Here is a 111,667-nt window from a genome sequence, read left to right on the forward strand (position 1 = left end):
GGTTCTCCCTGATTGTTGCAGGGGTTTGAACACTGTTGTGATCCATGTTCAATTGCGATCACTTTTTATCGCGTCGTGGAAAAACGGTTTTCCCGGGGAAACGAGGGAAGTGGGGTTTCCTGGTTTATGGGAGAGTCTATGTGGTGTGGCAGTTGTCTCGGGTGCTGCCGCGCTCAATGGTGTTGGGCTTTAACGGGGTTGCTCGGCTCTAGGCCCCGTTCTTCTCGTCTATGTACTTCTTAGCCTTCAAATACTTCTTCTCGCTCTCGTAGATCTCGGTCAGCAAGTCCCCGCCGCTGCCGACTCTGCGGAGTATTCTAGCCGCCTCCTGGGTTCCAACCCCTCTCGCGGACAGGGCGAGGAGAGCCGTCCTCCCATACCTGTAGAGCATTATTGCTCTCTTAGCGAGGTCTTCCTGCAGGGCCTGCTCCTCACCGGTCAGCTTCTCTCCCTTCCTCACCTTGTTCACCAGCTTCTTCTCCTCTTCCCCGCTCGTCTTCACGAGGGCTAGCGTAGCCGTCCTGCACTTCGGGCAGACGTAGCTCTCCATTTTCGCGAGCTCGCGCACCGTTCCCCCTATCTCGAAGCCGCACCTGATGCACAAGAGCTTCACGCGCCTGTTGAGAAGCCTCTCCATGTACTGCTCGCGGTCAAGGGTTACCACCGACGGGGCCACAGGGATCTCGATGTAGCCGAGTAGCTCCAAGTGACCCTGGGCGAGCTTCTCGAAATACCTGCTCTCCACCTTCACCTCCCCCCTAGCGATCCCGTCGGCGAGAGCTTCCGCAGACTCCAAGTCGTAATCCCTGACGAGCACCTCCCTGAAGGCTTCATCGCCGATAACCGTGTCCGCGAAAGCCTCGAGAAAGCTCCTCGAAACCCTGGTCTCCCCGGGGCTTATCGCCCCGAACCTCTGCCCAACCTGGAATATCCTCCAGTAGAGGGCCTTACCGCTCCTGGCAACATCCCTTAAAACCCTCTTGTCGAGAACCCTCCTCAACCCTTTCAAGGCCTCCAAAACCGCGCCGACCACTTCCCTAGGGTGGTGATAGCCCTTGATCTTAACCACGACGAGGTAGGGGGAGGAGTAGGAGTCGACCTCGATGTGGGGAAGCCTTGTCTTCAAAACCCACGTCAAAACATCCCTTAAAAGATTGTTCACCTTGCTCCCAGCGTAAACGGTTATAAACAGGGAGTGGAGCTCCTCCACGTAGTCGACGCAAACCTGCCTCCCGCCGCAGAGCCCCTCAGCCACATCAGCCCTCACACCCCCCGAGGCGAGCTCCCCGTAGTCCCCGGGGATCCCTCCCCCCGCCCTCAGCGACGCCACCAACTCCCCTACCTCAGACGCTACTTCGAACTCAACAGGTATGTTCTCCCCCTCCCAATGAGGGATCAAAGCCTCTTCGAAGCCGGCCGCAGACCTCTCAACGTAGAGCTTCGCCTCCGAGTCATCGTATCCTACAACCCGCCACGCCTCCCCTCCCATTATGATCGTATCCCCCGGGTTTATGTTGAGGACGATGTACTCCTCGTTCAAGCTGCCAATCCTCCTGTTGCTCGAAGCCTCCACGACCACGACATCCCTGCTCGACGGGATCATGGAGGTCTTGTACAAGTATATCCTCGTCTTCCGGGTGGGCTTGAGAACCCCGTTCTCATCCCTCAGAATCCTCGTATAGATCAAGTACTCGACAAGCTTATCGTACTCCTCCCTCTCCAGCCCCCTGTAAAGGGGGTGATGCCTGATCTCCCTGTAGAACTCATCCCTGCTGAACCCCTCCCTGTGGAGGAGGATGTTGACAGCCATCGCGTAGGCGAGAACATCGAGGGGGCTGTAAACGACCTCCTCCCTCTCCAGCAGCCTGTTCAAAGCCCTCCTAGCTATGACCAGCGCCTCGAGGTAGTGTATCAGGTTGTCCATGCTCAAAACCACGCCCTTGGACTCACCCTTCAGCCGGTGGCCGCTCCTCCCAACCCTTTGAACAAGCCTAGCGGCCTGGCGCGGCGAGAGGTACTGTATCACCAGGTCCACGTGGCCGATGTCTATTCCAAGCTCCATGCTGGACGTGGCGACCAGCGCTCTAACCTCGCCCTTCTTGAACGATGCCTCAACGCTCTCCCTGTGGCTCCTGGAAAGGCTCCCGTGGTGAACCTCCACGTGGACGCCGCCGAGGCCGAGCCTCCCCGGGATCGTCTTCAACAGGGAGCCGAGGCGTTCCGCGAGCGACCGGGTGTTCACGAAGACCAGGACTCCGCGGTGCTCCATCATCAGCTCGATTATTCTCGCCATCCTAGCCGCCTGCCTTTCATCTCCGAGGAGCCCGCGCACCCCTCGGCACAGCTCGCTGTTGCACTCGGGGATTTCAACCTTCAAGCTCATCTTCTTAAGGGTTGAATCCTCCACGACGCTGGCCGTTTCCCCGAGCCCGACTATCTCCCTAGCCTTGTCGAGGCTTGACAGCGTTGCAGACAACGCTATCTTCACAAGCCTCCTCCCCAGCTTCCTCTCCAAGAGGTATGCCGTGGTGAAGGCGAGCAACCCCCTCTTGCTCTCCAAGAGCTCGTGGAACTCGTCGAAGACTATGAACCAGAGGTTTTCCAGCCTGGGAGCCAGCTTCTCGTTTATGAGGATGTAGTTGAAGTTCTCCGGCGTCGTCACGAGAACATGGGGCGGGTCCTCAAGTATCTCCCTCCGAACCCTCTCCGGGGTATCTCCGTGCTTCAGGGAGATCTTAAGCCCGAAGCACTCGGCGAGGCTCCTCAGCCTCCTCTCTATATCCCTGTTCAAAGCCCTCAAAGGAGTGATGTACACGCATGATATTGGCTTAAGCCCGTCCCTGAGTATCGAGAAGAGCACAGGTATCACGGCGGCCTCGGTCTTCCCGCTCCCCGTGGGGGCGATTATAAGGGTCGACTCCCTCCTCAAAGCAATGCTCTCGAAGCTCCTCCTCTGGAGCTCCGTCAGCCTCTCGTATCCCAGGTTTCTCAAACACTCGACCAGCTTGTTCGCCATCTCCTCATCCAGGCTAAAATATGTGGATAACCCTTTAATCATAGTTGCAGCCTCATGATAATAGTAGGGGCTGAGCCCGGCTCATCCCCGCCTGCAGGAGAAAGGGGTTCAGCGTTGGCCGGCAACGGGAGGACATGGGTTTACGCTCTCACCGCTCTCAACGTCGCCTTCCCCATTCTAATCGGCTGGCTCAGCCCCCCGCGCATACCCGGCTACTACGCTCCCCTAGCGAGGATACTTGCATTAGCCGCGTCCTTCTCCACAGTGCTCCTCGCTTCGAGAAGGCTGATCGCGAGCTCGTCTAACACAGCGGTCATCGCCGCCCTTGCATCCCCCGGGTTCTCATCCCCGGCCGAGTTCATCTACGCTGGAGCGCTGTCAGCGGCCGTAGCTTACGCGGCTTACACCAAGGGGCTCTCCCCGCTGAGCGCTCGGGCCGAGGCAGGCGAGTTGGCGAGCGCCGCCCGCCTGCTGGGGGAGTTGGCGAGGGATCCCGGCAGAGCGTTGAAGAACCGCTACACCCCCCTCCTCCTATCCGCCTCAGCCCTCTCGCTCTCGCTCGTAGCAGTATTATACTACGCCTCGTCCGCGCCGGTTTCAACGATCCTCCTGCTCACCCCGCTGTGGCTTTCGGTCGCAATGGGGATCGCGTCAGCGGGCTCGGGGGCCTCGGCGGCTGGAGCCGTGAAGGCTGGATTAATATCCGGCTTGAGCACGCTGTCGCTCATCCCCTCCCTGTACACTGCGTCAAGCGTAGACGCGGCGAGGATCCTGACGCCCTCCCCCGCCGGCTCCTCTGGAGCGATCATCAAGCTGGGGCGGGCCCTAGCCGTGCTCGAGCACGGGGAGCCCCGTGGAGAGTACAAGGGCTTCCCCCAGCACTGGGTCTCCCGGGGAAGGCCGTGCTGGTATTGGAGGAGGGCTGAGGGGGAGGTCGCCGTCCCCGTTGAATCAATGATGAACACTCACGCAGTCATCGCCGGAGCGTCGGGAGCGGGTAAGTCGACCCTTGCCAGGAGCTTGATCAAGCAGTTCTCAGCCGTGAAGAAGTCCATCCTGGTAATAGACCCGCACGGTGAATACTCGAACCTGGGCAGCCTCCTCGGCGACGTGAGGACGGTGGATGCGTCCGAGATATTCCTGAACCCGCTGGACCTCTCCGGGCTGAGCCCCCTGGACAAGGCCAAGGAGTTCTCTCAAACCCTCGCCCTCCTGTTCGGGCTCGGACCGCTTCAGAGGATCATGCTGGAGGAGCTCCTGGTTAAGACCTATGAGTCGAAGGGAATTATAGCCGGCGACCCCTCCACGTGGACCCGGCCGCCCCCGACTCCAACAGACCTCGAACACGCCTGTGCTGATTCAGCCGGGGGTGGCGAGGAGTACGCTAGGATATGCCCCTACGTTAAAGTCCTGGCGAGGCACTTTCCAAGGGAAGCCCCTGTCTCCCTGCCCTCCCTGCTCGAGAAGCCGGCGGTAGTCTCCCTCAACAAGCTGGCGAGCGATTTCTCCCGGACCCTGCTAGTTGAAACCCTTTTATACTCGATCCTCTCGGCGATGTACGGTGGGAGATTGAGCGATCTACTCATAGTGGTGGACGAGGTCAGGGCCGCCCTCCCAGGGGGAGTAGGGGATAGAATCCTCTCTAGACTCTTCTCGGAGAGCAGGAAGTTCGGCATAACCCTTATAGTAGTCTCCCAGGATGCTGGGAGCATACCGGGAGTAATCCTCAACAACGCGGGGTTGAGGATATTCTTCAACACCAGCGAGCCCGAGAGCCTTGAATACGCTGTTAAATCCGTGGCAGGGGTTTCGGATAGCGAGAGGGCTCTTGCCGTTTCAACAGCCCTCAAGGGGCTGGGTGCTTTCGAGTTCCTGGTCGACGTTGCAGGGTTGAACAAGGTATTTATTGCCAAAAACCCATATAGGAGTCTCTAGTTAAACCCCGGGTGGGATTGAATGTTTTCAGAGGAGGAAGAGGGTTTCGAGGAAGTAGTCAGGGAGGTCGAGGAGAAGGAGGTAGTCGAGATTAAAGTAGAGCTGCTGAAGCAGATGCTGGAGGTCAGCAAGATGTGGAGGAGAGTGCTCTCAGGGGAAGCCAGCATCGAGGAGCTGGCGGAGGCGGCGTCCTCGAGGGCTGATTTAAAGCCTGCTCCCCGCGCGAAGCGGGGGAAGGGGGGTAGATCCCCGCGCAGGTCGAGGAAAACCGGCGCTAAGGCTGGGTCTAGGAAGGCGAAGAGGAAGGCTAAGGCTAAAAGGACTGGTAAGTAACCTCGACTTTTTCGAAGCCAATGGTTTTCAACGCCTCCACGATGGCGTTTAAATCCATCCTCCTATCGAAGACTATTTCAACGCTCTCTCCACCGTTCCTCATCAACCTAAGCTTCTGGAGCACCGTCCGCCCCTCGAGGGACTCCCTGGGGTCTTTTGGGAGGAAGATGTAGTCTTCGAACTTCCTCCTGGAGTAGCTGTAGTACTCGTCGAAGCTTGCAACTATCCTAACCGCCTCGGTTAAATCCCTGGTCGAGCCTCTCGCCTCCTTGATGGCCGTTAGAAGCCTCAGGGCATCCTCCCTGCCGAGGACGACGTGCGCGCTCCGGGCAATATCTACGACTACGGTAATGCTCTTCATGAAGCCCACATTAAGGATTAAAGCATTGAAAACATTATAATAATGACTGCTCCAATAATACTAGAGGGAGAGGTGTCTGCTTGTTCAAAGCAGTCTACTCTAATGCTTCGAAAATGAAGTACGTCGCGCAGGCGATCGCTAAGATAATAGATGAAGCTCCCTTCTACGCGACCCCGGACTCGCTTGAGGTCAAAGTGCCCAGCCCGGATAAGACCATGATGACGATCATCAAGATACCCAGCGTCGCCTTCGACGAGTACAGCGTCGACGGCGAGGAGTTCTTCGTAGTGTCTTCCATGGACTTGAACAGGGTGGTTAGGAGGGGCACAAGGAACGATGCGATGGAGATGGAGCTCGACAGGGAGAACTCGGTCTTGAAGATCGTTTTCCGCGACAAGAAGAGCGGCGTTGAGAGAGCGTTCCTCCTGGAGACCAGGCCAAGGCCCCCGGAGCGGGTTCCAGAGATAAACATCGAGCTCGGGGTAACGGTTAAAATGACCTCCGACGACTACAGGGAGCTGCTGGGGGATTTGAAAGTAGCCGGCGAGACAGCCCTCTTCATGTTCCAGGATGGCAGGCTCGTGGTTAAGGCGGGGGAGCAGCAGAAGGAGTATGAGGGGGTCTTCAGCGAGGGAAGCCCGCTCATATACCTGTCCTCAGCGTCGATGAAGGCTCAGGCGAAGTACTCCGTTGACATGCTGCAGGTGACGCTGAAGCCTATTTCAGCGGCTAAGCAGGTGGCAATCTCCTTCGACACGGACAAGCCTATGAGGATAGAGTACGAGCTCGCGGGGGGCGGAACGATCATTTACTGGCTTATCCCGAGGACCGAGTAGGCTTAAGACTGGTTTTTCCCCGCTCCCTCGAGGAGGCTTGTCAACTCTTCGATAAGCTTCCTCCCCTCTTCAAGGCTCAGTCGAGACCTAGGTGCTGTCGCAAGCGGCTTCTCTGGCAGGGCGATCCTCCAAGCGGGGGCTGGGCAGACGCTTCTCTTAGCGCACAGTATGCAGCAGTGTATGTCGACTAGAACGTCCTTGAAGAGCGTGCACTGCCTAACGGTCTCGTACCTCCCGCAGACGCTGCACCTCTCCCAGTATATCGTCAACGACGACACCTCCTTCATGATTGATTAGCGCGCTCCAAGTATAAATTGGTTTCCGAAAACCCCTTGGGAAGGGCGGCAAACCCAATAGATTTAAAAAGTATATACTCATATATACAATCAAGCTTGGTGTTATCCATGCTTCTCGAAATAATATTCTACGGTAGGGGAGGTCAGGGAGCGGTGACGGCAGCCAACATCCTCGTTGAAGCATCAATGTACGAGGGGCTTAACGGGCAGGCGTTCCCCTTCTTCGGCGCGGAGAGGAGGGGCGCGCCCGTCACGGCGTTCGCAAGGGTCAGCGACAGGCAAATACTGAAGCACGGCATGTTCAACGCCGCAGACGTCCTAGTGGTTTTCGACCACGGGTTGATCGCGACGGGGGCCGCGGGGAGGGTTAAGCTGAAGAGGAACGGGGTCTTGGTGGTGAACTCGCCCGGGGAGGGGATCGACTACTCCAAGATCAACAGTGAAGGGGGCTTCAAGGCTTACGCAGTGGATGCGACCAGGATAGCTCAGGAGTCTAAGCTGGTCATAGCCGGGTGGCCGGTGGTGAACACGGCTATGCTGGGGGCCCTGATAGGAGCTGTCAAGATAGTGAGCATCGACAACGTCAAGAAAGCCATAGTCAACTACTTCGGGGATAAAGCCGGGGCTGTGAACGCCCAGGCCGCGGAGCGCGCGTACCGCGAGGTCAAGCTGGTTAGGGAGGTGTGAAGAGTGGACAGGGTTGAAGTAGTCAAGCCCGTTCACGGGAGGCTGCCTCTCACAACACCCTCTAAGGGCGTAGCAGGTAAAACCGGGCTGTGGAGGACCGAGAGGCCGGTGGTCGACAACGGCAAGTGCACGAGGTGCTTCCAGTGCGAGATATACTGTCCCGTCAACGTGATAAGGGTTGAGCCTGAAACCGGGGTTTCAATAGACTACGAGTACTGCAAGGGGTGCGGAGTCTGCGCCGACGTCTGCCCGATGAGGGCTATCTCAATGGTTCCGGAGGCGGGGTGAGCGCGGGATGGTTAGGAAGGCTTTAACAGGCAATCACGCGATATCCTACGCGGTCAAGCTGGTTAAGCCTGAAGTGATAGCGGCGTACCCGATAACCCCGCAGACGAGCATTGTAGAGAAGCTGTCGGAGATGGTTGAGTCGGGCGAGCTCGACTCGACGATGATCAGAGTTGAATCCGAGCACTCAGCGCTGGCAGCGTGCTACGGCGCCGCGCTCGCCGGGGCGAGGGCTTTCACGGCGACGAGCAGCCAGGGACTGCTGTATATGCACGAGGTGGTCCACTGGGTGTCTAGGGCGAGGATACCGATGGTGATGGCCGTCGTCTCCAGGACCATTAACGCTCCGTGGAACATCTGGCCGGACCACAGCGACTTCATGGATCAGAGGGATGCCGGCTGGATAATGGCCTACGCGATGGATAATCAGGAGGCGCTCGACCTGACCATTCAGGCCTTCAAGATAAGCGAGGACCCCGAGGTCTACCTGCCCGTCATGGTCGGCATAGAGGGCTTCATACTGGGACACACGACCATGCCCGTTGAAATCCCCGATGAGGAGCTAGTGAGGGAGTGGCTCGGGCCCCGCAGGCAACCCTACGTCGTAGATGGGAGCTCGCCGATAGGCGTTGGAGGCTTAACTATGCCGGAGGAGACCGAGGATATCTTCCACGGGATACAGGAGTCCATGGAGAGCGCTAAGAGGGTCATCGAGAGGGTTGACCGGGAGTACGGTAGGATGTTCGGGAGGAGCTACGGCGGGCTGACCCAGTGCTACAGGTGCGAGGACGCCGACTACTTAGCGGTCTCCATGGGGGCTTGGTCGGGGGATTTAATGGAGGCCGTCAACAAGCTCAGGGAGGAGGGCTACAGGGTGGGGGTGTTGAGGCTGAGGTTCTACAGGCCCTTCCCCCGCGAGGACTTGCTCGAGCACGCGGGGAGGTCTAAGGGCGTGGTAGTCTTCGATAGAGCGGTGAGCTTCGGGGCTTGGGGTCCAATATTCGCGGACCTCGTCGCCAGCCTAGCCGAGCGCCCCGAGAAGCTTCCCGCGCTCAGCAACATCGTCGCGGGAATAGCGGGCGTTAACATCACTAGCGAGGACTTCGAGAAGCTCGTGAAAAGGTTTATTGAAAGCGTCGAGAAGGGCGAGAAGCCCGTTTACTTCGAATGGTTTAGGAAGAGGTGATCGCATGGCTCAAGCCAGGCCGAAACCACCGATTCCATACGACATGAGGGATTCATTCCTACCCGGAGACGCTGCGTGCTCGGGATGCCCGATTCCAATGGGCTGGAAGGTCGTCCGCGCCGCGCTGGGCGAGAAGACAGTGTTCGTCATACCGGCGTGTTGTTCATCGGTCGTGGTGGGAGTCTACCCTGGTCAATCACTCAACTCGAGCATAGTGCACGTGCCCTTCGCGGCAGCCCCTTCTGTGGCATCGGGGATTGCAGAAGCCTATGAGAAGAGGGGGCTGAGGGATGTAAACGTCGTAGTCTGGGCGGGCGACGGGGGCACGGCCGACATCGGCATGGCTTCCCTGAGCGGTGCAGCCGAGAGGAATAACAACATAATATACATCATGTACGATAACGAGGCGTACATGAACACTGGAATACAGAGGAGTTCTTCAACCCCAAGGGGGGCTTGGACGACCACTACGCCCGTGTCGGGGAAGACCGAGCAGAAGAAGGATGTAGCGAAGATCATGATCGCCCACGACGTGCCCTACGTGGCGACGGCCAGCGTGGCCTACCCCCACGACTTCTACAGCAAGCTACAGAAGGCGAGAAGCATCAGGGGCTTCAAGTTCATACAGCTCCACGCGCCGTGCCCTGTGGGATGGAGGTTCGAGCCCCAGTACACTGTCAAGGTGGCTAGGCTCGCCGTTGAAACAGGGCTCTGGATACTCTACGAGTACCAGGGCAGGAGGCTGACGCTATCGGGTCCGAGCAGGCCCTACCTGGACCCGTCGAAGAGGAAGCCTGTTGAAGAATACATTAGGATGCAGGGCAGGTTCAGGAACATTCCTCCGGAAGCCCTCGAGGATATCAAGAGGAGCGTTGAGCTCAACTGGGAGTGGGTGAAGAAGCTCATCTAGTTTTTAACTGTTAACCACTTCTTTTAAAACCGCATGGTGTGAACGGGGCCTCCGATTAAGCCACAGGGTTCGAGGAGGGTTTAGGCTAGAGGTGCGAGCTTGGATAAAGCGATCACGGCGATTGTGAAGGCCACCATCACGCCTATGAGGACGTGGGGTTTAAGCTTGACTCCTACATCGCTCTCCTCGTAGAATCTCACGAGCCCTGCTGCCGAAAGGAGCCCGGGCCCCTCCCTCTTCTTCGCCTTCCTGCTCAAGGGTCTCAGCCTCCTTCTCCTATTTAATCCCAGAGGGGCTTAAATAATTGTGGTGTCTGGAGTGGAGATTAGGGAGGCTCAAAGCCTCATTAGGGAGAAGTTTTTCGAGAGGGATTCAGCCAGGGGTTTGTTCGCAACCTTCACATGGTTCACCGAGGAGGTGGGGGAGCTCGCCGAGGCTCTTCTCGAAATGAACAGGAGGATGCTCGAGGAGGAGCTCGCCGACGTGCTCGCGTGGCTGCTCAGCGTTGCCAACCTGGTCGGCGTGGACTTGGAGGATGCTTTCAGGAAGAAATATGTCAGCTCGGGCTTTTGACAGCTCTTATGATCTTGACGGCTGCTTCGGGGTCCTTCTCGACTATGGTTCCCGTGACCACGATGTCTGCGCCCGACTTAACCATCTCCCTGGCCTGCTCCGGCGACCTTATCCCTCCCCCCACGATGGTTATCAAGCTTGTGTGTTTTTTCACTATCGCGGGGAAGCTCGCTGGGACCGGCTGCTGCGACCCGCTCCCCGCCTCAAGGTAGATGTACTTGAAGCCCATCATCTCGCCCGCTAGAGCGTACGCTAGGACTATCTCCGGCTTCCCCACGGGTATGGGCTGCGCCCTGCCCATGTGCCCCACGGCCGTGTCCGGGTATACTACTATGTAGCCGGTTGGAAGGGGTTCGAGACCGTACTTCTTGACCAGCGGGGCTGCGACCACCTGGGCCTGCATCAAGTAGTAGGATTCGTTCGAGTTCATTAAAACCATGAATAATACCGCGTCTGCGTGAGGAGTCAAGCAGTTTACGTTGCCCGGGAAGACTATGACGGGGAGCCCCGTCTCCTTCAGCAGGCGGGCAGTTCTCCCCGCTTCCTCCGGGGTCACCCCTAGGCTTCCCCCGATGAGGAATGCGTCTGTCCCGGCTTCGCTCACGAGCTTGGCCGTCTTCTCCAAGCTCTCCTTGGTCGACGGCTTGTCGGGGTCTATTAGCGTGAAGTGTAGCTTCTCCCCTCTCGAGATCCTACTCGAGATCTGCTCGTGAATCCTCCCCAATCTCTCCACCCGTCTCCTCTGTTTCCTCGAAGCCTTCCTCCCCGGCTTCTCCACCCGGGGCTTGCTCGAAGCTGACTTGGATCTTCCCCTCTTCAAACAAGTCTATGAACTTGTTGTAGACATCTACTGCTTGGTAGAGGTCTGGCACTGGGCCCGGGTACTCGGCTCTCAGCCCGCACCTCCCGCAGCTGATCCTAGCGGTCTTGAAGCCCGGTTCCTCTGCCTTGGAAAACTCTACTGAGAGGGATACTGAGCCGCAGTTTGGGCACTGGAACACGCTCGGCATCCTAACTACTCTCTTCTGGATCTTCCTCCTCTTCTTCCTCCTCCCCATTTGAAACACCACTTGACGATCTCTTATCACTGTTGCGCAGTATATAATGCTTTCCTGAGCGTTGGCGAGAGGTTTTTCTCGAGGACTTCGAAGGCGATCTTAACGCACGTGTCAGCGTCCAAGGCCAAGTCCCTCTTCTTCCCAAGCCTCAGGGCCAGCTCCACTCCCACCAGGTGCTTGCAGGCAAGAGTCTTCCTGGTGGATGCAACCCTGATCATGAAGTCCTTGCAGCTGCAGAAGCTCCTCGGCACTATTAAGTAGTCGCTCCTCGGGCCCATGTAAACCCACACGTCCACCGTTCTCTCCCCGAGCGTGCAGGAGATTTTCACAAACCTTTTCTCGTAAACCTCGCTGATTATTTCGCGCGCTTCAGGAGAATCCGGAGCAATCGACTCCAAGTATCTCGCAGTATCCCTCACATCCAAAACCATCAACCAGCCTGGATAATTAAGGTGGGCCCGCGGGGATTTGAACCCCGGGTCACGGGGAGTTCCGCCTCCAGCGGCGCACAGCCCAGGTCCCGAACCCCGCATCCTAGTCCAAGCTAGACGACGGGCCCATCCACTAATCCATATTAAACAACAAGGGATTTTAATACTTAGCAAACACCTGAAACACCATCCCGGGAAACCCCGGGAAAAAGCCGCCGCCGCGTCGAGGAACGAAGTGATCACTTCTCGTCACGGAAACGAACACAGTTCAGAAAACACGCAGAGTGCCGCGGATAAACATTATGCAAAATCCCGGGGAGCCCCGGGAAAACCCCCGGGTCCGCGCCGCGGACCCGGGTGATCAACCCCTCATCAACCCCATGGACCCGGGCCCACAGAGGAGGCAGGGGAAAGACTTAAATAGAGGAAAACAAAATAAACAAATCAAAAACCAAAAACAGAAACAATAGAGAAAAATTGAAAGGATAGTGCGGAGACGGATCATGGATTTCGTTATGAATATTGAGAAACAATAGAGAAAAATTGAAAGAGGAATACAGCATGAGTGCTATTCGCGTACACCGGTACAAGAAACAATAGAGAAAAATTGAAAGCGACGACGCGGGGGTAACCTTGAACAAATGGCGGGCAATGGAAACAATAGAGAAAAATTGAAAGTATTTTTTGTCTAAGTTGGGGCTTATAAATAAGGCTTTTGGAAACAATAGAGAAAAATTGAAAGAGCGGCATGAAAGTGTTGCTGAGATCGGGCGTGATAATACAGAAACAATAGAGAAAAATTGAAAGTGAAAAACGAAATAGAGGCTCCAGGATTCTACCTTGTAGACGAAACAATAGAGAAAAATTGAAAGTTGCCCAATCAGCCGCGTCTTCCGACAATGTTAAAAAGTTGAAACAATAGAGAAAAATTGAAAGCTAATGCTCTCAAGCTGTTCGCACCTGCCCAGCTCGGCCGAAACAATAGAGAAAAATTGAAAGAATACGCTGCTGACCCCTGCCCCAATCCACGCCCGCCAGCGAAACAATAGAGAAAAATTGAAAGATACGTTTCAATCTTCCAGACTGCCCTGAGGCGAGACACCGAAACAATAGAGAAAAATTGAAAGCGACATAACAGACATCCAGGCCGCGTATCGCGATGGCTTCTGGGAAACAATAGAGAAAAATTGAAAGATACTCATGTTAATGGTAGATAACGATGACTACAGGTCTTAGAAACAATAGAGAAAAATTGAAAGCCTGTTTTCAAAAAGTACCCCCCTATATGGGTTCATTAAGAAACAATAGAGAAAAATTGAAAGATCTAATCGGAACTGTATTGGTATTAGGTGGCGTGGCATAGAAACAATAGAGAAAAATTGAAAGTCTTTTTCCCGCCGATGCTTCTAAACGTCCTGTCAACTGGGAAACAATAGAGAAAAATTGAAAGTGTTACGGCATACTATGATGAGCGTGAAGATATATTATGTGAAACAATAGAGAAAAATTGAAAGCATACTACTTATGTCGAAGTGTTCGGCGGATCTGCTAAGGAAACAATAGAGAAAAATTGAAAGCTTATCCATGGGGCTCGCCTACGCTAACGACCACGCCAGTCTGAAACAATAGAGAAAAATTGAAAGATCTTAAGCAGTTCGGACTCGGGAATATAGTTTTTACCGCGAAACAATAGAGAAAAATTGAAAGTGTTCACTGTCGACGGCCGTGAATATGTTGCTAACGCTTAGAAACAATAGAGAAAAATTGAAAGTGGGCGAGGAGCGAGCCCTGGAAATCATACGTAGTCTAAGCGAGAAACAATAGAGAAAAATTGAAAGTTACTTCTTCAGTTAGTTGTGGTGAATGCATGAAGTGCGGAAACAATAGAGAAAAATTGAAAGGACAAGTTCAAGGCATTCGATATGACAACGCGGGAGGAAATTGAGAAACAATAGAGAAAAATTGAAAGCTCTCACCTCCTCTATCCAAACCTCTCTGTTTCAATTTTCTCTAGTAGCTTGAAACAATAGAGAAAAATTGAAAGTTTTTTTACTATTCATCCTTCCTGTTTACGCTGACTCTGTCTCGAAACAATAGAGAAAAATTGAAAGTTCTTAGCTTTACACATATAAAATTTTTAAACTCTATGCCAGAAACAATAGAGAAAAATTGAAAGTATGTTCCAGCATCTGCGTAGAAGTCTATCCTGATCTTGTGAAACAATAGAGAAAAATTGAAAGGACTTTTGCCTTGTCTACCATGCTATCACCCGCAGTCGCAGAAACAATAGAGAAAAATTGAAAGGGGGTAGCTCGTTGGCTGCGAATATCATCTTCGCGTAGTGAAACAATAGAGAAAAATTGAAAGTGTTATCAGCGATCCTCACGTCTCTTACGATAAACTCAGCCTGGAAACAATAGAGAAAAATTGAAAGTGGCTATTCTAACGGGCTTGTACTCCCAGCCCATTATTTCAGCCAGAAACAATAGAGAAAAATTGAAAGGATTGGAATATGGAGACGGAGCCTGATAACCGTGGTGTTCAGAAACAATAGAGAAAAATTGAAAGTATCATTTGGTTGGAGTAGCTTGCTCCGAAGAGCCTTAGCGAAACAATAGAGAAAAATTGAAAGATGCTCAAGAAAAAAGTCATCTCAGACTTCCTCTGGTTTGCGAAACAATAGAGAAAAATTGAAAGACTGCTCTGGTTGGGTCTTCGCTGTCGAAGTCGAAAGCAAGGAAACAATAGAGAAAAATCGGAAGCTAATAAGTATGAACTCCACGCTTATAAACCTAACGCTTGCCGAAACAATAGAGAAAAATTGAAAGTGTGTCTAAGACCCCCCATTTTTTCAAGAAAAACACAAAAAGAAACAATAGAGAAAAATTGAAAGTTCATCGGGGGCAAGTCGAGCATTGGCTTCGGCAAGCTCATGAAACAATAGAGAAAAATTGAAAGGATAATTTTTTCAGCACTATTAAGGATAATCATAGCATAAGGAAACAATAGAGAAAAATTGAAAGAATATACAAATAACCTAGCATGCTTCATGCTTACCACAAATTGAAACAATAGAGAAAAATTGAAAGTCCAAGTGGTCTAAGTCCAGCGTTTCACCCACGTGTTTGAAACAATAGAGAAAAATTGAAAGTTCCACGAATTTCCCTTTTGCTTTACTTTCCTCACACAGAAGAATAAGAAACAATAGAGAAAAATTGAAAGCCTTGCTTTCTAAGTATGGACGCCCATAGTTACTTAAGCTTGAAACAATAGAGAAAAATTGAAAGCCCATCGCTGCTCTGAGCAACACTCTCATAGTGCCCTCCCTTGAAACAATAGAGAAAAATTGAAAGCTCGTTTCCTCGGGGTTTACGGTAATATTGTCCAACGTCCCGAAACAATAGAGAAAAATTGAAAGTGAAAACACGTTTTTCGTTGAGAGCCAGCTGATGGAGGGAAACAATAGAGAAAAATTGAAAGTAATAGGAGGTATTGCGGGATACGAGTACGGCAAAAATAAGGGAAACAATAGAGAAAAATTGAAAGATTGTAACGTTAATAACACAGTTATCAAGCACTGTAGTTAAGAAACAATAGAGAAAAATTGAAAGCTAACGCTTCGCTTTCATCATTCTTAAGCTTATCCCACAGCGAAACAATAGAGAAAAATTGAAAGCATTATGCCGTTGCTATATACTTGTTCAAATTTAAACCAGGGGAAACAATAGAGAAAAATTGAAAGATGTTATCGATAAGCGTGTTATTCGTGAAGGTGGATTCTTGGCTGAAGACTAGGAGAAGGTGGTGTTGAACCACACCTGTCCAGCATACACGCCGAGTCCTGAGCGAATTCTACCTCCTGGTTTTAACTCTTCTACGCGAGGGCCTCTTGAAGGCTTTCGGGCTGTCAAGTATTAAAGCTACTACTATTTTCTCGACGAGCTGGTCGCTTATGGGGCAAGCCTCCAGGTAGCGTTTCCTCTCGTCACCGCCCACGTTCTCGGCGAGCACCGGCCCCTGCTGGGTCAGCCTGCCAGCCCCCTTCGGGATCCACAGGATGCAGCTTCCACACTTAACGCAACCATACATCCTATATATTATCTTCAAGACGTCGACGAGGTCTTCGAGGTTTTCACCATCCCTGAAGGGCTTAACAGTCACTGCGCTCCCCTCTATCGCGATGCTCGTGCTCGCCGAGGAAACAACCACTCCGCCCGCACCCTCCTCGTACTTGTACCCTATCCCCTCAACATTCTGCTTGAACACTTCGGCGTAGGACGGCTCCAGCACTCTCTTATTGAACTCGACAGTCAGCTCCTCCCCAACCAGCCTCCTCGCCACAGGGGCCAGGCCTATCCTGCCAGCGAGAAGCCTCCTCCTATACTCCTCCCTCCAGTCGACAACGTATCCTTGAACATGCCTGGCAACCCTCTTCTTAGCCGTAGCCGGCGTGAGCCACCTCCACAAGCCGAGCTTAACCCACTCCTCAGGCTGGTTCAAACTCCTCCTCCACTGCTCGAGAATTCTCCTCCACTTCTCCCAGAGCTCTGGGTAGGTTTCTTCAACATCCTTGAACTCGGCTAGAGTGCTGGACGGGCAGAGGTAGCAGCCCAGCCTGTCGAAACCCTTCAAGTACAGCTTGTTGAAGGGTAGGTCGTGCTTGAAGATGTACAGCCATCCTGCAAGCTGGCTCCAGTACTGAATCGGCGAAGTAGTAACCAAGTGGGGTATCCACTTATTCCTCCAAACCCTCGGGCTCTTCGCCCTGTCAAGCGACTCGAAAGCCCTCTGACCCACAACGTTGAAGGCCCCGTTAGGCCACAAGCCCCTCGCAAGCTTGGCTATAGGAACCAGCTTGGCTATCTTGCAACACCACCTATAGTCCTTCCCAGGCGGGCCGAACACCTCAACCCCCCTCCAGAAGGCATCACCGGCTGATGCTACGTGAAGCCTCAGCCCATACTTCTCCGAAACCTCCTCAACGTTTCTAAGGGTCTCAGGGAGCTCCAGCCCGGTGTCATTGAAGATCATCTCCCCTCCACCCAGTGCTCTCACCGTTAAGTCCAGGGCTATCAAGCTGTCCTTGCCCCCCGAGTACGAGACGACAATGGGCAGGCGATACTTTCCATGCAGCTTCTCAAGAAACCTCGTCGAAGCCTCCTCGAGAGCCTTCAACCCTTCCTCATTAAAACGTATCACATCGCTCATCGACACAGCCCTCCCGCTCGTCTCAACAGGCCTGGGCTTCTCCAGGAAGGTTTTAACCACGATCAGCCTCCCATCATACTTCTCCGCAAGACCCCTCACCCTGCCCTTAGAGTCCACTATGACGGCTTGAACCCCTTGGAGCTCAGCACTCCCCACAGCCCTCCCAACGTACACGGGCCCGTCAACCCTGTACTGCTCGACAAGCCCCTCCTCCAGGGCCAGGAGGGCTCCCGAGTGAGTCAGCCTGAACCTCCACTTCTCCCTGAAAGGGTCGTAGTAGAGCTGGCCCAGCACGTTGCCCGAGGCAACAACCTCCCACATCTGATCCCAGTGGGGGACCTTGTTGAGGAGGAGGAACTGGTTCTCGAAGAACCTCGAGAACAAGCGTGAATCCCCGTACTCGTAGAGCACGGCGCTCCTCAGCTTCTCCACATCTCCCTGGAAAGCCGGGCGGGCATCCCCCGGCTCGGACAGCCTCACAACGTAGTAGAGGTCTATTTCCTCCTGCCTCGGCTTCACTATCGGCGTGTTCCGCCAGGGATCCCAGTATATCCTAGCCACCCTCGGCCAAGCCCACCGCATGAAGCCCCTCCCTTCATGAAACCTGGATCGTAAACACAGTTATATATCAGGCGTAAGTTTCGCCCGACCCGCCGGGATAACACGAGCCCACACCCTCAGGGTGGAGCCCATGGACATGCTCGAGTTCGTGAGAAGCCTAACCCTCACCATAGTCGGGCTGGCATGGATAGTCTTCATGCTCTCGTGGGCGGTTGGCTGGGTCCTGAAAGGGCTGCCCCTCCCCTTCATGCGCGTCAAGAAAACAGGGGCAAGAATGATAGAGGACACCGTCTGGGCCGCGTTCTGGCTGGCCATGGGGACAACGGTGTTCGCCGCGATATCCTACATCGTCTCAATAGTCTACCAGCCCATGCCCCCGCCGCCCCCGGTTTGAGGAAGGATCGTCAAAGCGTGTCCCCCATGGACTACTTGATCCTAGCTTTCTACCTCTCCACGCTCTCATACTACACGGGCGTCTTGATCAAAGCCCTCCCGCTACCGCTCTACGGCTTGAAGAAGCTGGGGAACACGCTGATGATCGACGGAGTCTACTCGGCAGTCCTCGCCTTCTCCTTTCGAGCCGTGCTCGGACTCCTCGACTACTTGGCCGCGATGCTGGGGGTGGACTGGCCCCTCTACACCAGCTGGGTCCTGGTGAGGCTCAACGAGCTCCTCGCGCTGATGGGGGTTTTGAAGATACTTGGAGCCATCCTGAGCAGGACGGGGCTCTCGTTCGTGTCGACAGGGCTTATCAGCCCCTTGACCAGCCAGCTCACCGCCGTCTCAACAACCATAATCATACTCTACGCCACCAGCACAGTGCTCAGCAGGCTCAGGGAGACCCTGATAGCCATGGGCATAATGCTGCACGCAGTCCCCTTCAGGCTGACGAGGAGCGTCGGCGCAGTCCTAATATCCCTCCCAATAGTATTCTCCATAGGAGCCCCCCTGATGCCCGCCTTCATCGAGACCATATCGGGCAACACGCCGCCCATGCCATACGACCAGAGCAGAACCCAGTCGGTAGCCCTAGTCTTCAAGGACAGGCTCGGAGGCGGCATCGGCTTCGGAGTAGTGGAGGGCTACGACGCCAGGGGAGAGCTCATATACAGGTACGCAGTGAGCGAGAAAGGGGTCGTTTTGAAAACGTTCTACAGCGGGGGCTTCCCCGCATTCCAGCACACAATGGTCTTCACCTTCGCCGACAGACAGTACATGCTGGAGTTCAACCCCTCAAAGCACTTTGCGAACGGCTGGGTCAACTCAACCCTCATAGTCCCCGACGCCATATCCCTGGGCGTGAACAGGATCCTGTTCTTCGACTGCGACTTCAACGTTTCAAGCACGGCTAGGGAGGGAAACGCCACGGTCGTCTTGATCACCACGCAGACCCCGTGCAGGGTTGAAGCATACTTTCAATCAAGCGATGCAGCAGAGGTATACTTAAACGGCTCGAGGATCGACTCGGGCTCCAGCCTAACCTGGAGCGGGCTGAGGCTGCAGAAGATGGTATTCGACAAGCCCCCGGGCACGGGCAACTTGACGATAATATCGTGGTTCAAAGGCTACGACAGGATCCAGGTCGAAGAGCAACCCTTCATCTCATCAATGATCGACTTCAACGCGATGGATCCCGAGTCCCTGGTCTACCCGGTCTCCCTCATCATGGTCGACCTATTGATCCTCCCACTGGTCTACACCGGAATACTGGTCACAGCATCCCTCGCGCTGGCCAGGCTGCTGGGGGGTGTCTCGCCACGGGTGGCAAGAACCCTGGCCGGCGTGTAGCGAGGCCCAGCCTCCTCCTCGCAGCGCTCTCCATAGCGGCAGCTCTAGCCAGCCTAGCCGAGGGGGATTGGGCCGGAGCCCTCTTCATCCTAGCCCCGGCGACCGCTTACCAGGCTATAGCGCGGTGGCTCGGCGTTGAAGAGGATCGTGGAGAAGGTTAGAAGCATCCTAGGGCTGGTTGACGGGGAGGTCGCGATCGACCCCCCGGACGTCATCACTATCCTCCGCGACGGCCGGGTAGCGGCTTCACGAGTCCTCGTCTGCAGGAGCGTGGACTACGCGGTGAGGGATTTCTCGGAGGCGTCGGCGAGGCGCTACATGGAGGCTTTCGCCACCATCATCAGCAAGCTCCCCGTGAACGCGGAGGTCAGAGTGGTCAAGGATGAAGTAGACGTTAAATGGTTTACGAGGAGGCTGGTCAACGAGATCCTCAACACAAGGGTTAGGCTCGAATCCTCGATGGATGAGCACTCAAGGGTGAAGCACAGGGTCAGGCTCGACACTCTCAGCAAGCTATACGAGGCGGTTTTGAAGGGGGAGGCCCTTTCTAAAACCGTGATCGTAGTCAAGATCAGGGCGAGGGCGAGGCGGCTCGAGGAAGCCCGCTCAATCCTCGACTACCACGAGTCAGCCGTTTCAAGCGTCTTCAAAAACTACTACGGGCTCGTCCTGGAGAGGGCGTCTAAGAAGGAGCTTGCAAGGCTCCTGGCGCTTGACCTGAACCTCGACGAGCCGAGCCGTATGCCCTCAGTGGTCGCCGAGTCGCTGAGGCTTGGCTTCCTCCACCCGTTCCCGCTCGAGAAGAAGTACGCGGGGCTGGAGGGAGTCTTCATAGGGGTCGACCTCAGGGACGGCGGGGCGGTGCTAATCCCCGTTGAACAGTTGTTCAAGCACATGGTAGTAATAGGTCCAACGGGCAGGGGGAAGACGACCCTGCTGGCGGCGATGATAGAGTCCGCGACCATTGCGGAGGAGTTAAGGATCACCTCCCTGGACTTCAAGGGAGACCTCGTCAAATACCTGCCCCCAAAGCTCCTCAGGGTCTACACCCCCGACGACATAGTGGTGAACCTGGCTCAGAGGCCCCCGTACACCACCGAGCCGGATTGGAGGATGATAGTCACCGACGCGCTGTCAAACGCTTTAAACGCCGACCCGGGCAAGATCGTTGAAGCCCTGGAGCCGGTTGAGAAGGCAGGGGTTTCAGCCCTCCTCCACAGAGGGGAGAGCAGCATACTGCTCCCCTTGTTCGAGCTCTTCAACAGGCCGGGCCGCTACGAGGCTTTAGAGGGCTTGCACGGAGAGAACTCCCTCATCGATCTAAGCAGCAAGAGCCTCCTCTACCAGAACGTTTACGCCGGAGTCATCATAGGGGTGTTGAGGCACGCGCTCTTAAAGAGGGGAGGTCTGGGAAACCTGATCGTAGTGGATGAAGCCTGGAGGGTCGGCAGGCTGAGGAGCCTCGCCGAGCTGGTGAAGGAGGGGCGGAGCAGGAGGGTTGGCGTCGTCCTAGCCACGCAGAACCCCGGGGACCTGCCCCGGGAGATACTGGAGAACGCCTCCAACATCGTTTTCTTCGGCTCCCTCGACGAGGAGTATGTTGCCAGGGCCTTGAAGACGACCGGGTTGAGCGAAGACTACGCGCAGCATGTGAGGAGGCTTGGAGTGGGGGAGGCGCTGTACGTTAACGCTGATTCAGCCGCCCCGGTGTTCCTGAGGGTTAAAACGCCGCTCTCGCTGAACCCTTCTTGATTTAAAACCCCTTTCCAACATCTATGATAGTGTCGGCTGCTCAGGAGGTGTTTATAGATGGGCGGGAGGCAGAGGACCACCATCTTCATGACCAAGGAGAAGGTGAGGCCCGGCGAGAAGCAAGCTAAGGAGAAGCAATAGGGTTTTGAATGACTGAGGTCTCGGTAGCAATCCCCACGAGCATCCTCCAGGTCGAGTCCACCCTCCTCCTGAAAACCCTCAGAGTCCACCAGGTTGCGAGGACGCTGAGCATATTCGGGGTTTCAACAGCTGTTTTCTACAGGGATTTCGAAACAGGGGAGCAGGAGCACGAGGAGTACGCTGAGCTGATACGGAGGCAGTGGAGCTTCTTCTTCACACCCCCCTACCTCAGGAGGAGGCTCGTGCCGATCCACCCGTTGCTCAGACACGTCGGCATGCTCCCCCCGATACGCCTCTCATGGTTCGACGCCCCCAGGGAGCTGGAGCCCGGGGATGAGAGAGTAGCTTTCATCGCGAAGTCGAAAAGAGGCTTCAAAGCCCACGTCGACTCCTCCCGGGTTTTCAAGGCGGTGGGAGACTGCCGCGAGGGCTTCAGCGTGGTCAGGGTTTCAAGCCCGGAGTCCGGGGTCGTCGAGTGCTTGGACAAGGAGTTCTACAGGGGTCCCCGCCTTGTCTTCAAGAACAGCTTGAAGCAAGTATACGAGGACAGCGCGGGCTTCAAGATCATAGCGACCAGCAGGTATGGGCGGGTGCCCGGGGTCGACGACCTCCTCGCGCTGGGGATGCATGAGAGGGTTCTAATAGTGTTCGGCTCCCCTAGGAGGGGGCTTCACGAAATGGCTAGGGCGGAGGGGATCGGGGAGCTCGGAGAGGTCTGGAACACTGTGCCGGGGCAGCTGGTCAAGACCGTGAGGACGGAGGAGGCTTTAATAATAACTCTGGGATTGGTGAATTATGCTTTAAGATTAAAAGGGCTTTGAGGAATTAGATTGAACAATATGCTTTAAAACCTGGTATAATAATCCATCCATGAAGGTGGAAGCTAATGGGCCATAGAAAGCTGCACGCGCCGAGACACGGAAGCCTTGGCGTGAGGCCGAGGAAGAGAGCGGAGGAGATGACTCCGCGCGTCAGGACCTGGCCCAGCAAGACATGGGCTGAGCTGGCGTTGGAGAAGCATGGGAAGGAGGCTGAGAAGCGCGGACTGTCTTCGAAGCCAACGCTCCTCGGCTTCGCCGCCTACAAGGCCGGAATGACTCACGCCTTAATAGTCGAGGATAAACCCCACACCCCCTTTACCGGGAAGGAGGTTTTCACACCCGTCACGATACTCGATGCCCCGCCCATCGTTATCCTTGGTTTACGTGCTTACGGTTTCGGGGAGCAAGGCGGCCTCGTCTCGCTGGGCGAGGCCTGGAGGAGCCCTGTTGAAGCCGTTAAGAAGGCTTACGAGCAATACTACAGCGGCAATCCACTGCTGACGGAGAGCGCTGACGGCGTCGTTAGAAAGTATCTACTGGGGCTGAGGAAGCTTAACCACGGGCTCGTCAAGCCGGACCCCAGCGGCGCATACGGGTTCAAGTTCGTAGAGACGAACTGGGAGGAGGCTTTCAAGAAGGTGTTCACCGGCGACGTCGTCGAAGTCAGGGCGATAGCCTCCACAATACCCGTGCTCTCGGGCTTCGGCAAGAAGAAACCGGAGATAATTGAAGTAAAGATAGGCGGCGGAGGAGTCGATGAGGTAGTTAAGTACGGCGAAGCAATCCTGGGAGGCTTGGTGACGGCGCGCGACGTGTTCACCGAGGGACAGTTCATCGACGTGATAGGCGTGACCAAGGGCAAGGGGTTCCAGGGCGTTGTGAAGAGGTTCGGCGTCAAGGAGCTGCCGAGGTGGCATAAGCACAGGAAGGGTAGCAGGAAGATAGGGTCGAGAAGCCCTGCGTTCGGGACGATGAGCGAGCCCCCGCAGGCTGGCCAAATGGGCTTCCACAGGAGGACAGACTACAACAAGCGGGTCTTGAAGATAGGCGAGAACGGGCTCGAGGCAACCCCGAGCGGAGGCTTCCTCGGCTACGGCCTCGTCTACGGCCCCTACTTAATGGTCAAGGGCACGGTCTTCGGCCCTTCGAAGAGGCTCTTGATACTGAGGCACCCGGTTAGGCCGCCCAGCTGGATACCTTTGGAGGCGCCCAAGATCACGTATTTGAGCTTAGAGAGCAAGCAGGGTGCTTAGGTGGGATCCATGACCTGGACTCTGATGGCTCCGAGAGAGGTTGAAGGATTAACCGTTAAGGTATTCAACATCGACGGCGAAGCAGTCGAGAGCATAGCCCTCCCCCCGGTGTTCCAGCTACCGGTTAGGAAGGACTTGATAAGAAGGGCGTTCCTCTCAGCCTTCACGGCGATGCTTCAGCCAAAGGGCAGGGACCCGATGGCCGGTAGGAGGACGACAGCCAAGTACTGGGGAGTAGGCTACGGAATAGCCAGGGTTCCAAGACTCCCGAACGGAACAGCGAGGTTCGTAGTGAGCGCTAGGAAGGGCCACGCGGCCTTCCCGCCGACTCCCGAGGAGAAGATCCACGAGGAGGTGAACAAGAAGGAGAGGGTTCAAGCGATAGCCTCCGCGCTCGCCGCTGCTTCGAGGCTCGAGCTGGTTAAAGCCCGCGGCCACGTCTTCAGCGCTGAGGCAGTACCGATCGTCGTCGACGACGAGGTCGAGGAGAGGATAGAGAACTCCAAGCAGGCTAGGGAGTGGCTCATCAAGCTCGGCCTATGGGATGATGTCGTGAGGAGCCAGCAGGGGATTCGCATAAGGGCTGGCAGGGGGAAGATGAGGGGTAGGAGGTACGTTGAGCCCAAGAGCATTCTATTCGTCCTCACAGGCTACGATAAACCGCTGGCAAGGGCGGTGAGAAACCTCCCGGGCGTAGACATCGCGACCCCTGGAAACCTCAGCGTGCTGCATCTAGCGCCCGGAGGCGTCCCCGGGAGACTGACTGTTTTCTCAAAGAAGGCTTTAGAGGAGGTAGCCGGGAAGTTCGAGGTGGTGTTCCTGTGAGCAGCGACGTGGAGAGGCTCTACAAGATCATTGTGAGGCCTGTTCAGAGCGAGAAGGCGCTCGGCATGATAGACAAGCAGAACACGCTGACGTTCATAGTGGATATAAACGCTACAAAGAGCGAGGTTAAAAAAGCCGTGGAGACGCTGTTCAACGTTAAAGTTGAAAAAGTCAGAACCATGATAACCACTAAGGGGGAGAAGAAGGCCTACGTGAAGCTAGCCCCGGAGTACAAGGCTAGCGACGTAGCCGCTCAGATAGGGTTGATCTAGGGGTGGTTTGAATGGGTAAGAGGCTTATAGTGCAGAGAAGGGGGCGCGGATCCCCTAACTTCAGGACGCCCGACCACATACATGTTGCGCCGGCTAAATACCCGCTGGTAGCGTTCGACAAGACGTTCAAGGGCGTGGTGTCAGACTTCGTCCACGACCCCGGGAGATGGGTGCCGTTGGCTGAGATAGAGCTCGAGAACGGGCTGGTCTTCTACACTCCAGCGGTCGAGGGGATGTACAAGGGGCAAGTCGTAGAGATGGGTCCGTCGGCTAAACCCGTCCACGGGAACATCCTCCCGATAGGAGCAATACCCGAGGGCACGCAGGTATGCAATATCGAGAAGAACCCGGGCGACGGGGGCAGGTTCGTCAGAGCCAGCGGAACATACGCTATCATAGTGGGCAGGGCGGGAGGCAAGACCCAGGTCCAGCTTCCAAGCGGCAAGATAATCGAGGTTCCGAACGAGGCGAGAGCCACGGTCGGAGTGGTTGCGGGAGGCGGAAGGCTCGAGAAGCCTTTGCTCAAGGCTGGAGCAGCCCACTACAAGTGGAGCGCTAAGTCTAGATGGTGGCCCAGGGTCAGGGGCGTAGCAATGAACGCGGCTTTCCACCCGCACGGCGGCGGAAGCCACCAGCACGTTGGGAGGCCTTCAACAGTATCGAAGATGACTCCTCCGGGCAGGAAGGTTGGCCACATAGCGGCTCGGAGGACCGGGAGGAGGAAGGGCTAGCCCCTCCTTCTCGCTTTTTAGTATATATTGGCGTTACACATCATCATTCATGTGATTAAGGTTTCTCCAAATGCCCGCTTCCAATCCCCGCGAAGACCCCGTGGTGAAGAAGGTTTTCGAAACATACGACCCTGTCGTCAAGAAGAGGGAGAGAGTGAGAGACCCTGAGGAAATGATCGACTCGCTGAGGAGGGAGTTCAAGCTCGTCGTCAAGCCCCACGTGGTCTACTTAACCATTGCCTCCTTCATGAACAACAGGCCGGTCTTATTCGAGGGTCCGCCGGGGACGGGGAAGACCGAGATAGGGGAAGCAGTCCTATTCCTGTGGTCGGGCAAATCACCCTTCATTCTTCCATGTAGCGAGAACTACGACGAGTACAGGGTGATAGGCGACTTCCACCCTGCAATGGCCATGGCGAAGGGGTTCAACGAGGAAAGCTTCGTCCCGAGACCCCTGCTCGCGGCTTTAATCATGGGTACTGGAGTATTGATCGACGAGATAAGGAGGAGTAGCGAGGAATTCCAGAACATGTTGCTCGACATAATAGATAAGAGGAGGATAGTGATCCCCGAGTTGAGGAAGGTCTACTCCCAGCCGAGCGATGACTTCCAGGTCATCTTGACCAGCAACCCCTTGGACATCGCGCAGGGGGAGTTGAGCGACGCCTTCCTGAGGAGGGTTGTGAGAATAGAGTTCAAGTACCCCAGTGTCGAGGAGGAATACGAGATCGTCAGGCTGAAGCTCGGAGGCCTCGTAGAGAAGCTCAGCGACGAAGCCGTGCTCAAGGCCATTTCGATAGTCAATCACCTCAGGGATAAGGCGAACTATAAGCCCGGGATATCGGACACCGTCACCTGGCTCACCATGGCGGCCCTGCTCGCCGAGGCGAGAGGGAAGAGCAGGGTCGGAGATGAGGAGTTGAAGCAGGCTGGTTTTTCAACGCTGTATAAAAATCCCGAGGACGAGGATCTGATTAATGAGGTCCTGCGTTAGCGAGAACCCCGACTCGCTGAAGAGGGAGCTCGTCAAAAGGATCGATGAACAGGTTTCAACAGCCTTCAGGGAGACGGGCTACACCGGGCTACCCGTGGATAAAATGCTCCTGTACGTGAAGCTGTGCATAACGCTTGAAGCCATTCTCAAGGACAAGGGGGGTTTGGAGGAGTATAAGGAGGCTGTTAAGCGGGCCCTCGGCATTAAACCGCCGGAGAAGCCCAGCGAGGAGTCCCTGGCTTCTTTCAGCGTAAACCACTCCTTTCAAGCAAAGCTCTCGAGGCTTAAGACCCTTAGGGTGTCGGACATATTGAGCAGGGATTCAACCCCGCAGGAGGTCATGGAGTACATATGGTATAGGAAGACGGGCGTGATAAGGAGGCATAAGAGCGGCGGGTTCATCGTCGACGCTGAGAGGTTGAAGAGCGTGGGCAACAGGGGCTCTATCACGGCTAGGGACATCAACAAGTACCTCGGCGAGATACCTAGCTCCCTATGGGGAAAGATAGTATCCGGGAGCATGCTCGAGAAGATGTCAAAGAGCGAGATAATAGAGTTCGCGAGCAGGTTCTACGGTAGAAACCCCAGCATCGACAGGAGGATAGACCAAGAGGTCGCGTCGAGGTTGAGCTCGGGCTGGCCAATGAGCTTCGATGAGTACAGGAGGATCGAGAAGATCGTGAGCAAGGTCTCCAGCAGGATTAAAAGAGAGGCCATCCCACCCTACGCGCTACCCTTCATTAACACGGGATCGTTGACCAGGGAGGAGTACTCCAGGCTCGTTGAAAGGCTAGAGGAGCTCCCGCTCAGGGACAGGTGGAGGATAGTTGACAAGATATACAGGAGCGACCAGCACGCGGGCCTCCTCAAGGACCTAGGGGCCTTTACGCTCGCCGGCGTTGGAAACCCTGAGAGATTGAGGGAGCCGTCGCGGTCTAAATCGCTCCTCGGGAAGGCCTTGATGAACTATATATCGTTCCTGCTTACAAGGGATCCATCATACCTCGACTACTCCCTGTACTTAGCCGGTAAGGTTGACCCCGACTCCCTGGAGCCGGGGCTCAGAAGGGTTTACGAGGGGCTGGTCTCCCGGGACTCCAAGAAGCTTTTAACAGCGATCGCTAGGCAGAACCCTGCCGAATCCGTTGAAGCCCTATCCTACAAGGTCTGGGAGCACGCGTCCCTCCAAGGCAGGCTCGAGCTAGAGCCCGGCGTCCTCAAGAGAGCGGTTGAAATAGGATGCGCGATCCTCAACAGGGCGTGGTCCAGCAGGGGAAGGAGGGCTGAGCTGAAGCCTTCGACCGTGAAGGGGAGGGTTGATGTCAGGAAGACCATGTATAGGCGCGTCAGAATGGACGACACCATCCTATACAGGAGGAGGGAGAGGAGAGCCAGGGTGGTCGGAGTCGTTGACGTCAGCGGGAGCATGTCGAGGTTCTCCCTATGGTCGATCCTCTCCCTGGCCTCCATATCCCCGGTTCTAAGCGGAGTCGTAATATTCTCCGAGAAGCCGACGGTCTACAAGGGGCCTGGTTCGAAGTCGCAGAAGCTAGTGGTAAGGTACTTGGAGAACCTGTTCCGCCACGGCTTCAAAGGATACACTAACATATCCAGCGCCCTCAGGGAGGCCTACAGGTTCTGCGTTAGAACGGGTTCGAACACCATTGTCTTGTTCAGCGACCTCCAGCAGACGGTTCAAGACGTTGACCCGTGGATCGAAGCCGGGAACATCGCGGCTAAGGGGCTGAGGATAATAGTTTTTGCCCCCTCTCGAACCGATGAGAAAGTAGTGGACTTGATGAAGAGGGCTGGCTGCCTGGTTGAAACAGTGCCGAGCCCTGAGAAGATACCAAAGATTTTAAAAAGGAAATTAAATGTTTAAAATACAGTCTAGCTTAGATTTAGTTAACACAATGCTTACGCGCTAGGTGAACAGGGTTGACGCTGAGCTTGCAGGACATGCCGGTTGAATGGAGGAAGTTTAAATACAGAGGCTACAGCCTCGAGGAGCTACTGAACATGCCGATGGACGATTTAATCAACCTGCTCTCCTCGAGGCAGAGGAGGAGCTTGAAAAGGGGTCTAACTAGGGCCCAGATCAGGCTTCTAGCCAGGATTAGAAGGGTCCGCAGCAACCCCGAGCTCGCCAAGAAGGGCGTCATTAAGACTCACGTGAGGGACATGGTCATCCTCCCCGAGATGATTGGTTTAACCATCGCGGTGTACAACGGCAAGGAGTTCATTCCAGTCAAGATATCGCCGGAGATGATTGGGCACTACCTCGGCGAGTTCAGCATAACCACGAAGAAGGTTACTCACGGAGAACCGGGTTTGAAGGCTACTCGTAGCAGCAGGTTCGTAGCGCTGGCTAAGTAGGTGGTATCATGCCCACATGGCACTACTCCGTTAGCTTCATGGATGAGTCGAAGATTGCTAAGGCGGCTAGAATCGATATCCCTGTTTCAATAAAGTATATGAGGGAGATAGCCTACACCCTGAAGGGCATGAAGCTCCAGGACGCGATAAGGTTTCTCGAGGACGTTTTGAAGATGAAGCAAGCGGTGCCCTTCAGAAGATATACGGGGAAGCTGAGCCATAAGAGGGGGCTTGCGGACAGGTTTAAATGGCCCATAGGCAGGTACCCGGTTAAGGGCGCCAGGTACATGCTGGAGGTATTGAGGAATGTTGAAGCCAACGCCGAGAACAAGGGGTTGGATAAGGACAAGCTCGTCATAATCCACATAGCTGCTCACAAGGGGATGACTATTAAAAGGTACATGCCCAGGGCTTTCGGCAGGGCCACTCCCAAGTACAGGAGGCTAAGCAACGTGGAGGTAGTGGTCAGAGAGGTGGGCTAGGATGGTTGGTCCAAGGGTTAAATCCTACTTTCTCTCATATGGTTTGAAGAAGCTCATGATAGACGAGTTCCTAGCGAACTATTTCAAAGACGCTGGGTACGCCGGCGTTGAAGTATTCAGGACTCCCACGGGGCACAGGGTGGTGGTATACGCTGAGTACCCTGGGAGACTGATCGGGCGCGGAGGAAGCGTAATAAAGAAGTTGACGACCATACTGCAGACTCGCTTCGGGCTGGAGAACGTGAACATAACCGTCTCGCCGGTAATGGATCCCGACTTGAACGCGAGAGTGGTCGCGTTCAGGATCGTCAGGGCCCTCGAGAAGGAGATACCCTTCAGGAGGGTCATGATGGGAATGCTGAAGAGGATAATGGATGCTGGCGCAGTGGGCGCCGAGATCATCATCAGCGGTAAGCTGAGAGGCGAGAGGGCTACTTACGAGAAGATGAGGGTTGGAAAGATATACAAGGCTGGAGAACCCGTCGAATACATCGTCGACAGGGCCGTCGCGAGAGCCCTGTTGAAGCCCGGTATATACGGTGTAGAGGTATTGATCGTTAAGCCGGGGATAAGGCTCCCAGACCACGTGGAGATAAAATCCGTTAAACCGGAGGCTTTGAAGCAAGCCCCGGCGGCAGGGGAGCAGGAGTCGCCCGTGGAGGGTGGTGGAGTTGAAGGCTGACGAGATAAGGAAGATGAGCCCTGAGGAGAGGATGGTTAAGCTTAACGAGCTCAGGCTCGAGCTTGTTAAGCTGAGGCTTCAGTCCAAGCTTGGAACGCTCACTAACACTGCTAGAATAAGGAACGTTAGAAGGGATATTGCAAGGATCCTCACAGTGATGCGCGAGGAAGCCGGTAGGGTTGTGAAAGAGGAGAAGGAGGGCGGTGTTGTTGAAGAGGAGAAGCAGTAATCTACTATACCATGAACTCATCGGGTTGAAAGCCAGGATCCTCGAGTACCCGGACCCGTCTATTAAGGGTTTTCAGGGGGAAGTAGTCGATGAGACCCTTAAAACCCTCGTGCTCAGCGACGGCTCCCGTAGGATTAGGGTTTTCAAGGAAAACGGTGTTTTCATGTTTACTCTTCCGAGTGGTGAAAACGTGATTATTAAAGGGTTTAAGTTATTGGGTAGACCATGGGATCGTGTTAAAATGGTTTTGAGGTAGGTTTACATGAGCAGGAGCCAGGTCAACAATATAGGTTTAGAGGGGATCAACCCTCCGGAGAGGAGCTGTGAAGACCCGAAGTGCCCCTGGCACGGACACGTGAAGGTTAGAGGAGTAGTGCTGACTGGAGTTGTAAGTAAGAGGAAGGCTCACGGAATGGTCGTCGTGAGGCACGACTACCTCCACTATGTGAAGAAGTACATGAGGTATGAGAAGAGGAAGAAGCACATACACGCTCACCTCCCGCCATGCATTGAGGTGGGAGAGGGAGACGTGGTAGTCATAGGGGAGACCAGGCCCTTGGCTAAGACTGTTTCATTCGTCGTGCTGGGAGTAGTTAAGAAGGCGGGTGTTGTGTAATGGGTGCGAAGAGAGCGGTAGCGGGTAAGCCGGCCTTCTCCAGAAGGAGGATTAACACCGGGCTGCAGGTTCAAACCGTTGCTAAAGTCGCCGATAACAGCGGAGCCAAGGAAGTCATGATCGTCGGCGTTCCAGGCTATCATGGAAGGCTTAGAAGGGTACCCCCTGCAGGCGTCGGCGACTTAGTCGTCGTCAGCGTTAAGAAGGGAATACCCGAGATGAGGAAGCAGATCTTCAAAGCAATAGTCGTTAGGCAGAGGAGACCGTACAAGAGAGCCGACGGAACCTGGATAGCTTTCGAGGACAACGCTGTAGTGATACTCACTCCAGAGGGTACGCCAAAGGGAAGCGAGATAAGGGGACCCATAGCTAGAGAGGCCGCTGAGAGATGGCCTCAGATAGCTAACCTGGCTTCAATGATAATATAGGGGGTGTTAAAATGTCCGTTACAACGTCTCGCAAACCCGGGAAGCAGAGGAAAGCCCTGGCTGAAATGCCTCTTCACTTGAGGAGGAAGCTTTTGACGGCGCCGCTCAGCGATGAGCTGGTTGAAAAGTACGGGGTTAAAAGGCTACCAGTGAGGAAGGGGGATACTGTGCTCGTGGTTAGGGGAGACTTCACGGGGCATGAGGGTAAGGTGGTGAGGGTCGACTTGAAGAGGACGCGGATACATGTTGAAGGGGTTCAGAGGAAGAAGGCGGATGGAACCCCTGTTTACGTCCCAATTCACCCGAGCAAGGTCGTGATCACTAAGCTGGACTTAAGCGATAAGCTCCGCCTGGAGGTAATTGAGAGGCGGAGGGTTAAGGCTCCCGAGGAGCAGGAGAAGAAGGGTGAGTGAGAATGGGCAGTATGGGCGGCAGCAGGCATTTAAAATCAATCGCGGCTCCAAGGTATTGGCCGATACTCAGGAAGGAGTACAAGTGGGCGGTAAAGCCGAGCCCGGGGCCCCACGCAGTAGCCAGGTCCATCCCGTTGCTGCTGATCGTCAGGGACGTTCTAAGGCTCGCTAAGACGGGTAAGGAGGCCCGGAGGCTCATAGCGGAGGGCTACTTTAAGATCGATGGTAAAGTCAGGAGGAACTACAAGTTCCCTGTTGGAATGATGGATGTTATCGAAGTCGTCGGCGCGAACGAGTACTACAGGGTTGTGCCAGTCCCCTCCAAAGTCCTGGACCTTGTGAAGATAGACAAGGATGAAGCGTCATTTAAGCTCGCTAGAATCGAGGATAAGACAACCGTTAAGGACGGGCACATTCAGCTGAACCTTCACGACGGAAGGAACATATTGATCAGGGTGAATGATCCTCGAAACCCGGTCGAGGACGTCTACGACACGCTTGGAGTGCTACAGATCAGTGTTCCAGGACAAGAGGTCCTGAACTACATACCGTTGAAGGAGGGAGTGATCGCCATAATCTCGGGTGGTAGAAACGTCGGCAGAGTCGGTAAGATAGTCTCCATCCACAGGGGCATGAGGAGGCACAGGAGTATCGTGACCATCGAGGACAAGTCGGGTGCGAGATTCCAGACGAGCCTTGACTACATCTTCCCGATAGGCTTGGAGAAGCCGTTGATAAAGCTGCCTGAGGGTGCTTGGTGATGTCGGTCCTTTTGTCGCCGGATGTTGAAAAGAAGATCGTTGAGAAATGGAGCACTAATCCAATGCTCAAGCCCAGGATAAGCAAGGTTACAGTGAACATTGGCTTGGGAGCTGAGACAGATAAGCTTCCCAAGGCCCTCAAGGTTCTCGAGGAGATAACTGGAGCCAAGCCGGTTCCGAGGAGGGCAAAGAAGACCATTAAAGACTTCAACATCAGGAAAGGCGAGAATATCGCGGCCATCGTGACGTTGAGAGGCGAGAAGGCCCGTAGCTTCCTGCGGAAAGTCTTCGAAACCCTCGGCTACAGGTTGAAGGCATCCTACTTCGACGACTACGGTAACGTGAGCGTCGGCATTAAGGAGCACATCCACATTCCAGGGGTAAGGTATGACCCAGAGATAGGTGTTTTCGGAATGGACGTTGCAATAACCATTGAGAGGCCCGGTTACAGGATTATGAGGAGGAAGCGTTGCAGGAAGAAGAGGGTTCCGAGGAGGCACCGCGTGAACAAGCTGGAGGCAATGGTTTTCCTGAGGAATGAGTTCGGAGTTGAAATAGTGGGTGAGTAGGCATGGGCAAGTTTAAACCCCCGAAAACATACAAGTATGGTCGCGGAGTACAAGAATGCCAGAGATGCGGCTCCAGGGACGCGGTCATCCAAGCCTACGGGATATACTTGTGCAGGCAGTGCTTCAGGGAGGTCGCGTCGACGATAGGGTTTAAGAAGTACAGTTAAAAAGGTGGTGTTTGAATCTTAAGAGGGAGGTGTTAGCGCATGGTTGTCATGGATGTGCTTTCAAACGCTCTTTCGGCGATATACAACGCCGAGGTAAGGGCCAAGAGCGAGGTAGTGCTTTGGCCGGCTTCTAAGCTCGTTTTAAACGTTTTGAGAGTTTTGCAGAGAGAGGGATACATCGGCGAGTTCGAATATATCGATGATGGTAGATGGGGTAAGATCAAGGTACAGTTGCTTGGCAGGATCAACAAGATCGGGGTCGTGAAGCCCAGGCACCCGGTGTCCTACAGGGAGCTCGAGGAGTTCCCGGAGTGGCTTAAAAGGTATCTGCCGGCTTACAATATTGGAATACTAATAGTCAGTACACCCCAGGGCGTCATGTCCCATAAGGAAGCCGTTGAGAAGAAGACGGGCGGCGTGCTACTAGGGTATTGCTACTGAGGTGTTTACTCATGGTTAAAAGACTCCACGTGGTCGAAACCGTTGAAATCCCCCAAGGGGTTTCAGTCACCGTTGAAGGCTCAAAGGTGATAGTTAAGGGTCCCAAAGGGGAGACTTCAAGGGACTTCTCCCATGCGCGGGACGTGTTAATCAGGGTTGAAGAAGGCAGAGCAGTTGTCGAAGCATTTCTAGCCGACAGGAAGAAGAAGGCTCTAGTGGGTACGGTGGCAGCCCACATTAGAAACATGATAACCGGTGTGACCAAAGGATACGTTTACAAGCTCAAAATCATATCATCCCACTTCCCCATGACCGTTGTAGTCGACGAGAAGAACGGGGTCGTGAGGATAAAGAACTTCATAGGTGAGAAGGCGGATAGGATTGCCAAGATACATGGAAGAGTTAAGGTGAAAGTGAGCGGTAGCGACGTCATAGTCGAGGGAGTCGATATTGAGGAGGTAGGTTTAACGGCTGCCAGCATTGAGAGGGCCACGAGGATACCCGACAGGGATAGGCGTGTTTTCTCGGATGGAATATTCATTTACGAGAAGGGTGAGGCTTCATGAGCACCGACTTCGAGAGATTATTGAAGCTGAGAAACGAGATGAACAGGGATAGGCCGGAGTTCCTGAGGCATTTGTGGTGGAAGAAGCCGAAGTTTAAGAACGACCCTAAGTGGAGGAAGCCAAAGGGAATAGACAACAAGATGAAGAGGCAGTTGAAGGGCTTCCCGCCGATAGTTAAGATAGGTTACAGGGGCCCAGCTCTCGTAAGAGGACTCCATCCCACCGGCCTTAAGCCCGCAGTAGTTCACAATAAGAGCGAGCTTGAAGCCTTGGATCCTGCTACGACGATAGTCTACATAGCTGGTAGCGTTGGGTTGAGGAAGCGAATGGAGATTTATGAAGCAGCTGCTTCAAAAGGCTTCAGGGTTGCAAACCCGCCGAGAATCATTCAGCCGCAGGCTAAGGGAGGTGTTGTCGGATGAGCGACTTATCACTCCAGAAGAGGCTTGCAGCGGAGGTCTTGGGAGTCGGCGTCTCCAGAATTAGGATTGATCCAGCGAGAGCTGATGATGTCAGCGCCGCCATAACCAGGGAGGACATAAAGAAGCTGATCAAGGAAGGAGCGATATGGGTTGAGCCAGTCCACGGCATCGCCGGGGTAAGCTCAAAGGTGAGAAGAGTTCAGAGGAGCAAGGGCAGGAGGAGGGGTCATGGCAAGCGTAAGGGAGTTAAGACGGCGAGGCTTGAGGAGAAGGAGGCTTGGATGGCCAGGATAAGGAGGATGAGAAGGTTCCTCAGGTATTTGAGGGATAAGAACATGATAGACAAGAGGACTTATAGAAGGCTTTACCGACTGGCCAAGGGAGGTGCTTTCAAGAGCTTAGCATCCCTCAAGCTCTACTTGAGGGAGAACAAGATATTGAAGGAGGTTAAGTAGGTGTTTCGGCATGGCAAGGGGAGCTAGGTACAAGGTTCCGAGGAGAAGGAGGAGAGAGGGTAAGACAAACTACTACAAGCGCTACGTTATGATACTGTCTAAACGCCCGAGGTTCGTGGTGAGGAAAACGCTGAACTACATCTGGGTACAGATCGTAGAAGCCAAGCCAGAGGGCGATGTGGTCATAGCGGCGGCGCACTCCCGGGAGCTTGTCAAGAAGTACGGTTGGAAGGCGGGAACCTGTAATACTCCGGCCGCTTATCTAACCGGGCTGCTGGCAGCCTGCCGGGCTTTGAAGAAGGGCGTTGAGCTAGCATCCCCCGACATCGGCTTGCATTCGTCGAGGAAGGGGGCAATCATATATGCGGCCATCAAGGCAGCCAACGATGCCGGCTTGAAAGTGCCGGTGAGCGAGGAGGTACTGCCATCGGAGGAGAGGATAAGGGGAGAGCACATTTCAGAGTACGCTAAGATGTTGAGCGAGAAGGGTTTATTAGAGAAGAGGTTTTCAAAATACCTTGCTAACGGTTTAAATCCCGTCGACCTACCCGCTCACTTCGACGAAGTGAAGGGGAGAATCTTGAAGGAGTGCGGGTGAGAGGTGGGGTCGTATGGCTATGAGCGCGGTTGACAGGGCTTCACTGGAGAGATGGGTTCCCAGGACCAGAGTAGGCAAAATGGTTGTTGAAGGCAAGATTACTAGTTTAAAGGAAATATTCGACAGAAACCTGCCTTTGCTCGAGCCTGAGATCGTCGACTACCTGCTCCCGGACCTCAAGTACGAGAGAATAGACGCTGGAATAGTGCAGAAAATGACTGACGCGGGCAGGAGGACCAAGTTCAGAGTCGTAGTAGTCGTGGGCGATGGGAAGGGGTTTGTCGGAGTCGGCTCCGGAAAGGCCAAGCAGTACACTGATGCTCTGGCGAAGGCCATTAGGAACGCTAAGCTCAACATAACCCCCATAAGGAGGGGCTGTGGAAGCTGGGAGTGCAGGTGCGGGGAACCCCACAGCGTCCCCTTCACCGTGACGGGTAAGAGCGGGAGCGTTGAGATAATCATCAAGCCCGCGCCCAAGGGTACTGGGCTCGTGGCGGGCGACATCGGTAAGGTTGTACTGAGGATGGCCGGCATCAGGGATGCTTGGACTGAGTCGTTCGGTGAAACCAGGACATCGCTCAACTTCGCGAAGGCAACCCTAAACGCTTTAAAGAATACTTACAGGTTCGTCACACCAGTAGACTGGTTGAAGAGTTGAGGTGGTTTAAATGGCCGGCGAGCTTTACGCTGTACTAAGGCTCAGGGGCCTCGCGGACACCCCTCCAGATGTGGAGCACACGTTGAAGCTTCTCAGGCTCCACAAGAAGTATCATTTAGTCCTGTACCCGTCAGACCTACCGGGCTTGAAGAAGATGCTGGACGTGGTCAAGGACTGGGCGACGTGGGGGGAGATATCCAGGGAGACTCTCGTCGAGCTGTTGAGGAAAAGGGGGAGAACCGTGGGAGGGAGGAAGCTGACAGACGAGTACGTTAACGAGAAGCTGAAGGATCTCGGAGTGACAGGCGGGATTGAGGGACTTGCAAACGCATTGCTCGAGGGAAGGGTCAGGCTACACGAGATCGACCACTTGATAAAACCCGTTTTCAGAATGCATCCTCCGAGAGGAGGGTTTAAGAAGAGCATTAAGAAATCAGTAGGGAGTGGCGGAGAGCTCGGCTACAGAGGGAGGGCAATTAACGAGTTAATTATGAAAATGATCTAGAGGTGAGTCGCATGGTTGTCAGGAGGAGCAAGAAGTCGAGGAAACTGCGCGGTCGCACGAGGACAATGGGCTGGGGGAGAGTTGGACAGCACAGGAAGAGCGGCTCCAGGGGAGGATTTGGAGCCGTTGGAATGCACAAGCACAAGTTCTTGTGGATCGTTAAGAACGCTCCGAGATGGTATGGTAAGCACGGGTTTACATCTCCCTGGAGTGTTAAAGAAGAGGTCAGGGCGGTCAATGTCGGAGAGCTCGACGAGATGGCTAGGGGGCTCGTAGAGGCTGGGAAAGCGGTCGTTGAAAACGGGCTCGTGGTTTTAAACACCGTTGAAATGGGATACAGCAAAGTCCTTGGAAGAGGAAGAGTTACTGGCAAGCTCAAGGTCATCGCCGAATACGTTTCCGAGGAAGCCAGGAGGAAGATAGAGGAGGCCGGCGGCAAGGTCGAAGTCTTAGAGTAGGTTTTCCCCTTTTGTTTTGATTCGCAACCATCTCGTTTGCGCTGCTCCTTTCGACCGTCAAGGTTCTCGGGGGAATAGATATTTAAGCAATTTATCAGTATTATAAAGGAGTCTAGAACTGTATAGTAAGAAGCTACGGTGGCGTAGATGGGAGTACTGGATATAATGGCTAAGATCGCTGATTACATGCCCACTGCGGCGAAGCCTACTACTAAGCCCTCCCTATACGAGAGGTTGTTCTGGACGGCGATAGCGCTGGTAGTATACTTGATCATGGCTAACACCCCTCTCTACGGCATAGAACAAGCCGGCCCCGAGCAGATACTCCTCGTCCAGATAATATTCGCTTCAAACAGGGGCACTCTAATGGAGCTTGGAATAGGCCCGATCGTGACGGCTGGCTTGATAATGCAGATTCTCGTAGGCGCTAAGCTCATAGACTTGGACTTGACGAACCCGGAGAACCGCAAGAAGTTCACCGCGGCACAGAAGACCCTTGGAGTCCTCTTAGCGGGGTTCGAGGGAGCCATGTACGTGCTCTCCTGCAGATACTGGTACCCGACCGGTGGAAACCCCTTCCTACAGTGCAGTGCTTCATGGAGCACTAGGCTGATAGTTTGGGCACAGCTCTTCCTAGCCTCCTACATGGTGATAATGCTTGATGAAATGATACAGAAGGGCTGGGGGATAGGCTCCGGAGTATCCCTCTTCATACTCTCAGGGGTTGCAACCACCATATTCTGGAACCTGTTCAGCCCATTCACGGTTTCAACCGGCGCAGATACCGTTGAACCAGTTGGTTTCATACCCTACGTTATCTCGCGAGTCCAGGCCGGGGGAGGCTTAGGGGACATTTTGATCAGGCCGGGCGGGAGGGATTTAACGGGGCTGATGGCAACCATAGTCATCATCTTCATACTGCTGTACTTGGATGCAATGAAGATCGAGATCCCCGTTTCAACCCCGAAAATGTACACCATCAAGTCGAGGATCCCGTTGAAACTCCTGTACGTTGCGAATATTCCAATACTATTCGTCGGCATCCTCTACGCCAACATACTCGTCTTTGCAACCATATTCAGGAATTACCTTGGCGGAGTATTACCGGCTTGGGCCGTTGACCTACTTGCAAAGTATGATGAAAACGGCAGGCTCGCCGGGGGGCTTGCATACTACTTGGCCTCGCCCAACGGCTTGTACAGCGTGTTCGCCGACCCCGTCCACATAATCGTTTACTCAGTCCTAGTCGTGTTGCTGGCGATCATGTTCGGGTTGATGTGGGTCGAGGTCTCGGGTCTGAGCCCGGCTGCTCAGGCGGAGGAGCTAGTTAGCAGTGGTTTCGAAATACCTGGGATGAGAAGGAACCCGAAGATACTTGAAAGCCTGCTCGCAAAGTACATATACCCGTTGACGGTTCTGTCGAGCATTATAGTCGCCCTTATCGCTGTCACCGCCGACGTGTTCGGAGCTTATGGAACCGGCACAGGGCTGCTCTTGGCAATAGGCATAGTCCAGCAGTACTACACGATGATAGCTTACGAGAGGACGCTGGAGGCCTACCCGCTCCTTAAGCGGCTGATTGGAGAGTAGGCATGATCATCACCGTAGTTATCATAGTGAGCGTTCTCTTCTCCATGGGCATCGGATTCATCATTGGCTTAGTCAAGAGGCTGGACTATTTTAAGGAAGCCGTCGAGGTGTATAGGAGCGTGCAGATCCCTGATACTCCTAGAAGCAAGGGGGATGTTAGAAGGATAAGAAGGTACAGGCTCATGGTTAAGACCGCTAGGAGGAGGGTGCTGGCCCTCTTCATAACACAGTTCACAGTATTTGTCAGCATGTACGTCGTAATGCTTTACGTAGTCATGCTCGCGGCCTCCCGCGCGGGAGCCGAGTGGGTTAAGATACCCGTGGCAATACCCTTGCTGTCGATTCCATTGGAGGAGGGAGGGTTCACCACTCACATAAGCTTCATATCCATCCTCGCGTTCACCCTACCGCTTCACTTCGTCAACAAGAAGATCAGGTTGGCGAGCGGGGAGTCCGCGGCATAAAATTTAAGAAATCCTTACGTTATTGTGAATCCATGGGTTACAACTGCTCACGGTGAAACCATGCCTCGACCAATGCTTAGATCCAGGAGCTGGAGGAGAACAAGCATTAGAACCCCTTCAGGGAGAGTAGTAGTTCACTACGAGAAGAGGAGGCCTGGAGTCGCCAAGTGCTCCGTATGCGGTAAGCCGTTGAACGGCGTTCCATCCCTGAGACCATCAGGTATGGCGAAGCTGGCCAAGACCGAGAAGAGACCTGAGAGAATGTTCGGAGGAACCGTCTGCCCAGAGTGCTTGGCTAGGGGACTACGGGAGGCGGTAAGGCTTTAAGCATAAATCCAACGTAATATTCAATCCTATTTTACCCCTAAATAGCATTGACTTCTTCAAAGAGCATTGGCTGCTAAAGCGGAGAGTGATGCTGGAATGGTTAGAATAGCGATAAGCGGCCCCCCGGGAAGCGGTAAGACAACTCAGGCGAAGAAGATAGCGCAACACTATGGGCTGAAGTATTTTTCAGCCGGAGAGATATTCAGGGATTACGCGAGGTCGAAGGGCTTATCCCTCGAGGAGCTCAGCCTCCTCGCTGTAAAGGACCCTAGGATAGACTTGGAGATAGATAGGAAAACCATGGAGGTTGCAAGGGAAGACAACATTGTCTTGGATGGGCATCTATCAGCCTGGATAGTCTCAGACATGATGGATGTTAGAATACTGGTAACCGCCCCGGTCTCCCTTAGAATCCTTCGGATAGCGGGGAGGGATAACATCCCGCTGGAGAAAGCATATAGGGAGACGATCGTGAGGGAGAACGCGCAGAAGAAGAGGTTCATGGAGTTCTACGGGATAGACCTCGATGATCTATCGATATTCGACGTAGTTGTAAACACGAAGCTGATCGGGGTCGAGGAAGCATTCCAGATCATTAAGACGGTAATAGATAAGGTTTTAAAGGGGGATCGCGGTTAAACGATAAAAGATATATAGAGGTGTTTACCTATGCCGGCCATCGAGATAGGTAGGATCTGTGTTAAAGTCGCTGGGCGCGAAGCAGGTAGAAAGTGTGTAGTAGTGGATATCGTAGACGAGAACTTCGTAATCATCACAGGGCCCAAATCCCTAACCGGCGTCAGAAGGAGGAAGACCAACATAAAACATATCGAGCCAACCGACAAGATTATAAACATCCCCAAGGGGGCAGGCGACGAGGATGTTTTGAAGGCGATAGGGGCGTCGGGACTAACCGACTTCATGACCCAGGTCGTAAAGCCCAAGCTCTCTCCTATATAAGCGTTAAACCGAATATTTTGTTTAAAGGTGTACGTGTTTTATGAGCCTCGTTGATAGAGGAGTCGAGTTCATAGACCATATTACTCGTAGAGCAGGATACTCTAACAAGTGGATAGTAGTGAGGGATGTCGAGACGGATCCAGCATACGGGAAGCTCCCATACGATAGGGACATCCGCGAGCACATATCGTACGGCGTGATAAATCTGGACAAACCCCCGGGCCCAACAAGCCACGAGGTCGTTGCATGGGTTAAGAAACTATTCAACCTTGACAAGGCCGGTCACGGGGGTACCCTAGAGCCCTGCGGGGCGGGGAAACCCCAAGGTGACCGGCGTACTCCCAGTAGGCTTGGACAATAGCACTAAGGTCATCGGCAACGTGGTCCATTCCGTCAAGGAGTACGTCATGGTCGTGCAGTTGCATGAAGAAGTTGACTTGAAGAGGCTTGAAGACGCATTAAAGTACTTCACAGGGGAGATTTATCAGAGGCCTCCGTTAAGGTCCAGCGTGAAGAGAGTCCTGAGAACTAGGAGGGTGCACGAGATAAGGCTTCTCGACGTTAGGGATAAGTTCGTGCTCATTAGAGTCTCATGCGACCCCGGCACCTACATGAGGAAGCTCGCACACGATATGGGCCTGTACCTTGGGATCGGCGCTCACATGAGAGAGTTGAGGAGGACTAGGACGGGACCCTACAGGGAGGACGAAACCCTCGTTAAACTCCAGGACGTCAGCGATGCTCTATACTTGTGGCGGGCCGAGGGTGATGAGAGGTTGCTGAGGAAGATAATCCTCCCCGTTGAGACAGCAGTAGCCCACTTGCCCAAGATTATTGTGAACGACCTCGCAGTCGACGCAATAGCTCACGGAGCGAGCCTCGCGGCCCCAGGTGTTGCAAGGCTCACTGATAACGTTGAACCCGGTTCTACAGTGGCCATATTCACGTTGAAGGGCGAGCTCGTCGCTTTGGCCAAGGCCTTGAGGAGGGCGGGTGAAATAGCCAGTATGGAGAGAGGAATTGTAGCCAAGACAAAGAGGGTTTTAATGCCCGCCGGCGTCTACCCTAGGTATTGGAAGACTAGTGGAAAGGAGTGATTAATGCACTACTTCAAGCCGGCTAGAAAAGGCGAAAAAGTCCTAATACCGTTCACGATACACGGTCACACGTTCGAGTTTCTGTCCTACAAGAGCTTGTTCTCGGGCTCCCAGGTCGACGAGGGCACGAGACTCCTCTTGGAGAACATTAAAACCCCTGATGAAGGAGTAGTGTTGGACGTTGGATGCGGCTACGGGGTTATAGGAGTAGTGGTCGCGAAGTTGAACCCTAGGCTGAAAGTATATATGACCGACGTAAACCCCCTGGCTGTTGAAACAGCCTCGTACAACGCGGAGTTGAACGGGGTCTCCGATAACACGGTAGTTCTACTGGGCGACCGCTACGAGCCCGTTAAAAACATGGTGTTCGATGCAATATATTCGAACCCCCCGCTCTCAGCAGGCATGAGGATCGTGGAAGACATAGTCTTAAACGCGCGGAAGCATCTCTCCCCGAAGGGTTTCGCACAGTTCGTGCTAGCGAGAGGCGGGTCGTACCTATCCGAGAAAGCACGGGAGACATACCGAGTAGTAGAGGCTAAGAGTAAAAAAGGTTATATTCTCCTATACTTAGAACCATAATAATGAGCCGGGGTGCCCGAGCGGTCTAAGGGGCTGGCCTTGAGAGCCAGTGGGCATCCAGCCCGCGCGGGTTCAAATCCCGCCCCCGGCGCTTAGTCAGCCCTGCTAATAGCATGCAATCTTCGAGACTACGTGCAGCCTCTCCAATAGCACGTCTTTGAAACTGTAATCGCGATTTGGACCGTTTTCAATGGGTTATTAGTTCAGTCGCCGCGAAACGTTCCATTATCCTCGGGCTTAAATCTTGGGCCATGGATAATATATTTGAAATGCTGGTGAATCCATGATCCTTTTCGCGAGGCCGAGGATCTTATACAGTGAGTGCTTGGGGATAAGGCCCGTAAGGCATGATGGGAACATCATATTCGATGCATTCGCAGAGGAGCTTAAAAAGCACGTCGAAGTCGTCCCTGTTTGCCCGGAGGTGTCGATAGGTCTTGGGGTTCCCAGAAACCCCGTGGTCCTATTCGAGGATGGGGGAGTGGTTGAGCTGGTAGACACTGTCACGGGGGAGAAGCTGGCATCGAGGATGAGGGAGTTTTCAACCAGGTTTCTCGAAAAACTCGTCGTTGACGGTGCCTTATTGAAGGCTGGGAGCCCCTCCTGCGGAGTGGGAGATGCTAAAGTGTATGGAGCAGGGAGGAGAGTGTTGAGGAAGAGCGATGGATTGTTCACGAGCATTCTTAGAACTAGTTCTCGGTGGATACCTGTTGAAAGCGAGAAGAGGTTGTTGAGCTACGGTGTTAGGAGGCTGTTTCTCACGAGGATCTACGCGCTCGCAGATCTCCGCGTGACGATCGACGGCTTGAGAGGAGTCGAGGACCTCGTAGATTTTCACAGGAGGTATAAGTACTTGTTGATGTTGCACAATCCATCAATCCTCAAGAAGCTTGGACGCTTAATTGCCGATAGATCATTAAGCAACCCCAGCGAGCTAGCAGCGGCTTACAGGAGCTTATTCGTTGAAGCGCTGAGGAGGGAACCCTCTAGGCGCTCCTACGTAAACGTCTTCACCCACATATACGGGCATGTGAAAAGGGAGTTGAATCCTGAGGAGAGGAGATTCGTGTTAACGCTTATTGAAAAATACAGAGATGGGGGAGAGAGTTTGAATACCCTCCTGGCCTACTTCCGCGGTTTCATCTACAGATTCGGCAACAAGTATCTCGCGGAACAGAGGTTCATCAAACCCTACCCCGAGGAGCTGGATCACGCTCCTCCCGGCTCAAGCTTGGAGTAGCTCATCACGCGTCCTTACATGAACTCCTTTGAACGAGACTCTGGATGAAAAATACTTGGGATTACATCCATTAGAGATTAGCAGGCCCGCCTACTCCAGCCCTAGTGTTCGACCGGTCCCTCCGCCTCTCGGAGGGCTCCTTTAGAAAACATTTCCAGCGCATCCTTGAGGCGAACCAGCCCCTCCCCCGCCTTGGGGACTGCGTAGATTTTCATCCCCAGCGTTCTGAGCCTCGCGAAAGCCCCAGGCCCCAGCCCAGCTACTAATACTGCTTCAACTCCCTTCTGATGGAGAATGCTGACCACTGCGTCCCCTCTCCCATGTTCATGGCTCGCGCTCGGGTTTTCAACGACCTCCTTGATTGAGTAGCCATCTTTCATCGACTCGACGATGGCGAAGAAGCGTGATCTCCCGAAATGAGGGTTCACGTAATAGTCTTCTTGCACTTTAACTACTGGAACCCCTATTTTCAAGACTCCTCACCGCTCAACCTTCCAAGGGTCCTCTATTGCATACGGGATCTAATCTCATCTATTCTCTTATCGATGAACTTCAAATATTCAGTTAAACTATTCTTCAAGGATTCGAGATATTTCAACTCAAGCTCTCTCTCGAAGACGCTATTGGGATATCGAAGCAACTCTGGATAGCGGAGTCTGCACCAGCCTCCTCCATGCCTGTGCCCCGGCCTCAGTTGAGGCGGTATCCAGCTCCACGGTCCAAAGCCCGACCATACAGTGCTATAAGGGTAGTGGTTCCTCCAGCCCATGGCTCTCACAATTCTGAAATATGTTTCAAATCCTTTTAAAACTATCCTCCGGGGCCAGGACCGTTCTCGATGGTTTCTGAAACCAGTTTTAAAGGCCTCTTCTCGGAGAACGCCTTGGCTAGCTTCCACCTGCATGATTCAAGAATCCTCCAGAAAGTTGCTTTTGAAACCCCCATTCTCAGCGCTGCTTCATCCGTCGATAATCCATCCAAGTGGACAAGCTTCAGCGCCTCTAACTCGTAGTCGTAAATCTCGATGACACTAGATGGTTCAACCCCCATGACTGCTTTAACGGGTATGTACATGAATTCTTCTCCTCTCGTGGAACAGGAGGTAATTTTCCTCCTGCACCTCCATGGGCCGCCTCTAGGCATGTCAAACCTCTCTACTGTTGAAAGATAATATGATCCCGCGTTTTATTAAGTAGCTCGCGCGAGAGTAATAAATATAGCACCTTGAAGCAAGAATTCACTATGTGGAAGAATGAGTCATGAGGGAAAGGTCGCAATAGTTACCGGGGCCGCGATGGGTATTGGAAGGGAGATTGCTGTTAAACTCTCGAGAGAAGGGGCCTACACCGTCCTGTTCGACCTCTCGGAAAAAGTCTTCGAAACTGCCAAGGAGCTTAAGGCTCAAGGCTTAAGGGCGATGGCCGTAAGAGGGGACGTGTCCAATAAGCACGACGTGGAGAAGGCAGTAAACATGGTTGTCGGTGAGTTGGGTAGAATCGACATACTGGTCAATAATGCTGGGATATATCCTTTCAAACCCTTCCTTGAGATGACTGAGGATGAATGGGACAAAGTTATGAACGTTAATGTGAAAGGGGTTTTCTATTTCACGAGAACGGTTGCACCCATAATGGTCAGGAACAATTATGGGAGAATAGTTAACGTTTCATCGATCGCGGGGACGGTAGTGGGCTTTCCAGGGCTAACCCATTACTGTGCGTCTAAAGCGGCAATATTGGGCTTCACGAGAGCCCTCGCTCTTGAACTGGCAAGGTTCAATATAACGGTGAACGCGGTTGCCCCCGGGCCGGTTGAAACACCGGGAACGTTGAAGGGTTTGACTGGGGAGGTGTTGGAGTCCTTTAAGAGATCGATACCTGTTGGAAGACTCGGGATTCCAGCCGATATTGCCGAGGCAGTAGCGTTCCTTACCACTGAGAGAGCTGGATTCATAACTGGGCAGTTAATAATTGTCGATGGAGGTTATACTATTCAATAATTTTTTACCCAACACCTTATCCGGGAGATGTTAAGGGTGTTTATACTCTAGCAGATTATTTTTTAAACGAGACTGTTAATTATTTATTACCATGAGTGAACACAGTTTAAATTGGTGGAAAAGTGTCTAATTACATCTCGCATCCTATCCAAACCACTCTCGCAAGCCTTTTCAAGTCTAAGCGACAACTCAGCAGTTTATTTGGAGGAAGCACACCGCTGGAGGGGGTGTCTGGGGCTTGGAGCTGAAGAATCATAGAGAATGCGCTCAATGCGTGTACTTCGAGCCCAATTCAGCCTACCCTCTTCTCGGCTACTGCAGGATCAATAATGAAGCTTCACTGGGCATCATCGAGGCTTGCGGCAGCTTCAGGAGGGCAAGCGTTGACGAGCTTAAGAAGGAGTTGGAAAAGAATGGATGGTTATTCTGTGTTACGTGTGGAAGGGTGTTGAGCAGTGAGGAGGAATTGGCTCAGCATTTAGGGAAGCACCTGGTTTCTTCGAAAATCATAATTGATGATGGAGTAGCTGAAGAGGCTTACTCAGCAGATTGAGGTGAGAGCGGTGCGCCGGACTGAGTTAAGCCTGATACTTGGGGGTCCCCAGGGCTCTGGATTGGAGACTGCGATGTGGATTCTAACGCTTTCTCTTGCGCGGGCAGGGTACGGCGTGATCGCGGATCGAGAGTACTACTCTAATATCGTTGGAAGGCATAGCTACATACATATGCGAGTATCCTCGGCTCGGCGGCCGAGGTCTCTCAAGCTTCCAGTCGAGGTCTTAGTCGCCTCCGACGCGGAGACCTTGTTCACGCATTTCAACGATATTGGGGATGGAGGTTATCTAATCTACGATACGAGCATTAAGGCAAAACAGCTATCCGATGTACCGAGCGTTGAGGATGTGACGAGAAAGAGGATAATGAGCCAGCTCTCTTCTCTAGGTGTCCGCGGCGACACCGACTCGTTGATAAGCTACCTGGCGAGCTCTAGGTCCGTATTGCCGATTCCAATAGACTCGGTGAAAATATTCAGGGCCCTATCTGAGAGGTTCAAGCTCAATGCTAAGCAAGCCTCCAGGTTTTCAAGCTCAATTCTCGGCTCCGCCCTTACGGTCGTTATGGGGCTCGATCCCGAGGACCTGGAGTATGCTGTTCGGAGAAGGTTTGGAGCCAGGAAGGATCTTCTCGAGCAGAACATGTTCGTCGCGCAACTTGTCGGCGAGATGGTGAAGGATTACAGAGGGATTGTTAAGCTAGAGGACCCTTCAATGAACGCTGAGAGGATCATGGTTGTAACTGGGAACGAGACGGTGGCGATGGGAAAGATCATCGGGGGAGTCAGGTTTCAAAGCTACTACCCGATAACCCCGGCAGCAGATGAGAGCATTATGTTGGAGAAGTATGAAGTGTTGGATTCAGGCAAGGGCCCGGTAGGACCCATCCTGGTGTTGCAGGCCGAGGATGAGATCGCTGCGATTGCCTCGGTAATAGGCGCATCGTTAACCGGCGCTAGGAGCTCCACTGCGACCAGCGGCCCGGGCTTCGACCTCATGATTGAAGGAATAGGGTGGGCCGGAAACAACGAAACACCAGTAGTGATAACGTATTATCAAAGAGGGGGTCCGAGCACTGGATTACCGACGAGAGGGGGTCAGAGCGACTTGTTTAACGCATTGTTCTCGGGGCACGGCGAGTTCGCGAGGGTTGTTCTAGCATCTGGAGATCACAAGGAAGCTTTATACGATGCGGCGGAGGCTTTCAACATCGCTGAGAAATACCAGGTGCCTGTCATACACTTGCTTGACAAGTTTCTCGCTAACTCAATAGTCACGGAGACTCTTCCCGACTTCTCTTTGGTCAAGTTAGAGAGAGGGATGAGGGGCGCTGAAGGGCCGGGGTATAAGAGGTTTGACCTTTCATCGACAATTTCGCCCAGGCTTCCCCTCGGGGCTAAGGATACGGTCATGTGGTATACGGGCGATGAACACGATGAGCTCGGACACATATCCGAGGACCCGGAGAACAGGGCGAGAATGTATTCTAAGAGGATTGAGAAGTTGAAGCTGATAAACATGGAAATTCCATCCTCGTTCAAGCTTACCGTCCACGGTCACGAGAGCCCGGACTACGCATTAGTGGGCTGGGGCTTCGTGAAAGGAGTCGCTATAGAAGCCATCGAGCAGCTCAGCTCAAGAGGCCTTAGGGGAATGTACGTGAACTTAAGGCTCATGTGGCCATTCCCAACTGAAGAGTTCACGAGGCTGGTGCGTGGACTCGACCCTGACAAGATCATAGCTGTTGAACACAGCTACGGGGTCAGCATAGCCGACTTGATCGCCATGAATACGGGGGTTCGGGTAGGGAAGAAGATATCAAAATACACCGGTAGACCTATCTACCTCAACGAGCTAACAGAGGCGGTTCAATCACTACTGAGCGGTAGGACTGAGAGAGCCGAGGTGAGTCTCGGTGCCTGACCGCTGGAGCTTCAAGAGTACTGTTTGGCCGGACTGGTGTCCCGGCTGTGGAAACTACGGCATCCTCACAGCGTTGATCAGGTCTCTAGAGGAGCTAGGGGTGGATCCCTCGAAGACCGTTGTGGTCTCCGGAATAGGATGCTCAGGTAAAACCCCGCATTTCGTAAACGTCAATGGGGTTCACACCCTCCACGGGAGGGCCATACCTTTTGCAATGGGGATCAAGCTGGCTAGACCCGAGCTCACAGTAGTAGTTCACGGGGGAGACGGCGACCTCCTCGGCATTGGTGCGGGGCACTTCGTAGCCCTGGGGAGGAGGAACCTCGACATAGTCGTAATACTTCACAACAACGGGGTTTACGGATTAACTAAGGGGCAAGCATCGCCCACGCTTCCACTCGGCTCTAAGACCAAGGGGATTCCGAGGCCGAACCTTCAGGCAGCGGTAAATCCGTTAATGCTCGCCTTAGCCGCTGGGTATACTTTTGTTGCAAGGGGCTATGCTTTCGAAGGTGAACACTTGAAAACCCTCATAAAGAAGGCTGTGGAACACAAGGGCTCAGCCATCATAGATGTACTCCAACCATGCGTAACCTTTAACGACATCTTGACGCCGGAGTACTACAAGGCCCGGATCTACAAACTAGAGTCAGACCCGGGCTGGGATCCCGTCGTAAGGACACCGGAGGAGAGGGAGGCGAAGCTGTTGAGGGCGGTTCAAAAAGCCCTGGAGCCTTGGGACAAGATCCCGATTGGAGTATTATATGCTGACGAGACCCAGTCCACAATGGAGGAGAGGCTGTCGGAGAGGCTCAAGATATATCCTGCTCTGAATCCTTCAAACTCCCCTATCTCTGGAGCTGATGGAGGACCCGTCATCAGCGTCGATGACTTTGCCAAAGCCTTCTCAGACTACATTGTCGAAGTGAAGAAGACTCAGGGCCGGTTCAATCTAAAAGGCTAGCTGAAGCCTGGTTTCAGGGATCAAATTCCCCAGTTTTCCGGATACACCTCATCCTCCGGCGAACGGAGGCATCACTAATATTTCATCACCGTCTTCCAGAAACTGTTTCTCACGGGGAAACCTGTAGTTCACGAATAATACTGGTTTAACCGTTAAACCAACCTCCCCAAGCCACTTCGTTATGAGCTTCTCTAAGTCTTCGATCGTCGCATTGTCTTCAAGCTCCACTATCCTCTCCTTCCCAAGTTTCTCCGCATATATCGATATCAGCTTGACGATAATCTTTTTCAAAGACCACCCTCAATCAAGATCTTGTGGAATACACTGATTTATATCTGAGTGCTCGGGATTAGAGGGTTTTCTGTGGGAAAAATCTTTATATAATCTCATAGGCTAAATATTGATCGGTGTTATAGGTGCCCGTAGGAGGATATATGGGAAGAATTCTGCGCGTCGACCTGTGGAAGGAGAAGCTGTACGTTGAGCCGCTCCCCCAGGAGAGCATCCTGAGGAAAATGCTTGGAGGCAGGGGGCTCGGAGTCTACTACATGTTGAGAGAGGTCAATCCGAGAGTAGACCCGCTCAGCCCGGCGAACAAGGCGATAGTTGCAACCGGCCCGGTGACGGGTGTGGCAGGGATCCCCACGAGCGGTAGATGGGCTTCGATTACGAAAGCCCCGTTGACGAACACTATTCACGATGCTCAGAGCGGCGGGAAGTTTGGCCCAGAGCTGAAGTTCGCGGGATTCGACATGATCATCATCGAGGGAAGGGCCGAGAGACCGGTCTACCTGTGGATCAACGATGGAAAAGCCGAGATAAGAGACGCATCCCACCTGTGGGGGCGTGATACATACGACACCACAGATGCAATCAAGGAGGAGCTCTCACCGGTGATCGGCAGGGATGAGGCGAGCCATGTCAAAGTAGCTTGCATAGGGCCGGCAGGTGAAAGGCTTGTCAGATTCGCATGTATAATAAACGACAAGAGCAGGGCAGCGGGAAGGGGAGGGCATGGAGCAGTTTGGGGTAGCAAGAGGCTTAAGGCCATTGCCGTCAGAGGTCGCATGAAGCCGCAAGTAGCGAAGGAGGAGTTGTTCAAGGAAACCGTTAAGAAGTCAATGGAGTTGATCAGGAAATCCCCTGTGACCAGTGAGGGATTGCCGAAATTCGGTACGGCGGTGCTCGTCAACATCATCAATGCACACGGCGTCTTTCCCACTAGGAACTTCCAGACGGGAGTCTTCCCCGAGGCGGAGAAGATCAGCGGGGAGACGATCGCAAAGGAGATCATGGATTGGAATAAGCAGAAGGAGGAGATATGCTGGGGCTGTCCAATAGGTTGCGCCAGGTACACTAAGGTTTCGAAACCCCCGTTCACTGGAGAGGGAGGCGGTCCAGAGTATGAAACGGTGTGGGCTCTCGGGGCGCAAACAGGCACTTCCGACTTAGCGGCCGTCTCCAAGGCGAACTACCTGTGCAATGAATTAGGCGTTGACACCATCACAATGGGACACGTTATCGGCACCTTCCTAGAGCTTGTCGAGAAAGGTAAGATCCCCCAGGAAAAGCTGAGGGGCTTGAAGGCGGAGTGGGGCAGTGGCGAGGCACTCGTAGAGCTCGTTTGGAGGACAGCTTACCGCTCAGGCATCGGCGACGATATAGCCGAGGGATCGGCTAGACTCGCAGCCAAGTACGGGGCACCAGAGCTCGCCATGGTTGTAAGGAACCAGGAGCTTCCAGCGTACGATCCCAGGGGTATTCAAGGACACGCGCTAGCTTACGCGACTAGTAATAGGGGAGGATGTCATTTAAGAGCGTACCTGATCTCGCCCGAGATACTCGGGGTCCCCGTGAAGGTTGACAGGTTCTCGACGGAGGGAAAGGGCAAGCTCGTGAAAGAGATGCAGGACGCGTTCGCCACAATAGACTCCATGATCGTGTGCAAGTTTGCGACTTTCGCTTACTACACGGATGTTCTGTCCGAGCAGGTATCGGCAGTGACTGGCTGGGAGATAACTCCAGAGGAGTTCAACACAATAGGTGAGAGAATATACAACATGGAGAGAGCATTCAACGCTTTATCCTTCGGCGACGGGGAGGAATATGATACGCTTCCAAAGAGATTGCTCGAGGAACCAATGCCCGAGGGTCCCAGCAAGGGTCATGTGGCAAGGATAAGGGAGATGCTACCTGAATATTACAGTGCGAGAGGATGGATCAGGGGTAGGCCGACTAGGGCTAAACTCGAGGAGCTAGGCCTGAAATGGGTCGCAGACAGGCTTGAAGAGGAAGGGTTGCTTCCAGCTTAGATTTCGTTTTTTCCCCTCAAAACCTTCTAGAACACGATAGTTGAAGGGATGGTGCTCAGAGAGTTGTCACTTACCGTTAATACGGGGGATTGGCTCTTTACTCTAAGCGGGGATTCGCGGCCAAGGGAGATCGTAGTCGAAGCCTCAACAAGATGCAACCTCGAATGCATCCATTGCTTCAGGAACGCGTCCAGCAATCTGGTGTTAAGGAACATGGATCTCGGGGATTTCAAAAGGATTGTCGACAACTCGGTCGACAGCGGAGTAGTCAAGCTCGTTTTCACGGGTTGGGGAGAGCCGACGGTAAATCCCCATATAGTTGACATGTTAAAGTACGCTAAGGAGAAAAACCTTAACGTGGTGTTGAACACCAACGGAATGCTCATAGAGGGGATCGTTGAGGACCTAGTGAGGATCGGCGTGGACGAGCTCTACGTGAGCGTCGACGCTGTCGACATCTCGCTTTATGAAAGAATAAGAAGACTGGGAGATCTTTCTAGAGTTTCAAGGATTATTGCCAAGATATCCGAGCTCAAGAAGGAATTGCGCACTGCAAAGCCCGTTGTAAAGGCGATTTTCACGATTACAAGGCTCAACGTGGATCAGATATCGAGGCTCATTGACTATGCTGCTGGGGTTGGAATCCAGGAGGTTTACTTGAGCCTTTACGTTCACTACCCAGGCGGCGTGCCAGGAATTGACTGCATTAACGAACCCTCTTGCGTAGCACAGCTTAGGGGAGTCATGGATTCCATAGTTTTGAAACTGTTCAATACAAACATAAGGTTGTGGCTTCCAGCTCTCAACTCGTATACTTCAAGGCAGTGTCCCTTCGCAGCGAACCGAGCCCTATTTGTCAGGGCAGACGGCAAGGTCTCTCCCTGCATGTTTCTAGCGTATTCATGGGATGTTGTGATAGAGGAAACTAAGAGGAGTGTGAGAGAGTATTTAATCGGGGATGCATTGGCCGAGAGCCTCCTCGATATATGGAGGAGGAATTCGAAAATGTTCTTCAAACTATCGTTTAATCAGATGCCCTCATGCCTCGATTGCAACCTGAGAGGCTGGTGTAGCTACACCTTGAGCACGGAAGCGGATTGCTGGGGCAACACTCCCAACTGCTCCTTCTGCCCATATCACTACAAGTTCTCCCACTGCCCCGTGTAAGATGAGAGGTGTTGAAAAAGCGGGTTTTTCAATGCAGAGAGAGTTAAAATCCTTGATACTTGTCCCTGGATGCTCCGCAGACGGGGCATCTCTCAGGGGGCTCGATCCCTACGTGAGTATGACCGCAGACCGGGCAGATCCAAACCTTCCCTTGGAGAGGCCAGTCCTGCCCCTTATCCACGTAGTTCTTAGCCTCCCTGTAGAGCTTGGCGTGTATTTTCTCGGCTTCTAATGCGAAGTGAAAGCTTCTGACGGCTTGGCTCTCACTCTGGAACCTCGCTATCTCCAAGTAGACAGGGTACATCTCGTTTACCTCGTGCTCCTCTCCCATATATGCTAGTTCAAGATTCTTCGAGGTGTTGCCGGGTCCGATGGGCGTCCCAGAATAAACTGGCGCAGGCTCTTTATACTCCCTCAGCACGCTGTAATGGTTTCTCGCGTGAACGAGCTCTGCATACGCTATAGCCTTGAATAATCTTGCGACGTTCGCATATCCCTCCCTCTCGGCTATCTCGGCGAAGATCAAATACCTCATGTGGGCCATTGACTCTCCTCCGAACGCGTTTAGAAGGGCTTCCTTAGTCATAACCCTTACAGGCATACTTTATCCCCAATAAATCATACGTGTATGTAGGTAATAAACCCGCTTTTATAAGCTATAACCCTGTACAAGCATAACCTATGCCTTTCTAATCCACTATATCGAGATTCACATCGATGATTGAAAGCCCGCTAATGCACTCGTCAACGCCACGCCGCCATTTATCAAGGCTTCCACACATTAATTAATAAGTGGGGATTTAATGGATAGGGATGAATTGATTCAATTCATACTAACTAGGAGGAGTGTTAGAAGATACAGGCCGGAGCCGGTTCCACTGGAGATGCTCACCAAAATTCTCGATATTGCAAGGTACGCTCCAAGCGCTAGGAACAAGCAGCCGTGGTCCTTCATTCTAATAACGGATCACGAGGTCAAATCCCGGATTGCCTCAGTATATGCTTGGAGGCAACCCATATCTGAGGCGCCTGCTGGAGTTGTCGTAGCCTGCGACTCTAAAGAATCTCCAACGTCTTACGTGCAGGATTGTGTTGCAGCATCAATGTACATTATGTTCGCGGCTCACGCAATGGGTCTCGGCACTTGCTGGCATGGATTATTGAGCGATGAAGTGAGGAAGCGGGTTCAGGAAATATTGAAACTTCCATCCGAAAAGATCCCAGTAGTACTGCTGTCGATTGGTTGGCCGGACGAATCACCCGAGCCAAAACCCCGTAAGCCCTTGCGAGAGGTCGGCTTCCTGAACGCGTTTGGAAATCCCATCGAACATCAGACATAGGGGAGGTGTGGACTTCACGCCCCAGGATCATCCATGGGGCATTATATCTTAGGTTTTTAGAGTTTTACGTTGTGAATGGTCTAGAAAACATGTGTTACATTTATTTCCAAGGATGTATGGAAGTTTTAAAAAATGTTTATTCTCCCCTACTCGTTCTCTTCTCCGCTTCTACGAGAATCTTCTTTACAAGGTAGAATACAACGGGGATTAATACTAGCGCGAATGCTACTGCGATGCTTACGGATAGCGTTCTCAATACTTCGCTGACGAGCGGGTAACCGCTGAAGATGGCTGACAATCCCACGAAGATGAACACGAATACGACTATGAACTGTAAGAAGGGCGCGAGCTTCGCGAAGTCCGGGTGTGCGTCGACTATGGTCTTAAATACTTCTACGACTATTATTACTCCAACCGCGATGGCGGTAACACCTACTAGTAGGGGGTAGATTAGCGTCGACGGCAGTTTCAACAGGGTGAAAGACACCGTTAATACGATGGCTATTAAACCAACTAGTAGCAGGTTCTCTATTAGGGCTATGAGGGATTTGTAGGTTTCGCTGAAGCCAGCGCTCAAGAGGGTGCCTATATACTTTGCGAGCGATACCGCGAGCACTAGTCCAAGCGTTATCACCGCTATGCCTCCTATTAGGTATGGTAGGTAGGAGACTACTCCATATATCAGTTCGCCCGCCTCCCCGCTCATCGGTATGTAGCTTATCGCGGCGACGAGGGATATCGATATGATGAATGCTTTAGTCAAACCCCCTATGAGCTCGGAGAACTCGAGCCCCATCGTGACAAGGGTCTTGCCGAAAGGCGTGGTTGAAATAGGTCTTTCAACATATCTTCTCAAGACTTTGGTAACTATTCCTCCGACGATGATACCCACCACTACTCCGAGAATTATCCATATTATCGCAGCGATCACTCCGGGCACAGTGTTGACGAGCTGAGTTGATAGGGTGTTTCCAAGGTCTTCGAGAGTCGCCATAATGACCCCATAATATATTATCAGACGAGTTAAAAATAAACATTAACTTCCAACCCACAGTTAGCACACATTGCGAGATGGTGTTGCATGGCCTGAAGACATGGTGAAGATCCCACTGAGGATGTCGCAGCTCCCGCGCTGTTGTTGAAAGCTTGTAAACCTCCATCGTGTCGTAGCGATTCTTTTTTAAGAGCCGTGATTGTTAAATCTAGTCATAGAGTGGACGCGATGTTCTTCAAGCTTGTCGAGGAGAGACTTGTTTCCTCCGGGATTTTGATAGAGAAGGAGTACGAGGTAAAGATGCTTATAGCTAGCATGATAGCGAAGGGCCACGTCCTGCTTGAGGGTGTTCCAGGCGTTGCTAAGACCACCATGGCTAAGGCTGTTGCAAAGCTCTTCAGCCTTGAGTTTAAGAGAATCCAGATGACTCCGGATCTGTTGCCCGGCGATATCATCGGTTTCTACATGTATGATCAGAGGAGGGGCGAATTCCGGTTGAGGAAGGGACCCATCTTCACCAATATCCTCCTCGCCGACGAGGTTAACAGGGCTTCCCCGAGGACTCAGTCAGCCCTCCTCGAGGCCATGCAGGAGAGGCAGGTAACGATAGAGGGCGAGTCGTTCAGGCTCGAGGAGCCGTTCATGGTGATCGCGACTCAAAACCCCGTTGAAATGGAGGGTGTTTTCCCTCTGCCCGAGGCCCAGCTTGACAGGTTTCTAGTTAAGATAACCACTGGCTACCCCTCTAGGGAGGGTTTCAAGGTCCTATTGAAGCGAATAGAAGAGTTGGAGCAAGTTGTCGATGATTTGAAGCCCGTCGTGCTCAAGGAGCAGGTGGTCAAAGCCGTGGCAGAAGCCAAGGGCGTCAAGGTTGATGACTCGATAATTGACTACATCGCAATGATCGTGGAGGAGACGAGAACTCACCCCGCCGTTAGGCTCGGGGGCTCGCCGAGGGCAGGCATAGCTATTCTGAGGTTAGCCAGGTCTTGGGCGTATCTTGAGGGGAGGAACTATGTTATCCCTGACGATGTTAAAGCAGTGGTTAAGCCGGCTTTAGTTCACAGGTTAATACTGAAGCCAGAGTATGAAGTTGAGGGCGTTCAACCGGAGAAGATAGTTGAAGACGTGTTGGGTAAGATACCGGTGCCCAAGCCGTGAACACGCGCATCGCTGTGCTCCTGCTAATGCTGTTAGCAAGCTCGCCGATGATCGCGCACGGGGAGGCGTTAGACCAGCAACTACGCCATACTCCCGGTTTCCCCGGCTCTATTTACGATGAGGAGTTGTTGAGAGAGATCTTAAACATGCTTAACCAATGGCAGGGGTCTAACACGGGGGGAGCACCCGTGGATCAACTCATTCCACCGCAGACGGGTACGCCTGGATCGGGGTCTCAAGGACAAATACTCCCCAGCTTCTCAGACATAAGTGTCCCCAGCGCAGAGCTACCAAGCTTTCCCAGCGTTTCAGCGCCGTCTCTGCCTACACCACAGCTACCCGGATTCGCAATGCCTGATCCATGGTTGGCGGCGTTGATTGCTACCACGGTACTAGTTGCAGTGTTAATTACCCATTTCAGAGGCTCAATAGCGGGCACGATCTATTCAGGGCTCAGAAAGCTTAACGCTCCATTTAGAGGGAGGGGTCTTCCGAGGGTGGATAGCTCAGACCCTATAGCGCTTTACTGGCTGGGCGTAGAATACGTTTCACGTTGGACCGGGCTCAGTAAGCTGTCAACGGATACGCATCGAGAATATCTCTCCAAGGTCATCGATAAGCTCAATGCTTCGAAGAGGAATATGTTTGCGAGGCTTACTGAGTGCTATGAGCTCACGAGGTTTGCACACGAAGAAAGAAGCGAAGTCGTTGAGGAGGCTAAAAGGTCTTTCAAGACACTGGTGATGGGTGGTGAAGACTAGAATTCTGCTAGAGATTGCACCTAGGATCACATCCCTCCTGGTTTTCCACAGCATCGTTGAGTCACTATTGAGAGTTGATAGGATGCTTGTTCCACAATTTTACCTGTCTAATGGATGGTTGCAACTAGTTGATACCTTCATGGCCTATGTTACAATTAGCCTCGCGATAGGAACCGTGGTCTCCGCCTCTCCAATTCTGTACTCCTTAACATTGGCTTCAAACATATTAATGGACTATGGTAGCGGGCTCCAAGTATCAATTATCAGCTTAGCGGGTCTTGCAATACTCTTGGGATTTAGCTCCCTGAAAACAGGGTATAGAGATGGACAGGAAAGAAGTATTAAATATGTTGATAAATGGGGGTTCGCTAAGGGGTTGGCGTGGACAATAGTTTTTCCAACTCCCTTGATCATAATATCGTTAACGCTCTCTTCATACTCTTTCACTCTCATTCAAGGGTTTGTCAAGGCGGAGACTCCTCTTATGAACCTGTTATCGTTGAATCCTTTAGTCAAGTTTTCACTCATCATGGCTTTAATAATAGTAAGTTATAAGATAATTGACAACTTGGTCGAATCCGCGGTATTGTTCATATTTCCATCGCGCAAGTTCTCGCTTAACACACTTACTTCTAGAGACGATATCGACGTACTGTTTAATCCTTCCCTAGGCTTCATCAGAAGTATCATCTTAGGCTCCATACTATCCCCCTTCATATATGCTGGGCTGGACGCTTTGATCACTCAAGCTCTTCGGTGGGCTGGCTCGTTCATCACTATTGCGTTCGTAAGGGCCTTGCTCCCCTATTTTGTATTCTTTCTCGCAAGTTATATTATCGGGAGAGCTTTTTCGAGTTTACACAGAATGAACGCATGGAGCACGATCATGGTAGTGATTTCTATTTTCACCATTCTATACGTCTCGGGCGTGTTATACGCCTACTACTACACCGGCGATTTTCTACTCTCGCTCATACAGCCTGACTTCCACGGATTGATTGGGAGGATTGAAATGGTGTTTACAAATTATTATGTCTCATTCTTCTATCTTATAGATATGGTTGGAAATTTAATGGGGTTTGCGCCGTGAGCTCGGAGAAGAGCGTGAGGAAATCCAACAGGGCCCTGATCTTCCTGCTAGTGAGTATATCCCTCTTCATCATTTCAACGCTATTCCTACTTTGGTCGGTGAGCTATATGGAGAGGAGTAGAATAGCTACTTCGCTAGTGTCAGCCCTCATTGGTTTTTCGCTTCTTACCGCCGCTCTCTACGCTTTAAGGCTGTCGGCTTACATATACGGGGTTGAGAGGGGCGAGTAAGATAAGGGCTTGATCATTGATGAGGAGTCCTCAGAGAACGAAATCTATGATCCGCCCGCTGGTCACATCATCGATAATACTAGTGTTGTTTTTCGCGGGGATGGTGGGATTGGTTGAAAAAGGTCCTCCACCCTACTCTCTACCGGTGGGGGCGTCTCCGCTGAATCCTGGCAACCTCGGTACTTCTGAACTCTATGGCATCATTAGAAGCAAATACTCATATACCATGATAGCGAGAAGCGTGGACGAAGTGTATTTCGGGGAGACCCCAGGGAGATGCCTCCTAATTGTAATATCGCCTGAGAAACCCTATTCGCCAAGCGAATCAAGGCTGTTGATGGAGAGAATGTCGATGTGCGAGGAGCCGGCCATGATCGTTGCTGATGAATACACTTCGTCAAACAATATCCTGACGTATGTTGGCGTCTCCATTGCTGGACGCATCTACGTTAAAGCATCCGACGGTCTTCCATATTTAAATGCCTCATTCATCGTGGACGGTGGAAACGTGAACCTCCTGCTCGATATAGCCTCAAGTGTTCAGGGAGGACAAAGAGTCCTGGGATATGCGGAGAACGTTGTCCCAATTGATGATCGGTCATCGCCCCCGTTGAACATTACGGTTGCATCTTACTCGGAGGCCCGGATTCCTCGCTATGATGGTTATGGGGCGGTTAATCTAAAAGCCATTGTTCTCAGCGATGGATCTATCTTCCTAAATCAGGTCTTAAGGTCGGATCGAGGGCCAGAATATGTCAAGGTAGTCATGGGCTATGTCGACATGTTATGCGAGAGCGCTCCCGATTGTAGGATTGTCATCGAGGCTTCGAAATACGAAGAAGTGAGCTCTAGCGAAATGCTCAGAGATCCCCAAGTGCTTTTGAGGACGGCGAGCACGGATTGGATGCTGACGGCAACTCTCTTAGGGGTGGTTTTGCTACACCCATCGACCTGGTTTACACCTTTCCTATCCTACACGGGGGAATTGTTCCTCTCTATCGTCAATGACAGACACGCTGGTATCCCGTTGATAGCGCTGGTGTCGGCTCTAGTATATCTTTACACGAGCAGGAGGATTCCGGGGAAAAGGGATGAGAGGCTCCCAGAGCAGGTTGAGAGGGAAATATACGCTACTCACGGCGTGAGAGAGAGGGTTCTGCGAGGGAGGTACGACCTATCCCGCAACGACTTCACAGCCTTATACAGTATAGTCGACACGTACATGCTCGAACTGCTTGGTGTATCGTTGAAGCAGCCTGAAGCAGTTGAGGTGCTCTCAAGGTTCGTTGGGAGAGATAGTGCTGAAAAGTATGTGCGCAAGATGAACAAGCTTTACGAGAAAGCTACTTTGGGGAGAAAGCTCCCGTTAGTTTTCTCATGGGGCAGAGTGGTGAAGCAGATGCTCAGGGATACTGAGGCTTTGCTGAACAAGCTCGGTGCATCCCTCTCCGACGAGAAAGGGTATGAATATCTCGAGATGAGGAGGGCTTAGCTTGTCCTCCAGTGTCTACGCTACCAGAAGGATTCTAGGGGTCCTTCTACTGTCAGCTGTATCAATCTCCATGGGAGCGTTTCTCGATTTCAAGTTAACACTCATTGGGTTGTCCCTCTTATTCGGGACTCTTGCTTTCAAAGGTTACGTTCTAATAGCAGGGCTGGCGGCGTCAAGGCTTGAAGTTGACTGGGTTTACAAGGGTAATATAGAGGGTGAGGAGCTCGAGGTAGTAGCCCTCCTCAAGAATAAGACCATCGTTCCCATAGGTTTCTTAGAAGTATCTCTAAAATACTCCCCGAACCTACGGCTTATCGAAGGAGCTAGGGGAGGAGTCCTAGCCATCCCTCCTCGTTCAATTGTTCAATTCAGGGCTATCTTTAAAGCAAGGGTGGGTTGCCACAAGATTGGACCCTTCACGGTAGTGGTTAGGGATGTATTGGGATTGTTTAGAACCGATGAGTTCGAGATAGGAGGCAACATATGCGTTAAGATTAAGCCTAGGGTAAGCGAGCTGGTGGTTAAAAAGCTTTTCGCGTATTCGAGGACGGTTGGGTTGACCAGGTCTGGGAGGCCTGGTCATGGGGTTGAATTCTACGATGTGCGCGAGTACAGGACGGGTGACGAACTTAGGAGGTTGGAGTGGAAGAGGCTTGCCTCGAGGAACCTATTGGCGGTTAAGGAGATGGAGCAGGAGGCTTTTCAAAACGTGATATTCATTGTCGATGCTACTAGTTTTACGATGAGAGGTCCTTATGGAAATACTCCCTACGAGCATGTGGCTAGGATAGTTTCATCGACGGCGAGGGCCTTATCTGCTAGAGGAGATGCGCTGGGACTCGTATTGTACTCTGACAGGAAGGTTTTATCCACGGGGGGATTGACCAGGGGGAAGAGAGCATTTTATGAAATAGTCAACCTGCTATCTACGTTAGAGTATGATCCAGCACCCGTGGCTGATGAGGAGGCGAGGTTGGGTTCTATTAGCAATGCGCTGAAGGAAACGCTTAGAATAATGCCTCGCGAAAGAAACGCGGTATTCTGGTTTACGACCACTGGGGGCGAGGCCTACGCTGAAAAGCTTGCAGGCATTGTTGAGAGGCTGGCAGGGATGGGAAACAACGTTTACGTCATAATACCGGTGATCACCGCCTACGAACTCCTCGACCTGGATAAAACCGCGAAAATGATATACAGAGTAAAGACGGCACAGCAAACTAGGAAAGACATAGGCTTCGCAAAATATCTCAGGAAGCGGGGAGTAAAAGCTGTCGCAATAGGTCCCGAGCATATTCCTCAACTAGTTATCGACATTGTGGAGACGCTTTCTACTCGCTGACTTACCATTTTAACAGGGATTAAACCCTGTTGAAGCTTATTAGAAATCTTCACCCTCGGAATCAGTAAACTCGATCGTTCACAAAACGCGTCGAAGGCGTTGGCGTTTCAACCCCTAAACAGGGACCTCTGCAACCGGGGGGTTATTAAACTACATGTCTCCGCGTTGAACCCAGAAGTATTTTTACTCGGTTAGTACTCTATTAGCAGTATAGTGAGCATTATGGATCGAATTCCGCTTAAAGCACTACTCTCGATCTCGATTCTGGCACTTTTTCTTTCAACTCCGTTATCAACAATCGCGGAATCCCTTGTTTACAGGGAGGGAGATTGGGCATCCTATAAGCTCACCATTAACATGGGAGGAGTTGAATGCGTCTATAGAGTTAGGCTTAGTGTTAAATCAGTGAACGATACCGTCGTTAGGTATTCGTTGGCGCTCGAAGAAGTCGTTAAGCAAGATGAGCAGAAATGCCAGCTCGCAGCTACGCTGTTAATGCTGGGGCTGGCCTTCTCCTCGAACATTGAAAGAAACGTTTCATCCCTAACGCCTGAGTCGAGGGAACTATTGATAAATCCCTCGTACACTGGAGAATACACCGTTAGCAACGGGTTTAAGACGTCCTACGTCAAAGGAGTCCTAACTCTACTAGAGGGTGAGAGCACGGACATCATTGTTACTCGGATCAAGGTAGAACTGGTTGATACAAGCATAAGCATGGTAAAGCTTTACCAGCAGGCTCCCCTATTGCTCATCGCAGGATTAATGGTCGCCGCAGTGGTCACTACGCTTGTATTGATCACTAGGAGACTACGCCGAAAGAGAACCTCTCCCGAGACCGGCGCGACCTCCTAGTGTGAACCCATCCATTTTACCCCTGTTTTCGACCTATTTGATTGAAAGATAAGGATTCACGATATGTATCGCCTCTACATTTTCTTTATAAAAGAACAAGCTTATTTCAAAAACAAGGTGCTTATATCTTGGCAAATGTTTTTCCATTAATGATACTTCTCCTCTCGCTACTAATAATAGGGGTTGGCTATGGACTGTGGAGCGATACTCTTAAGGCGAATGTTTTCATCCAAGTGGCACCCTCTGATCTCGATATCGGCTCTTGGAAAGTTTTCGCTAGATTCAAGTGTGGGTACTGCATAGGTTATGATCAAGTATACTTATCCCCCGGTAACGATACACTGCATGTTTTGATTGGAAACTCCCGTGTACAGTACTTGTGGGTTGGCCTAGTTATCGAGAACAATAGGGCTTTGAATTCGTACCTGGACAATATAGAAGTATGGATCGTTGACTCAAGTGGAGAGTATAACATTACTCCGATCACATACTTATACGAACCCGTTAAGACGGGGGTTGGGAACATGCCTTACTGGGGTAGATTGACTTGCAACGATCTACCGGTGCAGGGATATCTCCCTGGCTACCCAGTGTTGGTGAAACCAGGTTACAAGATGGTTGCTTGGTTGTTTATTTCGCTTGATTCGCTTGAACTGAGTAATGTGGAGGTTAGGGTTAAACTAGTCTCGCATTAAAATCGTACACCATTATTTTCGATTAATCAGAATAATAGTTAATGATACTAAAATATTATTCTGAATATATAAAAAATACAGAAGATTTATATGGAGTATTTCAGATATAATATATAAACCGAAGGTTTTATAATGAGTAATAGGACGAAGATTGACATCGTTGAGAGAATCCTTGACTATTTAGCCAGGGAGGAGAAAGCTCTCAAAACCCATATTCTTTATGCTTCCAACCTGAATAGTAATAGCTTGAGCAGATACTTGGATTGGATGGTTAAGCTTGGCTTGATCAGTTATTTCGAGGATGGGAGAAACATCATTTACACTATAACCGAGAAGGGCATAGAAGTCCTCGAAGGGATAAGGAACATTAATGATTTAATAAATGCTAAAAGAGATATTTTGAGCGAAGAACTAACTCTTTATAGGGATGTCTTCAAGAGGACTTTTGGAGGGGATGACTTCACAGTATCCTACGGGTCTATCATTGGAAAATCGGGTCTAACGCATTCTCATCTAATAGTCAAGTATGGGGGCATCGAGTATCTATTACTCTCCATTAATGAGGCCAGAGTCTCCAGGCACATGCTCAGGAGCGTGGGGTATTCTCTCCTAGTGTCGGATGACACAGGTCTTCCATTGCTTATTGTTTTAAGGAACAGAGGGCTTATTGACCTAGTCAGTAGAATAGCTTCTCTCGTCAATCCTAACAGGGTAGTTAAGACGATAGTAGTTTGATACGTATGATCAATATGGATGGTTAGTATATATAATTCTTGCCCTAGTGTTTTAAGAATACTATTCTATCATCCTAACTTAAAGGTGTAATATATGAACTCGATATCAACAATAGCTGGATTAACCTTCGTAGGGTTAATGCTTGTAGCTCTAGGCGTGGCAGCCGCCATGTGGATGGAGACGTTGAAAATAAACACTTACGTGGAGACTGGAGAAGTCAAGATGAAGTGATCGGACTGGTACTGCAGTGATGAGGGGCCTGACCCCCAGGCAGGAAACAATTTCCACAACGAGGAGGGAAAGGATGTTGCACAGTGCTATGTCACCCCCGAGTTGTTTGATGAGGAGGATAATGTTATCAAGGTGAACATAACCCTGGTTAACGCGTACCCAGGCTATGCTCCAGTAATATATCTCTATGCGGACAATATTGGAACGATACCGGTGAAGCTACTCGAATACTCTATCTCGGAGTACGACGAAGAGGCTTTGACGGTCATCCTAGATATACCATCGGATACTCAGGTTCACCCGGGCGAAGCCCTTGCGTTGAACCTTGGGATAATAATTAATCAAGAAGCCCAAGAGCTAACATCATACTCGTTCGAAATAACCTTCACGTTCGCACAGTGGAACGAGGTGCCCTAATTTTTTTAAACATGTTCACGCCCGCTCATAACGGGCTTGAATTCGTAACATGTATTGGTGTATTGAGATGAATAAAATCATAATATATGCATTAAGCATCGCACTCATAGGCGTATCAGTCCTCGTAGGACTGGCCATGTGGTCGGACAACTTAAGCGCGAACTCCTACGTGTCCACGGGGGAGTTGGACTGGCACATTGTAGCTGGGCCAACCATCTGGCTCGACGCTTGCGGGCTTCCACCAGGCTATGGAATGTTTAAGGGGAACGATTGGAACGCATCGCTACTCCCCATGCCAGGAGCTGTTCAATTAGATAAGGATGTCGGATGTACTGATGTGACGCTGATAGACTCGGATGGAGACGGAGACTACGACGCAATGAATGTTACGCTAGTCAACGTCTACCCGTGGTACTATACTCACATAGCTATCAAGGTGCACAATGACGGGACGATCCCGCTTAAGATTTGGCGCGTAGTCTTCGATGGACGCGAATACTACGAGATAAACGAGGGAGAGCTTAACCAGGGCGTTGAAGTAGACTTAGACGGCGACGGATTACCGGACATACTTGTGTGGTGGGGCGATAATTTCGGAGTTCAACTTCATCCCTGCCAATCCGCGGACATCAGCTTCGACTTGACGATACTTCAGACAGCCCCCCAGGGGGCCTCGCTGTCTTTCACAATATACTTTGAAGCTATAGCTTGGAACGAGTACTACGTGCCCTCTCCAACCCCTGCTCCGTGACCGGAGTGAAACGTAGAGTGTTCAAAATGATAAAACCTTTTTTTAAGCAAAACCTTCACATAATTGTCTCGCTTCTATCATATCTCATTGTTTTCTCTGGATTATTCCTCAGGGCTCTTTATGGTTTATCCTTCTATCTCGTGCCCTCAATGGTTTTTCTAATATCCTTCATCATAAATTATGCCTACCTGAGAAGGTATTGGGTAGGGGACTCTGCTTATTTCAATGCATTATCTTTCATCACTCACCTTGCAGTATTTGTTCTCTCAGGGTTGCTTGCAGGGTTGGGCTTCAACACGTTGTTGATGACTCCGCTCGGATACGTCTTAAACTCCGCGCTAGCCATATCCACGGTCCTCTACCTTGAATCCTTCCGTTCGGAATTGGTCTTCAAGAATTTGAAACATGCGGGTCCGCTAACAGTTTTCATAGCGCTGTCCATCATGACATCGCTCATGTATACTCTCGTGTTCGAGGGTACCGGTATCAGCATGACCTGGTTTATAAAGTATTTATCGTTCACAGCATATTCTATCGTTCTCTCATTAATTGCGCGGCGGTTTAGCTTCAAGACTCAAGCGATAACAATGACCTCCTACGTAGTATTCTTCAGACTGGCTCCTGTAATCCCGGCTAGAACCACCATCCTACTAACTACACTTCCATTGATTACGCTTTCAATTCTTCTACCAGGCCTCCTACACCTCTTTTCGAAACCCATCACTCTTCGAATCATCCCCTACAGACTGCGCAGGCGTGGGCGATTACTCACCATATTTCTAACAGCGTTATCCTTTGCACTCTTCGCATCTTTTCTCTTTGGCGTTAGGTTTTTCGCAGTCAGCAGTGGTAGCATGACTCCATCGATCAATGTAGGAGATGTAGTGGTTTCCGCGCCTACTTCACCAGGCGGGATCAAGCCTGGCGACGTCATAGTTTTCAAGGGCGGTTCAAGCATCATCGTCCACAGAGTTATTGAGCCTGCGGGCGACGATTGTTTCATAACGAGGGGGGATGCTAACGAAAGCCCTGATCCCCTGTGGGCTTGTGGAGGCAGTATCATTGGAAGAGTGATCTTCACCATCCCCATGATAGGATGGACCACTCTATACTTGCTCCAGGCTACCGGCAGCTTGAATGCATCCATCTCGCTAATATTGTCTTTATTATCTTTAATCTACGTTTACTATATCGTAAGAGGAGTTGTCAGGTATTGAAAAAACTTTTCTCTAATTCGAGCTTAGTTCTTAAAAACCGCGCGAGGGTCTTTTCGATCGTTGTCACCATCGCATTCATAGCTTTATTCGCGGTGGGCGCGTTCTACCTCTCGGAGAGCTATAGGGTGCAGCCCTACGTTGTTCACAAAGATGTTTTCAAAACCGCTGAGCTAAGCTCTCAAGTAGGTTACAATGTTTACGTTAAGCCATCGCTCATTTACGATTACGCAGGAGTAGTCAATTATTCGACCATATACCTATCTCTCGCGGACAGTATAGACTACTTTTTTAACATCTCGTGGTTTGTAAGCAACAGTACTAGTTATGGTTACGTGGAGAAGCTGGAACCATTCGTCCGCCCTGCCCTATCTATCTCTACTTCATCATGGAGCAAGAACTTCACTATAGAGCCGGATGTAAACGCCTCTGGAAACACGATCAGCGTTAAAGGAGCTTTCAACATCTCCGACATAACTGACCTCGTTGAAGCTATCGACTCGGAGATAAGAGTTACTTCGTGGAGGTTTGACGCAGTAATAACGATCGAAGTCGGAGTCAACGTTGCATACTCCTCCGGTTTCAGAACCACGTATGTTTTGAAGCCGTTGATTACGCTGAGCTTCAATAGAATCTACAACTTATTATCGATAACAACAGAGGGTTTATCGAATACTTACAGCGTTGAGAACCAGAGAACAGTTGAAAACACTATTAGTTTACCGCTCGGAATTAGAGCGAGGGTTTCAACCGTGAGGAGCCTGGCCGCGATCTCCACTCTAATATCAGGTGCTTTATTAATGGCTCTGACGTATGCGACTTTGCGAGTATATGGAGTAACGGGGTTGAGGAATGGCAGGGTGAGGTGGAAAAGCGTCAAGGGGAGGCTTGAGGAGTATCGTTTCAGGACAATAGTTATAGAGGATCCTGCCGATTTTGAAGCCCTATCCAAGAGGTTTGATGTGCCGATCGTGTACTCGGATAGCGAGAAAAAATACTATTTAGTAATCGGGGATACCGCGTACGTCTATGCGGAGAAAACAAGCTAGATAGGTTTGACAAAACCCCACTTCTCCAACGCTCTCACCAGCTCCCTGTGGGTTCTAGCGTACTCGTCGAGAGGAATACCCTTCACTATTGCTTCGAGCGCTTGTCTAACGGCGGCTGCGCCGGCTCTAGGACCATCCGGGTGTCCTACGACTCCTCCTCCAACCTGCAAGACAATGTTCGTGCCCAGGGCCTCCACGACAGGTGGAAGATTGCCTGGGTGGAGCCCGCCAGAGGAGACCGGCACCGCCGGCTTTATATGATGCATCTCCTGAGGTAAGTGGAAAACGTCGTCCGGATCTGGTTTGAAACTGCTCTCCCTGAGTATCCTTGCACACCTTACTACATCCAGCTTTCCTCCTTCGAGCTTCCCTGCTCCCGCAGTACCTACGTGTAGCTGATCGACTCCTATCACTCTGTAGAGCTTGGCGAGGACGAACATCGATATGCCGTGGTATGGGTTCCTAGTAAAGGAGGCATGCATTGCTCTGTGAGCGTGGACGGCTAGCCCGTACTCCTCGGCCAGGTCCCTGATATAGTTTAAAACTCCCCACCCGGAGACAACTACGTCCACCATCACGTAGGGGTTCCCGTAGTCTGCAACGAGTCTAAGCCTCTTCTCCATCTCCCTAACGTCGGAGGTTATGTTTGCGAACCATACCTTCCTCTCCCCGGTTTCTTTTTCAACCTTGTCGATAACCTTCATGATGGACTTAGCCCTGGCTTCGAAGCTACAGTATTTTGGACTAGTCAAGTTTTCATCATCTTTCATGTAGTCCAGTCCGCCCATTAACAACTCTGTTGAAAGCTTTTCAACTTCTTCGGGCGAGTAGCCCACTTTGGGCTTTGGAACTGTACCCACGATGGGCCTATCATGGATCTTGAAGATCTCCCTAACTCCTTCAACTCCTTTAGACGGACCCTTGAAATCCTTCAGGAACTTTCTAGGCAGGTAAATGTCTTCAAGCCTTAATCCCTCTACACGCCTCATCCCGAAAATGTTTCCAGCAATGCTCGCCAATAATCCCGGGATGTTTCCCTCTTCAAATAATTCGACAGGATAAGCGATCTTAACGATCCACGAGCCATCTCTCATGTCTATGAATTCATATGCTCTCCCGCTAAGCCTTCTAACTCTCTCAACATCATACCAGCTGTATATCGAGGTCCAGGTCCCAGTGCTACTTTCAGCGGCCACCCCTCCGGCAGCATCATCTATCGTGAAGCCTTGTGCGGGTTTGATTCTGAAGACAGCTATCACATGATTATCGGGGTCAGGAGTGAAGGATTTGTCAATGTATTCATGATAGGTTTCGAAGTCGAATTTTTCAGGCACCACAATACCCTCCGGTAGGTTTAAACATAAATTGTTCAAGAGGGGTAATAAACATTAAATTGGTTAAGGCGGAGGCCGGTGATCATGGAGGATGCTTCGATCGGCTTGCGCGAGGGCTTCGAATTCCTTGAACATATGAGCGATATCTATGTAAGAGCTCGCGGCAGGAGCCTTTTAGAGTTGCTTGAGAACTCCGGGCTTGCACTGTTTGAAGCGATGACTGATACTTCAAAACTACTCGAGAGAGTTGATAGGACCGTCATCGCCGAGGGCTTCGATCTCGAGAACCTTTTGTATAAATGGCTCGAGAACCTCTTAATCCTTTACTACTCCGAGCGCTTAATGTGCAAGAAGGTGAGAATTGAAGAGTTTAGGATCGAAAGGGAGAATGGAGACGAGCGTTACTTCGTTAAAGCCGTGTGCAGGGGCGACTTCTTTGACCCAAGCATCCATGAAGCAAGGGTTGAGATTAAATCTCCCACATACAGTTTGATGAGGATTGAGAAGACGGCGGATTATTGGACCGCTTACTTCGTGCTAGATATATAAGTCTTAATCAAGCCTGCGCATTGATTACAGAAGCGTTCAGTCTTCTCATCAACCTCCATAATGCTGTTGCTGAACCTCATGACGCAGGACTTGTTACCGCAGTGTTTGAGCCCCAGCAGGTGTCCAAGCTCGTGAACCACTTCCTTAGAAAGCCTTTGTGAATACCTGCTGGGATCTGGTGGTCCACCGTAAAACTCCGTTCTCAAACGCTTAGTGAACACCACGGCGATGCCGCGGGATGGGACGGCCTCTCCGAACACGAAGTTCAATCCGTACTCGTATCCATCAATGTAGCCGATTCCGAGGATGAGAATACTCCTGCTAGCACGGAAGATCATGAAGTGCTTGTCAAGCTGATCGATCAAGCACTGGGCGACATACTGTCCTCTATCCCAATCGAAACACTTTAGAGACGGCTTAAACACCCCGGGCCAGGGGATGACTTCGGCAGTAACTCCCACCTCTGCAAGCGTTTTTGAAATACTTTCCTTCAAGCTGTCCAAGTACTCTAGCACGCCGTGAGTAGTCATCGGAACCAGCAGTATCTCCATACGATAAACACCAAGCCGATCTAGTTTTAAGAAAAACACGAAGGGTTTAATAAAACAGGAGTGCCGCCGCGGGGACTTGAACCCCGGACATCCCGGTCTTCAGCCGGGCGCTCTCCCAGCTGAGCTACGGCGGCCTATATTTTCTTAGATTATCAGGGTTTATTAGTTTTATAATTTAACTCCAGGATATATAAAAACGTAAGGTGTGATTCAATGCTTGCGGCAATTCTCGCTGGTGGATATGGCAAGAGGCTCAGACCCTTCACTAATGATGTTCCAAAACCCATGGTTCAAATAGGAGATAAGCCCCTGATCGATTGGCAAATTGAATGGTTGAAGAAACATGGTTTCAACGAAATAATCTTGCTGGTTGGCTACAAGAAGGAGAAAATGATCGAGCACGTGGGAAGCGGGTCTAAGTACGGCATTAGAGTCACCTACGTTGTCGAGGATGAACCTCTTGGCACGGGCGGAGCGGTGAAGAACGCTGAACACATTCTTAGCAGGGCAAACGTATTCCTCGTGGTCAACGGAGATATAATAACTAATCTCGACCCGACCCGCCTCATCGAGAAATTGGATTCAACCCCAGGATTAATGGGCGTTATAGCCTCCATCCCCCTCCCAAGCCCCTATGGAGTGCTGGAGATAAACGGGGATAGAGTGCTCGGGTTCGCAGAGAAGCCGATGCTCAAAGACTACTGGATCAACGCTGGAGTGTACGCTTTGAAGCCTGAGGCGTTAAAGTACTTTCCCGACAAGGGAGACCTGGAGAAGACAGCATTCCCAGCGATGGCGAGGGAAGGAGTCCTCGGCACCGTGCAGTACGTGAACGTGTTCTGGAAGGCAATAGACACGTACAAGGAGCTGGAGGAAGCATCCAGGATCCTCTCGGAAAAATACGGCTGGTAGCCAAGCAATTCGATCCGATCATCAGTCATTTAAGGCCGAGCATTTTGAGTAGATGATGGGATCGTTAAGCACTTTCCCGCATCAAACCGTGACTGCGCAAGCCGTAATTCTGCTTTATTTCTGGACGAATGCGGGTTCAAATAACCACAGTGTTATGTTTAACCATCATTTTTCAAACTCACCAGGCTAGCAGTAGGTCGCGCATGGTCAGTCGACCACCCTGAACACCTATACCGCGAGCCCCGATATACTCATTTCAGGGTTTTCGCCTTCACCTTGTTTAAGATTTAAAGGGGCACACCCGGGCAAGGGGGAAGCCGAGCCTGGGGTAAACGTACTTGGGTATGGCCTTAAGCAAGTGCCTGCCGGGCATTTCGTAGGGGGTTGGAAGAGGTGTCCACCGAGGATGAATTTTAAACTCCATTGACCAGAACTCCCGGACCTTGAGAGCGTCTAAAAGCCCGTTCTTATCCAGGAACATGGGGTAATCCCTATACCCTCTAGGGCTCATCCTGCAAGCCCTTTCCATGAAGGCTATTACTTTACTCACTGGAGGCTTGACCCATTCCTCCTGCGTCTTCAACGTCGTTATTTTCAACGCATTTGCAGCGGCTTCTTCATAGGGGTTGTATCCATGCGGAGACCTTGTGTTCCGTATGTATCGAAGATAGACAGGTCTATGGTCGATAGTCTCCACTATGGTTGCAACATATTCTGTGAGGAAGTGGAAGTATTCATGTTGAAGCACTGCGTAACAGCAGTAGTGGAGTGAGTCGGCGAAGCTTATCGAGATGGTCTTGTGCATCATTAATGCGAGAGCCGAGAGGCGGGGGACGTGAACGTAGATGCCCCAATTCTTGTAGAGGTGGAAGGGTGAGTACCAGGCCAACGCATCTACGCCACGCCCCTCTATTATTCCCATAATCTCCCGCTCATGATGCATTCCCATTTCATACAATTCTTCGATGATTTTGCGATCAACATCGGGCTTTTCACGGTATTGACTAGTATCCTCCTCGTCCTCCGTAAAGCCCTCTTCCGATGGCGTGCCGTATCTCTGCTTGACTAATCTACCCCTTAGAGAAATATCCGGCGGTTCCGGCTCCACGTCTCGAAGATCGTAAAAGGATGAATATTCATTTCTTAAGGCTTCTACGAGTTCTCGCAGGTGATTTATCATCAAACTACCTCGAGAGCCCAAATATCTTCTCTGTGAATCTAGAAATAAAAGCGTGTCTGCCGAACGGAGAGAGTCGAGATAGACTGGTGGAAAGTGCCACGCGCACTCCACTGAGCAGAATACTATGTGCAACTCGTTGAGTGATTATGGGGCCTGGAGCATTATTCAATGATCGAATCGTAGAGGTGCAATGCGGCGGCCGGGATTTGAACCCGGGATCTCCGGCTTGGAGGGCCGGCGTCCTAGTCCAGGCTAGACGACCGCCGCATCAATATATTGAGTATTATGGGGATGTTTATAAAACTTGCAGGATCTTATTTAAGCGGTGTAGCGATATATTGGTTTAGTGATGATAAGAGGGTCTCATGAGCTAGGAGGCTGTGATGAGAGCCGGAAATCCTGAATGATTGTCACCGTTTTAGATCCTTTCGCATACCCTAGCTTTTCCATCCCAAAAGGGTTTCGCGCGAGCGTTATACGGGATTAAGGCGAGCCCGAAGTCTTTAATTTCCTCGTCGAGGATAGTATGTGTCGTGGAGCACATGAGGATATTATTGGTTTCGGACATTCACGGTAACATGGAGGCTTTTCGCGCAGTTCTCGAGGGGGCAGGGGCTTGGGATGAGCTGTGGGTTTTAGGTGACCTGGTCGACTACGGCCCCGAGCCCGATAGAGTTGTTGACGCTGTTAGGGAGTTGAAGCCACGCATCGTTCTCTCGGGGAATCACGACTACGCTGTTGCGAATGGGGTTGATTGCGGATGCGGCGAGAAGACCCATGGTCTAAGCGTATATACTAGGCAACACATATCTCTCAAACTACTATCTAAGGAGCAGGTGGCCTGGCTCAAGGGCTTGAAGCCGATGGAGGAGGTTGAAGCTGGAGGGGTCGGAGTCATCGCAGTCCACGGCAGCCCTCGCAACCCCCTTTACGACTACATGCTCCCCGACCTTCCACGGGAGGTTTTAAAGAAAATGCTTGCCCCTCAATCATCAAGTTATGCCTTACCGGGGAGACAGAGAGCGCTCGCCCAGGGCGTGATTGTCTCGGGTCACACGCATTTTCCAGCGGATTTTAAGATTGATTCTTCTAGAGTATTAAATCCTGGCAGTGTTGGACAGCCTAGGGACGGGGATCCTCGGGCGTCTTGCGGATTACTCGATACTGATACCTTGGAGTTCAGAGTCGTCAGAGTAAAGTACGATATCGGTGCAGTATTATCCAAGCTCAACAACCTTGTCACTGATCGCAAGGTTTACGAGAGTCTTGCCCGAATCCTTCTCCACGGAAGAGTTTGAAGCGGTTTTCAATGGTTCAAAATATTTAGGACGATAGATTTTATTGAGCTTTGAATTAGAAGGAATGAGTATAATGAATTTGGTAACCAAGAGCGTCTTGGAATCCAAGGGGTATAGTTTCATAACTTTCACGGAGCCCCCAGTCGAGCCATCCTACTCTGAACTGCTCTTCAAGGATGTTGTAGCAGAGTTTGCCTCCATAGAGCTTGGAAGTAGACGTTTGTATAAGCATCAATTAGAGGCTTTTGAATCACTTGGCAAGGGGCTTAATGTTCTACTTATTGCGGGCACAGGAAGCGGCAAGACAGAGGCCTGGATGCTGTATGCGCTGGACAGGATTAAGCGTGATGCGAGGTTCAGAGCCATCGCTCTGTACCCTACTCTGGCTTTAGCTAATGATCAGATAAGGCGTATCGAGAAGTACGTGGGGCTGGTCGGGGGCAAAACCATTCAAATAGACAGCGTTAAGAAGGAAGAATACGTGAAGAAGCATGGTTCGACGTGGCTGAGAGAAGCAGTCGCTACCTCTAACGTTGTAATCTCGAATCCTGCTTTCCTAATGCATGATTTAAAGAAGTACCTTCTGAGGAAGTCTCAGGGAGTCCTGGCGGGTCTGTATAGTAAACTCGACCTCATCATCGTGGATGAGATCGACTTTTACGACCCCCGTAGCCTCGCCCTCCTAATGGGCGTTGTACAGATACTAAGTGATATAAGCGATGTGAAGCCTCAAGTAGCTGTTTTAACAGCTACTCTCTCAAACCCGGATGACATGGGCTTGTTTCTGAAGAAGGCAACTGGGCGCGACTACGCTGTAATACAGGGGGAGCCTTTTAGAATAACCAACCACTACTACATCGTCCTCGGCAAGAACCTCGGCGAAGTATACAAGAGCGTGAGGAGAGTATGGTTTGAAGCGGTTAAAGCACACCCCGAACTCCTGCAGTACAATAACATAGTTGAAGATTACTCGAAGTTCGAGAAGGAGGCTTACAGGATAACATCGATTCTTGAGGGACTGGGGTACGAAGTGCCAAGTATAAGTGTCAACCCGGCTGAGATAATCACGGAGTTTTTCAAGGACGACTACGTAACCCTGGTTTTCACTAGGAGCATTAGCTCGACTGAGGAACTCGTTAGAAGCATTAAACAGTACGTAGGGGAGGATGCCCCGCTCGCAAGCCATCACCACCTGGTGTCGAAAGCCAGGAGAGAAGAGGTTGAGGAGAAAGCCAGGAGGGGCGAGGTCAAAGTCATAGTCTCGCCGAGAACCCTGTCTCAGGGAATAGATATAGGAACGATCAGGAGAATCGTACACCTAGGACTCCCCGACGACGTCAAAGAGTTCTATCAACGCGAGGGCAGGAAAGGGAGGAGGAAGGAGCTCGAGTACGCGGAGACCATTATAATACCCTATACCAGGTGGGATAGGGAGCTGTTGAACAATGGGCTCGACACGCTGAGCAAGTGGCTCGAACTAGGGGTTGAGAAGACGCTTGTGAACGAGGAAAACCTGTACATTCACTTGTTCACGGGCGTGGTTAAGCTTAAATCCCCTTGGTATAGAATGGAGCTCAGCCAGCTCGAGAGAGAAGCCTTATCTAAAGCTGGAATCCTCGCAAAGGATGGTGTCAATCAAGAACTCCTAGACTGGGTTTTCGAGAGAATGAACTTCTACGAGTTCGCACCTCCGTACGGGATTAAAAGATACATTGAAAAGAACGGCGAGTTGAGGCCGTTGGAGCCCATTGGTCATGTAGATTTGATCGAGAAGTTCCAGCCGGGCTGTATAGACTATTCGGAGGACGCGTTAGTGGTTTCAATCGAGTATGGTAGGACGTCTAGGCACGTTAGAAGCGTGATCGAGAAGCCGATAAAGCAGATAGACTTCTACTCCCACGATGCATTATCCATCGCCGCGGAAGAGTACAAGTACGTCAAGATGAACTGGGGCGAGAAGCCCAGTTTGATCAAAGATCTTTTAACGGGGAGGATAACCAGCGAAGAGCTCTGCGTAGTGTACGTCCCGAGAAACGGGTTCGGCAGGTATAGGAAAATCCCAGAGAGATGCATATGGACTGTGAGGTCGGAGAGGCCGAGATACGCTAAGGTAGACAACAACCCGCTAGTCTTCTATGATAAGAAGACCATATACGTTCCGACGCCAACGGGAGGAGAGTATAGGGATTTCACGTACGGCTACATATATGATGTTGAAATGGAGGAGGATTCCGAGCTCCTGAGGCTGGCACTGGCGGCGTTGATGGTTCTGCTGAGGAGAAGGCTGGGCATAGCTTTCGAGACAGTCATGTACGATGTTGTCAAAGTCGGCGAGTACAAGTACTTCTCCCTTCATGAACCAGTATCAGCCGGCGTAATCGACAAGCTGGACTGGCTGAGCATTAGGAGTGAGGTTGAAAAGTATGCCTTCGACGATTTGGATAGAATACTAATATCTAGCATAGATGACATAGCGTACTCGACTCTCGTATCGTTGAAGTTCAATTGGAGTCTTGTGAAGGCCGAGATGCTAAGGGTTATAGACTACGTGCTAGCAAAGGAGAAGATAAGAGCTATAATTGAAGGCGTTGAAACACTCATCCCTCGTCCCAGCCCAGCGCTGAAGACCCTCTCCCTAGCAATCATAACTGAAGTGTTGGATGAAGAGGCTACATCTCCAAGCTTACTCGTTTCTATAGGTTATTATGATGGAGGCGTTTCGAGAGTTGTGTCGGAACTCTACCCGCCGATCCCATATATCAAGCCGCCGCCCCAGGTACTGGAGGTGGAGAGGGAAATTCTTGACAAGGTCTTATACGAGGACTTCAAGGTCGTGGTTGAAGACAGGAGCGCGGTGCTGAGGCAGCTGAGGACTGCAAACCTCAGGCACTTGTCGAGTCTACTGGAGAAGGAGTGGGATAAAGTGATAGACTTAGCTAAGAAGTCATCAGACTACTCAGTGAAGATGTTCACCCCTGAAGCTGTATCCCTGATAGAAGATAGGGATCAATGGATTCAGCCGGCTGACGTTCAACTCGTGCTGAAGAGATTGAGGGAGAGTAAGAGTCTAACCGATGACTTGAGACGAGAGCTTCAGAGGTTCTTGTCGAGGAAAGCTAGGCTTAACTACATAGCTAACCTGGTTTTAAATGAGTTGGCACGAAAGAAATCGTTGAGGAGCGGTGGTGGGACGGGGGTTATTTGAGAGTAAGGCGCCATCTCACCGCGACTTTAACGTCAATCCTCTTGTATCGCTGAGCCCTGGCGCTTCACGGGCTCGCTCTCGATCGTTTGAGCGGTTCATTTATTCATCGCTATAACTGTGTTATATTTATTAAAGTGAACGAGAGTTTCAATAATCAGGTGTTCACCCCAGCGTTTACGATTTGATTACCTAGAGCTGGTGAAGTCGAATGAATCGTGAAGACAGGATTTTCTGGGCTCAACAACCCGTGGCAACTTATGTTGGCCTGCCTGATTCATCATTGAGTGTAGGTGAAGAGTGGTGGTAAGCGCGGATTCCCCTGGTCACGAGCTTAGGAGAGAGAGGTTTCGTTTAATCGGTGTCGATTGTGCTGCCTGCATCTACTCCATAAGAAGATCTCTGGAACGATTAGACGGTGTCGTCGGTTTCGAGGCGGATGTAAACAGCGGGGATGCAGTAGTAGTTTATAATGCTCAGAGGCTCTCTACAAGAGACATAGTCAAGGCCATCAGAGACGTGGGCTACGATGTTGAGAAGAGGCAATTGCGGCTGTCTATAGACTTGGAGGAAGCCGAAATACCGGCTTTCGAGAAACACGTTTCTAGAATTAATGGTGTTATAGAATGTCGTTACTCCCCTATCACTAAGGTAGCGGTAATTCTCTTCAACCCTTACACGCTGTCTGAGGCCGAGCTGTTCGATGAAGTTAAGGCGGAATACCCCGGTTTGAGAGAAGTATCCGAAGAAGCAGCGGAGATTTTGGGAGATGATAAATCCGCCGAGCACGTTAGGAGACTAGTATCTTTCGTTGCGGGCTTGACGGCAGTGACCTATCACGGCTTGATGGCCCTCGGTGTTGAGACGCCGTTTCATCATTACGATGCATATTTCCTGTTTACTCTAGCAACACTCGTTATTATGTTGAACCTTGACATTTTGTGGAAAGGATTGAAATCCCTTGCCCGGTGGACGCCAACCATGGACTCTCTGGTATCACTATCCTCGCTTACAACATACTTGTACAGTACTGCAGTGCTCGTGTTATTGGGAGGGGGCGGTGAAGTATTCTTCGAGGCATCAGCCGGCGTGCTTGGCTTCGTCGCAGCTGGAAGATATCTCGAAGAAAGATTGAGAAGAAGGGCTTCAAGGGCTCTTTCCCATCTCGTTGAATTATCCTCGAGAACTGCTAGGGTGGTTGATGGAACTGGGAGCGTAAGGGTTGTCGATATCGGTTTCGTGAAACCAGGCGATATAATAGAAGTGAGAGCGGGTGAGAGAATCCCTGTTGATGGAGTCGTCGTGGAGGGAGAAGGTTATGTTGACGAGTCAATGTTCACGGGGGAGCCCGCGCCCAAGGCCAAGGATAGTGAGCTACGGGATGCGGTCTTAGCCGGGTCTTTTCTAGTAAGCGGCTACATTCGGGTAAGAGCGACCAGGGTCGGCGACGATACGAACCTAGCGCATATAGTTAAGGCGGTGAGGGAAGCTCAGTTCTACAAGCCCAGTATCCAGAGGATAGCTGATAGAGTAGTCGGCTTTATGACGTGGGCCGTTATCCTGCTGAGCTCTATTACTTTCGCCTACTGGTTCATTGTGGAGAAACTTCCCGTTGGGGAATCCCTCCTATTCGCGGTCTCAGTGCTAGCAGTGACATGTCCATGTCCCCTAGGAATAGCCATACCCATGGTTGTATCATTGGCATCGATCAAAGCTACTCAGATTGGAGTATTGATTAGAAGGGGAGACGTGCTAGAGAGGGTGCTGCAGGTGAACGTTGCTGTTCTAGACAAGACCGGAACTCTTACGGTTGGCAAACCCGAAGTGCTTTCATTCACCCCTCTGAATGGATATGATCAGAAAACAGTGCTCGAGAATGCATGTTCAGCCGAGCTCAGGAGTGAGCACCCTCTGGGAAAGGCCATCTTGGATTACTGCTCTACTCATCAAGTCAGACTCCGCGAAGTATCGGAGTATGATCAAATACCGGGGCTAGGAATAGTCGCCAGGCTCGACGATGTCGATGTTGCAGTAGGTTCTGAGAGGCTTTTTGAAAGACTTTACGATAACGGGTTAGACGAGTTCTCCTCCTTAATAGACGAGGTATCATCGAGGGGGAGGACTCCTGTGGTTGTAGCGTTGAACGGCGTCCCCGCCGGAGTCTTCGAGATCGGAGACAAACTTAGACCCGAGAGCAAGGAGTTCATTAGATTCTTAAAGGAGACAGGAATACGTCCAGTTCTAGCGACAGGCGATAATGAGAAAACAGCTAAGGTTGTATCTTCAGAACTAGGCATAGAGACTGTTCACGCAGAGCTGAGGCCCGAAGACAAGGCCGAGCTCGTTGAGATGTTGCAGTCGAGTGGTAACAGGGTTATGTTTGTTGGAGACGGGGTAAACGATGCAGCTTCAATAGGTAGAGCATTCGTGGGAGTGGCGATGGGGAGAGGCTCAGACTTGTCGAAGGAGGCTGGAGACATTGTTATCGTTAACGACAACTTGTCCTCGTTAATAAAGCTGTTCCAGCTATCGAGGAAGTCTCGGAGAAAATCCATGGAGAATCTCGCGTGGGCGTTTGCATACAATTTAGTGCTCGTCCCCATCGCCATGGGAGCTCTATACAAGACCTTCGGGTTGATGCTTAGGCCCGAGGCGGCGGCTGTTGCGATGATGTTGAGCGATATATCAGTAGTCCTGAACTCCTTGTCTCTTCTAAAGTGGAAACCTAGCTAAGGGTCAGCCTTTAAATTGTTTCCTGGCTCCTGACTCCTCGAGCAGTGCTCCTACTCCGGCATCCCCGTCGGACCATGTACTATATAGTGTTCCGGGTCTTTCTCGAATGCCCTTAAGCACCGCACGCTACAGAAGTAGTAGATTTTTCCCTTGTAAACGCTCTTATACTTTGCTTTGCCAGGGTCCACCTTCATTCCGCACACAGGGTCCACAGCCTCCTGCACGGCTCACACCCCGTTTAATAATATTGGCAACGCCGGATAATAACTCCCCGACACGAAGCTAACGTTGTGATAGAATCATCATTTTGTTGTTCGGCGGGCTTTTGATTTAACTAGAAACAACCCCGTTCTCTATATGGTTAGCTCGCAACATCCGCGTAAGGTGCTTTAGGATTTGTTTTCGATGATCCTGCGCATGCATCGGGCACTAGGTAGAGGTGGCATCTAAAACTATCTGCCCCAGGCTTTGAGCATGCTTGAGATCCTTCAATGCCTCATTCGCCTCATGCAATTTGTACTCTCTTACCTCTGGCCGAATCCCATGCTCCAGCGCGATTTCAATGAACTCTGAAACATCTCTCCTAGTAACGTTGGCAACAGTTTTCACCTCTCTCTCACCCCACAGGAGTCTGTATTCGAGCCTTTCAACAGGCGTCATGTATATTTCGCCTAGCACAACTCTTCCACCTTTATCCGTCTTCTTCAAGGCCTCCACGAAGACTTCTGAAGCCGGAGCATACACTATCGCGGCGTCGAGCTTTTCTGGCGGTTCATCCCCCGTCCTCCCCGCCCATTCTGCGCCATTCCTTAGGGCGTGTTCGATTTTCCACGGGCTGCTCGTAAACACGTAAACGCGAAGACCGAGTTTCCTTGCTGTTTGAAGCATTAAGTGGGCGGCGCTCCCGTAGCCGAATAATCCGAGAACACCTTGCTTTCCTAGGAGCCCAGTCATTTTAAGGGACCTGTAGCCAACTGCTCCTGCGCACATTAGCGGAGCGGCATCTGAGTCGCTGAGTCCATTGGGGATTCTGTGGACATACTTGTAGTGCGCGACCATGTATTCGGCGTATCCCCCGTCAACCGAGTAGCCGGTGAACAAGGCGTTGTCGCAAAGGTTCTCCAATCCCCTCTTACAGTATTTGCAAACCCCGCATGTCTTGTAGAGCCACGGCACTCCGACCAACTCGCCTTTGGATACTCCTTCAACGCCGTCCCCGGTCTCCACGACTCTTCCAATAACTTGGTGTCCCGGGATAAGCGGTAATTTAACCGGGGGTAGCTCACCCTCGACTATGTGGAGATCTGTCCTGCAGACTCCGCACTTGTGGATTCTAATCAACACTTCCTCCGTACTTGGGGAGGGCGTTTCCACCTCTACGTACTTGAGAGGATTTGTTTCAACAGGGGCCGGCTTATAGAGGACCATGGCCTTCATAGGTTAAAATACACCTGACATCTATATGGTTTCAAGGGGGTATTAATTGGTCACGCTAGCCAATACGAGCGTTTACTTTCTCCAAGCTTTGGCAGGAGCATTAATAATTGCTTTACTGGCTTTCCTCGCGTTGTTTGGTTCTAAGGGTTTCAGAAGATACATTGTAACATGGATGATTATTGTGCTCATCATATTGCACTACTCGATTGTACTGGTCGTATCAAGGATCGCTAAGGTAACTATATTGCCACTCATTATTATCGAGCGTGATACATACGGTGGAAGCATTTACCCGGATTATGGCCAACTAGCTGTTCTAGTTTTAATCACCTTGTGGAGGAAGGAGGTTTTCAACACAATTACGTCTTTCTCCAAGAGGCTGACGCAGAGTGGTGCAGGTGGCGAGAATCCTCAAGCTGGAGAACCTGTTGGAGTGCAAGGTCAAGAGGAGAGTTAACAGGTTCACAGTGGAAGTAGAAGTTAATGGGAAGACAGCAGGAGCTCACTTAACAAACACTGGGAGACTGAGCGAATACCTCGTTAGAGGGAAGAGAGGACTTTGCGCGTTGATTGATTCGCCGAGGCTTAAGTACAGGTTGATAGCCGTAGAAGACCAATTCGCGTATGCCGTCGTAGATACCTTAACGCAACAAAGAGTTTTCGAGCAACTTCTTGCACAGGGGATGATTCCCTGGCTTTCCAAGTGCGAGCTGTTTAAGAGGAATTTTAGAGTTAGAGGGGAAGTGATAGACTTCCTTGTAAAGTGTCCGGGTATTTCGCGGCTGGTTGAGTTGAAGAGCAGCGTTCTCCGAGTTCAAGGTATCTACGCATCATATCCCGACTGCCCCACCGAAAGGGGTAGAAGACAGATCAACGTTTTAGCCGATGTCGCTGCTGAGTATAAGCCGGCGGTTGTCTTCGTGGCTGCGTTGCCAGGCGTTGTTGGATTCAAACCATACTGTAGCGGAGACCCATTTATTTTTGACGTGATGAAAAGAGCTGCTGAGAAAGGAGTATTGTTTAAGGCCTTCAACATCTACATGGTTGATGAGACAGGGTGGATCGTTCTGGAAAGACCTGATCTCCCCGTAGTGTTGGAATGCTGAATAACGATGAAGGAGAACAGCATTATAATATGACGCTGTGGGCGAGGGATACGTGTCAGAGTGCGTCGCTTGAACCCTTCCCTAGGATGCGGGTTGATATGAATTGAGAGTGGATCAGTGCCGCCGCCGGGATTTGAACCCGGGTATCCCGCACCCTCTCTCTAACGGACCTATAGGGTGTCACGGGCTCGAGAGGCCCGCATACTTGACCGGGCTATACTACGGCGGCATCTAGGTAATGGATTAATTGTTTAAGGGTTTTAAAACCTTGTTTAATCTGAAGTGAAGACTACTTTTGATTATTTACATCCGGTCTGGGCGGGGTAACGTTTACCTGACCCTGGTACTTGCCCCCGTATGGCTTGTATACTGGACTACTGGTCCTCAGGAAGACTACATGCAGGAATCTTTGAAGCGGGTAGACTCTCACCGGGACGTTCCCCCCAATAATCTCGATAGTGATGTTTCCCTTGAACCCGGCGTCGATGACAGTTGGAGGTATGAATAGGTTTAGCCTTGCAAAAGTGCTCCTCAAGTTCACCAGCCCGACAAGGTCTACCGGCATCTCAACCCATTCAAGCGTTGTCGCTAGCACGTGCTCGTGCGGATTTATAATAAATCCTTCATCACCCACCTTCTGGCACTCCATGAAGTCTCCCACGTTCACCAGCCTAGAGTCGAGCACTCCTCCATTTGGTTTAAACCTGCAGAACTCTCCCCCGAACCGCATGTCGACCCCGTTCTCCCTTACCGTGTCCTCGAACAAAGGGTCTATGACGAGGAGCTTCTTCTCCAGGTAAACCCTAATATCCCAGTCGCTCAGAATCATTCAAACACCTCGCGGGGGCTCCCCCGATACATATGTTTCAGCGTGTTATTTAAACACAGACGTCTTCGCGCCTACTCAACCCTGAATAAGGCTGGGGAAACAGGAAAAAAATCTAGCTGCGTGATTCAAGAGGAAAAGTGAATCGCTATTCTTGCACCTCTTGCAGCGGGGGAGCCGGAGGTCTTCCCGCGGCCCTCCCGATCGCCACTACTATTAGGAAGGTGATTACCCCGACCAGTGCTCCTATCACGGAGTCTCCGATGCCGTATGGCTGACCCGCTAGTCTCCAGTAGACGCCGGCTATGCTTCCAGTTATTATTGATGCTATACCTGCTTCCTTAGTGACATACTTCATGATCAATCCGAGTGCGAAGGGGGCAAACGGTCCAGCCGACCTGAGCATGAATGCAAACGTGTTTATAGTTACGATGTCGAATCGTGTCAAAGCAGCGGCAGCGGCTAATGCACCCACGAAGACGACGCCTAGGCGCGTAAGTATTAGTATCTCCCTGTCGCTTGCGTTCTTCCTCAAGTACCTCTTCCACACGTCAACGGTGAAGATTGAGGCGACGCCGAGCATGTCTGAGTCTGCACTCGACATGGTCGCGGCTAGTACAGCGGCTAGCGCTAGTCCAGCGATAGGCTCGGGGGCGTAGCCCAGCATTACTTTAGCGTATGCGTCGCTAGCGCTGATGCCAGGGAGTTCTGCGAGGGCAACGAGCCCTATGATGGCTGGAATGAACGCGTAAATGCTCATGAAGATGCCTGATAGTATTGATCCCTTTAATGCTATTTTTTCATCCTTCGAGGCGAGGGCTCTCGAAGCCATCTCAGCACCGGTGATGAAAGACACTATGTACATGAAGACGAGGTTTAAGATGTTGTTGTATCCAAGCTTGAAGAAATCGAGCTGTCCAGCGGGGAGTCTCGCGACGACACTCTCCCAGCTTCCAGCATTTGCGAGTATGAAAGGGACAGCTATCAGCATTCCAAGAGTAATCATGAGCCACTGGACGAAATCCGTTAACACATCAGCCCAAAGCCCGCCGAGAATCGTGTACAGTATTGTGATGATGGTTGCCAACAATACTCCTGTTTCAAACGGGAGGCCGGTTAAAGCCGAGAATATCGTGCCCGAGGCCAGTATTTGCGATGCGGTGAGTGTTGTTAGAGATATCATCTGTAGGATTGAAGTAGTTAAGTGAGATGGAGGGCCGAACCTTCCAGAGATGACTTGCGGGAGAGTCCAAGCCCTTGTTTTCCTCATATAGTAGAATACGTAGCCAACGGGGATCATGGCTATTCCAGCGGTCATTATGTACCAACCCGCTGACAGCCCCCACGCACCGTAGGCTCTTGCAGCAACTCCTACAGTGCTCCCGCCACCGATATTGTTGGCTGAGAGTGAAGCTGCAACGAACAATAACCCCACTCTTCGTCCTGCAATTACAAGGTCCTGAGCGGTTCTCACCTTATACCTGGCAGCGTAGAACCCGACTCCTAACATGAATAAGAGATACGCTAGGACTACTATCAAGGCCCATAAATACATAACATTCACAAGGTAATATTCACGGTTAAAGTAAAAAAATCTTTAGTTTCTCGCAATAGTCTTGATCGAGTTAAATGGGAGTCGCGCCTTCACTAGTCATTAAATCATCATACTTTACGTATGCAGCGAGGAGAAGTGCCCCGACCACAACTCCGCCGAAGATGAACCCGAGAGCACAGTCTGTGAGAGTCAAGTTCTTCGCTTCTTTGAACTTACCCTTTTGGATTAAGTCGATTATCTGTGTGCAGTGATAGTAGACGACGAAGTCAATTATTGCAATAACCATTACAAAGAAGCCCACTACGATGAATATGGTCGCGATCCCAATAATCAAGAGTACGACCGCGAATAATACCGAGATAGTGGACGCCATGCGTGTTAAACTGAGAATAGTGTCGAGCGCGTGAGGTCTCTCGCTCACGAGGTTTCCCTTAGTAAATATTGGTTTCGAGAAAGTATTAAGAGTTCCGGAAAAATTTCAGAGCATTCCAAGCTGTTGTGAGACACTGGCTTATCTGGGAGTTGGGTACATGCTCGGGGCATTTTTGAATAGTGAATGAACACTCGCCTCTCAGGTAATCGTCAAGAGTGCAAGGCTTGAGGCGGGTTCTATTCTCGTAAAGCACGCATCTCGGTCCAGCATAATTGAAAAGAGTGGGGTGAACCTCTACTAGTTGACTCCACAAGCCCCACGCAACCATTCTTATCTCCCACTGGGCGCGGGCACACATTCTCAATGGGAGGAATATTTCTAAGAGCTCCCGGGCGTTCATGGATACTAAGAGCCTTGTCTTAACGGCTTGCGGTAGGAGGTATCTAGCGTCTTCATACGAGGTCTGAGATGCAAGCGCTTCGTAGTATCCCGCCGTTGCCATCAATAACTGCTTCAAGGGCTCAACCCTCCTGGTTTCAACCAGTGAGGGCGGAACGATAAACCCCTCTGCTACGAGATCTAGTAGCGTTTCAAAATCCTCGAGCTCGTCAACGAGTTTATACAATAGCGTGCTTATCCTGCCGGGGTCTTCTGAAAACTCAACCCTCATTGCCGAGAAGGCTTTTTCAACCAAGCCTTTCAAGTATCTATCACTGTATCTCTGGGACAACTGGGAGTAGCTGGCATGCCTGTGTCTAACTAGTTGGTGGCTGCATGCTCTACTGCACACGACTTCGAAAACGTAAATGCTATGCTCGAGCGGGCTTCCATGACCTCTGGAGACAAGCTCTCTAATCCACACGTTCTTCTTCTCGGGACTCAGGCTTTCCATGATACTCGTAAAATCCTTGGGAGTGATCGTCAACTTTGCCGATGATGCTATTATGTTTTCAGACTCGTTGAGCCACGCCACGAGGTTGACTCGTGGGAGATGCTTCGGCGTTGATTCTCGAGAGACCTTTTCCATGCTTAAAACCTGCGTCTGAACCTCTCCAAACCGAGTATACTTATTATGCAGGTTTTTCATAAAAAATTACGTGATAACAATGAGCGAGATAAAAAAGCTTTACAAGTCGAGGAGCAATAGAGTTCTCTGCGGGGTTTGCGGGGGCATAGGCCACTATGTTAACATAGATCCAACGATTGTGCGTCTTCTATGGGTTTTAATAACCATTCTGAGTCCCCCGGCTGGGCTGATTCTCTACGTTGTTGCATGCATCATAGTTCCAGATGAACCGGTTCCACAGCAATCAGGGGTAACTGTACAACCATCCAAGCCCGGCGTCAACGTGGAGGGTGCTGTCGTAATGGTTGTCGGGATAATTCTAGCCGTACTAGGGGGCTTGATGATATTCAGCGTTATCGCTGAGTTGTGGAGAAGTATTTCGCCCTGGGGTTTCATAGGGGTTGATGAACGTTTTAAGATCGTTATTGGCATCGTGTTAATGGTCGCTGGAATAGCTTTGGTGTTGAAGCAACGCGAGATGAAGCCCCAGCCTACTTCTCCGCCACAACAATCCTTGTAAAGCCGTGGTTTCTGAACACGTCTGCCAACGACTCTAAAAACCCTCTTCCCACGTTGCAGTATTTAGCACACCATTCAACGTCCCTGGGATTGGTAACTGGTTTACCCAGAAGCGGTTGAATAATAATTGTCAAATCGTTCACCCTACGCAGATGCTTTTCCAGAATAAGTACCGTATCCTCCAGCAACTCAGGACTGAGAAGCCTAGATACTGGAACCCTTAGTTCTAGGGATACGCTGTACTCTGAGATAGTCTTGACATTCTCCAGGAAAAAGCTCCAAAGGCGGTTGGAGGCTTGCCTGGATAGCCCGTAGAGCTCTTGATGAGGTATTTTCAAGTCGGTTGCGATATGGTCAACCAGATTTTTCTCGAGGAGTTTCTTCAACGGCTTTACCAGTGTTAAATTAGTGTTCAAGCTTGTCTTAACGCCTGAGAGCTCTCTAACTTTTTCAAACAGCTTAACTAAACCCCTCCACTGGATAAGGGGTTCGCCCCCAGTCACGTGTATATAGTCGACTAGACCAATTGAAGAGGTTAACGCTTCAACAACCTCGTCGACGCTAATCCATTTGCAGAGTTCAACATCATTCTCGGCAAGCCTCCAGTTGTGGCAGAAGGGGCATTTCAGGTTGCAACCACATAACCATAGCGTGAAAGATACTGAGGCGTGAACGTCCACTAGAGAGACGCTCTTCCATCCCGAAGTGAGTAAATCCTTTCGAGACAACTCACGACCCTTCTCATCAATCAACGTAATGATTTACAATTCATCGGTTTTAAATCAAAGCCCTTCCCACCAAATTACAAGTGGTGGAGAGGCAACCGGTCCCAAATAACAACCAAGTTATGCAAGGATTAAGCAGAACTCGTCTACTATGGGTTTTATCCTTTCTTCGATCCGTTTCCCGATACTTTTAATATTGAACCTGCGTTCGCGTTTAACGTTTCAGGGGGTATGGGTGTGATTGCGAACGTTTTTCTAAATTCAGCAACGCCTAGACAACGGACGTGATGGGTAGGGGTACTTGAGTGTTAATAACCCCAGGAGAACCGGTCCCCTAATACTTTAGTTTGGAGGGTAGCTTCCCAGTAACCTGTGTATCATATCGATTTTATCATAGGAGGAGTGACAGGGGTATCGTGAGCCAGCTGAGAAGTAATGTCACACCGCCTCGTGGTCCCCTTCGAAGACAAGATATTGAAAACCCATAGTTGAAGTGAAGATAAGTGGCCTTGAGTACTTCTATTCAAGCCTACACTATAATGATGTATATGCGGCACGGGTTTGAAAAATTAAAAGGAGTAGTGTTTTCTCTGCCAGAACTCTCTCCTCCTGTACGGGTTCCAGTTCCTAACTGGTCTGTAATATCCTATTATCCGGCTCCAAACTTCCACTTTCTCGCTCCCGCACTTGGGGCAGGACTTGTATAAACCAGTTATCGTGGAGCTGCAGTCGTTGCAGTGTGTTATAGCTGGGGTGAAGCTCCAGTAGACTATGTCCTTCTCCATTATCCTCCTCGCTAGCTTTGCTAGCGCCTCGGGGTCTGCTTCCTCCCCAAGGAACAAGTGCATCATTACTCCACCAGTAAAGTATTTTTGAACCCTAGCCTCGACTTCGATCCTGTCCGCAATGTCCATCTCAGTATAATATGGAGCTACGCTCGTACTGTATAGTGGCTCCATCGGCAGGTACTCGGCCAGCTCCGGGTATAGTTTCAAATCCTTGAGGGCGAGCTTAGGGGCTGCAGACTCGCCGGGGACCTCCTCAACGTTCCAGGGCACTCCGTCCTTCATCATCCATTCTCTCGCCTTGTTAGTCGCGTATTCAACCATTTTCCTCATAAGCTCTGCAGCCTTCAACCAGTCTGATCTAGCACCGTCGAGCCACAGCTTCGGCTCCTGCATCAATATGGCAACGGCTTCGGGGAGACCTATCAATCCTATAGTGTTGAAGTGGCTGGAGGGGAATTCCTCCAAGTACTCCACTATCATCCCGTAGAAGCCCGGCGACGATTTCATGATGCTCACGTACCTGTTCCTAAACCAATCCATCCCTTCTTTGACCAACATGAGCATTTCATCGTAAAGCTCCCAGAACCTCGACTCCTCGCTCTGAGCTTCGAGCGCTATCCTGGGCAGGTTGACATCTATCACGTTAACCGAGCCCGTGACATCGGGCATTGCCCACAAACCGCCAAACCTTTGCCTCTCAATCTTTCTCCAGAAATCCTCTCTAGCTTCTTCAACGTCCTTCTTAATGCTTGTTAGAGAGTAGCTTTTTCCATTAGCTAAGTATTTAAACTCGTTGGTTTGGATGTTTAGCCTGCAACACATCGCGTAAGTTGCATCCGGGTCCACGAGCCTCGTGTTAAGCCAGTAGAAGCTTCCCCTCTTGCTGGCTACTTTAAAAACGAGCTCATGTATCTCAGAGTCCTCCCAAATCCACTTAGCAGTCGTCATCAGCGTAGGTATTGGGAACGTGAACGGCTGACCCACGGAGTCTCCTTCCAGGAGGATCTGAGCGAATGCCTTGAAAAACCTCTTAGCCTCTTCCTCGTACTCTCCGAGAACCCCGGCCTCAACACCGCTGTATACCGCTCTATCCCCCTCTATCATCTTCCTGGGGGCGTTCATCGTGACTGTGAAGTTCGTGAACGGCGTCTGAAGACCCGTTCTCGTTGGATAATTAAGGTTGAATAACAGCCTCTGTATCTGTTGCTTCAAGGCCCTATCGCTGGGGTTGTCTGCTTTTATGAAAGGACCCGCATACCACTCGACGCTAGAGAAGGCTTGAGCCCCTGTGAAGTAGTGTTGCATAGTAGTCAAGTAGTTGGCTATGTGGTCGACGAAGGTATCAAGATGTCTCGCAGGCCTGGATATGACCGTGGGAGTCTTCAAACCCTTCCTGAGAAGCCTGCTCAAGCTGTGCCCAGTACAGTATGGTATGTAAACGCTGTGGGGAAGCTTGTGAATATATATTAAGCCGCTGGCGTGCGCCCTAGCTATCTTCTTCGGAAGAAGCTCTATCGATTCTTGCTTGATCCTCTCTTCAAGCAACCATGCGAAGAAGCTTCCTGGACCCATGTACCTGTTAGCGTTCTCGTTGACCTCCAGGCTGTTCCAAGATATGTACTCTTTTAATGGATCGTTAACCGGTTTTTCCTCATAATTCAACTGCATGGAAAACAACTCTTATTCTTAATTCTCTTTTTCCACCGTATAGCTTATAAGTGTTTCCCTTCCTTTGAACAGTGATCAGGATCTTTAACAGTAAGATATATTTTGATCAGAACCTCAAAGAATACCCAGCATGAATTCAACGGATGAAATCAGCCTTGAAGAAACTATCCATGTGGTTAGGGATTCTGGATAAATAGAATAACAGTAGTCAGCGGCTCCCAGCGTCTCATCTCTGAAGTCTCCATGGGGGAAACCCCCAATACCAACTAGTAGGTTTTCCTTCAAAGCGGTTTCAGCTACGTTGCTTATCTTCATTCTGCTGCATTCTTCGCGTAGAATCAATAACCCCCTGGCTTTCGACTCTCTAACTAGTTCCTTTAGATTCAGTTTTTCGACCCGAAGCAACGGGCTTTGAGAGTCGGGGGGTGTCCTGCCTCTTGAAAGCAGCTGCTCCATTAGTCCAACGAATCTATTATAGTTCTTTGGGATTCTAGTTGAAGGATCTATGAATATTACATCCCCGCCGTACGTATGAATAAAAACCTCGAGTAACCCCTTCTTGTTCAACGGGCTCTCCAAGGCTTCGAGAAGAGTGGTGTGGACGATATCCGGTCTCCCTCTCTTAAGCTTATCCGGTAGCTTCTTCATCGCTGGGTAATGAATGCTTACATCTAGCAATACTTCACTAGGTTTTTTCCCTCTCCTGGCAGCGTTCTTTAGGATTGAAGGGTGGTTGGCGATGCTTTTAGGCACCAGCTCTAGTCCAGCCTCAAGAATCACTATCCTTAGTTTATACATTCAACAGACCCCACTGTATATTTAAGCAAGGATTCTAAAATAGTATCACTAAAATCCGCTGGATGAGTGCGCAGTCTTGCCGAGGTCTAGAGTAAACATCATGAAGGAGATAGCTAGGGAGAGGATAATACTACTCTACGACCTAGCTGCCAAGCGGGTGGAGCAGGGCGAGCTAGACCTCGCCAGGAGGTATGTCGAGATCATGCTTAAAATCTCTGCTAAAGCCAGAGTGAAGCCGCCAAGGTATATTAGGAGGGGATACTGTAGACAATGTAAAGTACCATTGATTCCCGGAGTCACGTCCCGGGTTAGAGTTAGGAGTGATGGATCGTCTTCACGAGTTGTGGTATCATGCCTTGCGTGTGGATGGATGAGGAGGTTCGTGGTGAAGAAGTGAGGGAAAGGTTGAAAGAGAGAAAACGGGGTAAAGTAGACGTTCAAGTAGGTAAGAGAGGAGTAACTGATTCGCTAATTAAAGAGGTTAAGACGAGGCTTGACAAACAGGGAGTAGTCAAGGTGAGGGTTTTGAAATCCGCTAGGGCGTTTCCGGATTTCGACAGGGAGGAGTTTGCCCAAAAGCTAGCTGAAGCGGTGGGCGGGGAGGTTAAGGAGGTTAAGGGGTTTACTTTTATAATAGTTAAAAGGGATCGTGGTAATCCTAGGTATTAATATTAAAAAGGATGTATTTAATACAGAGTCTTACAGGTGTGGCTGGAATGGTTAATGCTTTGGAAGCGCCCGTGGACAAGTTGCTGGATAAGCTGGCTACCTACATTAAGGAGAATGTTCCAGAGGTGAAGCCTCCGCCGTGGGCATCTTTCGCCAAGACAGGGTCTCATAAGGAGAAACCGCCTTTCAACCAGGACTGGTGGTACAAGAGGGCTGCTAGCATACTACGCAAGCTGTACAAGAACGGCTCTCCCACGGGTTTGGCAGAGTTGAGGAGGGAGTACGGAGGCAGGAAGCGTAGAGGCGTTAGACCTGAAAGGAGCGTCGAAGCCCCCGGCAACGCGATCAGGAAGATCCTTCAGCAGCTGGAGTCAGCGGGTTTAGTGAGAAGGACTAGGAGAGGTCGAGTATTAACTCCTCAAGGCAAGGCGTTGCTGGATAGGCTTGCCTACGACGTCCTCGTTGAGGAGGCCAGGGTAAACCCTGAGCTGGCAAAGTATCTTCCGGAGTCCGTTAGAGTCAAGATTTCAGCCTAGCCTTTTAATGGTGGAATCATGGAGGACTATGGATATACCGACGAGGAGCTGGAGGCTATTAGGCAGAGGAAGTTGATGGAGCTTAAAAAGAAAATGGAGGAAGAGCAAGCTCGGAGAGCTCAGATCGATGCGGTCTTGAGGAAGCTTCTTACGCCGGAGGCTAGGGAAAGGCTCAACAATATTAGGCTTGTAAAGCCAGAGCTTGCAGATGCTTTGGAGCAGCAAATCATTGCTTTAGCCCAGTCGGGGCGGATCCCCGTTCCAGTTACTGATGAATTTTTAAAGAGGATTTTATCAGAATTATATGAACACTCCCGAAGGGATACTCGCATCACGTTTAAGAGGAAGTAGGTGGTTTAAATGGCCCGGTTCAAGCATGTTGCCCGGAAGCTTAGGCTCGTAGCCGCCGAGAAGAGTAATAAGCCTATTCCAATATGGGTTACTGTGAAAACTAGGAGGAAGGTTAGGAGAGGCTTCAGGCTGAGGAATTGGAGACGAAGTAAGTTGAAGAATATCTAGGGTGAGCCTTCATGAGCGAGCAGGGTCAAATAGTCAAGAGTATTCACCTAATACCGCTGAAGAAGGTATACTTTGGGAGGAGAGCTAATAGGGCTGATAGAGCGGTCAGGTTGGTGAAGAAGTATGTTGCAAGGCACTTCAAAGAAGCCGAGAAGATAATAGTGGACCCAAGGGTCAACGATTACATATGGTCTAGGAGCCGGGAGAAACCTCCCCGTAAGGTTTTAGTGGAGGTAAGGTTCGACAAGGAGAGCAAGACTGTCAAAGTGTTTTTAGCGAGGAAAAAGGCTTCCCCGACTGCTTGATCCCAGCTTGAATAGCCGTAGGTGTGATCATGGATATTATAAGGATGAGTTTTTTCGGAAATTCCAATATCGGAGTATATGGGTTTTCAAACAATAAGATCGCGATAGTCCCTCCTGGGCTTGGGAGAGATGATTTAACCGCTATCAGAGATACGTTGAAAGTAGAGGTAATTGAGGCGAGAATAGCAGGGACTCTGCTCAATGGAGTCTTCATAGGGGGGAACGACCAAGGCATCATCCTGCCTCATATAGTTTTCGATGAGGAATTAGAGAATATCAGGGCTAAGGCTAGTGAGATGGGAGTCTCAGTTGAGGTTGTGAGGACGAAGCACACTGCCTTGGGCAACCTGCTCTTATGCAACAATAAAGGCTGTATTTCGAGCCCTTTACTTGAGAGAGAAGTTAGGAAGCAGGTCTCAGACCTTCTGGGGGTTGAGGTTGTGGAGAAGGACTTGATGAAGCTCTCCATTCCAGGTAGCCTCGGCGCAGTCAATGATCTCGGGGGAGCCGTACACCCGGGCTTCGTGGGCGATGATCTAAAGGCACTTATGGATGTTTTAAAAATAAAAGCTGAGAGGGCAACGGTAAACGCAGGCGTACCATATATAAGGAGCGGGGTATTAGCTAATAATAAGGGCATAATCGTCGGGGGAAGTACGACAGGACCCGAGATACTTAGGATTAAGAGGGGTTTGGGAGGTGAGATTGAATGAGTATGGCTAAAACCTTCAGGGTTAAGGGATACATGCTCATAAGCCATGATAGGCTTCCCACCTGGCAGGCTTTCACGAAGGATGTGAGGGCAGTCGACGAGAAAGATGCATTGGAGAAAATCTACAGCCTACTGGGAAGCAAGCATAAATTGAAAAAATATCACATCAGGATTGAGAGCATCACGGAGATTAGTCCCGAAGAATCAAAGGATCATGTCGTTAGGGAGCTAGCGAATGCTACGAGGATTGTTAGAACATGAGCGGCGAGAAGCAAGCCGGTGAGAAAGGCTTCACGGTTGAGGAGTTGCTAGCTAGGGCGACTGAGCTTAGAGAATACATCACGGTTTTATCCAACACTATCAACAACTACGTTACCCAATACCGGGAGCTCCAGCTGGCGTCTGAAACCTTGAAGAATCTACCTGAAAACGGTGGCGAGGGCTATGTCGTCGTTGACAGGTTGTCGAGCGTTCTAGTACCGGGGATTATCAAGGAGGGTTGGTCCTCGAGCGTCCTGGTCAACATTGGATTCGGATTTTACTTGAAGACAAGCAAGGATAAGGCAGCGGAGGTGTTAGAGAAGAGGATTTCAGGTGTTAATAGAGTGTTGGAGGAGCTTCAGAAGAGATACAAGACAGCTTTGGACGAGTACTCTGCCCTTCAGGGAATACTAAACCAGCTATATGTAGAAGCTGAGAAGCAAGCCGAGTCTGGAGGCCAGGCTACTGGTGGCTAGTAGTTGTTCAGGAGGATTAAGGAAGCTTTTAAAAAGTTCATCGACTCAGCATCATCCATAATATTTTCGCGAGAGAAGCTTGAATCCCTTATCGAGGAGCTGAAGCTCGAGCTTGTTGCCAGTGATGTCGCCTACGAGGTTGCCGAGGAAATAGCGAATAAGCTTTTGAAAGCTGTTGATGAAGGCTTTGTTAAGAGCAAGGAGGATTTGCAATCACTATTAAGGAACATCCTTGTCGAAGTCTTCGAGAAAGCTGGAAGAGTGGATCTTGTTGAGATCGCTAGAGTTAACAAGCCGTCGAGGATTGTTTTCTTAGGAGTCAACGGGGTTGGCAAGACAACGAGCATTGCAAAGGTAGCTGTATTTCTCAGGGAACAAGGGTTTAAACCGTTAATGGTAGCGGGGGATACGTTCAGGGCGGGGGCTCAGGAGCAGTTGAAAATACATAGCGAGAGGACGGGGATACCTGTTTTCGCCGGGAAGTATGGGGCCGATCCGGCGTCGGTGGCTTACGATGCAATACAATTCGCCTCTAGTAGGGGTTTTGACACGCTCCTAATAGATACTGCTGGGAGAATGCACGTCGACATTGATCTTGTTAACGAATTGAAGAAGGTAGTAAGGGTCGTTAAGCCTCATCTCAAAGTTCTCGTTGTCGACGCCCTGACAGGGAACGATGCGATAGAACAAGCTAGGTTTTTCAATGAAGCCGTAGGAGTCGACGGGGTTATAGTGACGAAGGTTGACGCTTATGAGCAGGGCGGCGTCCCGCTCAGCATAGCCTTCATAATTGGGAAGCCGATCATATATGTTGGTGTTGGTCAAGAGTATAAAGATTTAAAGCCGTTTGACGTTTATGAATACGTCAATAAGATTTTGCCGGATTTGGAGAGTTGATGAGCAATGAATTTAAGGGAAATGGTTGAAATGTGGAGGAAGATCATCATGCTCGCGACGAAGCCCAGCAGGGAGGATTACATGACCTCCCTTAAACTAGGTCTGCTCGGCTTGGCTCTAGTGGGAGGTATATCTTTCGTCATAAGGATTTTATTCTATACTTTCCTTTTCCCGCCTCCAGCTGGGTGAAGATTTTTGAGCGAGACTGAAGGAGTTGGCGGCACGAGCAAGATATATGCCGTGAGGACCACGATGGGTAGAGAGCTTGACGTAGCATTAGTCATAGCTCGAAGGGTTGACGAGCTTTTAAGCAAGGGAGAGGACCCTGGGATCGCAAGCATAATCATTCCTCCGAACATCAGAGGATATGTATTCTTCGAAGTAGAAAGACTCGCACACCTGTACAAGCTGGTCTCGGAGGTAAAATACGTTAAGGCTTCAAGACCAGTTAAGGTCTCTATTGAGGAGCTTGAAAAACTGATCATGCCGAAGCCCGTTGTGGAGTCAATAGCGGTTGGAGACATAGTGGAGATATCAAGGGGGCCTTTCCGTGGGATGAAGGCCCAGGTAACCGGAATAGATAGAAATAAAAACATGCTTACAGTGAATATTTTAGAAGCGGCTTTCGCGATCCCTATATCCATTCCGAGTGATTACGTGAAGCCAGTTAAAAAAGGTGAGTAGGAGTGGCGAAGAAAACTATTAAAGTCATGGTGGAGGGAGGTAGGGCAACACCCGGCCCGCCTCTAGGTCCCACGCTTTCACCTTACAAAGTGAACATTCCAGAAGTCGTCAAAGCTATCAACGATGCCACGAAGGATTTTGAGGGATTAACCGTTCCAGTGGAGATAGTAATAGATGTTGACACGAAGAAGTTCGAGGTCAAGGTCGGAATTCCAACAACCACTGCACTGCTCTTGAAGGAGGCAGGAGCTAAGCAGCCCACTGGCGATCCAGGGCATCAGAAGATCGGGAATATCAGCTTGGAGCAAGCTATTAAGATAGCATTATCCAAGAGGGAGCAACTTAGCGCTAAAACCTTGAAGGCGGCTGTGAAAACCATCCTAGGCTCGGCAAGGTCGATAGGAATAACCGTTGAAGGCAAGGATCCCAAGGATGTTCAGAAACTGATCGATGAAGGTGCTTACGATGAATTGTTTAAAAAATATGAGAGTGAATGGGAGGGTGGCGAATAATGCCCCTAGAACATAATAAGCTTAAAGAGGCCATCTCGAAAGCCGTTGAAGTAGGCAAGGGTAGGAGATTTAAACAGAGTGTAGAAATGATCGTAGTGCTGAGAGACATCGACCCGAAGAGCCAGGCAGGCAAGATAAGGGAGATAGTCGTCCTCCCGAAAGGGAGGGGTAAAAAGCAGAAAATCTGTGTCGTAGCTGATGGAGAACTGGCTGAAAAAGCAAAGTCTGCAGGCGCGTTCATGGTGATTTCCTCGGCCGAGCTCGGCTCGATCGGCAAGAAGCAGGCTAAGAAGATAGCAAGTAGTTGCGACTGGGTTCTCGTGAGAACTGACCTCATGGCTCAGGTTGGGCGTGTCCTGGGCCCAGCGCTAGGCCCCCGTGGCAAGCCACCTGTTCCAATGCCTCCTTCAGCTGACATTTCAATGCTTATCAAGAGGTATGAGAACTCAGTGGTCGTTAGAACCAAGGAACAACCCCAGCTGTCAGTGGCCATTGGTACGGAAGACATGAGCCTGGAAGACCTTGTCGAGAATGCTAACAGTGTACTAGGATTACTGGAGTCCAAGCTCCCAGCTGGAATGGGTAATGTAGACAGGATATTGTTTAAGACCACGATGGGGCCAGCGGTGGAGGCCGTCTAGGTGGTGTAGCATGTCCGCAATAACGCGAGTCTATCCAAAATGGAAAACCGAGCAGGTGGAAGAGTTAGTAGAATTGTTGAGAAACCATAAAGCATTCTTAGTGGGAGATTTAACCGGTGTTCCAGCAAGCCACATCCAGAGGTTGAGAAAGAAGCTTGCGAAGACGACCGTAGTTAGAGTTGTCAAGCCGAAGTTGTTCGCTATAGCGCTTGAGAGGGCTGGAATTAATCCGGAGATATTTAGGGATGTTCTTACAGGCCAAAACATTGTCTTCTTCACTAATGAGAACCCGTTCGACTTGGCCATGAAGATACACAACACTGTAACAATGGATTACTACAAGCCTGGTGAGAAGACGGATAAGGAGATCGTTATACCAGAAGGTAATACCGGGATCCCCCCGGGGCCGATGCTGAGCGTTTTCGGCAAGCTCAAAATACAGACAAAGGTTCAGGCTAACGTTATACACGTAGCAAAGGATACTGTAGTGGCTAAACCAGGCGACGTTGTCTCCCCGGAACTGTCAAGCCTGTTGCAGAAGCTTGGCCTAGCGTTAAAGGAGATAAGGCTTAAGCTGAAAATCGCGTACGACGGCGTCTTAATCCCTGGTGAAAACCTTGTATTGAATATTAATGAATACGTTGAAATGATCAAGCTTGCTGGTCTCGATGCGTTGAAAATAGCTGTTGAGCTAGCCTTGCCAGAGCCCGAGGTTCTCCCGCTAGCACTATCAAGAGCTGTGAGGCAGGCAACAGCCATCGCTGTTGAAGCAGGATATGTAACGCCGGAGACTGTGGAGCTCGTGTTGAAGACTGCGGAGTCGAGGGCTCAAGCGCTTGCCTATCATGTTTCAAAGCTCGCTCCTGAGCTTGGGATCGAAGTAAAAGTTGCAGTGGCGCAGGCGCCGGAGTCTAAGCCTAAGAAGGAGGAGAAGCCTGCTGAGGCTGAGGAGAAGAAGGAGGAAGGTGTTAGCGAGGAGACTCTTGCCGAGGGTTTAAGCGCGCTCTTCGGATAGAGAAAAAGATAGTTTTAAAACGCCTCATCATCTATTTAAGATGTGATACATGTTTAATGTTGAAGGGGTGATGAGCTATAGAGTACATATATGCTTCACTACTACTGTATAAGGCTGGGAAGGAGTTAAGCGAGGAGAATATTAAGAAGGTTTTGGAAGCAGCCGGCGTCTCAGTCGACGAGGTCAGAGTCAAGTCCCTAGTAGCAGCTTTAAGGAATATTGACATCGCTAAAGTACTGGAGCAGGCCCTGGCCGCACCGGTTGCTGCCGCACCGGTTCAGGCAGCTCCTGCTCAAGAAGCCTCTAAGAAGGAGGAGAAGCCTGCTGAGGCTGAGGAGAAGAAGGAGGAAGGTGTTAGCGAGGAGACTCTTGCCGAGGGTTTAAGCGCGCTCTTCGGATAATCAATGGTTTTCTCGGCTAATTAAAACCACACCAAAGTTTTCTCCAATCCAAATCCTATTACGCTATTCTCAAACCCTGTTTTCCAGCATTGCTTTAAAACATAGGATGACATAAGTATTACTAAGTATTTACAGGTGTTTCAATGCCCGGAGAGATAAGTTTCGATTATCTTCGAAAATATGGTTATGAGAAGTATGTTTGCAGGAAATGCGAGGAAGGTATCATATGGAGTGTTGTACCAAGGGAGACATGTCCTGACCGTCCATGCAGCAAGTATGAGTTCCTATACAAGGAGTATAAGAGGGTTAGACCGCTCAGCCTTCAGGAGGTCAGGGAGAAGTTTATTAGTTTCCTCGTTTCAAAGGGTCATGGGGTTGTCGATCCATACCCTGTTCTCGCGCGATGGAGAAATGATTTGTACCTCAACATAGCCTCCATAATAGTTTTTCAGCCTGCGGTCACGGAGGGCATAGTGGATCCTCCTCACAACCCCTTAGTGATTATTCAGCCGTCGATAAGGCTAAGCGATATAGACAATGTTGGCTTGACCTTCGGAAGGCACTTGACGAGCTTCGAAATGGGCGGAATGCACGCTTTCAACAAACCAGGTAAGATGGTCTACTGGGTAGAGGGCATTATCGATAACACTATAGAATTCTTCAACAAGGAGATAGGGATCGACCTTGAGGACTTGGTCTTTAAAGAGGGCTGGTGGGAAGGAGGAGGTAACGCGGGTCCAGCACCGGAGGTACTTGTTGATGGTATGGAGCTAGCCACTCTAGTCCACATGATGTATAAAACCGTTGATGGAAAGTACGTTGAAAACCCGGTCCTAGTCGTGGATTGTGGCTACGGCATAGAAAGGATAACTTGGTTCACTCAGAAGTCTCCAACGGGCTTTCACGCGATATATGGAAGGCTGGTTGATGAATACAAAGACATAATTGGTGTTGAAGAACCTCCTCATGACGTCTTGAAAAAAGCGGTATACCTTTTAAGCGATAAGGAGTTTAATGGCGTCTCGGATTACTTAAGGGCGCTTGAAGAACACGGTTTCAGCGACTTTCTCGACGAATTTTCAAGGATAATATATCTCTACGGGAGTTTAGACCACGCTAGAACGATCAGCTTGATGCTCTCCGACGGGATAGTTCCCTCAAATAGTGGGGAAGGATACCTAGCCCGCTTGGTGATAAGGAGGCTGTTACGTAATCTTGTGAAACTAGGCGTTGAGCCGAACAGGCTTTCAAGTATTGTGCAGGAGCTGGTTGACAAGCAGATAAAGTACTGGAAAAACGACTACATCTACGGTAAATTCGAGAAGCACAGAGACTACATCCTAGACGTCATTGCCCTCGAGGCGAACAAGTTCATAGACTCCGTTTACAGGGGTGTCGAAATAGTTGATAAGTTCTTGAAGAAGAAGAAAGCTATCACCGAGGAAGACCTCGTAGAGATTTATGACTCGCACGGCATACCCCCGGAGTTCGTTGTTGAAAGAGCTCGTAGCAAGGGGATTGAGGTTGGAGTCCCAGGTGATTTCTATTCAAAAATAGCTCAGAGACACTCTGCTGTTCCCTTGATTAAGGAGAAAGAGCACGAATTCCCTGAAGACCTTGTCAAGTGGGCCACGAGCTTCCAGGAAACAGTGCGGTTATTCCATGAAGATCCGTATTTAGTGAGCGCGAGGGCAAGAGTTCTCGGGGTTAAGGAGAACTACGTTATTCTAGATCGAACGATAATGTATCCATGGGCTGGTGGACAAGACCATGATAGCGGCGAAATCATCTTTAGAGAAAAATCCTACCCGGTGAAATACGTCGGCAAAGTCGGGAACGTGATTGTTCACGAGCTTTCCATGAAACCCGATTTCACGGAGAACGATGAGGTTGAAATCAGGTTAGACTGGCATAGGAGGTTTAGGCTGATGCGCCATCACACCGCCACGCATGTTGTGCTTGCAGCGGCAAGGAAGATCCTTGGTGATCACGTGTGGCAAGCCGGTGCCGAGAAAACCGTTGAGAAAGCGAGGCTTGATATAACTCACCACAAGCCTTTGAGCAAAGAAGAGGTGGCTGAGATCGAGAATTTGGCTAACCAGATAATCGAGAGTAGGATACCATTGAGGTTCCATTACATGGGGAAGTTTGAGGCAGAGTCCAAGTATGGCCTGAAAATATATCAGGGTGGAGCAGTCTACTCACCTGTGTTGAGAATCGTTGAAATACCCGAGTGGGATGCTCAAGCCTGCTTTGGGACACACTTGTACAATACTTCGGAGATAGGCGGGATCAAGATAATCAATGCTGAAAGGATACAAGACGGTGTTGTGAGGCTAGAGTTTGTAGCCGGCACCAGACTGGTTGAGCTTGCTAGAGCAACGGAGGCGGAGAGGGATAAGGTTTTAGCAACGCTAGGGGTTTCGCAGAAGGACCTACTCTCGGCAGTTAAGAGTCTTAAGGAAGAGCTCAGCGAGCTCGAATCCATGCTGTCCTCGTATAGGAGCATCTTAGCCCGCAACCTCGTGTCGAAGGCATTAATGGAGAAGAAAAACCTGTGTGGAGTCGACTTTGCTAGCATAGAAGTCCCCGTTGTCGATGAGAAGCTAGTCAAAGATGTTCTCGAAGAATTATCCTTGAAGAATAAAATACTTGTTATACTATTTTCAGGCGATGTAATGGAGATAGCGATAGACCCTGCTAGAGCAAGAGAAGAAAACATCGATCTTGCTAAGATAGCATCAGCCTTGAGGAGCCTAGGCATTAAGGGGGGAGGTAAGCCAGATCACGTAACGCTGAAGATCGCTAGGGTCAGCAAAGAGGAGGTCTTGAAAACGGTTGAGAAACTATTGTGTAGCAGGGACTACTAGGTCTTCCATCCTACCTTTTGAAGTAGACATCTATGATGCAGTCAAGATTGTACGGTCTATGACTAATGCTCCAGGGTTCTTGCTTAACATCAGCCATAGGGGGGTCAACTATGAGCCATAACCCCGTTGAAACATTCTTAATGCCGGTGAAGTAGCTCAAGCTCTTGATTCTGACGTTGAAAACGAGCTCGTACTTCTTCATTGCATTCAACAAGGAGTCGGGATCCATGTTCAAGTAAACCATGGCTGCAGCGTGATCTACGACTCCATCCCCATTAGTGTCTACGAGTCCTATGACGGCGTCCAGGCCTATGGATTCGTAGAGAGATGCTAATAGTACTGCAAAATCATCGCAATCTCCAGCCCTCACTCTCAACGTCTCTAATGGTGGGGCAACGTATTCGAACCCGTTAGGATCGCTCACATATTTCACATTCGACCCAACCCAGTGTGCTATAGCCATGGTTTTATAGACAGGGTCATTTATATCGAGCGAGACCACGGCTTTCAACGAGACGAAGACTTGTTTCCCCGTATTAAGCGAATACCTGTTATCCAACTCCAACACATATGTACCTGTTGACAACGCTGAAAAGGAATAGGAGAGTTCACTTGCCCTCTGAGATAGTATTAAACTCCCCGATGGATCATAGATTCTAACGATAATATCGTAGTTCTGGACTGTTATGTATAAAGATATCGTGGCTCCTGACGTGGCGTAAAAGGAAATGCTCACCCTTCTCCCCGCGGGGATGTAATAGCTCGTATTTTGCAGTATTATCTCGGGATTACTGTACTCGTTTAACATACTTATGGATGCCTCCCTCAGCCCGGGGTCGAAATTGGTGAGCACTGACAAGTGCTTCTCTCTGAACCAGTCGCAGAAGCTTTTTGAAGAACCAACTCCCCCGGTCCCAAGGTTGAATATGTTGGGGTAAAAACCCCTGAGGATGAGTACTGTTAGAACCACTGACAGGATCAACGCAATCGTGAGGAGTGCGAGAGCCCTCCTACTCCTAGGGGGATTTTCCTCCATCCCAGCCCTCTCCACTTCTAAACTATGTATCTAGGGGCGAGGATATATTAATTAAGCGAAATTGTTCAACTGCTCCAAGGGTGAGATCCTTCATCTGATCATCGTCCTACAAGTACTGCGTATTTAGTGGTGAAGCGCGACGTTTAAATACCTTATCTACCATCACTTGGTGTGGGCTTTTGCCTGGAGAAAAACTACTGGCTAAAAGGTATGTTGAAAACGAATCTCTTCTCCCGATACCTTCGGACAAGAGAATCTATGGCACAGCAACCTTCACCTGGATGATGTTCAGCATGAACGTCTGTATACCGCTATTCTTCCTTGGGTCGATCGGATTGTCGCTGGGGCTAAGCCTGGTTGAAGTCGCTGTTGGAGCATTACTCGGAAATCTGGCGACAACTATTGTTTTAATCCTAAACGGTCTTCCCGGAGTAAAATACGGTATACCATACCCGGTTCAGCTACGTCCCAGCTGGGGGTTCAAGGGCTCCCGGATTCCAGTTGTTTTAAGAGGAATAGTCGGCGCCGGATGGTATGGTATTGAAGCCTACAGTGGGTCTCTGGCGATGCTAATGGTAGCATTATACATTTTCGGGTTCGCCGGGAGAGACCCTACGGTTATCGCCACGACTTCCTTCAGGTATGTCGCGTTTGTTGTAGCATTATACATCTTGTTCGCAACCCTGGTAACGGCCAAGGGGCTTGCAATGATCGCAAGAGTCGTCAACATCACTGGCCCCTTATTAATAACGTATTTCATATGGCTAGCACTACAACTCTCGGGTCAGAACGGCATCAACTATCCACAGACCGAAGCGGGCTTCTTATCGAAGAACTTTGCCACCTATCTAGCTATTCAGACAAACTTCTGGGCAACTATGAGCCTAAATATATCGGACCTCTCTAGGGGTTTGCACTCGGGTAGGAGAGGCGTAAGGGCGCTTATCATAGGACCTGTAGTGGGGATAGTCCTAACGTCAGTTATCGCTTCGATCCTCGGCTACTATTTAACGTTCCACACGGGTTATTCGACGCCGCAGGAGATAGTCCTGTACACTGCCCCGGGAGTGCTAGCAGTGATTTTTGGACAAGTCTTCGCCTCACTTGCACCATTTAGCACTGACATAACTGCGAACATCCCCGCTCTAGTTAACGTATTGACAACGTGCTTCAAGATGAAGTGGATGAAAGCCGCAGTTGTGGCGGGAGTCGTGGGTTTCCTTCTTGCTCCCTGGTGGGCAGTGGAGAAGGGTCCAGATATACTGAACTACGTCGTAGCTTTCACCAGCAATTACGGCGTTATCCTCGGCCCCATAGCTGGCATTATGATAGCAGACTACTTCATAGTCAACAAGAACTATGATCTCGAAAAACTGTACACCAATGGCCCCGAGGGATACTGGTACAGGAACGGGTATAATCTGATTGCAATAGCCTCCTACGTCATATCAGTAATAATAATATATGCTTTCAGCTATTCGATAGGCGACTTAGTAATGCTAGGACCATTGCCGTTCCCAACCAGCTTAAGCTGGTATATTGGAGTAATATCAACACTGGTAATCTACAGCCTTCTAGCTAAATCGATTTCCCCGGGTAGAAGAAAAATATAATTTTTTCTTCATATAAAACCATGCGTAAATTGTCCCGCTTTTTCAATGAGGCGTAAAGATCCCTTGCAAGGTTTTGTTCTTTGAACGGAACTTGTCCTCGTTAGAGAACGAGCTGTGATGTGCTAAAAAGAATGGTGTACCCCCTCATACAACCGGGACTAGACCTGCTTCTATTTTTCTCGCGAGCTCGGGTATTTCAATATACATCATCAAAAAGGTTATTGGCAAGAACACCACCGTTATGGATATCACGCTCGCGACCCAGAGTGCAGGGGATTTGAACGCCTTATCCAGCCCGATTAAGAGTGTTGCCAGCCCAATGCTCGAAAGGAGTAGGAGAAATCCGCCCAGCAGTATCGCTATCGCTCCCGTGAAGATGCTATGCGTTGAAATATATGTTAGGACTCCGAGCATTATGAGTGTTGAACCAGTGAAAACTCTTGCGCAATAAGGTGTCGGCTTGTACTTGCTGTAGTATTCCCGCCTCGAACCATTTAGTCTCGGATTAAGCATCACTACGCCCGTGATTAATAAGGCTGCCGCGGACAGGAGCGGGTTCGATATTCCAACGATTATCGCTAACAATCCCACGAAGCTCACAACTACACCTATTCTTAAGAGGTGGAGGAGTCTTGCACTACTGTTAAACTCTGGGCTCCAATCACCGAGCCCATCGACTCCGTGGATCAGACCCTCACTCACAGCTCGCGTGAAGATGATCACTCCGGCGAAAATCAGTATTAAACCTAGGAAGGATATACCGATGTATTTTTCAACGGAAGCCCTTAGAAAACTTAGAGTCGGTGGTTTTACGCCATTCGTCAGCGCATTGATTAATGGAGGGCCAACTATGACGATGAGGAAGCCGGTATAGATTAACTCTATGGAGAGAAACGCTAATAGTGAGACCTCCTGTATTCTCTCCAAGGATCTCAACAAGTCTTCGAGGTTTCTCGGAGAGTCGATCACTCCAGCCACCCCTAAGATGATCCTGGGCGGACCGGTTAAAAACACGGGAACACGTGGTTTTCGCTTCAGCAATATGAAACTCCTTCAAAGACTGCGGCCTTAGTCAAAGCGGTTTTCAGCGGTTCAATCTATCTCTCCATGTGGTCTCAAGAGTTCTCGCGCATGCTCAAAGCTTATCACGTTGGAAAGCATTAGTAATATAGGGATGTGAAATGGGTTATGCTGGGGGAATTTTAGCAACTTTCGTGTTACTAGTCCTTATCGGATGGGTACCTATGATAGGTCCAATTATTGCAGGCTTCGTGGGGGGCTTAATAGCAAAGAAAGGAGCGGGCGGGGGCTTTCTAGCCGGGTTTATAGGGGGATTGTTGGGAGGCATCCTGTTGACAATCTTGCTCACGTTCTTGGGAGGGCTATTGGCCGGATTTCTCGGGGCGGTGATCGGAGGTTTTTTCGGAATAGTAGTTACGTTACTATTCATTTTTACAGCTATACTTGCTGGGATCGGAGGCTTGATTGGCGGGGCTATAGCTGGGAGGAAATGATTTCTAAGATTGGCTGATGCTTGAGTCGCGACATGCCAGTGGGACCGAGGGATTTTTCAATACTACTCGGATGAAACGTCTGAAAAGCTGTCAACGTTTTTCTTATAAACTCATATCCAATTTTACTATGTTTTTGATGAGGATGAATGGACGTCAACTTTGCAATAGGATTCGGGGTCATCTGCTATCTGGTAGTTATGCTGGTGGCTAGGAGCAAGAGGCCCGAGCTACCGGTTTGGAGCATAATGTCGTTTGCCATGTTCATAGTAGTCATCTCGGGAATCGTAAGGCTCGATGAGATCGATTCTCTCATAAACCTAGATGTAATCCTATTTCTTATAGGGATGTTCAGCATTGTCTCAATCCTTGACTACTCCGGAGTCATAGACTTGATGGCCATGTGGTTCGTCACAAGGTTCAAAACAAGATACAAGATTCTCCTTGCACTATCCCTAGTCTACGGACTTCTATCCGCGTACACTGTGAACGATGCTTTAACTCTTATGGGAACCCCTGTAGCCTTATCCATCTCAAGGGCGATTGGCGTTGATCTCAAGGTTCTCCTTCTACTAATAGCCTTCTCCATCACAATAGGCTCAGTCATGTCGCCCGTCGGGAACCCCCAGAACATGTTGATATCTTCGTCCTCGGGCATGCCCGCTCCGTTCATTGCTTTCACGGTTAAGCTCGCCATTCCAACGATTATAAACCTCCTTGTAACAACTGCTGTCCTCATCAAGCTCTATAGGGTGAGCAACGCGAAGATCCTTATCCCCTTAGTCCCAACCGAGAGGATAAAGGATAGGAGGGAAGCAATCCTAGGAGTTACGTTGTTCACTGTTACTATAATGCTCTTCGTGTTGAACGATTTGTTCGAGACGTATGGGCTTCCACACGTTGGGAAGAGAGGGCTGATCCCGTTTGTAACTGCTTCTCTCGGCTACATTCTCTCTAAGAAGCCGAGAAGAATCCTCGAGGGTGTTGGCTGGGGGACTATCATATTCTTCATATCAATGTTCATAACCATGAACGGGATCTGGAGGAGCGGGGTTTTAACCCCACTGCTCAATCTCTTCCTAGCCGAGAAAAGCGTTGGGATTGATGGAATATTCAGGATCGCTGGAACATCTATTATCGTGAGCCAGTTTCTCAGCAACGTTCCATTCACGAGTCTCTATATCGAGTATTTGAAAAACCTGGGCTATACCGGCTCAGACGTGAACGCGTGGATAACGCTGGCGATGTCCTCCACTATCGCGGGCAACTTCACACTACTAGGCGCGGCATCAAACATCATCCTGCTCGAAGTGGTTGAGCAACGTGGAAAGAAGTCTCTCACATTCATAGAGTTCTTTAAGGCGGGCTCCATAGTGACGATCACTAATCTATTCGTGTACATTCCATTCATTGTTCTCCTTTAAAACTCCTCAGCAGGACATCCTTCTTTTCCGGGATGTGCAGAAACAGTTAGAATCCTCTCCTGAATCTAAACTGATTCCACACCGGTCTTCTTTATCGAATAATTTATTTTTGGATTAGATTTATTACCTCGAATAATCATTAAACTAACAAGGCTGAAAGTATGTTGTCCAAACATCCTCTAGAACTTCCAATAAGTAGAACACTTACTAAGGATGAAGTTCTCGACGCTCTTCGGCTCGCGATCATAGCCGAGCTAGATGCGATAAGTCTTTACCTTCAGATCGCGAGATCGGTTACCGATGATAATGTGAGGAAAGTATTCGAAGACATAGCTAGAGAGGAGAAGACGCATGTCGGAGAGTTCCTTGCATTATTGAAGCACTTCGACACCGAGCAATCCATGGAGCTGGAAAAAGGAAGCAGGGAGGTAACAGAGCTTACGGGCATCCCCGGTAATTCCCAGCTTGAGGTGAGGGAATCCAGTGAATCAAGTTCCCCGAGCACGTTTAATGAGGAATTAATCAGGCGGTTCACGGGCGAATTGAACGCTTCGAGGATCGTGGCGTTGAAATCACCGAGAGTGGTGGTTGGACGGGGTGTTGAGAGCGTCCCCTACCCTATGGTCAGGGAGGGAGGAGGAGAAGAGAGGGGGATAGCTGTCCTCCAGGAGATCTCTGTGAGATTCAAAATACCTCAGAAGGCATTAGACTACTATGAGAAGACCCGAGTCTTCGATGCCCCGGAGTTATACCTGGCTGCGAGACAGTTGGCTGTTGCCCAGGATAAGCTCATCGTAGAATCCCTGATAAGCAATAAGTTCGTTGTGAGAATGAAAATGAGCTCCTGGGAGACCCCGGGCGCATCAGTTGTTGAGGTGGCTTCAGCGGTTGGCGAGTTATTAAAGAGTGGATTAAGAGGCCCCCTAATGCTCCTAGTACACCCGTCCAAGTATGTGAAACTATTGAATGTAAGCGACAAGACCGGGGTTATGGATTTGGAGAGGGTTAAATCAATAGTTAATGAGATCGTGGTTAGCGATGCCGTTCCTGAGAATAAGGCATTACTGGTTGCTGCTGACGCGAGTGTTTTCGACGTTGTAGTGGGAGGTGACGGTGTGGTTGATTATATTGGCCCCGAGGACGGGTTTCATGTGTTTAGGGCATGGAGCACCATGGCTGTTAGAGTTAAGGATCCACGAGGAATAGTCGTATTAAGCGAGGCCGAGTGACCTCAGAACCAGGATGAATCGTTATCAATGGTTATTACTATGTTGAATTTAGATGAAAAGGTAGAGCAAGCCGAGAGGGTTCTACGGAGGGTCGTTGTACCCGGATTCGACGTTGACGTGGTATCGTCTAGCGTCGTGTCAAGGATGAGGGTATCCAGGGATGGAGAGAAAATAATAGTCTTCGTAAGATTCAAGGACAGTGACCCGGGGTGCGGGTTCTGCAAATTCTTGAACCACGCCCTTTGGAGCACAATTGTGGAGAGGATTAAGGACGCGCTCCTCGACTCCGGTTTGTTCAAGGAAGTATACGTATATGACGATTTAACATTAGCTCAGCTGGCGTGACTTTTTAAAACGCGGACGTATGCTGATAAGCGAGACCGAGGGATGCATTTTTGACGGAGGGCCCTCAGGCACGGGCAATAGCATTGTTAATAAATCAGAGCTTAGCGGGCAGGAGGGTTGAAAACGTATTTATTCGCTCAAGGAGAATACGAGTCCCGCTTGAGAACCTGGTTTCGAAAAAGCTTGATAGGGCTGACTCATACGGGAAGAACATACTGCTCTTCATGGGTGAGTATTCTATCAGAATTCATCCTTTAATGTATGGTACCGTGAAGCTCTACAAGATTGATGAGCAACACAATAGACCTGAGAGACAGGTTAGAGTCAACGTTGAGTTCGATGAATACCGTATAGTAGGATTCAACACGCCAGTCGTGGAGGTAGACTATGCCGAGAAGATAGTGAGCTGGCTTAAGAGCACCCTGGGCCCGGATCCCTATAAACCCGGGTGGAATAGGGCTATCGTAATGGAGAGGCTAAGACGCAGGGGCGGCGAGAAGATAGGATCTATTGTGTTAGATCAATCCGTTATTGCAGGTATTGGCAATATCTTGAGGAATGAGGTTCTCTTTAGAGCAGGAGTGAATCCCGAGAGAACCGTTGAGAGTTTGTGTGATGAAGAGTTGCAAGCGATCTTGGATGCTGTGGAGGCTCTCTTCAAAGAGTTCCTGGAGAGATTGATTATGGGAGAAGGGTTGAAGAATGCTCTCCTAATTTACAATAAATACAATGGGGTTTGCCCTAGGTGCGGGTCGCGAATTAAGTACTACAGGCAGGAGCCGCACAAGCGTAAGACCTTCATGTGCCCAAAATGCCAGAGGTGAAAGATCCTCGTGCTTCCTAACTTCTCCTCTTGAAAACTCTGTCTTTGAACTCCTCAACAGCCAAGTAGTGATCCACGATGGGCTCGAAATAACCTTTAAGCCGATGCTTCAACGGGTTGTGGAGTTCCTCGCACTTATACCCCCCGAGCTCCGGAATATACTTCCTGATGTACGTGCATTGTGGGTCGTACCTCTCGGACTGTAGAATAGGGTTGAAAATCCTAATAGGTAATGGATCCACGCCGGATGAGGCTGCCCACTGCCAATTGCCAACGTTGAGTGCTTCGTCGAAATCTATTAAATACTTCTTGAAAAACTCCTCTCCACGCCTCCAGTCGATGTGTAAGTCTTTGACTAGAAAGCTTGCAACGATCAATCGAACTCTGTTATGCATCCAGTTCTCAGTTTTCAACTGCTTAATTCCCGCGTCTATTATCGGGTACCCTGTTTTTCCCTCAATGAATGCCTTGAACAAGTCTTCATTTAGACTCCACTCCAAGTTTCTCATAGACGGCTTAAGTTCCAGGCTTCTCATCCAAGGATACCTATGCATTAGGTAATAGTAGTATTCCCTCCAGGCAAGCTGTCTCACGAACTCTTCCGACGCGCTTTTAGCCTTGTGGTAAACAGTTCTTACCGAGACTATTCCGTGTGAAATGTATGGTGACAGCCGGGAGGTTCCATCGGTTCCAGGATAATCCTTGGTCGTAGCATATTTTGAAAAATCGAACTCAAGTAGCCTTTTCGCAAGGTATGCGATGCTCCATGACGCTCCCGTCTCAACTCTCCACTTGTTCTTTTCTATAACCTCACCTAGTCCTGGTTCATCGATCTCAGTGAATTTTTCCCGTGGTGGAGTTTCAACAACTGTGTCGTCCACTAGCTTTTTCCACTTATTGTAGAAGCTGGTGAACTGTCGTGTTTCCCCTATCTTTGTATAATCTACTAGGACATTATCCCAGATTACTGAAAGCTTAACACCATGGCCCTCGCAAATCTTTTCCAACCGTTGAATTCTTTCTCTATCAACCTCGGTGTGGGGATAACTTACGTAAACTCGCTCAAACCTGTATTTTCCAAGCAAGTAATCCATGACAGCGTCGAATCTACCGGTTAATACTCTCAAGCGCGTGTGCTGACTTATTCTCTCGAGAGCTTGTAGAATAAATGTGAATCGGGGGTCCCCAGGGTGTACTCCCCTATCACCTAGTTGTTCAAGGTCGAGCACGTAGACTGGTACGATCTTATCGCCCCTAGCGCAGGCCTCCCATAAACCCCTGTTATCATCAACTCTTAGATCTCTGGTAAACAGGTATAGAGATTTCATGCTGGGATCTCTCGCACTACATTACTCTCCAAAATCTCCTATGTTTCAAAATGTATGTTTCGCTATTTAAGGCGTTGGCATCTCCGGCGAGATCTTGATTAAGCGCTGAAAGCGGCGACAGCTATTTAGACTTTGATGCCTCCAGTTTCTCGATGAGAGATCTAATCCATGGTCGTACAGCATAATATCCTTCCACATGCTTTACGATCCCGCGATCAACGAGCTCTCGTCTAAGATCAGACTCGATAGAGCCCCACGCCTCGAGGGGGATTCTATCTTTAAGCGATTTCACCTTCTTCACGAAGTCTTCATCTATGCTGATGGGTATTGCTGGGATAAAGATGGGTTCATGGAAAGTTTCATGGATGTATACCACGCCCTTGGCCCCGGCGAGTAGGGATGCGATCACTAGGAAGGAAGACTCGGCTTTGAAGCCCGGGCTAGCGTTAATATAGACAGGAGTATCCTTACTACTTGCCTTATCGATCTCGCTGGTGACCTCATCGAGAAGCTCCACAAGTCCGTCCTCAAAGCTTTCGAACCTACCAAGTTTTTCAAGCACTTTGACTCTGACTACGCCATACCCCAGTTGTTTGAGCAGGGTTTCGTTCAGCTCGGCCGAGAGAATGCTGGAACAGGATGAAGTAGGATACAGTACTACCTCTGTCTCCCTTCGGTGATGTGTAAGCAGGCTTGACATTTTAACTATACCGGTAGCCTCGGCAGAGGCTTTCTCCCCCATCTCTAGAGTCTTATTTATCATCTCATTGAAAAGCGATGGCTCCAAGTCCTTCAACCTACATAGAAGACCTTGTGGATAAATGTTTCTGGGATCGTCAAGCCTCATGTTGTGCCAACTACTGATGTCTTGATATTTGTTTCTCCAACCCTCTAATTGGTTGCCGAGGTTTCTCAGAATAGAGGTGCCGACTAGGGAGATGTAAACATATTTGGTCAAAAACCCACCCCTATATGATAAATCTAAAACTAGTTAAAATGCTATTTCACGCTGTTGCCACTATCATGAGAGACCAGTGAACTACTATAAACGATTTGAACATCAGGGCCTCCATCATGGATAAAATAAGTGGCCGGCGCGATTTCCAACCGGATTTGAACGGGCCCGCGGGGATTCGAACCCCGGGCCTCCGGCTTAGAAGGCCGGCGCCCTATCCTGGCTAGGCGACGGGCCCTCCTCTTGTGTTTTAGTATTGTTTCTCGTTTTATATTTTTACTCTCAGCTCGCTCGACTTAGGTTTAAATTAGTGTTTATATACAATACATCACGTGTTCTTCATGAGCAAGCTTGTGGTTTTACTATTAACCGTGGTCTTGGCATCTGCGACCGCGTCTATAGTGTTGGTGAGAATTGGATTAGAGGGGTATGTTAAAGTGGGCTCTACTCTCTTGTCTAGCACCATTATCTTAAACATTACTTCCTCGGAGGGCTATGCAGAGTACGACCTAGGATATCTAAGGACTGAACACCCGGTGTCTGTGAGGGCTTTTGCCCGCCTTGTCGAGATTGAGGGCGTGTTTTCGGGATCCATTAGCTTCAACCTCCTCATCAACGGCAACGTCAGCTATAATATAGGCATGCCCTGCGCGATAGTGGTGGGAAATGCTTCGTGTGCAAGAATCCTAGTAGTCATCCCTGGTTATGATGTGCCGTTAACTATTGAGGGCGGAGAGTACACTGTTAGACTGATAGTCCGCTGGAGCGATATGAAGGGAGAGGGGAGATTCAAGGCGCTCATCGGGCTTGCCGAGGCATAGCCTCCCCTAACTGGCGTTTTTAAAAAGAGACGGGCAGACATCGCATCCTAGTGGATCTACGGAATTGTCGACAGCTTTATGAAGTCTACACAACTTCTTACTCGACAGCGCCTTCAGAACTATACGAGCAATCTCGAGTCGTAGTTCATATCCTCTCACCAGCCCGAGCGCAATTTTCTCAGCCAACGCATCCAACTCTAAATTAAGCTCCGGTATTGAAGTAGGGTCGAAAAACAACCCTCTCTCCCCCTTCACATATCTCGAGATAAGGGATGGGGAGATTTCAAGCCTCCTAGATATCTCTATCGGGGGGATTTTCTTCTCAAAAAGTTTTAAAGCGATCGCCCTCTTAATGGATGGTTCGACATACCTTGATGCTAGTTCGAACACTCCTCTCGACATTTTCAGAGCACCACTATCTTCCTCTTTACCTCCTCAGGGTTGTTGACGATGTCTGTGAAGTCCTCTACTACTTCGAGAACTCCAAGTAGCTCGTTTTTAGAGTTTCTCACAGCCACTATCATTACCCTTATGATCCTATCTCCCAGCTTCGTCCAGAAAACCCTGTATTTCTCTCCAGTCTTCACTAAGTATTCAATATTTTTCAACACATAGTTCTCCAGCCTCGGCGGGTGACAATATTCAAGACGCCTTCCAATGATAGTCTTAGCTCTTGGAAAGCCTCCAGCGATACTACTCTCGCTGAAGAACCTCACTCTTCTATCAATGTTAGCGTAGGTTACCTCCAGCGGCAGAGACTTGAATATCGCTTCAATCTCCTCCTTTCCTAGAAAACCTGTCTCAAACTCTATATCCCCCTCCTTTTTTATCACGTAATCGTCGGGGGTCGTG

The 111,667-nt window shown here is 50.6% G+C and carries 132 protein-coding genes, 6 tRNA genes and 1 CRISPR repeat array (1 of these 139 cut by a window edge); of the genes, 101 read left to right on the forward strand and 37 right to left on the reverse strand.

From position 1 onward, the window contains the following. Positions 1–193, forward strand: a 193-nt coding sequence (locus QXH45_00005; protein MEM2077641.1) for a hypothetical protein, incomplete at its 5' end; no start/stop codon positions are given. Between the two features lie 15 nt (positions 194–208). Here QXH45_00005 and QXH45_00010 read toward each other — a convergent pair. Continuing rightward, complete coding sequence (locus QXH45_00010) at positions 209–3,058, reverse strand: DEAD/DEAH box helicase (protein MEM2077642.1); 2,850 nt, start codon at positions 3,056–3,058, stop codon at positions 209–211. A gap of 12 nt (positions 3,059–3,070) precedes the next feature. Between QXH45_00010 and QXH45_00015 the strand changes: the two genes are divergently transcribed. After that, positions 3,071–4,951 carry a DUF87 domain-containing protein gene (locus QXH45_00015; GenBank protein MEM2077643.1) on the forward strand — a complete coding sequence of 627 codons (1,881 nt, stop codon included), beginning with the start codon at positions 3,071–3,073 and terminating at the stop codon, positions 4,949–4,951. Positions 4,952–4,972: 21 nt separating this feature from the next. Further along, positions 4,973–5,284 carry a hypothetical protein gene (locus QXH45_00020; protein MEM2077644.1) on the forward strand — a complete coding sequence of 104 codons (312 nt, stop codon included), beginning with the start codon at positions 4,973–4,975 and terminating at the stop codon, positions 5,282–5,284. Here QXH45_00020 and QXH45_00025 read toward each other — a convergent pair. Continuing rightward, entirely contained in the window at positions 5,265–5,645 is a 381-nt protein-coding gene (locus tag QXH45_00025; GenBank protein MEM2077645.1) for a hypothetical protein, read from the reverse strand. The genes QXH45_00020 and QXH45_00025 overlap by 20 nt on opposite strands. Before the next feature lie 80 nt (positions 5,646–5,725). On the opposite strand from QXH45_00025, the gene QXH45_00030 reads away from it, so the two are divergent. Then, a complete protein-coding gene (locus QXH45_00030; GenBank protein ID MEM2077646.1) occupies positions 5,726–6,481 on the forward strand; it encodes a DNA polymerase sliding clamp in 756 nt (251 codons plus the stop codon). A 2-nt stretch (positions 6,482–6,483) separates the two neighbouring features. Here QXH45_00030 and QXH45_00035 read toward each other — a convergent pair whose 3' ends face one another. Continuing rightward, positions 6,484–6,759: a hypothetical protein gene (locus tag QXH45_00035; protein ID MEM2077647.1), complete on the reverse strand. Its 276-nt coding sequence runs from the start codon at positions 6,757–6,759 to the stop codon at positions 6,484–6,486. A 54-nt stretch (positions 6,760–6,813) separates the two neighbouring features. Here QXH45_00035 and QXH45_00040 point away from each other — a divergent pair, with 54 nt between their 5' ends. From QXH45_00040 to QXH45_00055, 4 genes are read left to right on the forward strand one after another with little or no spacing between them, the layout of a single operon-like run. Next, on the forward strand, positions 6,814–7,464 hold the full coding sequence (locus QXH45_00040) for a 2-oxoacid:acceptor oxidoreductase family protein (GenBank protein ID MEM2077648.1): 651 nt from the start codon (positions 6,814–6,816) through the stop codon (positions 7,462–7,464). Positions 7,465–7,467: 3 nt separating this feature from the next. Then, the gene (locus tag QXH45_00045; protein ID MEM2077649.1) at positions 7,468–7,752 is read left to right on the forward strand and encodes a 4Fe-4S binding protein; all 285 of its coding nucleotides are present in this window, start codon (positions 7,468–7,470) and stop codon (positions 7,750–7,752) included. A gap of 7 nt (positions 7,753–7,759) precedes the next feature. After that, positions 7,760–8,935, forward strand: a complete 1,176-nt coding sequence (locus tag QXH45_00050; protein MEM2077650.1) for a transketolase C-terminal domain-containing protein — start codon at positions 7,760–7,762, stop codon at positions 8,933–8,935. A 4-nt stretch (positions 8,936–8,939) separates the two neighbouring features. Then, on the forward strand, positions 8,940–9,845 hold the full coding sequence (locus tag QXH45_00055; GenBank protein ID MEM2077651.1) for a 3-methyl-2-oxobutanoate dehydrogenase subunit beta: 906 nt from the start codon (positions 8,940–8,942) through the stop codon (positions 9,843–9,845). A gap of 80 nt (positions 9,846–9,925) precedes the next feature. Here the strand turns inward: QXH45_00055 and QXH45_00060 are convergent, their stop codons facing one another. Next, entirely contained in the window at positions 9,926–10,102 is a 177-nt protein-coding gene (locus tag QXH45_00060; GenBank protein MEM2077652.1) for a preprotein translocase subunit Sec61beta, read from the reverse strand. Positions 10,103–10,163: 61 nt separating this feature from the next. Here QXH45_00060 and QXH45_00065 point away from each other — a divergent pair, with 61 nt between their 5' ends. Continuing rightward, a complete protein-coding gene (locus QXH45_00065; GenBank protein MEM2077653.1) occupies positions 10,164–10,418 on the forward strand; it encodes a MazG nucleotide pyrophosphohydrolase domain-containing protein in 255 nt (84 codons plus the stop codon). Here QXH45_00065 and QXH45_00070 read toward each other — a convergent pair. The 5 genes from QXH45_00070 to QXH45_00090 all read right to left on the reverse strand — a co-directional run bounded on the left by QXH45_00070 (position 10,402) and on the right by QXH45_00090 (position 17,697). Beyond that, positions 10,402–11,142 (reverse strand): geranylgeranylglyceryl/heptaprenylglyceryl phosphate synthase, encoded by a 741-nt coding sequence (locus tag QXH45_00070; protein ID MEM2077654.1) that lies wholly within the window; start codon positions 11,140–11,142, stop codon positions 10,402–10,404. The genes QXH45_00065 and QXH45_00070 overlap by 17 nt on opposite strands. Further along, the gene (locus tag QXH45_00075) at positions 11,111–11,476 is read right to left on the reverse strand and encodes a hypothetical protein (protein MEM2077655.1); all 366 of its coding nucleotides are present in this window, start codon (positions 11,474–11,476) and stop codon (positions 11,111–11,113) included. Before QXH45_00075 ends, QXH45_00070 begins: the two co-directional genes overlap by 32 nt. Positions 11,477–11,502: 26 nt before the next feature. After that, positions 11,503–11,907, reverse strand: coding sequence for a metal-binding protein (locus tag QXH45_00080; protein ID MEM2077656.1), 405 nt, complete (start codon positions 11,905–11,907; stop codon positions 11,503–11,505). A 22-nt stretch (positions 11,908–11,929) separates the two neighbouring features. Further along, positions 11,930–12,035 (reverse strand) — tRNA-Pro (locus tag QXH45_00085). A 332-nt stretch (positions 12,036–12,367) separates the two neighbouring features. Continuing rightward, positions 12,368–15,649: a CRISPR direct-repeat array (repeat unit 24 nt; unit sequence GAAACAATAGAGAAAAATTGAAAG). 110 nt (positions 15,650–15,759) lie between these two features. After that, entirely contained in the window at positions 15,760–17,697 is a 1,938-nt protein-coding gene (locus QXH45_00090; protein ID MEM2077657.1) for a phosphoadenosine phosphosulfate reductase family protein, read from the reverse strand. Between the two features lie 109 nt (positions 17,698–17,806). Between QXH45_00090 and cedA1 the strand changes: the two genes are divergently transcribed. The 39 genes from cedA1 to QXH45_00285 all read left to right on the forward strand — a co-directional run bounded on the left by cedA1 (position 17,807) and on the right by QXH45_00285 (position 43,339). Further along, positions 17,807–18,070, forward strand: a complete 264-nt coding sequence (cedA1, locus tag QXH45_00095; GenBank protein MEM2077658.1) for a DNA import protein CedA1 — start codon at positions 17,807–17,809, stop codon at positions 18,068–18,070. A 26-nt stretch (positions 18,071–18,096) separates the two neighbouring features. Further along, positions 18,097–19,464 (forward strand): hypothetical protein, encoded by a 1,368-nt coding sequence (locus tag QXH45_00100; GenBank protein MEM2077659.1) that lies wholly within the window; start codon positions 18,097–18,099, stop codon positions 19,462–19,464. 270 nt (positions 19,465–19,734) lie between these two features. Beyond that, positions 19,735–21,216, forward strand: a complete 1,482-nt coding sequence (locus tag QXH45_00105; protein MEM2077660.1) for a TraM recognition domain-containing protein — start codon at positions 19,735–19,737, stop codon at positions 21,214–21,216. Between the two features lie 149 nt (positions 21,217–21,365). After that, positions 21,366–22,178: a putative RNA uridine N3 methyltransferase gene (locus QXH45_00110; GenBank protein MEM2077661.1), complete on the forward strand. Its 813-nt coding sequence runs from the start codon at positions 21,366–21,368 to the stop codon at positions 22,176–22,178. A 65-nt stretch (positions 22,179–22,243) separates the two neighbouring features. Next, positions 22,244–23,431: a 50S ribosomal protein L3 gene (locus tag QXH45_00115; GenBank protein MEM2077662.1), complete on the forward strand. Its 1,188-nt coding sequence runs from the start codon at positions 22,244–22,246 to the stop codon at positions 23,429–23,431. Positions 23,432–23,440: 9 nt separating this feature from the next. Further along, positions 23,441–24,256 (forward strand): 50S ribosomal protein L4, encoded by an 816-nt coding sequence (gene rpl4p / locus QXH45_00120; GenBank protein MEM2077663.1) that lies wholly within the window; start codon positions 23,441–23,443, stop codon positions 24,254–24,256. Continuing rightward, entirely contained in the window at positions 24,253–24,528 is a 276-nt protein-coding gene (locus tag QXH45_00125) for a 50S ribosomal protein L23 (protein MEM2077664.1), read from the forward strand. Before rpl4p ends, QXH45_00125 begins: the two co-directional genes overlap by 4 nt. Before the next feature lie 11 nt (positions 24,529–24,539). Further along, positions 24,540–25,259 (forward strand): 50S ribosomal protein L2, encoded by a 720-nt coding sequence (locus tag QXH45_00130; GenBank protein ID MEM2077665.1) that lies wholly within the window; start codon positions 24,540–24,542, stop codon positions 25,257–25,259. 70 nt (positions 25,260–25,329) lie between these two features. Further along, on the forward strand, positions 25,330–26,253 hold the full coding sequence (locus tag QXH45_00135; GenBank protein MEM2077666.1) for a MoxR family ATPase: 924 nt from the start codon (positions 25,330–25,332) through the stop codon (positions 26,251–26,253). Beyond that, positions 26,237–28,135, forward strand: a complete 1,899-nt coding sequence (locus tag QXH45_00140; protein MEM2077667.1) for a VWA domain-containing protein — start codon at positions 26,237–26,239, stop codon at positions 28,133–28,135. The genes QXH45_00135 and QXH45_00140 overlap by 17 nt, the downstream gene beginning before the upstream one ends. 62 nt (positions 28,136–28,197) lie before the next feature. After that, entirely contained in the window at positions 28,198–28,629 is a 432-nt protein-coding gene (locus tag QXH45_00145) for a 30S ribosomal protein S19 (GenBank protein ID MEM2077668.1), read from the forward strand. 8 nt (positions 28,630–28,637) lie between these two features. After that, a complete protein-coding gene (locus QXH45_00150) occupies positions 28,638–29,111 on the forward strand; it encodes a 50S ribosomal protein L22 (GenBank protein MEM2077669.1) in 474 nt (157 codons plus the stop codon). Between the two features lies 1 nt (position 29,112). Next, entirely contained in the window at positions 29,113–29,793 is a 681-nt protein-coding gene (locus QXH45_00155; protein ID MEM2077670.1) for a 30S ribosomal protein S3, read from the forward strand. Next, positions 29,783–30,022, forward strand: coding sequence for a 50S ribosomal protein L29 (gene rpmC / locus QXH45_00160; protein ID MEM2077671.1), 240 nt, complete (start codon positions 29,783–29,785; stop codon positions 30,020–30,022). The genes QXH45_00155 and rpmC overlap by 11 nt, the downstream gene beginning before the upstream one ends. Continuing rightward, positions 30,000–30,278: a ribonuclease P protein subunit gene (locus tag QXH45_00165; protein ID MEM2077672.1), complete on the forward strand. Its 279-nt coding sequence runs from the start codon at positions 30,000–30,002 to the stop codon at positions 30,276–30,278. The genes rpmC and QXH45_00165 overlap by 23 nt, the downstream gene beginning before the upstream one ends. Positions 30,279–30,284: 6 nt before the next feature. Next, positions 30,285–30,638, forward strand: a complete 354-nt coding sequence (locus QXH45_00170; GenBank protein MEM2077673.1) for a 30S ribosomal protein S17 — start codon at positions 30,285–30,287, stop codon at positions 30,636–30,638. Then, positions 30,638–31,066: a 50S ribosomal protein L14 gene (locus QXH45_00175; GenBank protein MEM2077674.1), complete on the forward strand. Its 429-nt coding sequence runs from the start codon at positions 30,638–30,640 to the stop codon at positions 31,064–31,066. Before QXH45_00170 ends, QXH45_00175 begins: the two co-directional genes overlap by 1 nt. Before the next feature lie 11 nt (positions 31,067–31,077). Further along, positions 31,078–31,479: a 50S ribosomal protein L24 gene (gene rplX, locus QXH45_00180; protein ID MEM2077675.1), complete on the forward strand. Its 402-nt coding sequence runs from the start codon at positions 31,078–31,080 to the stop codon at positions 31,477–31,479. Positions 31,480–31,481: 2 nt separating this feature from the next. After that, entirely contained in the window at positions 31,482–32,240 is a 759-nt protein-coding gene (locus tag QXH45_00185; GenBank protein MEM2077676.1) for a 30S ribosomal protein S4e, read from the forward strand. After that, the gene (locus QXH45_00190; GenBank protein ID MEM2077677.1) at positions 32,240–32,809 is read left to right on the forward strand and encodes a 50S ribosomal protein L5; all 570 of its coding nucleotides are present in this window, start codon (positions 32,240–32,242) and stop codon (positions 32,807–32,809) included. Before QXH45_00185 ends, QXH45_00190 begins: the two co-directional genes overlap by 1 nt. Before the next feature lie 2 nt (positions 32,810–32,811). After that, the gene (locus tag QXH45_00195) at positions 32,812–32,976 is read left to right on the forward strand and encodes a 30S ribosomal protein S14 (protein MEM2077678.1); all 165 of its coding nucleotides are present in this window, start codon (positions 32,812–32,814) and stop codon (positions 32,974–32,976) included. A gap of 39 nt (positions 32,977–33,015) precedes the next feature. After that, positions 33,016–33,417, forward strand: a complete 402-nt coding sequence (locus QXH45_00200) for a 30S ribosomal protein S8 (GenBank protein MEM2077679.1) — start codon at positions 33,016–33,018, stop codon at positions 33,415–33,417. 11 nt (positions 33,418–33,428) lie between these two features. Next, positions 33,429–33,983 carry a 50S ribosomal protein L6 gene (locus QXH45_00205; protein ID MEM2077680.1) on the forward strand — a complete coding sequence of 185 codons (555 nt, stop codon included), beginning with the start codon at positions 33,429–33,431 and terminating at the stop codon, positions 33,981–33,983. Then, positions 33,980–34,405: a 50S ribosomal protein L32e gene (locus QXH45_00210; protein MEM2077681.1), complete on the forward strand. Its 426-nt coding sequence runs from the start codon at positions 33,980–33,982 to the stop codon at positions 34,403–34,405. Before QXH45_00205 ends, QXH45_00210 begins: the two co-directional genes overlap by 4 nt. Next, positions 34,402–34,860, forward strand: a complete 459-nt coding sequence (locus tag QXH45_00215) for a 50S ribosomal protein L19e (GenBank protein ID MEM2077682.1) — start codon at positions 34,402–34,404, stop codon at positions 34,858–34,860. Before QXH45_00210 ends, QXH45_00215 begins: the two co-directional genes overlap by 4 nt. Positions 34,861–34,870: 10 nt before the next feature. Beyond that, entirely contained in the window at positions 34,871–35,458 is a 588-nt protein-coding gene (locus QXH45_00220) for a 50S ribosomal protein L18 (GenBank protein MEM2077683.1), read from the forward strand. Between the two features lie 13 nt (positions 35,459–35,471). Then, on the forward strand, positions 35,472–36,116 hold the full coding sequence (locus QXH45_00225; GenBank protein ID MEM2077684.1) for a 30S ribosomal protein S5: 645 nt from the start codon (positions 35,472–35,474) through the stop codon (positions 36,114–36,116). A gap of 10 nt (positions 36,117–36,126) precedes the next feature. Then, positions 36,127–36,621 carry a 50S ribosomal protein L30 gene (locus tag QXH45_00230; GenBank protein ID MEM2077685.1) on the forward strand — a complete coding sequence of 165 codons (495 nt, stop codon included), beginning with the start codon at positions 36,127–36,129 and terminating at the stop codon, positions 36,619–36,621. Positions 36,622–36,632: 11 nt separating this feature from the next. Next, complete coding sequence (locus QXH45_00235; GenBank protein ID MEM2077686.1) at positions 36,633–37,079, forward strand: uL15 family ribosomal protein; 447 nt, start codon at positions 36,633–36,635, stop codon at positions 37,077–37,079. Between the two features lie 147 nt (positions 37,080–37,226). Further along, positions 37,227–38,669 carry a preprotein translocase subunit SecY gene (gene secY, locus QXH45_00240; GenBank protein MEM2077687.1) on the forward strand — a complete coding sequence of 481 codons (1,443 nt, stop codon included), beginning with the start codon at positions 37,227–37,229 and terminating at the stop codon, positions 38,667–38,669. Between the two features lie 2 nt (positions 38,670–38,671). After that, positions 38,672–39,133: a 7tm Odorant receptor gene (locus tag QXH45_00245; GenBank protein MEM2077688.1), complete on the forward strand. Its 462-nt coding sequence runs from the start codon at positions 38,672–38,674 to the stop codon at positions 39,131–39,133. Positions 39,134–39,193: 60 nt separating this feature from the next. Further along, positions 39,194–39,460 carry a 50S ribosomal protein L34e gene (locus QXH45_00250; protein ID MEM2077689.1) on the forward strand — a complete coding sequence of 89 codons (267 nt, stop codon included), beginning with the start codon at positions 39,194–39,196 and terminating at the stop codon, positions 39,458–39,460. Between the two features lie 96 nt (positions 39,461–39,556). Then, a complete protein-coding gene (locus tag QXH45_00255) occupies positions 39,557–40,099 on the forward strand; it encodes an AAA family ATPase (GenBank protein MEM2077690.1) in 543 nt (180 codons plus the stop codon). 30 nt (positions 40,100–40,129) lie between these two features. Further along, a complete protein-coding gene (locus tag QXH45_00260; GenBank protein ID MEM2077691.1) occupies positions 40,130–40,420 on the forward strand; it encodes a 50S ribosomal protein L14e in 291 nt (96 codons plus the stop codon). A 40-nt stretch (positions 40,421–40,460) separates the two neighbouring features. Continuing rightward, positions 40,461–40,781, forward strand: coding sequence for a tRNA pseudouridine synthase A (locus QXH45_00265; GenBank protein ID MEM2077692.1), 321 nt, complete (start codon positions 40,461–40,463; stop codon positions 40,779–40,781). After that, on the forward strand, positions 40,747–41,517 hold the full coding sequence (locus tag QXH45_00270) for an RNA-guided pseudouridylation complex pseudouridine synthase subunit Cbf5 (GenBank protein ID MEM2077693.1): 771 nt from the start codon (positions 40,747–40,749) through the stop codon (positions 41,515–41,517). The genes QXH45_00265 and QXH45_00270 overlap by 35 nt, the downstream gene beginning before the upstream one ends. Positions 41,518–41,520: 3 nt before the next feature. Next, the gene (locus QXH45_00275) at positions 41,521–42,099 is read left to right on the forward strand and encodes a methyltransferase (protein ID MEM2077694.1); all 579 of its coding nucleotides are present in this window, start codon (positions 41,521–41,523) and stop codon (positions 42,097–42,099) included. A 6-nt stretch (positions 42,100–42,105) separates the two neighbouring features. After that, positions 42,106–42,190: transfer RNA gene (locus QXH45_00280), tRNA-Ser, on the forward strand. Between the two features lie 192 nt (positions 42,191–42,382). After that, positions 42,383–43,339 (forward strand): DUF1722 domain-containing protein, encoded by a 957-nt coding sequence (locus QXH45_00285; protein ID MEM2077695.1) that lies wholly within the window; start codon positions 42,383–42,385, stop codon positions 43,337–43,339. 101 nt (positions 43,340–43,440) lie between these two features. On the opposite strand, the gene QXH45_00290 is transcribed toward QXH45_00285, so the two are convergent. The 3 genes from QXH45_00290 to QXH45_00300 are packed head-to-tail and all read right to left on the reverse strand — an operon-like array spanning position 43,441 to position 44,482. Continuing rightward, positions 43,441–43,812, reverse strand: a complete 372-nt coding sequence (locus tag QXH45_00290; GenBank protein MEM2077696.1) for a NifB/NifX family molybdenum-iron cluster-binding protein — start codon at positions 43,810–43,812, stop codon at positions 43,441–43,443. A 32-nt stretch (positions 43,813–43,844) separates the two neighbouring features. Then, positions 43,845–44,108: a hypothetical protein gene (locus tag QXH45_00295; GenBank protein MEM2077697.1), complete on the reverse strand. Its 264-nt coding sequence runs from the start codon at positions 44,106–44,108 to the stop codon at positions 43,845–43,847. A gap of 41 nt (positions 44,109–44,149) precedes the next feature. Beyond that, positions 44,150–44,482: a DUF134 domain-containing protein gene (locus QXH45_00300; GenBank protein MEM2077698.1), complete on the reverse strand. Its 333-nt coding sequence runs from the start codon at positions 44,480–44,482 to the stop codon at positions 44,150–44,152. 109 nt (positions 44,483–44,591) lie between these two features. Between QXH45_00300 and QXH45_00305 the strand changes: the two genes are divergently transcribed. From QXH45_00305 to QXH45_00320, 4 genes are all read left to right on the forward strand, one after another. Beyond that, positions 44,592–45,338 carry an SDR family NAD(P)-dependent oxidoreductase gene (locus QXH45_00305; GenBank protein MEM2077699.1) on the forward strand — a complete coding sequence of 249 codons (747 nt, stop codon included), beginning with the start codon at positions 44,592–44,594 and terminating at the stop codon, positions 45,336–45,338. A 238-nt stretch (positions 45,339–45,576) separates the two neighbouring features. Continuing rightward, positions 45,577–45,891 (forward strand): hypothetical protein, encoded by a 315-nt coding sequence (locus QXH45_00310; GenBank protein ID MEM2077700.1) that lies wholly within the window; start codon positions 45,577–45,579, stop codon positions 45,889–45,891. A 10-nt stretch (positions 45,892–45,901) separates the two neighbouring features. Further along, positions 45,902–47,815, forward strand: coding sequence for a 2-oxoacid:ferredoxin oxidoreductase subunit alpha (locus tag QXH45_00315; protein ID MEM2077701.1), 1,914 nt, complete (start codon positions 45,902–45,904; stop codon positions 47,813–47,815). Then, positions 47,808–48,779 carry a 2-oxoacid:ferredoxin oxidoreductase subunit beta gene (locus QXH45_00320; protein ID MEM2077702.1) on the forward strand — a complete coding sequence of 324 codons (972 nt, stop codon included), beginning with the start codon at positions 47,808–47,810 and terminating at the stop codon, positions 48,777–48,779. Before QXH45_00315 ends, QXH45_00320 begins: the two co-directional genes overlap by 8 nt. A 48-nt stretch (positions 48,780–48,827) precedes the next feature. On the opposite strand, the gene QXH45_00325 is transcribed toward QXH45_00320, so the two are convergent. Further along, the gene (locus QXH45_00325; GenBank protein MEM2077703.1) at positions 48,828–49,070 is read right to left on the reverse strand and encodes a MoaD/ThiS family protein; all 243 of its coding nucleotides are present in this window, start codon (positions 49,068–49,070) and stop codon (positions 48,828–48,830) included. 125 nt (positions 49,071–49,195) lie between these two features. Between QXH45_00325 and QXH45_00330 the strand changes: the two genes are divergently transcribed. Further along, positions 49,196–51,091, forward strand: a complete 1,896-nt coding sequence (locus QXH45_00330) for an aldehyde ferredoxin oxidoreductase family protein (GenBank protein MEM2077704.1) — start codon at positions 49,196–49,198, stop codon at positions 51,089–51,091. Between the two features lie 48 nt (positions 51,092–51,139). After that, positions 51,140–52,258 carry a radical SAM protein gene (locus QXH45_00335; GenBank protein MEM2077705.1) on the forward strand — a complete coding sequence of 373 codons (1,119 nt, stop codon included), beginning with the start codon at positions 51,140–51,142 and terminating at the stop codon, positions 52,256–52,258. 43 nt (positions 52,259–52,301) lie between these two features. Here the strand turns inward: QXH45_00335 and QXH45_00340 are convergent, their stop codons facing one another. Continuing rightward, on the reverse strand, positions 52,302–52,859 hold the full coding sequence (locus QXH45_00340; protein MEM2077706.1) for a rubrerythrin family protein: 558 nt from the start codon (positions 52,857–52,859) through the stop codon (positions 52,302–52,304). Positions 52,860–53,061: 202 nt separating this feature from the next. On the opposite strand from QXH45_00340, the gene QXH45_00345 reads away from it, so the two are divergent. After that, a complete protein-coding gene (locus QXH45_00345; protein MEM2077707.1) occupies positions 53,062–53,598 on the forward strand; it encodes a nitroreductase family protein in 537 nt (178 codons plus the stop codon). A gap of 136 nt (positions 53,599–53,734) precedes the next feature. On the opposite strand, the gene QXH45_00350 is transcribed toward QXH45_00345, so the two are convergent. Next, positions 53,735–54,592 (reverse strand): hypothetical protein, encoded by an 858-nt coding sequence (locus QXH45_00350; GenBank protein MEM2077708.1) that lies wholly within the window; start codon positions 54,590–54,592, stop codon positions 53,735–53,737. A gap of 228 nt (positions 54,593–54,820) precedes the next feature. Here QXH45_00350 and QXH45_00355 point away from each other — a divergent pair, with 228 nt between their 5' ends. From QXH45_00355 to QXH45_00420, 14 genes are all read left to right on the forward strand, one after another. After that, positions 54,821–55,753 carry a MoxR family ATPase gene (locus QXH45_00355; GenBank protein MEM2077709.1) on the forward strand — a complete coding sequence of 311 codons (933 nt, stop codon included), beginning with the start codon at positions 54,821–54,823 and terminating at the stop codon, positions 55,751–55,753. Next, positions 55,750–56,514, forward strand: a complete 765-nt coding sequence (locus QXH45_00360; GenBank protein MEM2077710.1) for a hypothetical protein — start codon at positions 55,750–55,752, stop codon at positions 56,512–56,514. Before QXH45_00355 ends, QXH45_00360 begins: the two co-directional genes overlap by 4 nt. Then, positions 56,504–57,604 carry a hypothetical protein gene (locus QXH45_00365; protein ID MEM2077711.1) on the forward strand — a complete coding sequence of 367 codons (1,101 nt, stop codon included), beginning with the start codon at positions 56,504–56,506 and terminating at the stop codon, positions 57,602–57,604. Before QXH45_00360 ends, QXH45_00365 begins: the two co-directional genes overlap by 11 nt. Continuing rightward, positions 57,601–57,834, forward strand: coding sequence for a hypothetical protein (locus QXH45_00370; GenBank protein ID MEM2077712.1), 234 nt, complete (start codon positions 57,601–57,603; stop codon positions 57,832–57,834). Before QXH45_00365 ends, QXH45_00370 begins: the two co-directional genes overlap by 4 nt. 19 nt (positions 57,835–57,853) lie before the next feature. Continuing rightward, the gene (locus QXH45_00375) at positions 57,854–59,326 is read left to right on the forward strand and encodes a hypothetical protein (GenBank protein MEM2077713.1); all 1,473 of its coding nucleotides are present in this window, start codon (positions 57,854–57,856) and stop codon (positions 59,324–59,326) included. Between the two features lies 1 nt (position 59,327). After that, on the forward strand, positions 59,328–60,665 hold the full coding sequence (locus QXH45_00380; GenBank protein MEM2077714.1) for a DUF58 domain-containing protein: 1,338 nt from the start codon (positions 59,328–59,330) through the stop codon (positions 60,663–60,665). Positions 60,666–60,887: 222 nt separating this feature from the next. Beyond that, on the forward strand, positions 60,888–61,520 hold the full coding sequence (locus QXH45_00385) for a hypothetical protein (GenBank protein ID MEM2077715.1): 633 nt from the start codon (positions 60,888–60,890) through the stop codon (positions 61,518–61,520). Between the two features lie 128 nt (positions 61,521–61,648). Then, on the forward strand, positions 61,649–62,215 hold the full coding sequence (locus QXH45_00390) for a hypothetical protein (protein MEM2077716.1): 567 nt from the start codon (positions 61,649–61,651) through the stop codon (positions 62,213–62,215). A gap of 132 nt (positions 62,216–62,347) precedes the next feature. After that, positions 62,348–62,950, forward strand: coding sequence for a winged helix-turn-helix domain-containing protein (locus QXH45_00395; protein ID MEM2077717.1), 603 nt, complete (start codon positions 62,348–62,350; stop codon positions 62,948–62,950). 93 nt (positions 62,951–63,043) lie between these two features. Then, the gene (locus QXH45_00400) at positions 63,044–63,181 is read left to right on the forward strand and encodes a hypothetical protein (GenBank protein ID MEM2077718.1); all 138 of its coding nucleotides are present in this window, start codon (positions 63,044–63,046) and stop codon (positions 63,179–63,181) included. Between the two features lie 102 nt (positions 63,182–63,283). Then, the gene (locus tag QXH45_00405) at positions 63,284–63,598 is read left to right on the forward strand and encodes a hypothetical protein (protein ID MEM2077719.1); all 315 of its coding nucleotides are present in this window, start codon (positions 63,284–63,286) and stop codon (positions 63,596–63,598) included. A gap of 67 nt (positions 63,599–63,665) precedes the next feature. Beyond that, the gene (locus tag QXH45_00410) at positions 63,666–64,349 is read left to right on the forward strand and encodes a hypothetical protein (protein MEM2077720.1); all 684 of its coding nucleotides are present in this window, start codon (positions 63,666–63,668) and stop codon (positions 64,347–64,349) included. A 26-nt stretch (positions 64,350–64,375) separates the two neighbouring features. Then, complete coding sequence (locus QXH45_00415) at positions 64,376–65,566, forward strand: signal peptidase I (protein MEM2077721.1); 1,191 nt, start codon at positions 64,376–64,378, stop codon at positions 65,564–65,566. Further along, positions 65,563–66,612 carry a hypothetical protein gene (locus tag QXH45_00420; GenBank protein MEM2077722.1) on the forward strand — a complete coding sequence of 350 codons (1,050 nt, stop codon included), beginning with the start codon at positions 65,563–65,565 and terminating at the stop codon, positions 66,610–66,612. The genes QXH45_00415 and QXH45_00420 overlap by 4 nt, the downstream gene beginning before the upstream one ends. Here the strand turns inward: QXH45_00420 and rbcL are convergent. Then, the gene (gene rbcL / locus QXH45_00425) at positions 66,609–67,946 is read right to left on the reverse strand and encodes a type III ribulose-bisphosphate carboxylase (protein MEM2077723.1); all 1,338 of its coding nucleotides are present in this window, start codon (positions 67,944–67,946) and stop codon (positions 66,609–66,611) included. The genes QXH45_00420 and rbcL overlap by 4 nt on opposite strands. 84 nt (positions 67,947–68,030) lie before the next feature. Between rbcL and QXH45_00430 the strand changes: the two genes are divergently transcribed. Beyond that, positions 68,031–68,495 carry an archease gene (locus tag QXH45_00430; protein ID MEM2077724.1) on the forward strand — a complete coding sequence of 155 codons (465 nt, stop codon included), beginning with the start codon at positions 68,031–68,033 and terminating at the stop codon, positions 68,493–68,495. On the opposite strand, the gene QXH45_00435 is transcribed toward QXH45_00430, so the two are convergent. Further along, positions 68,474–69,046: an archaemetzincin family Zn-dependent metalloprotease gene (locus tag QXH45_00435; GenBank protein ID MEM2077725.1), complete on the reverse strand. Its 573-nt coding sequence runs from the start codon at positions 69,044–69,046 to the stop codon at positions 68,474–68,476. The two genes, QXH45_00430 and QXH45_00435, sit on opposite strands and share 22 nt — an antisense overlap. Positions 69,047–69,107: 61 nt before the next feature. Further along, positions 69,108–69,180, reverse strand: a tRNA-Phe gene (locus QXH45_00440). Positions 69,181–69,259: 79 nt separating this feature from the next. Between QXH45_00440 and QXH45_00445 the strand changes: the two genes are divergently transcribed. Beyond that, positions 69,260–69,958: a nucleotidyltransferase family protein gene (locus tag QXH45_00445; GenBank protein ID MEM2077726.1), complete on the forward strand. Its 699-nt coding sequence runs from the start codon at positions 69,260–69,262 to the stop codon at positions 69,956–69,958. 280 nt (positions 69,959–70,238) lie between these two features. Here QXH45_00445 and QXH45_00450 read toward each other — a convergent pair whose 3' ends face one another. Together QXH45_00450 and QXH45_00455 are read right to left on the reverse strand one after the other, a co-directional pair. After that, on the reverse strand, positions 70,239–71,138 hold the full coding sequence (locus tag QXH45_00450) for a hypothetical protein (protein ID MEM2077727.1): 900 nt from the start codon (positions 71,136–71,138) through the stop codon (positions 70,239–70,241). A gap of 191 nt (positions 71,139–71,329) precedes the next feature. Beyond that, positions 71,330–71,405: transfer RNA gene (locus QXH45_00455), tRNA-Gly, on the reverse strand. A gap of 275 nt (positions 71,406–71,680) precedes the next feature. Here QXH45_00455 and QXH45_00460 point away from each other — a divergent pair. The 3 genes from QXH45_00460 to QXH45_00470 all read left to right on the forward strand — a co-directional run bounded on the left by QXH45_00460 (position 71,681) and on the right by QXH45_00470 (position 78,371). After that, on the forward strand, positions 71,681–72,436 hold the full coding sequence (locus QXH45_00460) for a metallophosphoesterase family protein (protein MEM2077728.1): 756 nt from the start codon (positions 71,681–71,683) through the stop codon (positions 72,434–72,436). 64 nt (positions 72,437–72,500) lie between these two features. Beyond that, positions 72,501–75,641, forward strand: coding sequence for a DEAD/DEAH box helicase (locus tag QXH45_00465; protein ID MEM2077729.1), 3,141 nt, complete (start codon positions 72,501–72,503; stop codon positions 75,639–75,641). A gap of 300 nt (positions 75,642–75,941) precedes the next feature. Next, positions 75,942–78,371, forward strand: a complete 2,430-nt coding sequence (locus QXH45_00470; GenBank protein ID MEM2077730.1) for a heavy metal translocating P-type ATPase — start codon at positions 75,942–75,944, stop codon at positions 78,369–78,371. A 50-nt stretch (positions 78,372–78,421) separates the two neighbouring features. On the opposite strand, the gene QXH45_00475 is transcribed toward QXH45_00470, so the two are convergent. Both QXH45_00475 and QXH45_00480 read right to left on the reverse strand, forming a co-directional pair. Further along, positions 78,422–78,595 carry a YHS domain-containing protein gene (locus QXH45_00475; protein MEM2077731.1) on the reverse strand — a complete coding sequence of 58 codons (174 nt, stop codon included), beginning with the start codon at positions 78,593–78,595 and terminating at the stop codon, positions 78,422–78,424. Positions 78,596–78,800: 205 nt separating this feature from the next. Further along, positions 78,801–79,808: a zinc-dependent alcohol dehydrogenase family protein gene (locus QXH45_00480; protein ID MEM2077732.1), complete on the reverse strand. Its 1,008-nt coding sequence runs from the start codon at positions 79,806–79,808 to the stop codon at positions 78,801–78,803. A gap of 46 nt (positions 79,809–79,854) precedes the next feature. Between QXH45_00480 and QXH45_00485 the strand changes: the two genes are divergently transcribed. Both QXH45_00485 and sfsA read left to right on the forward strand, forming a co-directional pair. Beyond that, a complete protein-coding gene (locus QXH45_00485; GenBank protein ID MEM2077733.1) occupies positions 79,855–80,265 on the forward strand; it encodes a hypothetical protein in 411 nt (136 codons plus the stop codon). Further along, on the forward strand, positions 80,237–80,914 hold the full coding sequence (gene sfsA, locus QXH45_00490; GenBank protein MEM2077734.1) for a DNA/RNA nuclease SfsA: 678 nt from the start codon (positions 80,237–80,239) through the stop codon (positions 80,912–80,914). Before QXH45_00485 ends, sfsA begins: the two co-directional genes overlap by 29 nt. Positions 80,915–81,032: 118 nt before the next feature. Here the strand turns inward: sfsA and QXH45_00495 are convergent. From QXH45_00495 to thyX, 5 genes are all read right to left on the reverse strand, one after another. After that, a tRNA-Glu gene (locus tag QXH45_00495) sits at positions 81,033–81,143 on the reverse strand. A gap of 60 nt (positions 81,144–81,203) precedes the next feature. Beyond that, the gene (gene dcd / locus QXH45_00500; GenBank protein ID MEM2077735.1) at positions 81,204–81,743 is read right to left on the reverse strand and encodes a dCTP deaminase; all 540 of its coding nucleotides are present in this window, start codon (positions 81,741–81,743) and stop codon (positions 81,204–81,206) included. Positions 81,744–81,888: 145 nt separating this feature from the next. Further along, on the reverse strand, positions 81,889–83,295 hold the full coding sequence (locus QXH45_00505) for a sodium:solute symporter family protein (protein ID MEM2077736.1): 1,407 nt from the start codon (positions 83,293–83,295) through the stop codon (positions 81,889–81,891). Between the two features lie 70 nt (positions 83,296–83,365). After that, the gene (locus tag QXH45_00510) at positions 83,366–83,716 is read right to left on the reverse strand and encodes a hypothetical protein (protein ID MEM2077737.1); all 351 of its coding nucleotides are present in this window, start codon (positions 83,714–83,716) and stop codon (positions 83,366–83,368) included. Between the two features lie 37 nt (positions 83,717–83,753). Continuing rightward, on the reverse strand, positions 83,754–84,755 hold the full coding sequence (thyX, locus tag QXH45_00515) for an FAD-dependent thymidylate synthase (GenBank protein MEM2077738.1): 1,002 nt from the start codon (positions 84,753–84,755) through the stop codon (positions 83,754–83,756). 19 nt (positions 84,756–84,774) lie between these two features. On the opposite strand from thyX, the gene QXH45_00520 reads away from it, so the two are divergent. Further along, positions 84,775–85,254 carry a PspC domain-containing protein gene (locus tag QXH45_00520; protein MEM2077739.1) on the forward strand — a complete coding sequence of 160 codons (480 nt, stop codon included), beginning with the start codon at positions 84,775–84,777 and terminating at the stop codon, positions 85,252–85,254. Here the strand turns inward: QXH45_00520 and QXH45_00525 are convergent. The 3 genes from QXH45_00525 to QXH45_00535 form a co-directional block, all read right to left on the reverse strand. Then, a complete protein-coding gene (locus tag QXH45_00525; protein ID MEM2077740.1) occupies positions 85,226–86,005 on the reverse strand; it encodes an anaerobic ribonucleoside-triphosphate reductase activating protein in 780 nt (259 codons plus the stop codon). The genes QXH45_00520 and QXH45_00525 overlap by 29 nt on opposite strands. Before the next feature lie 542 nt (positions 86,006–86,547). Beyond that, on the reverse strand, positions 86,548–88,434 hold the full coding sequence (locus tag QXH45_00530; protein MEM2077741.1) for an anaerobic ribonucleoside triphosphate reductase: 1,887 nt from the start codon (positions 88,432–88,434) through the stop codon (positions 86,548–86,550). 114 nt (positions 88,435–88,548) lie between these two features. Continuing rightward, positions 88,549–89,232: a 16S rRNA methyltransferase gene (locus QXH45_00535; protein ID MEM2077742.1), complete on the reverse strand. Its 684-nt coding sequence runs from the start codon at positions 89,230–89,232 to the stop codon at positions 88,549–88,551. 76 nt (positions 89,233–89,308) lie between these two features. Between QXH45_00535 and QXH45_00540 the strand changes: the two genes are divergently transcribed. From QXH45_00540 to alaS, 17 genes are all read left to right on the forward strand, one after another. Beyond that, complete coding sequence (locus QXH45_00540) at positions 89,309–89,629, forward strand: ribonuclease P protein component 4 (GenBank protein MEM2077743.1); 321 nt, start codon at positions 89,309–89,311, stop codon at positions 89,627–89,629. Then, positions 89,626–89,901 carry a YhbY family RNA-binding protein gene (locus QXH45_00545; GenBank protein ID MEM2077744.1) on the forward strand — a complete coding sequence of 92 codons (276 nt, stop codon included), beginning with the start codon at positions 89,626–89,628 and terminating at the stop codon, positions 89,899–89,901. The genes QXH45_00540 and QXH45_00545 overlap by 4 nt, the downstream gene beginning before the upstream one ends. Before the next feature lie 47 nt (positions 89,902–89,948). Further along, complete coding sequence (locus QXH45_00550) at positions 89,949–90,437, forward strand: 30S ribosomal protein S19e (GenBank protein MEM2077745.1); 489 nt, start codon at positions 89,949–89,951, stop codon at positions 90,435–90,437. 18 nt (positions 90,438–90,455) lie between these two features. Then, positions 90,456–90,788 carry a DNA-binding protein gene (locus QXH45_00555; protein ID MEM2077746.1) on the forward strand — a complete coding sequence of 111 codons (333 nt, stop codon included), beginning with the start codon at positions 90,456–90,458 and terminating at the stop codon, positions 90,786–90,788. Positions 90,789–90,797: 9 nt separating this feature from the next. Further along, positions 90,798–90,956, forward strand: coding sequence for a 50S ribosomal protein L39e (locus QXH45_00560; GenBank protein MEM2077747.1), 159 nt, complete (start codon positions 90,798–90,800; stop codon positions 90,954–90,956). A gap of 11 nt (positions 90,957–90,967) precedes the next feature. Continuing rightward, complete coding sequence (locus QXH45_00565) at positions 90,968–91,261, forward strand: 50S ribosomal protein L31e (GenBank protein ID MEM2077748.1); 294 nt, start codon at positions 90,968–90,970, stop codon at positions 91,259–91,261. A gap of 29 nt (positions 91,262–91,290) precedes the next feature. Then, positions 91,291–91,974 (forward strand): translation initiation factor IF-6, encoded by a 684-nt coding sequence (locus tag QXH45_00570; GenBank protein MEM2077749.1) that lies wholly within the window; start codon positions 91,291–91,293, stop codon positions 91,972–91,974. Further along, positions 91,971–92,234, forward strand: a complete 264-nt coding sequence (rpl18a, locus tag QXH45_00575) for a 50S ribosomal protein L18Ae (protein ID MEM2077750.1) — start codon at positions 91,971–91,973, stop codon at positions 92,232–92,234. Before QXH45_00570 ends, rpl18a begins: the two co-directional genes overlap by 4 nt. Next, positions 92,231–92,710, forward strand: coding sequence for a prefoldin domain-containing protein (locus tag QXH45_00580; GenBank protein ID MEM2077751.1), 480 nt, complete (start codon positions 92,231–92,233; stop codon positions 92,708–92,710). The genes rpl18a and QXH45_00580 overlap by 4 nt, the downstream gene beginning before the upstream one ends. A gap of 3 nt (positions 92,711–92,713) precedes the next feature. Continuing rightward, positions 92,714–93,607 (forward strand): signal recognition particle-docking protein FtsY, encoded by an 894-nt coding sequence (gene ftsY, locus QXH45_00585; protein ID MEM2077752.1) that lies wholly within the window; start codon positions 92,714–92,716, stop codon positions 93,605–93,607. Positions 93,608–93,613: 6 nt separating this feature from the next. Beyond that, the gene (locus QXH45_00590; GenBank protein MEM2077753.1) at positions 93,614–93,796 is read left to right on the forward strand and encodes a preprotein translocase subunit SecE; all 183 of its coding nucleotides are present in this window, start codon (positions 93,614–93,616) and stop codon (positions 93,794–93,796) included. A gap of 6 nt (positions 93,797–93,802) precedes the next feature. Then, positions 93,803–94,291 (forward strand): transcription elongation factor Spt5, encoded by a 489-nt coding sequence (locus QXH45_00595; GenBank protein MEM2077754.1) that lies wholly within the window; start codon positions 93,803–93,805, stop codon positions 94,289–94,291. Between the two features lie 2 nt (positions 94,292–94,293). Continuing rightward, the gene (locus QXH45_00600; protein MEM2077755.1) at positions 94,294–94,803 is read left to right on the forward strand and encodes a 50S ribosomal protein L11; all 510 of its coding nucleotides are present in this window, start codon (positions 94,294–94,296) and stop codon (positions 94,801–94,803) included. Next, positions 94,803–95,444: a 50S ribosomal protein L1 gene (locus QXH45_00605; protein MEM2077756.1), complete on the forward strand. Its 642-nt coding sequence runs from the start codon at positions 94,803–94,805 to the stop codon at positions 95,442–95,444. Before QXH45_00600 ends, QXH45_00605 begins: the two co-directional genes overlap by 1 nt. A gap of 10 nt (positions 95,445–95,454) precedes the next feature. Then, positions 95,455–96,459 carry a 50S ribosomal protein L10 gene (locus tag QXH45_00610; protein MEM2077757.1) on the forward strand — a complete coding sequence of 335 codons (1,005 nt, stop codon included), beginning with the start codon at positions 95,455–95,457 and terminating at the stop codon, positions 96,457–96,459. 77 nt (positions 96,460–96,536) lie between these two features. After that, entirely contained in the window at positions 96,537–96,860 is a 324-nt protein-coding gene (rpl12p, locus tag QXH45_00615; protein MEM2077758.1) for a 50S ribosomal protein P1, read from the forward strand. 143 nt (positions 96,861–97,003) lie between these two features. Further along, the gene (gene alaS / locus QXH45_00620; protein ID MEM2077759.1) at positions 97,004–99,730 is read left to right on the forward strand and encodes an alanine--tRNA ligase; all 2,727 of its coding nucleotides are present in this window, start codon (positions 97,004–97,006) and stop codon (positions 99,728–99,730) included. 10 nt (positions 99,731–99,740) lie between these two features. On the opposite strand, the gene QXH45_00625 is transcribed toward alaS, so the two are convergent. Next, positions 99,741–100,781: a transglutaminase domain-containing protein gene (locus QXH45_00625; protein ID MEM2077760.1), complete on the reverse strand. Its 1,041-nt coding sequence runs from the start codon at positions 100,779–100,781 to the stop codon at positions 99,741–99,743. A gap of 164 nt (positions 100,782–100,945) precedes the next feature. Between QXH45_00625 and QXH45_00630 the strand changes: the two genes are divergently transcribed. Continuing rightward, on the forward strand, positions 100,946–102,379 hold the full coding sequence (locus tag QXH45_00630) for a cytosine permease (protein ID MEM2077761.1): 1,434 nt from the start codon (positions 100,946–100,948) through the stop codon (positions 102,377–102,379). Between the two features lie 144 nt (positions 102,380–102,523). On the opposite strand, the gene QXH45_00635 is transcribed toward QXH45_00630, so the two are convergent. Further along, positions 102,524–103,420, reverse strand: a complete 897-nt coding sequence (locus QXH45_00635; protein ID MEM2077762.1) for a hypothetical protein — start codon at positions 103,418–103,420, stop codon at positions 102,524–102,526. 140 nt (positions 103,421–103,560) lie between these two features. Here QXH45_00635 and QXH45_00640 point away from each other — a divergent pair, with 140 nt between their 5' ends. The 5 genes from QXH45_00640 to QXH45_00660 all read left to right on the forward strand — a co-directional run bounded on the left by QXH45_00640 (position 103,561) and on the right by QXH45_00660 (position 107,712). Next, the gene (locus QXH45_00640; GenBank protein MEM2077763.1) at positions 103,561–103,893 is read left to right on the forward strand and encodes a hypothetical protein; all 333 of its coding nucleotides are present in this window, start codon (positions 103,561–103,563) and stop codon (positions 103,891–103,893) included. 146 nt (positions 103,894–104,039) lie between these two features. Continuing rightward, on the forward strand, positions 104,040–105,314 hold the full coding sequence (locus tag QXH45_00645; protein ID MEM2077764.1) for an SLC13 family permease: 1,275 nt from the start codon (positions 104,040–104,042) through the stop codon (positions 105,312–105,314). A gap of 161 nt (positions 105,315–105,475) precedes the next feature. Further along, complete coding sequence (locus tag QXH45_00650; protein ID MEM2077765.1) at positions 105,476–106,543, forward strand: family 1 encapsulin nanocompartment shell protein; 1,068 nt, start codon at positions 105,476–105,478, stop codon at positions 106,541–106,543. Between the two features lie 39 nt (positions 106,544–106,582). Further along, positions 106,583–106,888 (forward strand): hypothetical protein, encoded by a 306-nt coding sequence (locus QXH45_00655; GenBank protein ID MEM2077766.1) that lies wholly within the window; start codon positions 106,583–106,585, stop codon positions 106,886–106,888. Positions 106,889–106,938: 50 nt separating this feature from the next. Then, positions 106,939–107,712 (forward strand): hypothetical protein, encoded by a 774-nt coding sequence (locus QXH45_00660; protein ID MEM2077767.1) that lies wholly within the window; start codon positions 106,939–106,941, stop codon positions 107,710–107,712. Between the two features lie 16 nt (positions 107,713–107,728). On the opposite strand, the gene QXH45_00665 is transcribed toward QXH45_00660, so the two are convergent. The 3 genes from QXH45_00665 to QXH45_00675 form a co-directional block, all read right to left on the reverse strand. Next, complete coding sequence (locus QXH45_00665; protein ID MEM2077768.1) at positions 107,729–109,039, reverse strand: deoxyribodipyrimidine photo-lyase; 1,311 nt, start codon at positions 109,037–109,039, stop codon at positions 107,729–107,731. A 121-nt stretch (positions 109,040–109,160) separates the two neighbouring features. Continuing rightward, complete coding sequence (locus tag QXH45_00670) at positions 109,161–109,997, reverse strand: putative CRISPR-associated protein (protein MEM2077769.1); 837 nt, start codon at positions 109,995–109,997, stop codon at positions 109,161–109,163. Positions 109,998–110,157: 160 nt separating this feature from the next. Further along, positions 110,158–110,232 (reverse strand) — tRNA-Arg (locus QXH45_00675). Between the two features lie 103 nt (positions 110,233–110,335). Here QXH45_00675 and QXH45_00680 point away from each other — a divergent pair. Continuing rightward, complete coding sequence (locus QXH45_00680; protein ID MEM2077770.1) at positions 110,336–110,815, forward strand: hypothetical protein; 480 nt, start codon at positions 110,336–110,338, stop codon at positions 110,813–110,815. A 6-nt stretch (positions 110,816–110,821) separates the two neighbouring features. Here the strand turns inward: QXH45_00680 and QXH45_00685 are convergent, their stop codons facing one another. Further along, positions 110,822–111,217, reverse strand: coding sequence for a hypothetical protein (locus tag QXH45_00685; protein MEM2077771.1), 396 nt, complete (start codon positions 111,215–111,217; stop codon positions 110,822–110,824). 2 nt (positions 111,218–111,219) lie between these two features. After that, positions 111,220–111,667 carry the final stretch of a DUF438 domain-containing protein gene (locus tag QXH45_00690; GenBank protein MEM2077772.1) on the reverse strand. 935 nt of this gene lie beyond the right edge of the window, so only the last 448 of its 1,383 coding nucleotides appear in the window; the start codon falls outside the window, past its right edge; its stop codon occupies positions 111,220–111,222.

The organism is Thermosphaera sp. (assembly GCA_038827615.1).
Classification (GTDB): domain Archaea; phylum Thermoproteota; class Thermoprotei_A; order Sulfolobales; family Desulfurococcaceae; genus Thermosphaera.

Bases quoted from the DNA above. Each gene is read 5' to 3' on its own strand.
- QXH45_00305 (MEM2077699.1), top strand. From the start codon at position 44,592: ATGAGTCATGAGGGAAAGGTCGCAATAGTTACCGGGGCCGCGATGGGT.
- QXH45_00265 (MEM2077692.1), top strand. From the start codon at position 40,461: ATGAGCCTCGTTGATAGAGGAGTCGAGTTCATAGACCATATTACTCGT.
- QXH45_00435 (MEM2077725.1), bottom strand. From the start codon at position 69,046: ATGGAGATACTGCTGGTTCCGATGACTACTCACGGCGTGCTAGAGTAC.
- QXH45_00200 (MEM2077679.1), top strand. From the start codon at position 33,016: ATGGTTGTCATGGATGTGCTTTCAAACGCTCTTTCGGCGATATACAAC.
- QXH45_00565 (MEM2077748.1), top strand. From the start codon at position 90,968: ATGAGCGAGCAGGGTCAAATAGTCAAGAGTATTCACCTAATACCGCTG.
- QXH45_00680 (MEM2077770.1), top strand. From the start codon at position 110,336: ATGAGCAAGCTTGTGGTTTTACTATTAACCGTGGTCTTGGCATCTGCG.
- QXH45_00650 (MEM2077765.1), top strand. From the start codon at position 105,476: ATGTTGTCCAAACATCCTCTAGAACTTCCAATAAGTAGAACACTTACT.
- QXH45_00570 (MEM2077749.1), top strand. From the start codon at position 91,291: ATGGATATTATAAGGATGAGTTTTTTCGGAAATTCCAATATCGGAGTA.
- QXH45_00340 (MEM2077706.1), bottom strand. From the start codon at position 52,859: ATGCCTGTAAGGGTTATGACTAAGGAAGCCCTTCTAAACGCGTTCGGA.
- QXH45_00015 (MEM2077643.1), top strand. From the start codon at position 3,071: ATGATAATAGTAGGGGCTGAGCCCGGCTCATCCCCGCCTGCAGGAGAA.
- rplX (MEM2077675.1), top strand. From the start codon at position 31,078: ATGTCCGTTACAACGTCTCGCAAACCCGGGAAGCAGAGGAAAGCCCTG.
- QXH45_00465 (MEM2077729.1), top strand. From the start codon at position 72,501: ATGAGTATAATGAATTTGGTAACCAAGAGCGTCTTGGAATCCAAGGGG.
- alaS (MEM2077759.1), top strand. From the start codon at position 97,004: ATGCCCGGAGAGATAAGTTTCGATTATCTTCGAAAATATGGTTATGAG.
- QXH45_00535 (MEM2077742.1), bottom strand. From the start codon at position 89,232: ATGTATAAACTAAGGATAGTGATTCTTGAGGCTGGACTAGAGCTGGTG.
- QXH45_00055 (MEM2077651.1), top strand. From the start codon at position 8,940: ATGGCTCAAGCCAGGCCGAAACCACCGATTCCATACGACATGAGGGAT.
- QXH45_00300 (MEM2077698.1), bottom strand. From the start codon at position 44,482: ATGCCTAGAGGCGGCCCATGGAGGTGCAGGAGGAAAATTACCTCCTGT.
- QXH45_00260 (MEM2077691.1), top strand. From the start codon at position 40,130: ATGCCGGCCATCGAGATAGGTAGGATCTGTGTTAAAGTCGCTGGGCGC.
- QXH45_00640 (MEM2077763.1), top strand. From the start codon at position 103,561: ATGGGTTATGCTGGGGGAATTTTAGCAACTTTCGTGTTACTAGTCCTT.
- cedA1 (MEM2077658.1), top strand. From the start codon at position 17,807: ATGGACATGCTCGAGTTCGTGAGAAGCCTAACCCTCACCATAGTCGGG.
- QXH45_00285 (MEM2077695.1), top strand. From the start codon at position 42,383: ATGATCCTTTTCGCGAGGCCGAGGATCTTATACAGTGAGTGCTTGGGG.
- QXH45_00115 (MEM2077662.1), top strand. From the start codon at position 22,244: ATGGGCCATAGAAAGCTGCACGCGCCGAGACACGGAAGCCTTGGCGTG.
- QXH45_00080 (MEM2077656.1), bottom strand. From the start codon at position 11,907: ATGGTTTTGGATGTGAGGGATACTGCGAGATACTTGGAGTCGATTGCT.
- QXH45_00345 (MEM2077707.1), top strand. From the start codon at position 53,062: ATGGATAGGGATGAATTGATTCAATTCATACTAACTAGGAGGAGTGTT.
- QXH45_00645 (MEM2077764.1), top strand. From the start codon at position 104,040: ATGGACGTCAACTTTGCAATAGGATTCGGGGTCATCTGCTATCTGGTA.
- thyX (MEM2077738.1), bottom strand. From the start codon at position 84,755: ATGAAAAACCTGCATAATAAGTATACTCGGTTTGGAGAGGTTCAGACG.
- QXH45_00050 (MEM2077650.1), top strand. From the start codon at position 7,760: ATGGTTAGGAAGGCTTTAACAGGCAATCACGCGATATCCTACGCGGTC.
- rpl4p (MEM2077663.1), top strand. From the start codon at position 23,441: ATGACCTGGACTCTGATGGCTCCGAGAGAGGTTGAAGGATTAACCGTT.
- QXH45_00245 (MEM2077688.1), top strand. From the start codon at position 38,672: ATGATCATCACCGTAGTTATCATAGTGAGCGTTCTCTTCTCCATGGGC.
- QXH45_00170 (MEM2077673.1), top strand. From the start codon at position 30,285: ATGAGCAGGAGCCAGGTCAACAATATAGGTTTAGAGGGGATCAACCCT.
- QXH45_00605 (MEM2077756.1), top strand. From the start codon at position 94,803: ATGCCCCTAGAACATAATAAGCTTAAAGAGGCCATCTCGAAAGCCGTT.
- QXH45_00230 (MEM2077685.1), top strand. From the start codon at position 36,127: ATGGCCGGCGAGCTTTACGCTGTACTAAGGCTCAGGGGCCTCGCGGAC.
- QXH45_00150 (MEM2077669.1), top strand. From the start codon at position 28,638: ATGCCCACATGGCACTACTCCGTTAGCTTCATGGATGAGTCGAAGATT.
- QXH45_00375 (MEM2077713.1), top strand. From the start codon at position 57,854: ATGAGGAGTCCTCAGAGAACGAAATCTATGATCCGCCCGCTGGTCACA.
- secY (MEM2077687.1), top strand. From the start codon at position 37,227: ATGGGAGTACTGGATATAATGGCTAAGATCGCTGATTACATGCCCACT.
- rpl18a (MEM2077750.1), top strand. From the start codon at position 91,971: ATGAGTATGGCTAAAACCTTCAGGGTTAAGGGATACATGCTCATAAGC.
- QXH45_00355 (MEM2077709.1), top strand. From the start codon at position 54,821: ATGTTCTTCAAGCTTGTCGAGGAGAGACTTGTTTCCTCCGGGATTTTG.
- QXH45_00010 (MEM2077642.1), bottom strand. From the start codon at position 3,058: ATGATTAAAGGGTTATCCACATATTTTAGCCTGGATGAGGAGATGGCG.
- QXH45_00395 (MEM2077717.1), top strand. From the start codon at position 62,348: ATGAGTAATAGGACGAAGATTGACATCGTTGAGAGAATCCTTGACTAT.
- QXH45_00020 (MEM2077644.1), top strand. From the start codon at position 4,973: ATGTTTTCAGAGGAGGAAGAGGGTTTCGAGGAAGTAGTCAGGGAGGTC.
- QXH45_00295 (MEM2077697.1), bottom strand. From the start codon at position 44,108: ATGGGCTGGAGGAACCACTACCCTTATAGCACTGTATGGTCGGGCTTT.
- QXH45_00445 (MEM2077726.1), top strand. From the start codon at position 69,260: ATGCTTGCGGCAATTCTCGCTGGTGGATATGGCAAGAGGCTCAGACCC.
- QXH45_00410 (MEM2077720.1), top strand. From the start codon at position 63,666: ATGAATAAAATCATAATATATGCATTAAGCATCGCACTCATAGGCGTA.
- QXH45_00580 (MEM2077751.1), top strand. From the start codon at position 92,231: ATGAGCGGCGAGAAGCAAGCCGGTGAGAAAGGCTTCACGGTTGAGGAG.
- QXH45_00520 (MEM2077739.1), top strand. From the start codon at position 84,775: ATGAGCGAGATAAAAAAGCTTTACAAGTCGAGGAGCAATAGAGTTCTC.
- QXH45_00530 (MEM2077741.1), bottom strand. From the start codon at position 88,434: ATGCAGTTGAATTATGAGGAAAAACCGGTTAACGATCCATTAAAAGAG.
- QXH45_00350 (MEM2077708.1), bottom strand. From the start codon at position 54,592: ATGGCGACTCTCGAAGACCTTGGAAACACCCTATCAACTCAGCTCGTC.
- QXH45_00250 (MEM2077689.1), top strand. From the start codon at position 39,194: ATGCCTCGACCAATGCTTAGATCCAGGAGCTGGAGGAGAACAAGCATT.
- QXH45_00090 (MEM2077657.1), bottom strand. From the start codon at position 17,697: ATGCGGTGGGCTTGGCCGAGGGTGGCTAGGATATACTGGGATCCCTGG.
- QXH45_00480 (MEM2077732.1), bottom strand. From the start codon at position 79,808: ATGAAGGCCATGGTCCTCTATAAGCCGGCCCCTGTTGAAACAAATCCT.
- QXH45_00550 (MEM2077745.1), top strand. From the start codon at position 89,949: ATGGTTAATGCTTTGGAAGCGCCCGTGGACAAGTTGCTGGATAAGCTG.
- QXH45_00255 (MEM2077690.1), top strand. From the start codon at position 39,557: ATGGTTAGAATAGCGATAAGCGGCCCCCCGGGAAGCGGTAAGACAACT.
- QXH45_00100 (MEM2077659.1), top strand. From the start codon at position 18,097: ATGGACTACTTGATCCTAGCTTTCTACCTCTCCACGCTCTCATACTAC.
- QXH45_00235 (MEM2077686.1), top strand. From the start codon at position 36,633: ATGGTTGTCAGGAGGAGCAAGAAGTCGAGGAAACTGCGCGGTCGCACG.
- QXH45_00460 (MEM2077728.1), top strand. From the start codon at position 71,681: ATGAGGATATTATTGGTTTCGGACATTCACGGTAACATGGAGGCTTTT.
- QXH45_00025 (MEM2077645.1), bottom strand. From the start codon at position 5,645: ATGAAGAGCATTACCGTAGTCGTAGATATTGCCCGGAGCGCGCACGTC.
- QXH45_00205 (MEM2077680.1), top strand. From the start codon at position 33,429: ATGGTTAAAAGACTCCACGTGGTCGAAACCGTTGAAATCCCCCAAGGG.
- QXH45_00505 (MEM2077736.1), bottom strand. From the start codon at position 83,295: ATGTATTTATGGGCCTTGATAGTAGTCCTAGCGTATCTCTTATTCATG.
- QXH45_00175 (MEM2077674.1), top strand. From the start codon at position 30,638: ATGGGTGCGAAGAGAGCGGTAGCGGGTAAGCCGGCCTTCTCCAGAAGG.
- QXH45_00655 (MEM2077766.1), top strand. From the start codon at position 106,583: ATGTTGAATTTAGATGAAAAGGTAGAGCAAGCCGAGAGGGTTCTACGG.
- QXH45_00385 (MEM2077715.1), top strand. From the start codon at position 60,888: ATGGATCGAATTCCGCTTAAAGCACTACTCTCGATCTCGATTCTGGCA.
- QXH45_00430 (MEM2077724.1), top strand. From the start codon at position 68,031: ATGGAGGATGCTTCGATCGGCTTGCGCGAGGGCTTCGAATTCCTTGAA.
- QXH45_00415 (MEM2077721.1), top strand. From the start codon at position 64,376: ATGATAAAACCTTTTTTTAAGCAAAACCTTCACATAATTGTCTCGCTT.
- QXH45_00215 (MEM2077682.1), top strand. From the start codon at position 34,402: ATGAGCGACTTATCACTCCAGAAGAGGCTTGCAGCGGAGGTCTTGGGA.
- QXH45_00555 (MEM2077746.1), top strand. From the start codon at position 90,456: ATGGAGGACTATGGATATACCGACGAGGAGCTGGAGGCTATTAGGCAG.
- QXH45_00130 (MEM2077665.1), top strand. From the start codon at position 24,540: ATGGGTAAGAGGCTTATAGTGCAGAGAAGGGGGCGCGGATCCCCTAAC.
- QXH45_00665 (MEM2077768.1), bottom strand. From the start codon at position 109,039: ATGAAATCTCTATACCTGTTTACCAGAGATCTAAGAGTTGATGATAAC.
- QXH45_00450 (MEM2077727.1), bottom strand. From the start codon at position 71,138: ATGATAAATCACCTGCGAGAACTCGTAGAAGCCTTAAGAAATGAATAT.
- QXH45_00220 (MEM2077683.1), top strand. From the start codon at position 34,871: ATGGCAAGGGGAGCTAGGTACAAGGTTCCGAGGAGAAGGAGGAGAGAG.
- QXH45_00400 (MEM2077718.1), top strand. From the start codon at position 63,044: ATGAACTCGATATCAACAATAGCTGGATTAACCTTCGTAGGGTTAATG.
- QXH45_00140 (MEM2077667.1), top strand. From the start codon at position 26,237: ATGAGGTCCTGCGTTAGCGAGAACCCCGACTCGCTGAAGAGGGAGCTC.
- QXH45_00185 (MEM2077676.1), top strand. From the start codon at position 31,482: ATGGGCAGTATGGGCGGCAGCAGGCATTTAAAATCAATCGCGGCTCCA.
- QXH45_00075 (MEM2077655.1), bottom strand. From the start codon at position 11,476: ATGGGGAGGAGGAAGAAGAGGAGGAAGATCCAGAAGAGAGTAGTTAGG.
- QXH45_00135 (MEM2077666.1), top strand. From the start codon at position 25,330: ATGCCCGCTTCCAATCCCCGCGAAGACCCCGTGGTGAAGAAGGTTTTC.
- QXH45_00210 (MEM2077681.1), top strand. From the start codon at position 33,980: ATGAGCACCGACTTCGAGAGATTATTGAAGCTGAGAAACGAGATGAAC.
- QXH45_00190 (MEM2077677.1), top strand. From the start codon at position 32,240: ATGTCGGTCCTTTTGTCGCCGGATGTTGAAAAGAAGATCGTTGAGAAA.
- QXH45_00335 (MEM2077705.1), top strand. From the start codon at position 51,140: ATGGTGCTCAGAGAGTTGTCACTTACCGTTAATACGGGGGATTGGCTC.
- QXH45_00275 (MEM2077694.1), top strand. From the start codon at position 41,521: ATGCACTACTTCAAGCCGGCTAGAAAAGGCGAAAAAGTCCTAATACCG.
- QXH45_00195 (MEM2077678.1), top strand. From the start codon at position 32,812: ATGGGCAAGTTTAAACCCCCGAAAACATACAAGTATGGTCGCGGAGTA.
- dcd (MEM2077735.1), bottom strand. From the start codon at position 81,743: ATGATTCTGAGCGACTGGGATATTAGGGTTTACCTGGAGAAGAAGCTC.
- QXH45_00610 (MEM2077757.1), top strand. From the start codon at position 95,455: ATGTCCGCAATAACGCGAGTCTATCCAAAATGGAAAACCGAGCAGGTG.
- QXH45_00560 (MEM2077747.1), top strand. From the start codon at position 90,798: ATGGCCCGGTTCAAGCATGTTGCCCGGAAGCTTAGGCTCGTAGCCGCC.
- QXH45_00685 (MEM2077771.1), bottom strand. From the start codon at position 111,217: ATGTCGAGAGGAGTGTTCGAACTAGCATCAAGGTATGTCGAACCATCC.
- QXH45_00590 (MEM2077753.1), top strand. From the start codon at position 93,614: ATGAATTTAAGGGAAATGGTTGAAATGTGGAGGAAGATCATCATGCTC.
- QXH45_00155 (MEM2077670.1), top strand. From the start codon at position 29,113: ATGGTTGGTCCAAGGGTTAAATCCTACTTTCTCTCATATGGTTTGAAG.
- QXH45_00110 (MEM2077661.1), top strand. From the start codon at position 21,366: ATGACTGAGGTCTCGGTAGCAATCCCCACGAGCATCCTCCAGGTCGAG.
- QXH45_00225 (MEM2077684.1), top strand. From the start codon at position 35,472: ATGGCTATGAGCGCGGTTGACAGGGCTTCACTGGAGAGATGGGTTCCC.